This window comes from Luteibacter sp. ME-Dv--P-043b (genome assembly GCF_030209605.1).
Taxonomy (GTDB): Bacteria; Pseudomonadota; Gammaproteobacteria; order Xanthomonadales; family Rhodanobacteraceae; genus Luteibacter.
This window is the reverse complement of the sequence record NZ_JARVRT010000032.1, coordinates 1-81,335: the sequence shown is the minus strand read 5'-3', so window position 1 is coordinate 81,335 and position 81,335 is coordinate 1. Positions and strand designations below refer to the sequence as shown.

At 63.9% G+C, this 81,335-nt stretch carries 67 protein-coding genes; 34 read left to right on the top strand and 33 right to left on the bottom strand.

What is annotated here, in order from left to right:
* Window positions 1-230 precede the first annotated feature (230 nt).
* Window positions 231-731: a MarR family transcriptional regulator gene (locus tag QRN34_RS15915; RefSeq protein WP_285405874.1), complete on the bottom strand. Its 501-nt coding sequence runs from the start codon at window positions 729-731 to the stop codon at window positions 231-233.
* An 88-nt stretch (window positions 732-819) separates the two neighbouring features.
* Here QRN34_RS15915 and hppD point away from each other — a divergent pair, with 88 nt between their 5' ends.
* From hppD to QRN34_RS15900, 3 genes are all read left to right on the top strand, one after another.
* Window positions 820-1,908: a 4-hydroxyphenylpyruvate dioxygenase gene (gene hppD / locus QRN34_RS15910; RefSeq protein ID WP_285405873.1), complete on the top strand. Its 1,089-nt coding sequence runs from the start codon at window positions 820-822 to the stop codon at window positions 1,906-1,908.
* Window positions 1,909-2,141: 233 nt separating this feature from the next.
* Window positions 2,142-3,452, top strand: a complete 1,311-nt coding sequence (gene hmgA, locus QRN34_RS15905; protein WP_285405871.1) for a homogentisate 1,2-dioxygenase — start codon at window positions 2,142-2,144, stop codon at window positions 3,450-3,452.
* 17 nt (window positions 3,453-3,469) lie between these two features.
* Complete coding sequence (locus QRN34_RS15900) at window positions 3,470-4,450, top strand: fumarylacetoacetate hydrolase family protein (protein ID WP_285405870.1); 981 nt, start codon at window positions 3,470-3,472, stop codon at window positions 4,448-4,450.
* Window positions 4,451-4,552: 102 nt separating this feature from the next.
* On the opposite strand, the gene gap is transcribed toward QRN34_RS15900, so the two are convergent.
* A complete protein-coding gene (gene gap, locus QRN34_RS15895; protein WP_036139895.1) occupies window positions 4,553-5,569 on the bottom strand; it encodes a type I glyceraldehyde-3-phosphate dehydrogenase in 1,017 nt (338 codons plus the stop codon).
* 173 nt (window positions 5,570-5,742) lie between these two features.
* Between gap and QRN34_RS15890 the strand changes: the two genes are divergently transcribed.
* The 5 genes from QRN34_RS15890 (at window position 5,743) to QRN34_RS15870 (ending at window position 12,167) form a co-directional block, all read left to right on the top strand.
* Complete coding sequence (locus QRN34_RS15890) at window positions 5,743-6,567, top strand: S1/P1 nuclease (protein WP_285405869.1); 825 nt, start codon at window positions 5,743-5,745, stop codon at window positions 6,565-6,567.
* Window positions 6,568-6,603: 36 nt separating this feature from the next.
* Window positions 6,604-8,073 (top strand): pyruvate kinase, encoded by a 1,470-nt coding sequence (gene pyk, locus QRN34_RS15885; protein WP_036139897.1) that lies wholly within the window; start codon window positions 6,604-6,606, stop codon window positions 8,071-8,073.
* Window positions 8,074-8,159: 86 nt separating this feature from the next.
* Complete coding sequence (locus QRN34_RS15880; protein WP_285405868.1) at window positions 8,160-8,606, top strand: energy transducer TonB; 447 nt, start codon at window positions 8,160-8,162, stop codon at window positions 8,604-8,606.
* Between the two features lie 106 nt (window positions 8,607-8,712).
* On the top strand, window positions 8,713-9,738 hold the full coding sequence (locus QRN34_RS15875; RefSeq protein ID WP_285405867.1) for a class I fructose-bisphosphate aldolase: 1,026 nt from the start codon (window positions 8,713-8,715) through the stop codon (window positions 9,736-9,738).
* Window positions 9,739-9,929: 191 nt separating this feature from the next.
* Window positions 9,930-12,167 carry a ricin-type beta-trefoil lectin domain protein gene (locus QRN34_RS15870; RefSeq protein WP_285405865.1) on the top strand — a complete coding sequence of 746 codons (2,238 nt, stop codon included), beginning with the start codon at window positions 9,930-9,932 and terminating at the stop codon, window positions 12,165-12,167.
* Between the two features lie 77 nt (window positions 12,168-12,244).
* On the opposite strand, the gene QRN34_RS15865 is transcribed toward QRN34_RS15870, so the two are convergent.
* A complete protein-coding gene (locus QRN34_RS15865) occupies window positions 12,245-12,979 on the bottom strand; it encodes a porin family protein (RefSeq protein WP_285405864.1) in 735 nt (244 codons plus the stop codon).
* Window positions 12,980-13,202: 223 nt separating this feature from the next.
* On the opposite strand from QRN34_RS15865, the gene tkt reads away from it, so the two are divergent.
* Window positions 13,203-15,215 (top strand): transketolase, encoded by a 2,013-nt coding sequence (gene tkt, locus QRN34_RS15860; protein WP_285405863.1) that lies wholly within the window; start codon window positions 13,203-13,205, stop codon window positions 15,213-15,215.
* A 714-nt stretch (window positions 15,216-15,929) separates the two neighbouring features.
* Here tkt and QRN34_RS15855 read toward each other — a convergent pair.
* Window positions 15,930-16,580 carry an HAD hydrolase-like protein gene (locus QRN34_RS15855; protein ID WP_285405862.1) on the bottom strand — a complete coding sequence of 217 codons (651 nt, stop codon included), beginning with the start codon at window positions 16,578-16,580 and terminating at the stop codon, window positions 15,930-15,932.
* Window positions 16,580-17,761, bottom strand: a complete 1,182-nt coding sequence (locus QRN34_RS15850) for a phosphoglycerate kinase (protein ID WP_285405860.1) — start codon at window positions 17,759-17,761, stop codon at window positions 16,580-16,582. Before QRN34_RS15850 ends, QRN34_RS15855 begins: the two co-directional genes overlap by 1 nt.
* A 113-nt stretch (window positions 17,762-17,874) precedes the next feature.
* On the opposite strand from QRN34_RS15850, the gene maiA reads away from it, so the two are divergent.
* Window positions 17,875-18,528, top strand: coding sequence for a maleylacetoacetate isomerase (maiA, locus tag QRN34_RS15845; protein ID WP_285405858.1), 654 nt, complete (start codon window positions 17,875-17,877; stop codon window positions 18,526-18,528).
* A 150-nt stretch (window positions 18,529-18,678) separates the two neighbouring features.
* Here the strand turns inward: maiA and QRN34_RS15840 are convergent, their stop codons facing one another.
* Entirely contained in the window at window positions 18,679-19,788 is a 1,110-nt protein-coding gene (locus tag QRN34_RS15840; protein WP_285405857.1) for a PilT/PilU family type 4a pilus ATPase, read from the bottom strand.
* Between the two features lie 97 nt (window positions 19,789-19,885).
* On the opposite strand from QRN34_RS15840, the gene QRN34_RS15835 reads away from it, so the two are divergent.
* The 6 genes from QRN34_RS15835 to QRN34_RS15810 all read left to right on the top strand — a co-directional run bounded on the left by QRN34_RS15835 (window position 19,886) and on the right by QRN34_RS15810 (window position 26,289).
* Complete coding sequence (locus QRN34_RS15835) at window positions 19,886-20,443, top strand: DUF4398 domain-containing protein (RefSeq protein ID WP_285405856.1); 558 nt, start codon at window positions 19,886-19,888, stop codon at window positions 20,441-20,443.
* On the top strand, window positions 20,443-21,093 hold the full coding sequence (locus tag QRN34_RS15830; protein WP_285405855.1) for a DUF4398 domain-containing protein: 651 nt from the start codon (window positions 20,443-20,445) through the stop codon (window positions 21,091-21,093). Before QRN34_RS15835 ends, QRN34_RS15830 begins: the two co-directional genes overlap by 1 nt.
* Window positions 21,094-21,292: 199 nt before the next feature.
* Window positions 21,293-21,520, top strand: a complete 228-nt coding sequence (locus QRN34_RS15825; RefSeq protein WP_285405854.1) for a YdcH family protein — start codon at window positions 21,293-21,295, stop codon at window positions 21,518-21,520.
* Between the two features lie 203 nt (window positions 21,521-21,723).
* Window positions 21,724-23,094, top strand: a complete 1,371-nt coding sequence (locus QRN34_RS15820) for a pyridoxal-phosphate dependent enzyme (protein WP_285405853.1) — start codon at window positions 21,724-21,726, stop codon at window positions 23,092-23,094.
* 17 nt (window positions 23,095-23,111) lie between these two features.
* Window positions 23,112-24,941 carry a glutamine--fructose-6-phosphate transaminase (isomerizing) gene (gene glmS, locus QRN34_RS15815; RefSeq protein ID WP_285405852.1) on the top strand — a complete coding sequence of 610 codons (1,830 nt, stop codon included), beginning with the start codon at window positions 23,112-23,114 and terminating at the stop codon, window positions 24,939-24,941.
* Between the two features lie 4 nt (window positions 24,942-24,945).
* A complete protein-coding gene (locus QRN34_RS15810; protein ID WP_285405851.1) occupies window positions 24,946-26,289 on the top strand; it encodes a phosphomannomutase in 1,344 nt (447 codons plus the stop codon).
* 45 nt (window positions 26,290-26,334) lie between these two features.
* Here QRN34_RS15810 and QRN34_RS15805 read toward each other — a convergent pair whose 3' ends face one another.
* From QRN34_RS15805 to rfbB, 5 genes are read right to left on the bottom strand one after another with little or no spacing between them, the layout of a single operon-like run.
* Complete coding sequence (locus tag QRN34_RS15805; protein ID WP_285405850.1) at window positions 26,335-27,747, bottom strand: mannose-1-phosphate guanylyltransferase/mannose-6-phosphate isomerase; 1,413 nt, start codon at window positions 27,745-27,747, stop codon at window positions 26,335-26,337.
* Window positions 27,748-27,754: 7 nt separating this feature from the next.
* On the bottom strand, window positions 27,755-28,687 hold the full coding sequence (rfbD, locus tag QRN34_RS15800; protein WP_285405849.1) for a dTDP-4-dehydrorhamnose reductase: 933 nt from the start codon (window positions 28,685-28,687) through the stop codon (window positions 27,755-27,757).
* Window positions 28,684-29,241 (bottom strand): dTDP-4-dehydrorhamnose 3,5-epimerase, encoded by a 558-nt coding sequence (gene rfbC / locus QRN34_RS15795; protein WP_036139942.1) that lies wholly within the window; start codon window positions 29,239-29,241, stop codon window positions 28,684-28,686. The genes rfbD and rfbC overlap by 4 nt, the downstream gene beginning before the upstream one ends.
* Window positions 29,238-30,122, bottom strand: a complete 885-nt coding sequence (gene rfbA, locus QRN34_RS15790) for a glucose-1-phosphate thymidylyltransferase RfbA (RefSeq protein ID WP_036139944.1) — start codon at window positions 30,120-30,122, stop codon at window positions 29,238-29,240. The genes rfbC and rfbA overlap by 4 nt, the downstream gene beginning before the upstream one ends.
* The gene (rfbB, locus tag QRN34_RS15785) at window positions 30,119-31,168 is read right to left on the bottom strand and encodes a dTDP-glucose 4,6-dehydratase (protein WP_285405848.1); all 1,050 of its coding nucleotides are present in this window, start codon (window positions 31,166-31,168) and stop codon (window positions 30,119-30,121) included. Before rfbB ends, rfbA begins: the two co-directional genes overlap by 4 nt.
* A 212-nt stretch (window positions 31,169-31,380) precedes the next feature.
* On the opposite strand from rfbB, the gene QRN34_RS15780 reads away from it, so the two are divergent.
* The 5 genes from QRN34_RS15780 (at window position 31,381) to QRN34_RS15760 (ending at window position 40,818) form a co-directional block, all read left to right on the top strand.
* Entirely contained in the window at window positions 31,381-32,553 is a 1,173-nt protein-coding gene (locus QRN34_RS15780) for a PLP-dependent aspartate aminotransferase family protein (RefSeq protein ID WP_285405847.1), read from the top strand.
* Window positions 32,554-32,598: 45 nt separating this feature from the next.
* Complete coding sequence (locus QRN34_RS15775) at window positions 32,599-33,417, top strand: ABC transporter permease (RefSeq protein ID WP_285405846.1); 819 nt, start codon at window positions 32,599-32,601, stop codon at window positions 33,415-33,417.
* On the top strand, window positions 33,407-34,720 hold the full coding sequence (locus QRN34_RS15770; protein ID WP_285405845.1) for an ABC transporter ATP-binding protein: 1,314 nt from the start codon (window positions 33,407-33,409) through the stop codon (window positions 34,718-34,720). Before QRN34_RS15775 ends, QRN34_RS15770 begins: the two co-directional genes overlap by 11 nt.
* Complete coding sequence (locus QRN34_RS15765; RefSeq protein WP_285405844.1) at window positions 34,717-36,762, top strand: hypothetical protein; 2,046 nt, start codon at window positions 34,717-34,719, stop codon at window positions 36,760-36,762. The genes QRN34_RS15770 and QRN34_RS15765 overlap by 4 nt, the downstream gene beginning before the upstream one ends.
* Before the next feature lie 240 nt (window positions 36,763-37,002).
* Window positions 37,003-40,818, top strand: a complete 3,816-nt coding sequence (locus QRN34_RS15760) for a glycosyltransferase (protein WP_285405843.1) — start codon at window positions 37,003-37,005, stop codon at window positions 40,816-40,818.
* A gap of 57 nt (window positions 40,819-40,875) precedes the next feature.
* Here the strand turns inward: QRN34_RS15760 and QRN34_RS15755 are convergent, their stop codons facing one another.
* The 3 genes from QRN34_RS15755 to QRN34_RS15745 form a co-directional block, all read right to left on the bottom strand.
* Window positions 40,876-41,397 carry a hypothetical protein gene (locus QRN34_RS15755; RefSeq protein ID WP_285405842.1) on the bottom strand — a complete coding sequence of 174 codons (522 nt, stop codon included), beginning with the start codon at window positions 41,395-41,397 and terminating at the stop codon, window positions 40,876-40,878.
* Window positions 41,394-42,515: an acyltransferase gene (locus QRN34_RS15750; protein ID WP_285405841.1), complete on the bottom strand. Its 1,122-nt coding sequence runs from the start codon at window positions 42,513-42,515 to the stop codon at window positions 41,394-41,396. The genes QRN34_RS15755 and QRN34_RS15750 overlap by 4 nt, the downstream gene beginning before the upstream one ends.
* A gap of 80 nt (window positions 42,516-42,595) precedes the next feature.
* Window positions 42,596-43,861 (bottom strand): hypothetical protein, encoded by a 1,266-nt coding sequence (locus QRN34_RS15745; RefSeq protein ID WP_285405840.1) that lies wholly within the window; start codon window positions 43,859-43,861, stop codon window positions 42,596-42,598.
* 151 nt (window positions 43,862-44,012) lie between these two features.
* Here QRN34_RS15745 and QRN34_RS15740 point away from each other — a divergent pair, with 151 nt between their 5' ends.
* Window positions 44,013-46,313 carry a hypothetical protein gene (locus tag QRN34_RS15740; RefSeq protein WP_285405839.1) on the top strand — a complete coding sequence of 767 codons (2,301 nt, stop codon included), beginning with the start codon at window positions 44,013-44,015 and terminating at the stop codon, window positions 46,311-46,313.
* A gap of 424 nt (window positions 46,314-46,737) precedes the next feature.
* On the opposite strand, the gene QRN34_RS15735 is transcribed toward QRN34_RS15740, so the two are convergent.
* The 9 genes from QRN34_RS15735 to QRN34_RS15695 all read right to left on the bottom strand — a co-directional run bounded on the left by QRN34_RS15735 (window position 46,738) and on the right by QRN34_RS15695 (window position 56,427).
* The gene (locus QRN34_RS15735; protein WP_285405838.1) at window positions 46,738-47,139 is read right to left on the bottom strand and encodes a GtrA family protein; all 402 of its coding nucleotides are present in this window, start codon (window positions 47,137-47,139) and stop codon (window positions 46,738-46,740) included.
* A complete protein-coding gene (locus QRN34_RS15730) occupies window positions 47,136-48,431 on the bottom strand; it encodes an NAD(P)/FAD-dependent oxidoreductase (RefSeq protein ID WP_285405837.1) in 1,296 nt (431 codons plus the stop codon). Before QRN34_RS15730 ends, QRN34_RS15735 begins: the two co-directional genes overlap by 4 nt.
* 22 nt (window positions 48,432-48,453) lie before the next feature.
* Window positions 48,454-49,398 carry an NAD-dependent epimerase/dehydratase family protein gene (locus tag QRN34_RS15725; protein ID WP_285405836.1) on the bottom strand — a complete coding sequence of 315 codons (945 nt, stop codon included), beginning with the start codon at window positions 49,396-49,398 and terminating at the stop codon, window positions 48,454-48,456.
* Window positions 49,399-49,400: 2 nt separating this feature from the next.
* Window positions 49,401-50,138: an SDR family oxidoreductase gene (locus tag QRN34_RS15720; RefSeq protein ID WP_285405835.1), complete on the bottom strand. Its 738-nt coding sequence runs from the start codon at window positions 50,136-50,138 to the stop codon at window positions 49,401-49,403.
* A 3-nt stretch (window positions 50,139-50,141) separates the two neighbouring features.
* On the bottom strand, window positions 50,142-51,788 hold the full coding sequence (locus QRN34_RS15715) for a hypothetical protein (protein WP_285405834.1): 1,647 nt from the start codon (window positions 51,786-51,788) through the stop codon (window positions 50,142-50,144).
* A gap of 95 nt (window positions 51,789-51,883) precedes the next feature.
* Complete coding sequence (locus tag QRN34_RS15710; RefSeq protein WP_285405833.1) at window positions 51,884-53,188, bottom strand: FAD-binding oxidoreductase; 1,305 nt, start codon at window positions 53,186-53,188, stop codon at window positions 51,884-51,886.
* Entirely contained in the window at window positions 53,188-54,624 is a 1,437-nt protein-coding gene (locus QRN34_RS15705) for a UbiA family prenyltransferase (protein WP_285405878.1), read from the bottom strand. The genes QRN34_RS15710 and QRN34_RS15705 overlap by 1 nt, the downstream gene beginning before the upstream one ends.
* Before the next feature lie 93 nt (window positions 54,625-54,717).
* Window positions 54,718-55,659, bottom strand: a complete 942-nt coding sequence (locus QRN34_RS15700) for an electron transfer flavoprotein subunit alpha/FixB family protein (protein WP_036139970.1) — start codon at window positions 55,657-55,659, stop codon at window positions 54,718-54,720.
* Window positions 55,660-55,680: 21 nt separating this feature from the next.
* A complete protein-coding gene (locus tag QRN34_RS15695; RefSeq protein ID WP_285405832.1) occupies window positions 55,681-56,427 on the bottom strand; it encodes an electron transfer flavoprotein subunit beta/FixA family protein in 747 nt (248 codons plus the stop codon).
* A 171-nt stretch (window positions 56,428-56,598) separates the two neighbouring features.
* Between QRN34_RS15695 and QRN34_RS15690 the strand changes: the two genes are divergently transcribed.
* Genes QRN34_RS15690 through QRN34_RS15680 form a run of 3 tightly spaced genes read left to right on the top strand, consistent with a single transcriptional unit; the run spans window position 56,599 to window position 59,497 of the window.
* Entirely contained in the window at window positions 56,599-57,579 is a 981-nt protein-coding gene (locus QRN34_RS15690; RefSeq protein WP_285405831.1) for a glycosyltransferase family 2 protein, read from the top strand.
* Between the two features lie 2 nt (window positions 57,580-57,581).
* Window positions 57,582-58,565, top strand: a complete 984-nt coding sequence (locus QRN34_RS15685; protein WP_285405830.1) for a glycosyltransferase family 2 protein — start codon at window positions 57,582-57,584, stop codon at window positions 58,563-58,565.
* A complete protein-coding gene (locus tag QRN34_RS15680) occupies window positions 58,565-59,497 on the top strand; it encodes a glycosyltransferase family 2 protein (RefSeq protein ID WP_285405829.1) in 933 nt (310 codons plus the stop codon). Before QRN34_RS15685 ends, QRN34_RS15680 begins: the two co-directional genes overlap by 1 nt.
* Before the next feature lie 19 nt (window positions 59,498-59,516).
* On the opposite strand, the gene QRN34_RS15675 is transcribed toward QRN34_RS15680, so the two are convergent.
* Complete coding sequence (locus tag QRN34_RS15675) at window positions 59,517-61,124, bottom strand: electron transfer flavoprotein-ubiquinone oxidoreductase (protein ID WP_285405828.1); 1,608 nt, start codon at window positions 61,122-61,124, stop codon at window positions 59,517-59,519.
* Between the two features lie 160 nt (window positions 61,125-61,284).
* Between QRN34_RS15675 and QRN34_RS15670 the strand changes: the two genes are divergently transcribed.
* Window positions 61,285-62,685, top strand: coding sequence for an amidase (locus QRN34_RS15670; protein ID WP_285405827.1), 1,401 nt, complete (start codon window positions 61,285-61,287; stop codon window positions 62,683-62,685).
* Window positions 62,682-63,296, top strand: coding sequence for an alpha-ketoglutarate-dependent dioxygenase AlkB (locus QRN34_RS15665; protein WP_285405877.1), 615 nt, complete (start codon window positions 62,682-62,684; stop codon window positions 63,294-63,296). The genes QRN34_RS15670 and QRN34_RS15665 overlap by 4 nt, the downstream gene beginning before the upstream one ends.
* Here QRN34_RS15665 and QRN34_RS15660 read toward each other — a convergent pair.
* From QRN34_RS15660 to QRN34_RS15645, 4 genes are read right to left on the bottom strand one after another with little or no spacing between them, the layout of a single operon-like run.
* Window positions 63,244-63,864 (bottom strand): ABC-type transport auxiliary lipoprotein family protein, encoded by a 621-nt coding sequence (locus QRN34_RS15660; protein ID WP_285405826.1) that lies wholly within the window; start codon window positions 63,862-63,864, stop codon window positions 63,244-63,246. The genes QRN34_RS15665 and QRN34_RS15660 overlap by 53 nt on opposite strands.
* Window positions 63,861-64,799 (bottom strand): MlaD family protein, encoded by a 939-nt coding sequence (locus tag QRN34_RS15655; protein ID WP_285405825.1) that lies wholly within the window; start codon window positions 64,797-64,799, stop codon window positions 63,861-63,863. The genes QRN34_RS15660 and QRN34_RS15655 overlap by 4 nt, the downstream gene beginning before the upstream one ends.
* Before the next feature lie 3 nt (window positions 64,800-64,802).
* The gene (locus tag QRN34_RS15650) at window positions 64,803-65,588 is read right to left on the bottom strand and encodes an ATP-binding cassette domain-containing protein (RefSeq protein WP_285405824.1); all 786 of its coding nucleotides are present in this window, start codon (window positions 65,586-65,588) and stop codon (window positions 64,803-64,805) included.
* Window positions 65,585-66,727 carry an ABC transporter permease gene (locus QRN34_RS15645; RefSeq protein WP_285405823.1) on the bottom strand — a complete coding sequence of 381 codons (1,143 nt, stop codon included), beginning with the start codon at window positions 66,725-66,727 and terminating at the stop codon, window positions 65,585-65,587. Before QRN34_RS15645 ends, QRN34_RS15650 begins: the two co-directional genes overlap by 4 nt.
* Before the next feature lie 125 nt (window positions 66,728-66,852).
* Here QRN34_RS15645 and gcvT point away from each other — a divergent pair, with 125 nt between their 5' ends.
* The 4 genes from gcvT (at window position 66,853) to QRN34_RS15625 (ending at window position 70,834) form a co-directional block, all read left to right on the top strand.
* The gene (gene gcvT, locus QRN34_RS15640; protein WP_285405822.1) at window positions 66,853-67,959 is read left to right on the top strand and encodes a glycine cleavage system aminomethyltransferase GcvT; all 1,107 of its coding nucleotides are present in this window, start codon (window positions 66,853-66,855) and stop codon (window positions 67,957-67,959) included.
* Window positions 67,960-68,049: 90 nt separating this feature from the next.
* A complete protein-coding gene (gcvH, locus tag QRN34_RS15635) occupies window positions 68,050-68,445 on the top strand; it encodes a glycine cleavage system protein GcvH (RefSeq protein WP_285405821.1) in 396 nt (131 codons plus the stop codon).
* Window positions 68,446-68,878: 433 nt separating this feature from the next.
* Window positions 68,879-69,550 carry a met regulon transcriptional regulator MetJ gene (metJ, locus tag QRN34_RS15630; RefSeq protein ID WP_285405820.1) on the top strand — a complete coding sequence of 224 codons (672 nt, stop codon included), beginning with the start codon at window positions 68,879-68,881 and terminating at the stop codon, window positions 69,548-69,550.
* A gap of 234 nt (window positions 69,551-69,784) precedes the next feature.
* A complete protein-coding gene (locus QRN34_RS15625) occupies window positions 69,785-70,834 on the top strand; it encodes an energy transducer TonB (RefSeq protein WP_285405819.1) in 1,050 nt (349 codons plus the stop codon).
* A gap of 28 nt (window positions 70,835-70,862) precedes the next feature.
* Here QRN34_RS15625 and QRN34_RS15620 read toward each other — a convergent pair whose 3' ends face one another.
* A complete protein-coding gene (locus QRN34_RS15620; protein WP_285405818.1) occupies window positions 70,863-72,239 on the bottom strand; it encodes a serine hydrolase domain-containing protein in 1,377 nt (458 codons plus the stop codon).
* 139 nt (window positions 72,240-72,378) lie between these two features.
* On the opposite strand from QRN34_RS15620, the gene QRN34_RS15615 reads away from it, so the two are divergent.
* Window positions 72,379-73,710, top strand: coding sequence for an MFS transporter (locus QRN34_RS15615; RefSeq protein WP_345782910.1), 1,332 nt, complete (start codon window positions 72,379-72,381; stop codon window positions 73,708-73,710).
* Here the strand turns inward: QRN34_RS15615 and QRN34_RS15610 are convergent.
* From QRN34_RS15610 to mtgA, 3 genes are read right to left on the bottom strand one after another with little or no spacing between them, the layout of a single operon-like run.
* A complete protein-coding gene (locus tag QRN34_RS15610) occupies window positions 73,695-74,123 on the bottom strand; it encodes a CBS domain-containing protein (protein WP_285405817.1) in 429 nt (142 codons plus the stop codon). The two genes, QRN34_RS15615 and QRN34_RS15610, sit on opposite strands and share 16 nt — an antisense overlap.
* 47 nt (window positions 74,124-74,170) lie before the next feature.
* Window positions 74,171-75,142 carry a glycosyltransferase family 2 protein gene (locus QRN34_RS15605; protein ID WP_285405816.1) on the bottom strand — a complete coding sequence of 324 codons (972 nt, stop codon included), beginning with the start codon at window positions 75,140-75,142 and terminating at the stop codon, window positions 74,171-74,173.
* Between the two features lie 8 nt (window positions 75,143-75,150).
* Window positions 75,151-75,891 carry a monofunctional biosynthetic peptidoglycan transglycosylase gene (mtgA, locus tag QRN34_RS15600; RefSeq protein WP_285405815.1) on the bottom strand — a complete coding sequence of 247 codons (741 nt, stop codon included), beginning with the start codon at window positions 75,889-75,891 and terminating at the stop codon, window positions 75,151-75,153.
* A 106-nt stretch (window positions 75,892-75,997) separates the two neighbouring features.
* Here mtgA and QRN34_RS15595 point away from each other — a divergent pair, with 106 nt between their 5' ends.
* Window positions 75,998-76,921: an Hsp33 family molecular chaperone HslO gene (locus QRN34_RS15595; RefSeq protein WP_285405814.1), complete on the top strand. Its 924-nt coding sequence runs from the start codon at window positions 75,998-76,000 to the stop codon at window positions 76,919-76,921.
* A 169-nt stretch (window positions 76,922-77,090) separates the two neighbouring features.
* On the opposite strand, the gene QRN34_RS15590 is transcribed toward QRN34_RS15595, so the two are convergent.
* Window positions 77,091-79,937, bottom strand: a complete 2,847-nt coding sequence (locus tag QRN34_RS15590; RefSeq protein WP_285405813.1) for an EAL domain-containing protein — start codon at window positions 79,935-79,937, stop codon at window positions 77,091-77,093.
* Between the two features lie 308 nt (window positions 79,938-80,245).
* On the opposite strand from QRN34_RS15590, the gene QRN34_RS15585 reads away from it, so the two are divergent.
* Complete coding sequence (locus QRN34_RS15585) at window positions 80,246-81,205, top strand: hypothetical protein (RefSeq protein ID WP_285405812.1); 960 nt, start codon at window positions 80,246-80,248, stop codon at window positions 81,203-81,205.
* Window positions 81,206-81,335: the final 130 nt, after the last annotated feature.

Genomic DNA, 81,335 nt, shown 5'->3' with positions numbered 1-81,335 from the left:
GCCACACTCCGCTCTCGACTTCGAATCTACCCCATCGAAAAGACACAAGCGCACGCACGTGCGCGAACCCTCACCCTTGCACTGCGCGACAGATGCCGACCGCCCGCACGAGCGAGCGCTTCCGTGCATCCGGTATTCGCTCGTTCGACGCCTGGAACCGCCTGGCCCGATGTGAAGCGCGGCCGCCGTCGCCATCGCCACGGTGAGGGTTCGCGCACGTGCGTGCGCTCCTACCCCTTGGTCGACGTCGAGCCTGCGGCCGCCCCCGACCCGCCTGACCCCGCCGGGTGGAGGAGTTTGTCGAGGATGGTGTCGAGCTGTGCGCGCTCGGCCTCGTCCAGTCGGGCCAGCAGCTCGCGCTCGTGGGCGCGGGCCATGGGGGCCACCTCGTCGTGGATCGCCCAGCCGGCCTCGGACAGCTGCAGCACGGAGCGGCGCTTGTCATCGTCGTGCGTGCCGCGGTCCACGCGGCCTTTCTCGACCAGGCGGGCTACGGCGCGGCTGACGGCCACCTTGTCCATGGCAGTGCGCTCGACCACTTCCCGCGCGGAAATCTCCGGGAAACGGGCCAGGATCGTCATCACGCGCCACTCGGTCATGCTGAGCTGGAAGCGCCCCTCGTACTCGGCCGCGATCGACTGGCTGACCGTGTTGGACAGGATCGACAAGCGGTAGGGCAGGAAGCGTTCCAGCTCCAGGGGGGCATGGGCCGGGACGGGTTCGAAAGTCATTAGTGCGCTGATCCTTGCAAATGGTTACAAGTGAAACTATAAGGGAGGGAAGACGGCCCGAGCCGTGCCCACGCCAGGAGTATCGCCCATGAGCGCCCAGCCCAATATCGGTATGGAAGTCACCACCTTCGAGAACCCGCAGGGTGTCGACGGCTTCGAGTTCGTCGAGTTTGCCGCACCCGATGCCGCGCTGCTGCACACGCTGTTCCCGAGGCTGGGCTTCACCGCGGTGGCAAAGCACCGCACCAAGGCCATTACCCTGTATCGCCAGGGCGAGTGCAACTTCCTCGTCAATGAGGAACCCAACTCGTTCGCGTCGGATTTTGCCGCCGAGCACGGTCCCAGCGCCTGCGGTTTCGCGATCCGCTTCAATCGCCCCGCCACCGATGTGCAGGCCACCGCGCTTTCCAACGGTGCCGAGAAGATCCTGCTCAAGGCCGACACGCTGGCGCTGGACGTCCCGACGATCCAGGGCATCGGCGGTTGCGCGCTTTACCTCATCGACACCTACGGCGCCAAGGGCGACGTGTTCGATGGCGAATTCGAGTGGCTGCCGGGCGTCGATCGCCACCCGAAGGGCTTCGGGCTGACCTTCATCGATCACCTGACCCACAACCTGCACTTCGGCAACATGCAGAAGTGGTCCGACTACTACGAGCGGCTGTTCAACTTCCGCGAGATCCGCTACTTCGACATCAAGGGCGCCAAGACCGGCCTGGTGTCCAAGGCGATGACCGCGCCGGATGGCATGGTCCGCATCCCGCTGAACGAGTCGTCGGATGAAAAGTCGCAGATCAACGAGTACATCCGTGAATACAACGGCGAGGGCATCCAGCACATCGCCCTGTTCACCGACGACATCTATGCCTCGGTGGAAGCCATGCGCGCGCAGGACGTGGCGTTCCTCGAGACGCCGGACACGTATTACGAAGTGATCGACGTGCGCGTGCCGGATCATGGCGAAGACATTTCGCGCCTGCAGAAGAACAAACTGCTGATCGACGCCGACGACGAGACCAAGAAGAAGCTGCTGCTGCAGATCTTCACGCAGAACACCATCGGCCCGATCTTCTTCGAGATCATCCAGCGGAAGGGTAACGAAGGTTTCGGCAACGGCAACTTCAAGGCGCTGTTCGAGTCCATCGAACGCGACCAGATGCGCCGCGGCGTGCTCTAAAAAGCCGGGTTCGAAAAACGCACGTAGGAGCGCACGATGTGCGCGATGCCGTTTCGCGTAACCGTTCAAGCTGGCGCGCCAGCTCGAAGGGCACGACGTAGAACCTTTCGCGCACATCGTGCGCTCCTACATGGGGTTTCGTTCTTCCCGCACCGCACGGTTTGCCCATGCAGGTCGTGTCTCGGCCATGCAGGTTCCACCCACGCAGGTTGTCATCGACACAGGACACCACGATGAGCCATACCGACGATACCCACGGTTACCAGACCGGTTTCGGCAACGAGTTCGCCACGGAAGCCGTCGCCGGCGTGCTGCCGGTCGGCCAGAACTCGCCCCAGAGGGTGGCGCATGGGCTGTATGCCGAGCAGCTTTCGGGCAGCGCGTTCACCGCGCCGCGCCATAGCAACCGGCGCAGCTGGCTCTATCGCATTCGCCCGGCGGCCCAGCATTCGCCGTTCGCCGAGCTCGCCCACACCACGTTCCATAACCGCTTCCAGGAAGCCCCCGCCACGCCGAACCAGATGCGCTGGGATCCGCTGCCGATGCCTTCCGCACCGACGGATTTCCTCGACGGCCTGGTCACCATGGGCGGTAACGGTGGCGCGGAAGAGCAGGCGGGCATCGGTATCCACCTCTACTGTGCCAATCGCTCGATGCAAGGGCGTTACTTCTACGACGCCGACGGCGAGCTGCTGATCGTCCCGCAGCAGGGTCGCCTGCGCATCCGCACCGAGTTGGGCGTACTCGATGTCCAGCCACTGGAGATTGCGGTAGTACCGCGCGGCGTGCGCTTCCTGGTCGAGTTGCCGGATGGCGAGGCGCGTGGCTATGTCGCCGAGAACTTCGGCGCGCTATTGCACCTGCCCGACCTCGGCCCCATCGGTGCCAACGGCCTGGCCCATCCGCGCGATTTCCTGACCCCGGTCGCCGAGTACGAGGACCTGGACGGGGATTTCGCGCTGGTCGCCAAGTTCCAGGGCGCCTTATGGTCGGCCAACATCGATCACTCGCCGTTGGATGTGGTGGCATGGCACGGCAACTACGCGCCGTACAAGTACGACCTGCGTCGCTTCAACACCATCGGCTCCATCGCCGTGGATCACCCGGACCCGTCGATCTTCACCGTGCTTACCTCGGCCAGCGACACCCCGGGTACGGCCAACATGGATTTCGTGATCTTCCCGCCACGCTGGCTGGTGGCGGAGCATACGTTCCGCCCGCCGTATTTCCATCGCAACGTGGCCAGCGAGTTCATGGGCCTGATCGATGGTGCCTACGACGCGAAGGCCGGCGGCTTCGTGCCCGGCGGTTCCAGCCTGCACAACTGCATGAGCGGCCATGGCCCCGATGCGGCCAGCTTCGAGAAGGCCTCCGCGGCGGACGTATCGCACCCGGACCACATCATGGGCACCATGGCCTTCATGTTCGAAACGCGCAAGGTCATCCGGCCGACGCGACAGGCGCTGGCGTCCGGCGCGCTGCAAGGCGACTATTACGCCTGCTGGCGCGACCTGAAGAAGCACTTCACGCCGCTCACGGTCTGATCGTTTAAAGGAAACGCATGAAACTCGCTTCGTTGAAGGAAGGCGGCCGCGATGGCACGCTCATCGTCGTCAGCCGCGACCTGTCGCGTGCCGTGAAGGCCTCGGGCATCGCGGCCACCCTGCAGGCGGCGCTGGACGACTGGAACACCCTGGCACCGCGCCTCAACGCGCTGTCCGAAGACCTCAATGAGGGCAGGGCGGACGGTGCCTTCGCGCTCGACATGGCGCGGTTGGCCGCACCGCTGCCGCGTGCGTACGAGTTCGTGGACGGCAGTGCCTACCTGCCGCACGTGGAGCGCGTGCGTCGCGCTCGCGGCGCCGAGGTGCCCGCGTCGTTCTACACCGATCCGCTGATGTACCAGGCCACCAGCGCCGGTTTCCTCGGGCCGCGCGATCCCGTCGTCGTGCCCAGCGAGGATTTCGGCATCGACCTGGAAGCCGAGGTGCTGGTCGTCACCGATGATGTGCCCATGGGCGTGACGCCCGCGCAGGCCAGCGGCCACATCCAGCTGGTAGGGCTGGTCAACGATGTCTCGCTGCGGGGTCTGATTCCCGGCGAGCTGGCCAAGGGCTTCGGCTTCGTCCAGTCCAAGCCGCGCTCCGCGCTGTCCCCGGTGTTCGTCACTCCCGACGAGCTGGGCGACGCCTGGAAGGACGACAAGCTGCACCTGCCCATGCGCACCTGGATCAACGGCCAGTGGTTCGGCGAGGCCGAGTGCGGCGTGGATATGCAGTTCGATTTCTCGCAGCTGGTTGCGCATGTGGCGAAGACCCGCCCGCTGACCGCTGGCACGCTGGTGGGTTCGGGCACCATCGCCAACGAGGACACGGGCAAGGGTGCTTCCTGCCTGGCCGAGCAGCGCACGGTGGAGACCCTGCGCGACGGTAGCCCGAGTACGCCGTTCCTGTCGTTTGGGGACACGGTGAAGATCGACGTGGTCGACCAGGCGGGCGCCAGTATCTTCGGGGCGATCGAGCAGGTTATTCAGCAAGTCTGAGCGGTAGCCTGAGCGGCACCAAAAAAAACCCCGCACGGTGACGTGCGGGGTTTTTTCATAGGCATCGCGCGCATCGCGCGCTCCTACATGGGCGTTTTGGCCTTATTTGGCGGCCATCAGCGCCTTGGTCATGTCCAGCATACGGTTGGAGAAGCCCCACTCGTTGTCGTACCACGAGAGGACCTTCACCAGGGTGCCTTCCATCACGCGCGTCTGCGTCGAGTCGTAGATCGACGAGTGCGGGTTGTGGTTGAAGTCGATCGACACCAGCGGCGCGCTGTTGACGGCCAGGATGCCCTTCATGGCGCCGTTGGCGGCTTCATGGATGGCAGCGTCGATCTCTTCCTTGGTCGTCGCGCGGGCGGCGGTGAAGGTCAGGTCGACCACGGACACGTTGATGGTCGGCACGCGCATGGCGAAACCGTCCAGCTTGCCGTTGAGTTCCGGCAGCACCAGGCCTACCGCCGCGGCGGCGCCGGTCTTGGTCGGGATCTGGCTGTGCGTGGCACTACGGGCGCGGCGCAGGTCCGAGTGGTAGACGTCGGTCAGCACCTGGTCGTTGGTGTAGGCGTGGATCGTGGTCATCAGGCCGTGCACGATGCCGATCTTCGTGTGCAGCACCTTGGCCAGCGGCGCCAGGCAGTTGGTGGTGCAGGAGGCGTTGGAGATGACTTCCAGCTTCGAGGTCAGCTTGTCGTCGTTCACGCCCATGACGAAGGTGCCGTCCACGTCCTTGTCGCCGGGCGCGGAGATGATCACCTTCTTGGCGCCGCCGGCGATGTGCGCGCTGGCCTTGGCCTTGGAAGTGAAGAAGCCGGTGGATTCCAGCACCACGTCGACGCCGTGCTCGCCCCAGGGCAGCTTGGACGGATCGCGCTCGGCGAAGACCTTGATCCGGTCGCCGTTGACGATCAGGTCGCCGTTGTCGACCGAGACTTCACCCGGGAAACGGCCGTGGGCCGTGTCGTACTGGGTGAGGTGGGCGTTGGTTTCCGCGTTGCCGAGATCGTTGATCGCGACGATCTGGATGTCCTGGCCGTTCTTCTTCGACTCATAGAGCGAGCGCAGGATGTTGCGACCGATGCGACCGTAACCGTTGATGGCGACCTTGATGGTCATGTGCAGCCTCCGGGTGGGATTTGCTAACGAGGTAAGGGCAGGTGGCGTAAACCTCCATGGTAGCGGAACGTCGCAGGGGCCGGCTTGCTGCACCGCCGCGATTTGTCATCCGTGTGCTCGTCCGGCTGTGGCACACTTGGGCGTTCGCCCCGTCCGGAAACGTTTACCTGTCCATGAACGCCGTTCATAAGCGCCGCACCATCGCCACCCTGCTGGCCCTCGCCCTCCCGGCCTTCGCCAGTGTCCATGCCTGGGGTGACATCGGCCACCGGATCGTTGCCGAACTGGCCTGGCGCCAGCTGGACCCCGCCGCCAAGGCGGAAATCCAGCGCCTGCTCGGGGATACCGGCACCGCCGATCCCCTGCCGGACATCGCCAGCTGGCCCGATCGCCTCCGCGACGACCCCGCCACCAAGGCGCTGGGCAAGGCCACGGGCCCGCTGCACTACATGGATTTCGTGGACGGTAAGTGCCACTACGTGCCCGCCCGCGATTGCGCGGACGGAAAATGCGTCGTGGGCGGCCTCGAGAAGTACGTCGCCATCCTGGGTGACCGCCACAAGTCGCAGGCCGAGCGGGCCGAGGCGCTGAAGTTCGTCGTCCATTTCGTGGGCGACGTGCACCAGCCGCTGCACGCCGGCAACCGTGACGACAAGGGCGGCAACGACTACCAGGTGCAGTTCGATGGCAAGGGCACCAACCTGCACAGCGTGTGGGACTCGAAGATGCTCTACACCCGCGACCTGAAATGGCCCGCCTACGCCGACCGCCTGGCCGCGCAGGGGCCGGTGCAGCTGCCCAAGCCGCAGGCACCGCTGGACAATCCCTACGCCCAGTGGGCGGAGGAATCCTGCTCGATCGTGGCCACCGACGGTTTCTATCCCGACTCGCACACCATCGACGACGCCTACGTGGCGAAGCAGCTTCCGGTCGCGGAGACCCGCCTGCGCGAGGCAGGCAAGCGTCTCGCCGACCTGCTCAACAAGACGCTGGACTGATCCGCGTCCCGAATTCGAAGACAAGGTAGATACGTAATGACCGATATCCAGGTTCGCCGCACCAAGATTGTCGCCACCCTCGGTCCCGCCACCGACGCGCCGGGCATGCTTGAGAAAATCCTCGAAGAGGGCGTGGACATCGTCCGCCTCAACCTGTCCCATGGCGTGCCGGACGACCACCGCGCCCGCGCCGCCGCCGTGCGCGCCGCCGCCGAGAAGGTCGGCCGCGAGGTCGGCATCCTGGCCGATCTGCAGGGCCCGAAGATCCGCATCGAGAAGTTCGCCGACGGCCCGATCGATCTCCTGGCCGGCGACAGCTTCACGCTCGATTGCCGCCCGGATGCCCCCGCTGGCACCCAGACCCATGTAGGCGTCAGCTATTACGACCTGCCCCGCGACGTGGTGCCGGGCGACGTGCTGTTGCTGGACGATGGCCTTATCGCCTTGTCGGTACTGGAAATTTCGGGTTCCGAAATCCGCACCCGCGTCGTCATCGGCGGTCGTCTGTCCGCGCGCAAGGGCCTGAATCGCCAGGGCGGCGGCCTCAGCGTCTCGGCGCTCTCCGACAAGGATCGCAACGACATCAAGCTGGCCGCCGAGATGGGCGCCGATTTCCTCGCCGTGTCGTTCGTGCGCTGCGCCGACGATCTCCACGAGGCCCGCCGTCTCATGCGTGAAGCCGGTGGCGATGCCGCCATCGTCTCCAAGATCGAGCGTGCCGACGCCATCCCGGTGCTGGGCGAGATCATCGATGCTTCCGACGTGGTCATGGTCGCCCGTGGCGACCTGGGCGTGGAAATCGGCGACGCCGAACTTCCCGGTCTGCAGAAGAAGATCATCCGCGAGTCCGTGCAGCGCAACCGCTCGGTGATCACCGCCACGCAGATGCTGCAGTCGATGGTGCGCGCGCCCATCCCCACCCGCGCCGAGGTGCTGGACGTGGCCAACGCGGTGATCGACGGCACCGACGCCGTCATGCTCTCGGAAGAGACCGCCGCCGGCGCCCACCCGGACAAGGCCGTGGCCGCCATGCGCCGCATCTGCCTGGGTGCCGAGCGCCAGTTCGAGCCGCGTGGCGACCTGCGCCCGGACGTGCAGTCGCTGGACCGCAGCGACCAGGCCATCGCGCTGGCCGCCATGTCGCTCGCCGCCCAGGTGGGTGTCCGCGCGATCGTGGCGCTGACCGAGTCCGGTGCCACCGCGCAGTGGCTGTCGCGCTATCGCTTCGCGGTGCCGATCTACGCCATGTCCCCTTCGGACATGGCCCGCCGCCGCATGCTGATGCTGCGCGACGTGCAGCCGGTGGACTTCGAGCAGGGCAACCTCGACCCCGCTCACACCGCCCGCGCGGCGCTCCAGCACCTGTTCGCGCTGGGCAAGCTGGTCAAGGGCGACCGCGTCATCCTGACCCACGGCGACCACATCGGCCGCGGCGGTGGCACCAACACGCTGAAGCTGCTGGTCGTCGGCGACGACGGCATCGCCGACAGCCTGCGCGACCTCTGATCGACCCGCCGCGGACGCATGCCTCATACGCAGCGCATGCGTCCGCGGGGTTAAACTCGACGCCCTGGTTACCTACCGAGGGCGTCATGATCCGTATCTCTTCCCGCACCGGCGCCATTGCCGCCGCCGTCCTCCTCCTGGCCGCGGGCACCGCCCAGGCGCAGAACCTCCGCCGCGTCGCTCCGGAGCGACTGACCGGCTACTGGTACCTCACCAACAAGTCCGTCAGCCCCGACGTGCCGAACACGGGCAAGAACCTCAACCAGCCCACCTGTGTAGCCGTCAGCTACATGATCGGCTCGGACGGTCGCACGCAGAATGCAAGGATCGAGAAGGTCGAACCCCAGGGTGACCTCGGCCAGGTCGGCGTCAGCATCGTCAACCAGCTGGTCTACGTGAAGGGCAACCAGAACGGCACGGCCGTGCCCGTGCAGACCTACTACGTCACCGGGTTCAATCTTCCGGAAGACCCCGCCGCCAAGGCGACCATCCTGGCCAAGTGCAAGCTGCCGGGTTACGACCAGACCAGTTGATCGCAGCGCACAACGGCATTCACGGCGCGCGGCCCTATACTCCGCCGGTTTCAGTCATCGCTTCGCCCCTGAAGAAGGGGCATACCACTAACATCATGGAGTTGTCATGAGCATCGAAAACCTCGAACAGATCGCGCAAGCGATGGTCGCCCCGGGCAAGGGCATCATCGCCATCGACGAGTCGACCAACACCATCAAGAAGCGTTTCGACAGCGTCGGCATCGAGAACACCGAGGAAAACCGGCGCGCCTACCGCGAGCTGCTGCTCACGACGCCCAACCTGGGCGACCATATCTCCGGCGCCATTCTTTTCGACGAGACGATCCGCCAGAAGACCAAGGACGGCGTGCCGTTCACCGAGGTCATGAAGAAGAACGGCATCATCCCGGGTATCAAGGTCGACAAGGGCCCGGTGCCGCTGGCCGGTTTTCCGGGCGACGTGATCACCGAAGGCCTGGATGGTCTGCGCGAGCGCCTGAAGGAATACGCCCAGCTCGGCGCCCAGTTCGCCAAGTGGCGCGCCGTGATCAACATCACCGACGACAACCCGAGCTCCACGGCCATCGAGGCCAACGCCCATGCGCTGGCCCGTTATGCGGCCCTGTGCCAGGAAGCCGGCATCGTGCCGATGGTCGAGCCGGAAGTGGTGATGGACGGCGCCGATAGCACGCACGACCTCGAGGTCAGCTACGAAGTGCACGAAGCCGTGCTGCGCAGCCTGTTCAACGCCCTCTACGAGCAGAATGTCATGCTCGAAGGCACCATCCTCAAGATCAGCATGGTGATCCCGGGCAAGAACGCCCCGGAAGAAAGCCAGGTCGATGCCGAGGACGTGGCCGATGCCACCGTCCGCGTCCTCAAGACCACGGTGCCGGCGACGCTACCGGGCATCGTGTTCCTCTCCGGCGGCCAGGAAGATACCCAGGCCACCGAAAACCTCAACGAGATCAACAAGCTCGGTCCGCACCCCTGGCCGGTGAGCTTCTCGTACGGCCGTGCCATGCAGGCTGAAGCCCTAGCGCTGTGGGCCAAGGACATCAAGGGCAACGTGGCCGCCGCCCAGAAGATCGTGCTGGAGCGCGCCAAGGAGAACGGCGAGGCCGCCCTGGGGCGTTGGAAGAAACGCGCCTAACCCGATCCTGAACGATTGAAAGAGGCGCCCTCCGGGGCGCCTCTTTTTTTTTGTGGCGCGGCCGTTAACTGACGGAATCCACATATTCGGCAACTTTGTGCATTTCCTTGCCGTATATGTGGCAGTCCTCAGCCTGAGGACGGCGGGTCTTCCCCCTGGAAGCCCGATCCAGCGGCAGCGGAGCAAGGTTGATGAATCGTAAGAAAGGGACCGCCTGGGCGGCGGTCATGGGTACCCTGGCACTGGCCGGGGTCATGGTTTGGCAGGCGTCAGGCGCGACCGATCCCGGTAGTCGTCCCCCCATCGCCGCGTCACCGGCCGCAGCCGCTTCCGTCGTAGCGCCCATCGTATCGACACCGCTTCGTCCCCTGGCTGCGAACGCCGCCCCCGGCGCCGCCGGCTCGGCCATGACGTCGTCCGCCCATGCGACCGCGCCGACGGGCGAGCTGTTCTCGTATTCGGCGACGGAGACGCCCCGCCGGGAAGGGCCGTACACCTACTATCCGGTCGATATCGACGTGGACCAGGTGCTCGCCTCCGCCTTGTCGGGCCACCTCGCGTTCACTGCGCCGGACGGCTCGCAGGTCGCCCTGGATTACGACAGGCACATCACCCACGAGGACGGGAACTGGACCTGGGTCGGCCGCAAGGACGGCGGTACGACGGGCCAGGACGCCGTGATCACCTTCGGTCCCGATGCCACCTACGGCGTGTTGCCGTCGTCGAACGGGCAGCAATTGCGCATCGCCACGCTCGGCGGCAAGACCTACGTGAGCAGCGCGCCTTTCAGCCAGCTGCAGCAAGGCATTCGTGCCGGTGGCGATACGGTGGTCAAGGCGGCCGACGAGGCCGCCGAGACGACCGGATCGCAGGCACCCGTCACGGCCGCGGCCTCCTCGTCGACCGCTGCGCCCGTCGACGTCCTGATCGGCTACTCCAGCGGCTATCGCGCGTACCTGGGCAGCGCCTCGGCGGTGACGACGCGCCTGACCAACCTGATCGACGTGGCCAACCGCGGCCTGGCCAACTCGGGCGTCACCACCGCCTCGTTCCGCCTGGTCGGTAGCCTGGAAGTGAACTACGCGGACAATACGGACAACGGCACGGCGCTGAGCGACCTGGCCTCGACCTCGGCGTCCTCGCCGCTGGCGGCCGTGCGTGCCGCCCGCAAGCAGTACGGTGCCGACCTGGTGTCCTTCATGCGTCGCTATGCCTCGGGCCAGAACGGCTGCGGCCTGGCGTATATCCCGCAGGCCCCCTACAACACCAATGGCCGCGACCAGACTTTCTCGGTCGTCGGTGACGGCAGCATCGACCTGGGCGGCGGCAGCTATTCCTATTGCCCGGACACCTCGCTGGCTCACGAAATGGGCCACAACCTGGGTGCGCAGCACAACACGCAGACCAACTCGACCGGCGCGCTGTATCCGTACTCGTACGGCTATCGGAACGACAGCGCCAACTTCTACGACATTATGTCGTACGGCCAGAGCGGCCAGGAAGCCGAGCTCATGTACTCGACGCCCGATGTGTCCACCTGCAAGGGCCTGCCCTGCGGTGTGGCCAATGCCGCGGACGTGGCGCGCACGTTCCGCGAGACCATGGTGACCGCCATGAATTTCCGCGCGACCGTGGTCGCCGATCCGACCTCGAATGCGCCCGGCCAGTTGACCCTGGCGAACGGCACGGGTCGCTGCCTCGATGTATCCAACGGCAGCACCAATAACGGCGCTCCCATGCAGATGTGGGCCTGCAACGGGCTGCGGCAGCAGCAGTGGGGTTCGCAGGCCGATACCCGCGCCATATATAGCCTCGGCACATCCATGGTGCTTGATGCCGCAGGCTATGGCACGAGCAATGGCACCCCTTTGCAGTTGTGGAGCGAATCGTCCACGACCAATCAGGCTTGGACGTTCACCCATGCTTCGCTGGTTACCAACGGCGGCCGTGTGGTCGACTCCATCGGATTCGGCACGGCCAACGGTTCGCTGTTCCAGTTGTACGACGACGGTGGTACGTCGAATCAGCGCTTCACCTTCGATCCCTCCGTTGGTGAGTTGGTTAGTGACACGGGGCGCTGCCTCGACGTACAGGGGTACGGAACCGCCAACGGTACCCGCGTGCAGCTTTGGGATTGCACGCACACGGACAACCAGAAGTGGAAGCTTGGCCCGAACGGTAGCTTCGTGGGTTACGGCGGCAACTGTCTGGAGGCGGCCGATGGCGGCACCGCGAACGGAACCGTCATCCGCATGTGGCAGTGCAATGCCCAGCCCAACCAGAAATGGCGCATCCGCGGCGAAGTCCGCGGCACGCAGAGCAATCTCTGCCTCGACGACCCGTCCGGCGGCCAGAACAACGGCTCGCGCCTGCAGCTGTACGCCTGCCTGGGCAACGACCACCAGCGTTGGGAATACCAGCCCAACTGATGGATAAAAGAAAAGGAGCCGCGACGGCGACGTCGCGGCTCCTTTGTTTTACGTGGATCTATATCTGGAACAGGTACTTAGAAGCGGTATTCACCGGCAAGCGAAACGATGCCCGTGGAGCGCTTGATACCGCGGGAGACTTCACCCGTGGCGTTGTTACGCACCTTGCCTGCGTCGGCGTGGAAGTAGTCATACGCCGCACCCACGCTGAAGTGCTCGTTGATGTCCCAACCGGTACCGACACCGCCGTACCAGCTACCACGGGAGGCGCTGCCGCCGCTCGAGAAGCCGAGGTCTTCGCTGACGCTGTTGTTGTAGTTCTGGTTGTTGTCGTTGGCGCGGAAGTAACCGCCGTGCGCGCTGAGGTACCAGCCCTGCACGAGGTTGATCTTGCCGTTCACACCGACCATCCAGCCGCGCAGCGCGTTGCGCGTGCCCTTCTGGTCGACGTCCTGGCCGTTCTCGAAGACGTTCTTCACGCGGTAGTTGCCCAGATCGGCATAACCGGCTTCAAGGCCGAGACCCAGATCCGGGCCGACCTTCCAGCGGTAGCCGCCCAGCAGGCCGTAACCGGTGCGACGGTCCTTGTTCCCCTTGAGGAAGTTGAAGCCGCCGTTGTTGCCGTCACCGAAACCACCGTTGTCGCTGCCGTTGGTACGGCCAGCCTGAGCGGCGATGAACCAGTTGCCGCTGCCCACGGACTGGCTGGGCTGGTAGTTACCGCTGACGGCGGTGTTGGAATCCTGTGCGAAAGCCGGAATGGCTGCGAACGAAGCGCAAGAAACTGCAAGGGCAAGAGCTGCCTTTTTCATGGGGTATTCCTCTTATTGTCGGGGCGACCATCGTCGTGTGTGGGGAGGGGGCGACGACGGCTTGTGGCTATTAGAGGCCTTCGTACCTGAAGAAATTCAGAAACCGGTGTTAAAACATTAAGGCTTGGTTAACTTCCCTGCCGTGGCATGAACGTCCACGACAAGCTCATGCCCGATGCGCGACAATCACCGTTTGTCCGCCCTTGCTAACTGGAGAATGCCGATGACGACACGCCGCGAACGCGCAAACGCGATCCGCGCCCTGGCCATGGACGGTGTCCAAGCCGCCAATTCGGGCCATCCGGGCATGCCCATGGGCATGGCCGACATCGCCGAGGTCCTGTGGGGCGACTTCCTCCACCACAACCCGACCAACCCGCACTGGCCCAACCGCGACCGCTTCGTCCTATCCAACGGCCACGGCTCCATGCTGCAGTACGCCCTGCTGCACCTGACCGGCTACGACCTCGGCATCGAGGATCTGAAGCACTTCCGTCAGCTCGGTTACCGCACTGCGGGTCACCCGGAATACCACCATACGCCCGGCGTGGAGACCACCACCGGTCCACTCGGCCAGGGCCTCGCGAACGCCGTGGGCTTCGCGATCGCGGAGGAAGTCCTCGCCGCGCGCTTCAATCGCCCCGGTCACGAGATCGTCGACCACCATACCTTCGTGTTCGCGGGCGACGGCTGCCTCATGGAAGGCATCTCGCACGAGGTCTGCTCGCTGGCCGGCACGCTGAAGCTCGGCAAGCTGGTCGCGATCTACGACGACAACGGCATCTCGATCGACGGCGAAGTCCACGACTGGTTCACCGACAACACCGCCGAGCGCTTTCGCGCTTACGGCTGGAACGTCGTGGTGGGCGATGACGACAAGCCGGTCGACGGCCATGACGGCGAGGCCATCAAGAAGGCCATCGCCGCAGCGACGTCGCAGCACGAGAAGCCCTCGCTGATCATCTGCAAGACCGTGATCGGCTTCGGTTCGCCCAACAAGGAAGGCAAGGAGTCCTCGCACGGCGCGGCCCTGGGCGCGGACGAGGTCAAGCTGACGCGCGAGCGCCTGGGCTGGAACTACGGTCCGTTCGAGATTCCGCAGGACATCTACGATTCGTGGTCCGCCAAGGACACCGGTGCGCAGAGCGAAAAGGCCTGGAACGAGAAGTTCGATGCCTACGCCAAGGCCTTCCCGGAACTGGCGGCCGAGTTCAAGCGCCGCACTTCGGGCGAGCTGCCGGGCAACTGGAAGAAGGATTCCGACGCCTACATCGCCAAGCTGCAGGCAGAGGGTCCCGTGGTCGCCTCGCGCAAGGCGTCGCAGATGGCGCTGGACGCCTTCGGCCCGCTGCTGCCCGAGCTGATCGGCGGCTCCGCCGACCTGGCGCCGTCCAACCTGACCATCTGGAAGGGCTCGAAGAACATCGCCGACGGCGGTGAGCAGGGCAACTACATCCATTACGGCGTGCGCGAGTTCGGCATGTCGGCCATTTCCAACGGCATCGCCCTGCATGGCGGCTTCGTGCCGTACGACGCCACGTTCCTGGTTTTCTCCGACTACGCGCGCAACGCCGTGCGCATGTCGTGCCTGATCCCGGCCCACGCCATCCATGTCTACACGCACGATTCGATCGGCCTGGGCGAAGACGGCCCGACCCACCAGCCGGTGGAGCACCTGGGCTCGCTGCGCCTGATCCCGAACAATCGCGTATGGCGTCCGGCCGATGCCGTGGAGTCGGCCGTGTCGTGGCAGCAGGCCATCGAGCGCAAGGGCAACCCCTCGTGCCTGATCTTTTCGCGGCAGAACCTCAAGCACAATCCGCGCACGGAAGAGCAGGTGGCCAACATCGCCAAGGGCGGCTACGTGCTCTGGGAATCGGCGGAGAAGTTCAAGGCGATCATCATCGCCACGGGCTCGGAAGTCGGCCTGGCCGTCGAGGCCGCCCAGGCCCTCGGCGATCAGGGCATCCCGGTGCGCGTCGTGTCCATGCCGTGCACCGAGGAATTCGATGCCCAGTCGGCCGAATACCGTGAAGGCGTGCTGCCCTCGTGGTGCCGCGCGCGCGTGGCGGTCGAAGCCGCCAGCGTCGATTTCTGGGGCAAGTACGTCGGCCTTGACGGCACGACGGTGGGCATGACCACCTTCGGCGCCTCCGGCCCGATCGACAAGCTGTACGAGCACTTCGGCATCACCACCACGGCCGTGGTGGATGCGGTGAAGCGCGTGACCAAGTAAGGCGACATCGCCTGGTCGAGAAAAGCCCCCGCAAGGGGGCTTTTTTTTGGCTTGATGCTGAGGCCGCCGTTCGTAATCACGTCGATGAGGCGCTGGGTGGTTTACCCTCTTCGCTCAAACAGCGTCGCATGACGCCGAACTCGCTTCTGAACTTGTCATCGCGTAGTTTCGCCAGAGGCAGAGAGTAGCGGCTCAGCAGGCAAAATCGCTCGCCGCTTGCCGATGTCTCCGGTGTCGTCATGCCCGATTCTTGTGGCATATCCTGTGGCCTCTAAGGCGAGCACGGCGACGCGCATCGCCCATTCGGTTGCCACATGATGGCGACGCGGTGCCGGGAATGCGCCAGCGATGGATCGCCGAGTGAGCTCCCTTGCCGATGTCGTGTTTGCATGCCGAGGAGTCGGTAGGGAACGCAAGGATGAGCGCGCCCACGGGTATTCGACGGGTACGCTGGCCGATGTCGTGAACACGCCGTCGGCCAGGCAAGCGGATGGGAAAGAGAGCGAGCTTGTCAGCACGCTGATTACCACGTGGCGAAATGGCATGGGGAGTTCCTGGGAAGACGCCTGAGTGATCGTCGCCCCGTGAAACTAGCCAGCCTGTCGATCGAAGAACATCGCCTATGTCCTTTGTATCGCTTGCGAATATCGCCTGGCGGTGTGTAGGCAAAGATGCGCCCTTGCGCACTCCGTGTCTCGGACACCGCCCGTTGACTCAAATCGCTGCGATGGTGCCTGCCAAGGCTGCGATATCCATCGGGCTCTCGACGACCTTCCAGGCACCGGCCTTTTCCAGCTCCGCACGATCCCCAAAGCCCCAGAGCACGCCGATGCCACGCACGCCATTGGCAACGGCGCCGTCGATATCGAAATGACGGTCGCCGATCATCAGCACGTCATCGACACCTTTCCCGAAATCGAGCACCGCGGCGCTGATCATCTCCGCCTTCTCGCTTTTTGCCGAGGACGGGTCGGGTGCGTATACCTGCTCGAACGCCTCGCCGAAGGGCAGGTGGGCGACGATGGGCTCGGCGTGTGGACGCACCTTGCTGGTGACGACGGCGAGTCGATGGCCGGCGCCGACCAGGGCGGCGATCAGTTCCGGGATGCCCGGATACACGGTGTGTTCGGACCAGCCGATGTCGTGGAAGCGTTGCGAGTATGCCTCCACGGCTTTTTCGACGCGCTCGCTGTCATGGTCCAGGAGTGGGCCGAAGCTCACCCGCAGAGGGGGCCCGATCCAGGCGCGCAGCGCATCGTCATCCGGTGCCTCGGCGCCAACGCTCGCCATGGCATGGCGAACGCCGGCGAAGATGCCGATCTGGGAGTCGATGAGCGTGCCGTCCAGGTCGAAAAGGATCAGCATCAGTTCGCGTCCGCCCGCGCCTCGAGAGCGGCCACGGCCGGCAGTTCCTTGCCTTCGAGGAATTCGAGGAAGGCGCCGCCGCCGGTCGAGATGTACGATACGCCGTCTTCGATGCCGTACTTGTCGACGGCGGCGAGGGTATCGCCGCCACCGGCGATGGAGAACGCGCTGGACGCGGCGATGGCGCGCGCCAGCGTCTCGGTACCCTTGCCGAAGGCGTCGAATTCGAACACGCCGACCGGACCGTTCCAGACCACGGTGCCGGCCTTGGCGATGAGGTCGGCGTAGCGCTTAGCGGTGTCCGGGCCGATATCGAGGATCATCTCGTCGTCGGCCACCTCGTCCACGGGCTTCACCGTGGCCTTGGCGTCGGCGGCGAACGCCGTGGCCACCACGACATCGGTCGGCACCGGTACTTCTGCGCCGCGCGCCTTGGCGTCGGCCATGATCTTCTTCGCCGTATCCAGCAGGTCGGCCTCGACCAGCGATTTGCCGACCTTGTGCCCCGCGGCGAGGATGAACGTGTTGGCGATGCCACCGCCCACGATCAGCTGCTCCACGCGGCCCACCAGGTTTTGCAGCAGTTCGAGCTTGGTCGATACCTTGGAGCCGGCGACGATGGCCAGTAGCGGCTTCTTTGGGTTCTGCAGGGCCTTGCCCAGCGCATCCAGTTCTTTGGCCAGCAGTGGGCCGGCGGCGGCCACGGGCGCGAAGCGGATGACGCCATGGGTCGACGCCTGCGCGCGATGCGCAGTGCCGAAGGCATCCATGACGAAGATGTCGCACAGGGCGGCATACTGCTTCGACAGGGCTTCGTCGTCCTTGCCCTCGCCCACGTTCATGCGGCAGTTCTCCAGCACGACGACCTCGCCTTCGGCCACATCCACGCCGCCCAGGTAGTCACGAACGAGGCGCACGTCGGTGCCGAGCTTCTCGCCGAGCCACGCGGCGACCGGCTTGAGTGAGGACGCTTCGTCGAACGCACCTTCCTTCGGCCGGCCCAGGTGCGAGATGACCATGACCCTGGCACCGGCGTCGCGCGCCGCCACGATGGTGGGCAGCGAGGCGTCCAGGCGCTGGGTGGAGGTGATCCTGCCATTCTCGACGGGCACGTTCAGGTCTTCGCGGATGAGGACTCGCTTGCCCTTGAGGTCGAGGTCTTGCATGCGGATGACGGACACGGTGGGTCTCCAGCTGGCGGTCGAGAAGAATCCCCCATTGTCCGCGCCCGGGGTGGATGGGCGCAAACGGTGACGGGCTAGAATCGGCCCGTCCCCGCCCGGAAACCCCCGCCATGGCCCTCGTCCTCTACACGTACTGGCGCTCCAGCGCCGCCTACCGCGTACGCATCGCCCTCCAGCTCAAGGGGTTGGCCTACGAGTCGCGGCCGGTGCACCTCGTCAACGACGGCGGCGAGCACCTGAAGCCGGCCTATCGCGCGTTGTCGCCACAGGGCCAGCTGCCGACGCTTATCGACGGCGACCGCACGTTGCGCCAGTCCATGGCGATCCTGGAATACCTGGATGAGACTCGCCCGGACCCCGCCCTGATGCCGCCCGATGCGCAGGGCAGGGCGAAGGTGCGCGAACTGATGCAGGCCGTGGGGACGGATATCCATCCGCTGGGCAACCTGCGGGTGCTCAGGGCGATCGAAGCGGAGTTCGGCGCGGACCAGGCGGCGAAGGAGGCCTGGTCACGTCGCTGGATCGCACATGGCTTCGACGGGCTGGAAGCCCTGCTGGCCGAGGGGGACGCGGGGACATTCAGTTACGGCGACTCACCGACCCTGGCGGACTGTTGCCTGGTGCCGCAGCACTACAACGCCGTGCGCTGGGGCGTGGATCTGGCGCCGTATCCGACGATTCGCCGGGTGGTGCAAGCCTGCCAGGGGCTGGAGGCCTTTCAGAAGGCGGCGCCTGAGGTGCAGACTGACGCTCCGGTGACCTGATTCGCCCACATCGTGGGCTCCTACCGGGGGTCTGGGGGTCTGGGGGTCGGTATCGCGCACATCGTGCGCTCCTACGGCCATTCACTGTAGGAGCGCACGATGTGCGCGATCCACAATGCGCGGGATCCTGCCCTGCCGCCAGACGCCGGCCTAGACCCCAATCCCGTACGGATCGCTGGAAGCAAACTCGTTGCCGGTCGCCCCCTCGGACAGGCGGATCTTCAACGCCAGGCCATCGCGGGAATCCGCCTTGTTCAGGCATTCCTCCAGCGTGATCTTGTCTTCCTTGTAGAGGCGATAGAGCGACTGGTCGAAGGTCTGCATGCCTTCCTGCAGGCTGCGGTCCATGGCGTCCTTCACCTCGTGGATCTGGCCGCGGCGGATCATGTCGCGGATCAGCGGCGTGTTGAGGAGTACCTCGGTGGCCGGCATGCGGCGGCCGTCCTTGCCGATCACCAGGCGCTGGCTGATCACCGCGCGCAGGTTCAGGGCCAGGTTCATCAGGACGTTCTTGTGCGCGGCTTCCGGGAAGAAGTTGAGGATGCGCTCCAGGGTCTGGTCGGCGTTGTTCGAATGCAGCGTGGCGAGGCACAGGTGGCCGGTCTCGGAGAACGAGATGGCCGCTTCCATGGTCTCGGTATCGCGGATCTCGCCGATCATGATGACGTCCGGCGCCTCGCGCATCGCGTTCTTCAAGGCCTCGTGGTAGCTGTGGGTGTCGAGACCCACCTCGCGCTGGTTCACGATGGACCGCTTGTGCCGGTGCAGGTATTCGATCGGGTCCTCGATGGTGAGGATGTGGCCCGAACTGTTGTTGTTGCGGTGGTCGAGCATGGCCGCCAGGGTGGTGGACTTGCCCGAGCCCGTGGCCCCCACGACCAGGATGAGGCCGCGCGGCTCCATGATCAGCTCACGGAAGATGGTGGGCAGCTGCAGCTCTTCCAGCGAGGGGATCTCGCTCTTGATGGCACGGATGACCATGCCGATCTCGCCGCGCTGCTTGAACACGTTGATGCGGAAGCGCCCGGCTTCCTTCACGGCCAGGGCCATGTTCAGTTCCAGGTCGCGCTCGAACTGGGGCACCTGGCCCTCGTCCATGAGCGAGTAGGCGATCTTCTTCACCATGCCCGCGGGCAGGCCGGTGTTGCCCAACGGGTAGAGCTTGCCTTCCACCTTGATGTTCACCGGGGCACCCGTCGTCAGGAACATATCCGACGCGCCCTTGTCCACCATCAGCTTCAGGAAATAACCGATATCCACCTAAACCCCCGGACGTTCATTACAATCGAGTCGAGGTCAGCCCCTGACCCTATATATATATCGACAATATCTCGCAAATCTGTAAGAGGAACGAGTGATGGTGCACAACTTGCCGTCGAAAGCCCTTTCCAAGGGCCGCCGACTCCTTGCCCTGGCCGCTCTCGGCCTGGCAGTCATGACGATCGCCGGCTGTGCCAGTGTCCCTCCGCCCGATGGCTCGATGAACCAGGCACTGGCCCAGTTGCAGGCCGCCCGGGATGCCGGGGCGGCCGATTACGCGCCGGTGGACCTGGACTACGCCCAGAGCAAGTTCCGCCAGGCGCAGGCCGCCATGGCCAGCCGTAAATACGACGAGGCGGCCGTGCTCGCCGACGAGTCGCGTGCGGACAGCGAACTGGCCCGTGCCAAGGCCCGCCTGGGAGCCGCCCGTGCCCAGAACACGACCAAGAGCAAGGAAAACTCACGCATGCGTGTCGAGATGATCGACAACCATGCCAACGACACGGTGCCCATCCCGTCCAATGTGCAGGAGTCGGAATCGGTGCTGCCCGAGCCCACGAACACCACCCCGCCGCCCGTGGGGGGGCAGACCCAGCCGCTGAACGATCCGTCCGGCAGCCAGATCCAGCCGTCCAACCCCCAGGGAGGCCAGTGATGAAGCGTTCCACCCTCCTTACCTCGGCCCTTGCCTTCGCGCTCGCGGCCGGCAGCGCCATGGCCGCCACGGACGACCTGGACATCCGTCGTCTCAATTCCAGCCTGGACCAGCTCTCCTCCGACCCCGTGCTGGGCAGCTACGCGCAGGCCGAGCAGGCGCGCGCCCGCGAGGCCATCAACCAGATGGGCCAGTTCCGTCCCAAGGACAAGGAACACGCCCATTACCTCTACGTGGCCGAGCGCCGCGTGGATATCGCCAAGGCCATGGCCCAGTACCAGGATGCCCAGGCCAAGAGCGCCCAGCTCGACCGTGAGCACGACGCCATCCTGCTGGAGGCGAGCCGGCTGGATGCCGAGATGGCCCGCCGCCAGCTCGAGCAGCAGCGCGCCCAGAACCAGATGATCCAGGAAGAGGCCGCCCGCCTGCAGCAGCAGGGCGTGGAATATTCCCAGGCGCTGGACCAGGCCAAGGCCGAGGGTGACAAGGCCAGGCAGGTCGCCGCGGCGCAGGCCAAGGTGGCCAACGCGGCCAAGAAGCAGGCCGCACTGGCCGAGGCGGCCGCACGTGCCATGCGCGACATGAACTCCTCCGATGGCGGTGCGCCCGCACCGACCCCGAAGAAGCCCAAAAAGTCGAACGGCAACTAAATCGCGTTTTTATGCGTTTTTAGGCGTGTAATGTGAGAAAAATCGCCCTTGCACGGCTCCGGTGAGCGGAGTAGCTTCGGTATCCCGTCACCGGAAAAACACGGTGGCGGTCCTGCCGGAGCCGTGCAACGCAGCGACCGCATGGCTCCCCTCACGACCGGCCCGCGCTGCGGGCCGATCCCACCGCGAGGAGTTTGCAATGTTCGAAAACCAGCAGCGTGACGACGTCGAGAAGTTCATCCACGCCAACGCGGAAACCCGTCGTCTCTTCTATCACCACCAGGAACTCGATACCAAGTTGCATGACGCCAACATCGGCTGTCTGCCTATCGATGACGCCAGCCTGGCGGGCCTCAAGAAAGAAAAGCTGCAGGCCAAGGAAAAGCTCCAACGAATGTGGGATAGCTGGCAACGGTCTCCACACTGAGCCCTGACCCGGCTCCATCGACCGACGGGCGCCGCAAGGCGCCCGTTTTCGTTCCATCGACCGGGTCGTCGCGCCCGGGTTGTACCTACGCCATTACGGGTCGGCCGATCGGCCGGGCATCGGTTCACCGGCTCACCCTTTATGATGGGCGCCCAGAGGGCGAGGTCGAAGGGGCCACGCCGCAAAAACACGATGGAGTTCCAATGACTGTTCATGACAGCGTCCTCGACCTGATCGGTCACACCCCGATGGTGCGCGCCCAGCGCCTGGACGCAGGTCCGTGCGAGCTGTTCCTCAAGCTCGAGAGTGCGAATCCCGGTGGTTCGGTCAAGGATCGCATCGGCATGTCGATGATCGAAGGCGCCGAACGCGCCGGGAAGATCAAGCCGGGCGACACCCTGGTGGAAGGTACGGCGGGCAACACCGGCCTGGGCCTGGCGCTGGTCGCCCAGCAGAAGGGCTACCGGCTGGTCCTGGTGGTGCCGGACAAGATGAGCCGCGAGAAGATCTTCAACCTCAAGGCGATGGGCGCTGAGGTGGTGCTGACCCGTTCCGATGTCGCCAAGGGCCACCCCGAGTACTACCAGGACATGGCCGAGCGCATTGCGCGCGAAACCCCGGGTGCCTACTTCATCAACCAGTTCGGCAACCCCGACAATCCCTTGGCGCACACGCAGACTACCGGTCCTGAGATCCTGGAGCAGATGGGTGGCGACGTGGATGCGATCGTGGTGGGCTGTGGGTCCTCTGGCACCGTGAGCGGGCTCACTGCCTACCTCAAGGAGCACTCGCCGAAGACGCGGATCATCCTGGCCGATCCGGTCGGCTCCATCCTGGCGCAATACATCAACGAGGGCATCCTCTCGGAGAAGTCCGGCAGCTGGATGGTCGAAGGTATCGGCGAGGATTTCCTCCCCTCGATCAGCGACTTCTCGCTCGTGGAGAAGGCCTTCGCCATCACCGACAAGGAAAGCTTCCTCGCCGCGCGCGAGTTGCTGTCGAAGGAAGGCGTGCTGGGCGGCTCGTCCACCGGCACGCTGCTGGCAGCGGCTCTGAAGTACTGCCGCGAGCAGGCCAAGCCCAAGCGGGTGGTCACGCTGGTCTGCGATACCGGCAACAAGTACCTGTCGAAGATGTACAACGACTACTGGATGCTGGACAACGGGTTCCTCGAGCGCGAGCGCTACGGTGACCTGCGCGACCTGATCCTGCGTCCTTACGCACAGCGCGACACGGTGGTGATCAAGCCCGACGACATGCTGATTACGGCGTACAACCGCATGAAGCTGTACGACGTGTCGCAGCTGCCGGTGATGCAGGGCGATCGCATCGTCGGCATCCTCGACGAATCCGACGTCCTGCTGCACGTGCATGCGGACGAATCGAAGTTCCGCGACCCGGTGTCCACCGCGATGATGGCGTCGCCCGAAATGCTCCAGGTCAGGGAGCCGATCGAGGCGCTCCTGCCCGTGTTCGAGAAAGGTCATGTCGCCATCGTCGTCGACGGGGAGCAGTTCCTCGGCCTCATCACGCGGATCGACCTGCTCAACTACCTGCGTCGCAAAGTCAACTAAGGCCAAGGGGAAGCGTCATGTGTGGAATCGTCGCCGCTGTCGCGCAGCGTGATATCGCGCCCATCCTCATCGCAGGCCTGAAAGCCCTCGAATACCGGGGTTACGACTCCGCGGGCATGGCCATCGCGGATGGCGGCCAGATCCGCCGCGTCCGTGCCAAGGGCAAGGTGCGCGAGATGGAGGCCTTGTACGACGCGGACCCGGTACCCGGCGGGACCGGCATCGCGCACACGCGCTGGGCCACGCACGGCGTGCCCAGCGAGCACAACGCGCATCCGCATGTGCAGGGCCGCATCGCCATCGTGCACAACGGCATCATCGAGAACTACGCCTCCCTGCGTGAGCGCCTCAAGGCGCAGGGTCGCGTGTTTCATTCGGAAACGGACACCGAGGTGATGGGTGCCGTGATCGACGAACATGTGCAGTCCGGCAAGCCATTGCGCGAAGCGGTCACCGCCGCCGTGCGCGAACTGGAAGGTGCCTATGCCATCGCGGTGATGAGCCTGGACGAACCCGAGCGGGTCGTCGGTGCCCGTCGCGGTTGCCCACTGCTGGTGGGCATCGGCATCGGCGAGCATTTCCTCGGCTCCGACGCGCAGGCACTCATCAAGGTCACCAACCGGATGATGTACCTGGAAGAAGACGACGTGGTCGAGATCACGCGGGAAACCGTGGAGGTGTTCGGCCTGGACGGCCAGCGCGTGGACCGCACGGCCCACGAAAGCGAGATCAGCGCCGACTCGGTGGAGCGGGGCGAATACCGCCACTACATGCAAAAGGAGATCTTCGAGCAGCCGCGCGCCGTGGCCGACACCCTGGAAGGTCGTATCGGTCCGCATGGCGTGTTGCCGAACATCTTCGGCATCGATGCCGACCCGATCCTCGACAAGACCCGTGGCATTCATATCGTCGCTTGCGGCACCAGCTATCACGCCGGCATGGTCGCCAAGTACTGGATCGAGGAACTGGCACGCATCCCCGTCGTAGTTGAGGTGGCCAGCGAGTACCGTTACCGCGACGTGGTCGTGCCGGAGAACACCCTGTTCGTCGCGGTGTCGCAGTCCGGCGAAACCGCCGATACCCTGGCCGCCATGCGCGAGTCCCGTCGTCGCGGCTACCTTGCCACGTTCGCCATCTGCAACGTACCCGAGTCCTCGGTGGTGCGTGAATCCGACCTGCGCCTGATGACCCGCGCGGGCCCGGAGATCGGCGTGGCCTCGACCAAGGCCTTTACCACCCAGCTCACCGCGTTCGCGCTACTGGCGTTGGATCTGGGTCGGCGCCGTGGCCTGGATGAAACCAAGTACCTGGCGCACTGCAAGGAACTGCAGTCGCTGCCGCGCTACATCGAGAACGCGCTGAAGAGCGAGCCCGAGATCATCCGGATCGCCGACCATTTCGCTGCCAAGCAGCATGCGCTATTCCTCGGGCGCGGCGCGCAGTTCCCGGTGGCGCTGGAGGGTTCGCTCAAGCTCAAGGAAATCTCCTATATCCACGCGGAGGCCTATCCCGCGGGCGAGCTCAAGCACGGCCCGCTGGCGCTGGTGGACGAGAACATGCCGATCGTGGCGGTGGCGCCCAACGGGCCCTTGCTGGACAAGCTGAAATCCAACCTGCAGGAAGTACGCGCCCGCGGCGGCGAGCTGATCGTCTTCGCCGATGAGCGTGCGGAGCTGGATGCGGATGCCGACCATATCGCCACGGTGCGTGTGGACGGCGGTGGCGATCTGATCGCCCCGGCGGTCTTTACCATCCCGATGCAACTGCTGGCGTACCACGTCGCGGTGATGCGTGGCACGGATGTAGACCAGCCACGGAACCTGGCCAAGTCGGTGACGGTGGAATGACCGTATGACGTGTTTCAAGGCATACGACATCCGCGGCCGCGTCCCGGATGAACTCAACGAGGACATGGCGTACCGTATCGGGCGGGCGTGTGCGCGGACCCTGGGCGAGGGCGTCGTGGTCGTGGGCTACGACATCCGCGTCGACAGCCCGGCGTTCGCGGCCGCGGTAGTGCGCGGTCTGAACGATGAAGGTCGGGACGCCATCGACATCGGCTTGTGCGGCACGGAGGAAGTCTATTTCCATACGTTCCACCGCCAGGTCGCCGGCGGCATCATGGTAACGGCCAGCCACAATCCCATCGACTACAACGGCATGAAGTTGGTGCGCGAGGGTGCGCGGCCTATCAGCGGCGACACGGGGCTGCGCGATATCGAGCGGATGGTGGAGGCCGATGACTTCGGCGACGCTTCCACGATGCGCGGCAAGGTGGTTCACGACCACGACAAGTCGGCTTACATCGCGCATCTGCTCGGCTACATCGATCCGAAGGCCCTGCGGCCCTTGAAGATCGTGGTGAACGCGGGTAACGGCGGGGCCGGTGCGATCGTGGACCTGCTGGCGCCCCATCTCCCGTTCGACTTCGTTCGCATCCATCACGCCCCGGACGGCACGTTTCCGAACGGCATTCCCAACCCGTTGCTGCCGGAGAATCGCAGCGCGACGGCGCAAGCGGTCGTGGCCCATGGTGCCGACCTGGGCCTTGCATGGGACGGCGACTTCGATCGCTGCTTCTTCTTCGATGCGCAGGGAAACTTCATCGAGGGCTACTACATCGTCGGGCTGCTGGCCGCGCAGCTGCTCGAGAAACAGTCGGGTGCGAAGATCATCCACGACCCGAGGCTTACCTGGAACACCATCGACATGGTGGAGCAGGCCGGTGGCGTGCCGGTACAAAGCAAGACGGGGCATGCCTTTATCAAGGAGCGCATGCGCCTCGAAGACGCCATCTATGGCGGCGAGATGAGTGCGCACCATTATTTTCGTGACTTTGCGTATTGCGACTCGGGCATGATTCCCTGGCTGCTGGTCGCCGAGCGCATGTCGAAGACCGGGGTCAGCCTCGGGGACATGCTGGCGCAGCGCATGGCGGCCTATCCCTGCAGTGGGGAAATCAATTTCGTGGTGAAGGATGCACCCGCGGCCGTCGCGAAGGTTATGGCGTTCTACGCGGATCAGGGCCCTTCGATCGACCATACTGACGGTGTGAGTGCCGACTTCGGCGACTGGCGCTTCAACCTGCGCTCGTCGAACACGGAGCCCTTGCTGCGGCTCAACGTGGAATCCCGCGGCGGCACGGCGTTGATGCACGAGCGTACGGCCGAGTTGTCCGCGTTGATCGAGCAATAGAAAAGGGGCCTCCCGGCCCCTTAACTTGCCAGGTACTGCCTGACGCTAGGCGCGGCCGTATACATCGTCGAAGCGAACGATGTCGTCCTCGCCCAGGTACGAACCCGACTGCACCTCGATCAACTCCACGGGCACCTTGCCCGGGTTGCGCAGGCGGTGGCGGCTGCCCAGGGGCAGGTAGGTGCTCTGGTTCTCGGCCAGCAGGAACACCTTGTCGTCGCAGGTGACCTCGGCCACGCCCTTGACGACGATCCAGTGCTCCGCACGATGATGGTGCATCTGCAGGCTTAGCGCGGCGCCTGGCTTGACCACGATGCGCTTTACCTGGAAGCGGTCGCCGGACTCGAGTGAGTCATAGCTGCCCCACGGGCGGCGCACGACGCGATGCAGGTCGTGCTCGCTGCGACCGGCGGCTTTCAGTTGTTCGACAATCTTCTTCACGTCCTGCGACGCATCGCGGCGTGCGACCAGTGTCGCGTCCGGCGTGGTGACGACCACCACATCGTCCAGGCCGATGGTGGCGACCAGGTGGCGATCGTGCGATCTGATCAGCGATCCACGGGTATCGAGTGCGATGACATCGCCTTCGATGTGGTTGCCGTGTTCGTCCTTGCCCGCCGCCATCCACAGCGCGTCCCACGAGCCGATGTCACTCCACCCGCACGCCACCGGCACCACGGCGGCGTGGCCGGTTTTTTCCATCACCGCGTAGTCGATGGAATCGCTCGGCGCGGCGGTGAACGCGTCGGCGTCGAGCCGGATGAAGTCCAGGTCGGTATTCGCCTTGCCGAAGGCCGCTTGAGCGGCCTCCAGCATCGCCGGTGCCAGCGTCTTCAGTTCCTCGATGTAACGCGAGGCGCGGAACAGGAACATGCCCGAGTTCCAGTCGTAGTCGCCACTGGCCAGGTACGACTCGGCCACATCCAGCGCCGGCTTTTCCACGAACTGGGCCACACGGAAGGTCTCGCCCTCCAGGCTTGCGCCGCGGCGGATGTAACCGAAGCCGGTTTCCGCCCGGTCGGGCCGGATGCCGAAGGTCACCAGCCAGCCCTGTTCGGCCAGGCGGCGTGCCCGTGCCACGGCCTCGGTAAAGGCGCCGGTGTCACCGATCAGGTGATCGGCGGGCAGTACGAGGATCAGGGCATCCGCATCGCGCGTCATGGCCTGCAGTGCGCCGACGGCAATGGCCGGCGCCGTGTTGCGCGGCACCGGTTCCAGCAGGATGTTGGCGTTGGCGATGCCCAGTTCCTGCAGCTGCTCCGCGGCAAGGAAACGCTGGTCGTCGCTGGCCACGACGACCGGCGCGGCGGCATCGGGGAGGGAAGCCGCGCGTAACACCGTCTGCTGGAACAAGGTTTCCTTACCCGACAGCGAGAGGAACTGCTTGGGCAGGTTGCGGCGCGAGATCGGCCACAACCGCGTTCCGCTGCCGCCGCTCAGGATAAGGGGAATCAGCATGACCGCCTCACGAAGTGGGGAGTTGACCGAGCGTTGCGCGAAGTCCTTCGCGCCAGTCGTGCAGCGGGTGGCCGAACGTGGCGGCAAAGCCCGAGTTGTCCAGCACGGAGTATTCCGGACGCCGGGCGGGCGTGGGGAATTCGCTGCTGGCAATGGCGGTTACCCTGGGCTTCCGGGCGATCACGCCGCTGGCCGTCGCCTCGTCGAAGATCGCCTCGGCAAAACCGTGCCAGGTAGTCTCGCCCGACGCGGTGAGGTGGTACGTACCCGACAGGCCGGCGAGATCCGCGGCGGGTGCCGACTGCATCCGGTCGATGGCGGCCAGCGTTCCCTCGACGATGAGCGTCGTGGTGGTGGGCGTGCCGCGTTGGTCGGCGACGACACGCAGTTCGTCGCGATCGGCGCCCAGGCGCAGCATGGTGCGAAGGAAGTTATGACCGACCGCCGAGTAGACCCAGGCCGTGCGCAGGATCAGGTGGTCAGCGCCGCTGGCGCGCAGGGCTTCTTCGCCAGCGAGCTTGCTGCGGCCGTACGCGCCCTGGGGGCCCGTCACCGCCGTCGGCGCGTAGGGCGCGGTGGCGTCGCCGGGGAACACGTAATCCGTTGAGTAATGCACCACCAGGGCGCCGTGACGGGCGGCCCAGTGTCCGATGACGCCCGGGGCGTCGCCATTGACACGGGTGGCCACGGCCTCGTCGGACTCGGCTTTATCCACGGCGGTATAGGCGGCGGCATTGACCACCACGTCGGGCCGCTCGGCGTCCAGCAAGGCTTCCAGCCCGGCAAGATCGGTCAGGTCGCCCACGACGCCACGGCCGCCGCCGACGGCAAGGGAGCCGTCCCGCGAGGCGGCAATCAGCTCACCCCGGGCAGCGAGGCCGCCCTGGCTGAGGAAGGTCTGGCCTAGCTGGCCGTTGGCGCCTAGCAGCAGGATCTTCACGGACGGAACTCCGGCAGACGGTCCTCGGCGATATCCGCCAGCAGGGGCGCCTTGGTGTCCTTGTCGGACAGCAGGGGCTCGGAGATCGGCCAGTCCACGCCGATGGCGGGGTCGTTCCAGCGTACGCCGCCGTCGGCCTGGGCGTTGTACAGGTCCGTGCACTGGTACGAGAACGTGGCGTATTCGGAGACGACGCAGAAACCGTGCGCGAAACCCTCCGGTATCCAGAAATGCCGGTGGTTCTCGGCGGTCAGCATCACGCCAGCCCATTGCCCGAAGGTGGGCGAGCCGCGGCGGATATCGACGGCGACGTCGTACACCTCGCCTTCCAGCACGCTGACCAGCTTGCCCTGTGGATGCGGCCACTGGTAATGCAGGCCGCGCAGCACGCCGCGGGCGGAGCGGGAGACGTTGGACTGGACGAAACGGCGGTCGATGCCGGCTTCGCGGTACTTCGCCTCGTTGTAGCTCTCGTAGAAGAACCCACGGCTGTCGCCGAACACCTGCGGTTCGATGACTATGCAGCCGGGCAGGGCGGTTTCAATGAATTTCATCCGACGTAACCTTGCTCGATCAGGTGCTGGAGGTACTGGCCGTAGCCGGTCTTGGACAGCGGCTTGGCGAGCTTGAGCAACTGCTCGGCGTCGATCCACTGGTTGATATAGGCGATTTCTTCCGGGCAGCAGACCTTCAGGCCCTGGCGGTTCTCGATCGTCTGGATGTACTCGCCGGCTTCCATCAGGGATTCGTGCGTGCCCGTGTCGAGCCAGGCGTAACCGCGGCCGAGCTGTTCCAGGTGCAGCGACTCATCGTCCAGGTAGCAACGGTTGAGGTCGGTGATCTCGAGTTCGCCACGCGGCGAGGGCTTCAGGTTTTCGGCGTAGTCCACGGCGCGGTTGTCGTAGAAGTACAGGCCCGTGACCGCATAGCTGGACTTCGGCTTGGCGGGTTTTTCCTCCAGGCCGATCACCTTGCCGCTGGCGTCGAATTCGGCCACGCCGTAGCGCTCCGGGTCCTTCACGAAGTAGCCGAACACGGTGGCACCGGATTCCCGGGAGGCCGCGCGCTTCATCCGTTCGGTCAGGCCGACGCCGTAGAAGATGTTGTCGCCGAGCACCAGGCAGCTGGGATCGTTGCCGATGAAGTCCTTGCCGATGATGAAGGCCTGGGCCAGGCCATCGGGCGACGGCTGCACGGCATAGGTGATGTTGATGCCCCACTGGCTGCCGTCACCGAGCAGGCGCTGGAACAGGGCCTGCTCGTGCGGCGTATTGATGACCAGGATGTCGCGGATGCCGGCCAGCATCAGCGTCGCCAGCGGGTAATAGATCATCGGCTTGTCGTACACCGGCAGCAGCTGCTTGCTGACCGCCTGGGTGATCGGATAGAGCCGCGTGCCGGAGCCGCCGGCGAGGATGATGCCCTTGGTCGTCATGCGCCGAGTCGCTCCAACTGGTAGCTGCCGTCGAGGATGTTCTGGATCCACGGTTTGTTGTCGAGGTACCACTGCACCGTGGCCTTGATGCCGGACTCGAACGTATGTGCCGGCGACCAGTTGAGTTCGTCCTTCAGCTTGCTGGCATCGATCGCGTAGCGGCGGTCGTGGCCGGGGCGGTCGCGGACGAAGGTGATCAGGCTTTCGTGTGGCTTGCCGTTCTCGAGGGGCGAGACCTCGTCGAGGATGGCGCAGATCGTCTTGACCACCACCAGGTTGGCGCGTTCGGAATTGCCGCCGACGTTATAGGTTTCACCCAGGCGGCCGGCTTCGAGCACGCGGCGGATGGCGCTGCAGTGGTCTTCCACGTAGAGCCAGTCGCGGACGTTCATGCCATCGCCGTACACGGGCAGGGCTTCACCGGCCAGGGCCTTCTGGATGACCAGCGGGATCAGCTTCTCAGGGAACTGGAAGGGGCCGTAGTTGTTCGAGCAGTTGGTGGTGAGCACCGGCAGCCCGTAGGTATGGTGGAAGGCGCGGACCAGATGGTCGGACGCGGCCTTCGATGCCGAGTACGGGGAGTTGGGGGCGTACGGGGTGGTTTCGGTGAAGAAACCTTCGGCGCCCAGCGAACCGTACACCTCGTCGGTGGACACGTGCAGGAAGCGGAAGGCCTTGCCGGCCGCCTCGTCGAGGCCGCGCCAATAGTCGCGGGTGGCTTCGAGCAGGCCCAGGGTGCCGACCACGTTGGTTTCGATGAACGCGGCGGGGCCGTCGATGGAGCGGTCGACGTGGCTTTCGGCAGCGAAATTCACCACGGCATCGGGGCGGTGTTCGGCAAGCAGGCGCGTGATCAGCCCACGGTCACCGATATCGCCCTGCACGAAGACATGCGCCGGGTTGCCGGCGAGGGACTGCAGCGTCTGCATGTTCCCGGCGTAGGTGAGCTTGTCGAGATTGACGACACGGAGGCCGTCAGCCACGGCCTGGAGGACGAAATTGGCGCCAATGAACCCCGCGCCACCGGTGACTAGTAAAGTTTTCATGGAGTTACGCGTGATTCCTGGGTAAGCGATCGGATATTCTCGCATGCACGCGGGCGGGTTCAACGGTATCGCCTGTCATATTCAAAAAGATGAATGGTGTCAGAGAGCGCCTACAGGGCTCTGAAACCTCGCCAGGCAAACTGGTTAAGATATGCGGTCCTCTGCGCCCGGCGCAGTCATGCTGGCTTGCCAGCCAATCAAATCAGGCGCTTATGGCTTCGAAACCTTCCAAATCGACTCGTCAGGGCCTGGGCACTCGCGCCATCCATGCAGGGCAGTCGCCCGATCCGAGCACCGGCGCGATTATGACGCCGATTTACGCGACTTCGACGTATGTTCAGTCAAGTCCTGGCGTGCATCAGGGCTATGAGTATTCCCGGACGCAGAATCCAACTCGTATGGCGTATGAGCGATGCGTCGCCGACCTTGAGGGTGGCGTGGCAGGCTTTGCCTTTGCCTCCGGGCTGGCCGCGGCGGCCACGGTTCTCGATCTAATCGACGCGGGTAGCCATGTCATCGCAATGGATGATCTGTACGGTGGCACCTTTCGCCTTTTCGACAAGGTACGTCGTCGATCCGCGGGCCTCGAATTCTCGTTCCTTGACTTGAACGACGAAGTGGCGCTTGAAGAAGCGTTGAAGCCCCAGACGCGGCTTATTTGGGCGGAAACGCCTACCAACCCCATGCTCAAGCTCGTGGACCTCGACCGCCTTGGTCGTTTTGCGCGGAAGAATGGGGTCATCTTGGTCGTTGATAACACCTTCTGTTCGCCTATGCTTCAGCGGCCCATTGAGTACGGCGCCGACCTTGTGCTCCACTCGGCCACGAAGTACCTGAATGGTCACTCCGATATGGTTGGAGGCATCGTCGTCGCGGCAAACGACGATCTCGCAGACCGGATGGCTTTCCTGCAGAATTCAGTTGGCGCGGTTGCTGGTCCGTTCGACAGTTTTCTCGCCATGCGTGGTCTTAAGACCCTTCATCTACGCATGCGGGCCCATTGTGATGCAGCCCTCGATATCGCGCAGTGGCTAGAGGCACACCCGGCGATCGAAAAGGTGGTCTATCCCGGTCTTGTGTCCCATCCGCAACACGAGCTGGCCAGCCGGCAGATGGACGGTTATGGGGGGATAATCAGTGCAGTGGTCCGCGGTGGGCTCGATGGGGCGCGTCGTATGCTCGAGCGCTGCTCCCTTTTCGCGTTAGCTGAGTCTCTGGGAGGCGTCGAAAGCCTTATCGAGCATCCAGCCATTATGACCCATGCCTCGGTACCGCCCGATATTCGCACGCGGCTTGGTATAAACGACGGGCTTATCCGTCTTTCGGTAGGCATCGAGGACGTAGCCGACCTTCGTCGGGAACTGGAATTCGCCCTTGCTCCCTGATCGTTGGATGCTTGCCTTCGCTCACAGCGATATTGAAAGAGAAAGATGAAAGACTTTAGCATCTCCCCGCTTTCCATGGTTCGGTCGCTGATTCAGCACCGCCAGCTTGTCGCCTCGCTCATTCGCCGGGAAGTCATCGGCCGCTACCGCGGATCAATGCTCGGCACCATGTGGTCCTTCTTCAATCCGCTGTTGATGCTGATCATCTATACGTTCGTGTTCAGTGTGGTTTTCCAGGCGCGCTGGAAGGGCGGTACTGGCTCGAAGACGGAATTCGCGATGGTCTTGTTCGCCGGACTGCTGGTGTTCAATATCTTCTCGGAGTGCCTGAACCGTGCCCCATCACTGATCGTTATGAACGTTAATTACGTGAAGAAAGTCGTTTTTCCGCTGGAGATTCTGCCAGTTGTTTCTCAAGGTGCCGCGGTTTTCCATGGCCTCGTTAGCTTTTTAGTGTGGTTTGTCTTCTACGTGTCCTTTTTTGGTTTGCCGCCAATTACGGCCTGGCTGTTTCCAGTGGTCATCATGCCACTGATGTTCCTTGTCCTAGGCCTTGGCTGGTTCCTCGCTTCGCTCGGCGTGTACTTGCGCGACGTCACGCAATTTGTTGGCTTGCTGGTGACTGCGCTGATGTTCCTCTCGCCCATTTTCTACCCGGTGTCTTCCCTGCCGGTTCAATACCGCTCGTTGATGGAGCTAAATCCGATGACACCGGTCATCGAACAGGTTCGCGGCGTTCTTATTACCGGGCAGGTGCCCGATTGGCGCATTTTTGCAATGCAGTTCGCCGCCTCGCTGTTGATCGCGTGGCTAGGGTTCTCATGGTTCCAGAAGACCAGGAAAGGATTCGCCGATGTCCTCTGATATTGCTATAAAAGTCGAAAGTGTCAGCAAGACCTTCGAGATATACGAATCGCCACGCGATCGGCTAAAGCAGTTCATCCTACCGCTTCTGCATCGGATATTCGGCGCCAAGCCACGTCGGTACTTCCGCGAGTTCCATGCATTAGCCGATGTATCGTTCACGCTTCATCGTGGCGAAACGGTCGGTATCATCGGGCGCAATGGCGCAGGCAAGTCGACGCTTTTGCAGATCATCTGCGGCACCCTGTCTTCGTCGGCTGGACGCGTCGATGTTAAGGGTCGCATCGCCGCGTTGCTTGAGCTTGGCGCGGGATTCAACTCGGACTTCACTGGTAGGGAAAACGTATTTCTTAACGGCGAGCTCCTCGGGGTCTCACGTGAAGATATGAAGCGCAAATTTGCCGAGATCGAGGAATTTGCAGGTATCGGTGAGTTCATCGACCAGCCGGTCAAGACTTACTCGAGTGGGATGTATGTGCGTCTCGCGTTCGCCGTTCAGGCCTGCGTCGATCCTGAGATCCTCATCGTCGACGAGGCACTGTCCGTAGGCGACATTGGCTTTCAATACAAATGTTTTAAACGCATGGAAGAATTGCGTCGTCGGGGTGTCACCATATTAATGGTGACGCATTCGACAGGGAACATCCTTGATTACGCGGATCGCTGCATCGTGATCGATGGCGGCAGGGTCACGACCGATACGCATGACGTCCTAGCGGCCGTGTTGACCTACGAGAAGGGCATGATCGCCGCGCGTTCCCGGGATGCAGGAAGGGCTGTACCTGAGGCGCAGCCAGATGTCAGCCTCGATACGCTTCAGGCAATCCAGCTTGCCAATGTGAATCATGATATTTCCGAGAAGCGGTTTGGCAGCGCGCGGGCCATCATTGAGCGACTCGATATTTTTCGCCCCGACGGCTCGTCGTTCGACGATAAGCCCGTCCTGCGGTCGGGTGAGGAGGTGCGCTTCCGGTTCACGTTGGCGTCATCTTGCGATATCGATGAAGTTGCTCTCGGAATCTCCATCACTCGTGCCCAAGGCGGTGATGTTTGGGGCGACAACAACATCCGGGCTGGCTACCCCATCGCGCTTTCCCCTGGCCGTCAGATCATCGAGTTCTCGGTGAAGCTTCCGATTAGCGCGGGCGATTATCTCGTACATTGCGGGCTGTCCTGTATTCATGCCGGCAAGCGTGAAGAGCTCGACCAACGTCGGCCTATGCAAGCAGTCAAGTTTTGGTCGTCCAGGGAGCAAGTCGGGGTTGTCTTTGCTCCCGTTACTGTTTCGGGAGAGTCGGCGTGATCGCGGTCTTCCTGCCACCGTATGCCTTCCGTGGCATGCCAGCACCGTACCTTTGGGTATTTTATCGGATACTCCATTTTATAAGCGAGCCGATGGCGTTCCTGCTTTCCAGCGACTACCTTGAGTCGCCGGATCATCTGGCATCCGTGGGGCGCGGCGAGCTGAGTGGCGAGCGTCAGCAGACGCTCGGCTATTCTCTTCCGGATGCGTCGGTGCTTTCTAGGCACACATACTGCTTGATGGATAGCGAGGAAATGGCGCGCCTGCTGCCCCGATACGGCGGCAATCCACTACGCTTTTTTGAGGCATTCCTGACGGAAATCATTCCCGAACTTGAAATTGAACTGTCGAGACATCTTGCAAGTCTGTCTGAGCGACCGGAGGTGATCTTGTCATGGTGCAATTGCCCCTCGCTTGCGCAGGCCGCTGACGCGATCGGTGTCCGGGTAGCCTATCTGGAGATGGGTCCTTTGCGTGGACCGATGTATCTGCCAACGGCCTATGTCGATTTTCGCGGCGTCAACGGTAATACAGAGGCCAGAGCTCGATACCTCGCGGCTGCAGAGCAGTTTGTCGAACCTCCGTCACTGGAAGCCCTGCGTGAAAGCATCACGTTCGAGTCGCCCGGCGACGGAGGCGCTCCTGCCCTCGCAAAGCGACATGGCGTAGTACTACAGGTCGAGGACGACTCGAATCTACTCTGCTATGCCAACGGATATGACAACACGAGCCTCATAGCGCATGCTCTTGTGAATCGTCCGGCTAGCGAACTCTTGATTCGCACCCATCCCGGAAGTCGCTTCGCCCTGCGCGATCCGGAGTTGTTCATCGATCAATCTGCTTCCAGTGCTGCCTTCGTGAGGCAGTGTTCCGGTGTGACGACGATCAATTCGAGCGTCGGACTAGAGTGCGTTCTGTCTGGTATTCCAGTCGAGGCGCTCGGTGACAGCTCGTATGCGTTCATCGTCGAAACAAACGATCCGATCGAACGGCGGAACCGTTTGGCGTTTTATGTCTTTGCCTATTTAGTGCCATTCGACCTGGCCTTCGATCCTGCGTATATCAGGTTTCGTCTCAGCAATCCGGACGAAGCGAAAATTGTTGCGTTTCACCTACGCTTCTATGACGGGTGTGACGGTTCACCGGACGGTATCAACGCTTCCGCGGCGATCGCCCGGTTCGTCGCTCGCAGATCAGGTGCTGCAAAGCTTATTGGACGTTTTCGCCAACCTGCCAACCCACCGTCCAGCATCGCCAAGCTATATTACCGAGAGGCTGATAATCACTTTTCCGAAGACGCCGCGCTGGAGCGTTCCGTCCTACAGGAGGGTGGCCATAAGACCGTTCGCTTTGTCATGCCTCCTGGTGTCCATCCTGATGTCGTGCGTTTCGACCCTGCCAGCTCACACGGTATCTACGTACTCAGTGCGGTGTGCTGGGGTCATTGCGAAGCGGTTGATAGTGATGCGGTAAGCTTGCATGCCCTTGCTGACTTGAGTAATCGTGTCGTCGCATGCGGCGACCGCCGATTCTCCGAGCCAGGGCGCATGCCAATCAAGTTTCTCGCAAGCAGTGACGATCCGTACGTTGAATTAAGTGTCAGTGATCTATGGGCAGGCGAAGGCGACCGTGAGGATATGGCAGTCCTTGAATTCAAGTTCTCTCTTAGCGAAGGAACAGTCGAGACACTGTTTAGCCTGTCAGACATTATGGAGCGACTCTTGCGGGTCGATTCTCAGGTTGAAGCGGTTGCCGGTGGGTCCACTGACGCCACTGGGAGCAGCGACGGGGGTGTAATAGGCCAATTGCGCAGACAACTTGCTGAACTTCGTGCGGAGATTGTGACAGGTGAGATGCTTGACAGGCAGGTTATACTCACTGACCGCATCGATCAGATTGACTTCAGGTTGCAACGCCTCGATGAGGCCGTTTCGCGTGAAAACGAACGCATTAATGTATTGACCTTAAGTGTGGATATTCTTGTCAGGAGAGCGACGCGCTTGAAGAGATTCTTAACTGGAATATTCGGCAGCAAGTCTTGATAAAGGTGAGTAATAGAAATGGTTAGGGGGGGAGTTATGAAATTGTCCAAGGCTGGGCTCGTGCATTTCGCCTGGCGGGCAAAGATGTCACTGCGTCGCAGGGCGTCGGTATCGCCTCTCGCGCGCTCTGTCTACTTCAGGGGCGTGCATATAGTGTGGCGGCTCAGGACACTCGTTAACGTCGTACGAAGTCTTGTAAGGGGCCGATCGGCCGATTACGAAATTATCGCGGCAAGCGGTGTGTTCGACAGTAACTGGTACGCTGCCCGGTACGGTGCGGTAATTCCCTCGGGAGAGGATCCTCTTCGCTTTTACTTGCGTAAGGGACACGAACTCGGTCACTGGGCGGCACCGCTCTTTGACACTACCTATTATGTCGCTCACGCGTCTGAGATTGCTTTCGTTGGCCTCAATCCCCTTGCCCATTATGTGCGTTTCGGAGCAACCGAAGGGCGCCGTCCGACCGAGCTTTTTGACTCCGGTTGGTATCTGGCGGTTTACGCTGATGTGGCCCAGAGCGGAGCAAATCCGCTAGCCCATTTTATGGCCTTCGGTTGTATTGAGCGTCGCGATCCTTCGCCTCTGTTCTCGAGTCTTTGGTACCTGAGCACTTACGAAGATGTCGCCACGGCCGGGTTGAACCCGCTCGTTCATTACCTCGAGTCTGGTGCGTACGAAGGTCGCGACCCCAATCCTTTGTTCAGCAGCTCTTGGTACATCTCGCGCCATCCGGAGGTCGCAAGCGTCCACCGTAATCCTCTAGAGCACTATCAAGTGGAAGGATGGCGCAAGGGTTATGAGCCGGGGCCAGATTTCGACACGCGTCGTTACCTCACGGAGCATCCGGACGTGGCTGCTGCAGGTATCGATCCACTTCTTCACTTCTTGCGCATCGGCCGCGCCGAAAGGCGCGAGCAACCATTTCGCCTCTGCGCCATCAAAGATATCCAGCCTTCTATCTATGAGTCGGTAGTCCCGGTGTCTAGCCCCGTCGTTGACGTGATCATTCCGGTTTATCGAGGCATCGAAGAAACAGCACGATGCATCGACAGCGTGTATGAAAGCACCTGCAGCCACCCATTCCGCCTCATCGTAATCAACGATTGCTCGCCCGAGCTGGCGATGTCCGCTTACTTGGAAGAGGCGGCGGCTCGTTATGGATTCGAATTGCTCGTCAACGAGGTGAATCTCGGCTTTGTCGGCACAGTAAATCGCGGTATGGCGCTCTCCTCGTTGAATGATGTACTGCTGCTCAATAGTGACACCGAGGTTGCGGGTGACTGGCTCGATCGCATGGTCGCGCAGTGTTACGCAAGCGATGATATTGCCACCGTAACGCCTCTTTCGAATAACGCGACCATCTGCAGCTACCCCGATTTCAAGGGCCGCCGCACGCTTTCGCCTGGTGTGTCGCTGGCAAGCATGGATGCGGCCTGCGCTGCCGTCAACCGCGGTCGTTCGGTCACCGTGCCGACCGGTGTCGGGTTCTGCATGTTGATCCGCCGCGACTGCATGAAGCAGATCGGGCTCTTCGACGAAGAGGCATTCGGTAAGGGTTATGGAGAAGAGAACGACTTCTGCATGCGTGCTGCCGAGAATGGCTGGCGGAACATCCTCGCGTTCGACACCTTTGTCTTTCACGCGGGTGAGGTCAGCTTCGCGGCTGACAGCACTGCAGGGAAAGCGCGTGGCATGGAGGCGCTGCTAGCCAAGCATCCCCGCTACCTGCTCGAGGTGGGCAGCCACGTTTCGGAGGATCCAGGTCGTGCCTACAGGGCCGCGATTACGGCGGAACTATGGCGCGGCGGCGATCGACCGGTCGTCCTGCTGATCAGTCATAGTCTGGGCGGCGGTACCGAGCGCCATGTTCGTGAATTGGCCGAGCGCTACAGTGCCGAAGCACGTGTTCTTGTCATGCGGCCGGCTGGTGTGTCCGCAAAGGCGGGCGTCACACTTGAATCGGTCGATGGCTATGATGCGTTCTCGCTGAGCCTTGCGGCGGTTGATGAATATGCACTGCTTGCACTTCTCGGTGCTTTCCCGATTGATCGCATCCACGTGCATCATCTGTTCGGGTGGGGTCCGGAGCTTCGTCACGCTATACGTCGTTCGGGTATCCCATTCGATTTCACCGTGCATGACTTTTATACGGTTTGTCCGCAGATAAGTTTCAGTAAGGATGGCATTCACTATTGTGGTGAGCCTGATGCAGCAGGCTGCAACGCTTGCATTCTGGCCCGGCCGAGGCCTGGTGCGCGCGATATTCGTTCGTGGCGCACCGATCACGAGTGGGTACTCAACGATGCCCGGCGTGTCATAGCGCCAAGCGCGGACGCTGCATGTCGCATACGTCGCTATGCGCCCGAAACGCGTATTGTGGCGATCCACCACGAACAGGTGAAGCGAGGCTGGCTCAGGGCGTCTGCACCCCGAATACTCGGCGTAACTGATGTCCTTCGCGTAGCAGTCATTGGTATGCTAGCTGAGCACAAAGGGCGCCAGCTAGTCATCGACGCGGCTCTGGCCGTGCGTGCGGCGTCACTGCCGATCGAGTTCGTCGTTATCGGCGATCCGCTGGGTGAATTGCCCCCGGCTTCGTCGGCGGCGATTCGTACGACGGGGCGTTATAAGGAGGGGGAGCTAGATGGGCTTCTGGCCAGCGAAAAGCCTGACCTTGTGCTGTTCGCATCGCAATGGCCCGAGACTTACAGCTATACGCTTACCGCCGCGCTCGAAGCCGGTCTTCCCGTGATCGCTCCCGCATTGGGGGCGTTCCCTGAGCGTCTCGCCGGTCGGCCGTGGTCTTTCGAGTTTGATCCGCTGACTAGTGGACAGGCCCTCGCGGCAAAGCTGGCTTCGTTGCTTACCGAGCATTTCGCTACCGGTGTTTCGCCTCCCGTCGTCGCGGCTCCCGACACAGGTGCCGTCGCCAGTCCCGATGAAGCGTACCGGTTCGACGCCAGCGTTCCCGGCGAGGCGTCTCACGCCGGACGTCTGCATGTTCTTGTAGTACTCGAACGGCAGGGTGACGTGCCCAGCCCGTGTGCACATATTCGTCTTGTCGCCTTCCTTGACGTGCTCAAGCAACACCCCAATTTTTCGATCCGATACGTGCGCGCTGAGGACGTTGATAGCTACCCCGCGGACGTCATCGTCACACAGCGTTTGCCTGTGGATGATGAGGGCGCAGCGCTCGTACTTCTGGCCACTGCGCGTCGCCGGGGTATCCCGCTTATTTATGACCTCGACGACAACCTGTACGATCTCGACGAGAAGGCCGAGGGCGGCAAGTACCGTAAGCTACTCGGCGTAGTGCATGCCTTTGTCGAGGGCGCTAACCAAGTGTGGGTCTCAACGCCTGCCTTAGCGGAGCGACTTCGGGAGGTGGCAGGCGGTGATGTCTCTGTACTATCGAACTGTCTTGATCCCTTTACCTGGGCCGATGCTTTGCGCGCACCGAGTCGGCCTAACTCAACTGACGGAAATTTTCCCGTACGTATCGTTTACATGGGCACACGTACGCATGCAGACGACTTCCGGATCGTCGAGCCTGCCTTGGCGGAACTCAAGCGAAAGTATGGTGCCCGCGTGGAGGTCTACCTTATAGGTGTCCGAGGCGATGACTTGGCGGAGGATTACCTCAATGTTTTGACGCCACCAGAAACGGTTGGTGCGTCGTACCCCGCGTTCGTTTCTTGGTTCACGTCAGTGCAGCGTTTCGACATCGGCTTGTCCCCGCTACGGGATACACCGTTCAATCGATGCAAGAGCAACATCAAGCTTTTGGATTATTCGTTGCTTGGAATTGTCCCCGTGATGTCTGACGTCGAGGCGTATAGAGAGGTGGCCAATGGGGTCGATGGCTTCCTCGTTGCCGAGAGCAGCCAGGCTTGGATCGAGGCACTAGACAAGCTTGTCAAAGACGCTGCATTGCGCATACGCGTTGCTTCCAAGGCGCGCGATCGGAACTTTGAAGGTGAGTTCCAGGAGGGTGTGCGACATCGCGCAGAGGCGTTAATTGAGGCAGTTGCACGAGTCAAGGCCGGTGGCCGATAAGCGTTCGCTGACGTGTCGTCCCCGGTCCGCAATATGGGCCGGGGACAACGCTATGGATCAGTTAACAACTCTGATCCTGGCATGAAGATCGCAAACGACTAAGTTATCCGGTACATCAGTGCGTATCTCTGCTGCATACACGCCCGCAGGCAGCTTTGATATGTCGGCGGTTACTGCAAAACCCGCGTTAGAGAGATTTTCATCGCCGAATGCAGATGCTACGTCTGGCCGCGCAATTCCTACTCTAAGCGGGACACCGAACGAACCCGCGTCGCCTCGAAAGGCCAATGTAGCAGCGTGAAGGGCAGGCTGGCCTTTTATGAACGCCCAGCCTTCAAACGCGGCGCCGATGCCGTGCTTGGCCACCATCTCAGCGGCCGCTTGGTGGCCAGAAAAGAGATCAAGTTTGCACTCACTGCCCGCATCGGGGCCGGTGTCTTTGGCCGTATCCAACGGCGTGAAAACTGATGCAGCATTCGAAGACGATGCGTCCTGATAACCTGTATTTGAGACCTGGCAAGCAGCAACTGCGCAGCTGAAAGCGATGAGCGGAGCCAGCTTTAGAGAATTGGAAATCATTTAGATACTCGTTGGTTGGACCAAGCAATGGAATGAGTGGCTGCACGTGCAGCGACCGATACGTCTGCGACTTCTGCCTGTCTCGGCCCCGCCTTCCTGGCCAGAGCACGCTTCTCCACAAGCTGGAAGGATATCCAGCCAAAAAGCGTCGAAATGACAAGGCATGCAAGGATCATGCTCCATCCCCGCCATGCCGGGGGTGAGACCGTATACACGAGTTCCGCCGTAGCAAAGTGATAAATGTATATTCCGTACGAAACGTCGCCTAGCCATTCGGGCAATTTGATCGTGAAGCGCGTAGCCACGCCGAGTCCTAACACGACTAGGGGGAGCATCGACATTTCAACCATGTCGTAAACGCGCCTGTCCGTAGAATATAGCGCGATGAGCCATATAGGTAGCAAGCAAAGAGCAATTCGAGTCAACAGGCGGGGCTCAGGGGCGAGAATAGCCACACTGGCTCCAACAAATAGATACAGCACGCATAGGGTGCCTAGTCTGACCGGATAGAAGAAGGTCGTGAGTTGCCCAGCTTTGATGGAAAAAATATGGGAGAAGGGTAAGGACTGATAATCCGTTCGTAGGAAGACTGCCCATACAACGATTAGGGCGACCGCAACGAATTTGGGGAAGTGCTTCCAGCCTCCCATTAGCCCTACAAGGATGTAAAAAGAAAGCTCGGCGGTAAGTGAGTAGAGCTGTCCAACAAGGGCGGTATGGCCGAAGACGCCAGGCAGGATCGGATTGAGGGGGAAACCAAAGATCGTCGCGAGGAAACGCCAGGTTTCACCATTGTGAAAGTATTCGCCTATTGTGAGCGTGGATACCATAGGCCCAAGTACTAGGGCCATGAGCGGTATGGCGATGAAGAGTGCTGGGAATATACGCAATGCGCGCGCTCGAAAAAAAGGGGCCGCGGGATTACGCATCCGGCTTCGCATGATCAGAAAGCCACTGATTGTACAGAAGATGTTTAGACCGAGACCACCGAAGCTCTGATTGTTCGTCGCGGCGCCAAGCCCATCGTATCCAAGAACGATGTCCATCGTGTGGCCCAGCGCCACGAGTAGCGCGCCGCTCAGTCGCAGTGCGTCAAAATTGTTCTGTTGGTGGGCCATCATCGTTCCTTGTCGGTGTGAACTTCGCCCGGCGCGGGCCAGGCGATACGAAGCATATGCCGGCTCTAGCGGCCAATGGATTAGCGACTTTCTTCGATCGAAGGTTGAGTGTCTATGACGACGCCCCATCCGGGTGGGTTCGAGAAGATTGTATGTGGGCCAGGCTGATCGAGTTGTTTTGCCGTTTCTTTCCAATGAAGATCGGCAAAACGTTGTCGGCGCAAGTGCTCGATATTCGCTAGGGCGACAAGGGTTACGAATATAGCGACGATCAACGAGGCTTCGATTTTTGACACCACCATCCGGGAAACCAGCGCCGCATATAAGACCCACCAGAACGTGACCTTGAATATGAAGAAATAACGATCAGACAGCATGAACTGATATAGGGGGGCCACCTCTTTGAGGCGTACGGGAGCAAACATCTCGACGCCAGCGAAAATAAATATCGCGAGTAGGCTAAGTCGCTTGTCGCCACCCATGCCTCTGCCGAATACAAGTGATCCCACCAGCAACGCGTACACGACCAGCCACCCGTTGCCCGTCAGGAAATTTGCTCCGAAGACGTGGATTGGTGCTAGATCCACGAACGTTATTCGCAAAAGTTCTAGCACCCCCTTCTGGGCTTCACTCTTTTCTGGCGTGTGCGTCAGTAAGACGGCTAGCTGCACTAGGGCTCCTGCGGAAACAGCATAAATGACGCGCGGCTCGAATGCCTTATTTAGCGACGCAAGATGACCGTCGAAGCAACCTATTCTCAGTCTTCGATCTGCCCAAGAGGCTAATGCAAGGCCGCTGACCATGATCATGATCATGATAGAAAAAGGCCCGGTTAGCGCGATCAGAAGTAGCGCAGTATCTCTAACCCATGGATAACGTGATTCGGCCGATAAAGGCACCGGCTTTGTAAAGCAGGCAGCAGCAAGCACGAATTGAAGGAACCACTGGGCATTAGTGATCGTCCCTAGAATTTCTCCGCTTAAAGGAGTGGCGACGAAGGATAAGAGGGTAAGCGGAAGCGGTACGATATGTCTGATGCGGTAGGACGTGTAAGAGACGGCCGCAGCACCTAAAAGGATGGCGCACACGTTATAGACCATCGGGGCCTTGGCGACCCCGAACCAGCTGCCGACCCATGCAACGATCCGTGGAATAACGTGCAAATAACCGGCGTAAGGTGTCCATAGCTGGGGTAGGGCCTTGCCAAGCTGCTCTTTGAAGAATATCGAGATGTCCTCGGCAAAGAATTGGGGTACCGTGAGCGCGTCGTTGGCCTTGAAAGCAAGTAGGAGAAACGCGACCAGAAAGGCAGGGAAAACAACGGAACGGGAGGTGGTGGTAGTCACAGCGGCGCCTAATCTGACAGGTATCGAGGTGGGGCTCGGCAAAGCATGAGGCCCTCGCTGCGGTAGAATACCACTGGCTTCGCACAGCGCCGCGGGCGCCTCTGATCGGTGTCGCACACGTTACTATTATTTCTGTCAAATGGAGAAAGGCTTGGCCCGGGATTTCGCTAGACAGAATGGATGGATTGGTATAGCGGCGATCCTATTAGCCACGGCATGCTTCGTCTTGATTTTCATCCCTTTCTCCCCGAGCATGCCGCGATTAGACCAAGATGCATCGTGGCCGCTCGCGCTGAACGCGGCAGTTGAGCGCGGACTGGTTTTTGGGCGCGATGTCGTTTTTACTGGTGGACCGCTTGCGGCTGTATACACACAGCAGTTCTCACCGGGGACGGGTGGTGAGATGTGGGCCGTAGCATTTTTTTTTGCAACCATATCCGCGCTTGCATTGATTGCCATAGTTCCTCGTCGCTCCAGAGCTTGGCTACTCTTTGTTCCGTTTCTTGCGCCTCTTCCAGGTATGCGGGATGCGTTCTTTCTCGGGATACCTTGGCTGCTTGTACTTACTGCACGGCACGTCAGGACGCACGGCACGCGTGGCATTAAGTTCCTTACGTATGCCTTGGTAGCAGCGTGCGCCTTGCTCCCACTAATTAAGGGCAGTGCAAGCCCGCCTGCCTTTTTCTGTGTGATTATCGCTGCGCGGATCTTGATTGATAAGCAACGCATACATATCTGGCTCGTACCAACCGTCTTCCTGACAACCCTCGGGCTCGGCTGGATCAGTTCGGGGCAGCCGCTCACGGCACTCGGATCTTATCTGTGTTCGCAGATGGAGATTATTGAAGGTTACGGCGATGCCATGAGTGTTTCTGGATCGGTTGTGGAGGTGATGCTCCTCGCCTTTGCCGGAATACTTTTATCGCTTTGTGTTCACTGGCCGGTGCGGTCAAGGCGCTGGTCGGTGAGTTTCGCGACTGTGGTGACATTGTTTGTGGCGTTTAAAGCCGGAGCTATTCGCCATGACGGGCACATAGCGCTTGCCGCGGATATGATAATCTTGGTATCGATATACGTTGTTGCGGGTACGGGACCGCGGCCTCTAAAGTGGCTAGCTACGGCTTCACTTTGTATGGCGATGATTGTGCTTTCGCATTATACCGATATTTCGCCACGAGGCCTGTTCGTTAAAGTAGCTAATGCGATCGATAAATCATTAAGCGGACTTTCCAGGGTCTGGGATGAGTCCGATCATTTGAACAAAGACTTTAAACGAGCTGGCGATTTCGTGCGCAACGAATTGCCATTAGTGGATGCTGGCAAGTCGGTCGATCTTTACAATAGCGAGATAGCTGCGGTGATTTTGGGACAAGGGGTGTGGAAGCCCCGTCCTGTGTTTCAAAGCTATTCTGCATATTCCCCTGCACTCATAGAGCGTAATGTCAACCATTTGCGGAAGACACCGCCGGACCGCATCTACTGGCGAATACAAACCATCGATGACCGATATCCATCTCTCGATGACGGAGCGAGTTGGCCCTGGTTGTTTGGTACTTATCGGCCCATTGCCCACATCGGTGATTATCTTCAGCTAGACAGGATTGGCGAGCCGACTCGCCTATCTAACGGCGCAGCAATCCTGGAGCGCGTCGTTGCCCTTGGAAAGCCGGTCGCTCTGCCCAGGGGCGATCCACTGTGGGCTCGTATTGTCATTCGTCCTACTCTTGTGGGAAAGCTCTGGGGCGCCCTGTATAAGCTTCCGCCGCTCATGCTCAGCTTTCGTTATGCAGACGGGCATATGCAGTCCTTCCGGGTTGTCGCTGGAATGATGGAAACCGGCTTTTTGCTCTCGCCAACCGTGGGATCAACCCGGGAACTTGAGGTACTCTGGACGAAAGGTGCTGAAAATATGCCCTCGAGCCGACTTCCCATCGAGATGCAATTATCAGTTTCGGACTGGACCGGATCGCTCTTCCCTATTCACTACTCCTTGTTCTTGGCTCGGCTGCCGATTCCGAAGGCGGCCATCCCGCGCCGTTCATTGGATCCGGTTGAGCCAGACCCCGGGTCGGTAGCGTCGGGAGGACAATGCGCTTTTGAGTCGGAGCCCGAAGCTGGTATCCGAATCATAGGTGGCTCACTTGTGCTGCCATCCGAGATGGCATTCGTATCATTGAAAGGGTGGGCCGCGGCGGACGTGTCGGCAGGTGCCCTTGGAGACGCGACATTTCTTTTGCTGCGTGGAGCAGGCGGAATGAACAAACTTGTGCGCGCACGCGCTACATCTCGGATGGATGTGGCCAAGGTCTTTGGACGGCCGTCTCTGATAAATGCGGGATTTGACGCTACTTTTAGCCTTGACGAAATGGCGCGGCCAATTCGAGTGACGGTGGTGAAATCCGTGGCCGGCGTACTTCGCGAATGCTCCGGCCAAGTCGTGACCGTGTATTAAGTAATATAGACAGCGGGTTTCACCGCAACCTTGCGGCGCTTTCTGTGAAGTTTTGTATTGCTAAGTGATTCCGAATTGCATGTCCCTTGCGACGGTTAATGAGGTATGGCAATTCCACGTTGCCAACTTCAGTCCCGACGGCAGTCAGGACGCAATCGCAATCGCGAAGCAGAATGGTGTCTGGGTGTCTGGACCGAGGTCCGCATCCTGACCCTCTCAAGCTAGATTCGAGTCAAAAGTCATATTCTGGCTGACGCGCGTCCGGATTTTCTGTCCCACGTCGGCGCCCCACTAGAGATCTTACCAAGTGAAAGCTCCAAGACCGTTTTGATCGGCAGTAATCGCGAGCGATACTCAGGGTTCTGCATCTAGCGCACTGCGGCTCCCAGCGAGTTGTCACGAGGCGTCCATCACAACGTGTCGGCTATCGAAACGACCAGCGCTTATGCCCAAAATAGCTACTGAAAACTGGTGCCAGGACGCCAATGGCATGGGCGATTTCCCGTACATGCATTTCCACCCCAATGGCGGGCAGCACGTAGTTGGCCAGAGCCATGGTGACCAGCCATGTCTGCGCGATCGCAAACAGATTTACGCCTACGAATATGGTGGCCGATTTTTGCGCCGATTGTTCTCCGGCGCCAAATACCAGCCATCGCGCCAGGACAAAAGCTGTGATCATTCCTGCTACGTAGGCAAGGCAGACGGCTACCGAAAAGCTCATCCAACGGTTGAGCACGATACGAGAGCCGAAGTTTACAGTCGCTGCAACACCGCCCGTGGCGACGAAGCGCACGAACTGCGACTGAGTGAGGTGACGAATCATACGGCCTCGCGTGCCATGCGGCGACCAAAGTCGATGCTTTCGGAGATGCCTCTATCTTCGGGGTAATAGTGCGAAGTATCCGCTACCCAGAGTCCATGCACAGGCAGTTTGCGCGGAGGGATCGATTCCAGGTATCCAGGGGGGCAGATCGGCTGGGCGTAGCGATACCGGTTTGCCCGGATATCGATGAAATCCTCGTCGGTCAGCGACGGGTTGATAGTCTTCAGGTAGCGGCGGACCTTGCCTGTGAAGACCTCATCGGCCTCGGCGTACTTCGGGTGCTCGCCTGGCATGTAGAACGGCACGTAGACGACATGCTGATCGAGCGGGCGCAGGTTGGTGTACTCGACCAAGCCCGGGATATCCATGTCATCGTCGTTGGTGTTGAGCCAGAAATTTTCCGTTACCGGCTTGCGTAGCTTGGCGATGACGCACACCACCGCCACGTTCTTCAGTGCACTGAATTTGGCGAGGATGTCGGCCGGCAGGTCCGGCATGATACGCGGCACGAAGGGGAGCGGAACCGTACTGACGACCTTGTCGAACGCTTCGAAGCCTGTCGGCGTGTCCACGCCCTTCACCGCTCCGTTCTCGATCACGACGCGGGTGACGGGCGTCGACAGGCGAAACTCGCCGCCATGGTTCGTGATCCACTGCTGCATGCCGTGGAGCAACGTATCCGAGCCACCTTCGAGGTAGCCGAGTTTCTCGCGGAACATGCTGTATCGCGAGGTGCCGATGCGGCGGATACGGCTCCATATCCAGGCGGCCGAAAGATTGTCGCTGTAGTCGTAGAACTTGTAGTCGAACAGGCGCTGCCAGAGCGACCGCCATGCTTCCTCGCCCACCCAGCGGCGAATCCATCCGGTGGCCTCGATATGATCGAGCGGACGCCAGTCCTCGCGCTTGCGCTTCGTCGAAAGGAAGGCATGCAGACCGTAGCGGATCTTGGCCGTGAGGCTCAGACCCTTGAACTTCAATAGGGCCACCGGGTTGCCCCAGGCTTGCAGGCGCTTGTCGAACCAGTAGCCCATCTTCGTTTCGGTCCAGCGCATGCGGTCGGCCAGGCCGAGCTCGTCCAGCATGGTCAGGAAGCCGGCATCCGAGATGCAGTGGAAATGGTAATACCGTTCGATCTTCAGGCCGCCGAAGTCGAAGCTCGCCGTCATGCCGCCGACGCGGTCGTCGGCTTCGAAGATGACCGGCGTGTGCCCGTCGCGGGCAAGCTGGTAGGCCACGGCCAGGCCCATGGGGCCGGCACCGAGTACGGCGACACGTTGGGGATGATTCATCGACTGCATTCCGGCGGGGCGCTCAGCGCTTCAGGACAATGGCGGAGTAACGGGGGTCGCAGTAGCTCTCGCGCACGGCATCGGCGAACGGGGTTTGCCGCACGCCGAACACGGCCTGCGTGTCCACGCCCTTGAAGTCGTCGCCGGCGCTCAGCGCCTTGAGCTGGCTTTCGGTAAAGGGCGGTTTCCCGCTGAATAGCGCATACACCCTCAGCAGGAAGCCGAAGAAGCCATAGGGGATGTGCACGATCAGCGTCTTCAGGCCCTTGGCCTTCTTGATCGTATGGATGATGTCCACGTAGTCGATGCGTGTATCGCCCACCACGTCGTACACCTCGCCGTTGCGCTCGCGCACGATGCAATCGGCGATGCAACGGCAGAAGTCGCGCTCGTAGAGCGGCTGGCGCATGTAGCGGCCATCGCCGGGGATCGGGAACACCGGCGTTTTGGCCATGAAGCGCGACAGCCAGCCGAAATGTTTCGGATCGAACCAGCCGAACATCAGGGTGGGGCGCAGCACGGTATGGCGGATGCCCGACTCCACCACCAGTTTCTCCTGGGCCTTCTTGGTGTTGGTGTAGTCGTCGTTGGCGACCGAGACCACCACCGAGGAGCTGATATGCACCATATAAGGCACGTTATGGCGCTTGAACGCGTCCAGCACCACGCGCGTGGCATCGATGTTGTTGCGGACGAATTCCTCGGTGAACTTGCTGGTGATCTGCGCATGCAGCTGCACGACGCACGATGCACCGGCAAAAGCCTCTTCCCACGGGCCCGGCACCGCCACGTCCGCCTCGATCGTCACCACGTCCGGATGCAGCTCGCGCAGGATGCCCATGTTGTAGGCGTGCTTGTCGATCGCCACCAGCTGGGTGAAACCCTGGCTTTTCAGTTCGACAATAAGGTTCTGGCCGACCAGACCGGCCGCGCCCGTGATGACGATCTTGCTGTGCTTGTCTGCCATGGTCAGAGGCTGAGCCGTTTGAAGAGGAATTCGGGGATGCAGCGGATGATGGTCATGATGCCGAACCAGAACCACGGCAGGTAAGCCACGGCACGGCCCTTGTCCACGGCGGAGACGATGCCCTCGGCGACGGCCTCCGGCTTGGCCCAGAGGGCACCCTTCTTGAACTCGCGGGTCATCGGCGTGTCGACGAAGCCCGGCTTGATCGTGATGACGGCCACCCCGTGCTTCGCCATGCGCTGGCGCAAACCGCTGAGGAAGGCACTGACCGCGGCCTTGGCCGAACCGTACAGATAGTTGCTGGCGCGGCCCCGGTCGCCAGCCACCGACGAGATCACGGCGATGCTGCCGCGGCCGGCCGTCTGCATGCGGTTCGCGACCAGGGTCAGCAGGGCGATGGTGGACGTGCCGTTGGTGGCGAACTCCGCCAGGGCGGTCTCCACGGAGGCCTCGCAGGCCTTCTGATCGGGCAGCGTGCCGTGTGCGATCAGCACTACGTCGACCTCACCCAGCGCCGCCCAGGCCGCGTCGAGAGCGGCGCCGTGGGCGGCAAGATCGTTGATCTCCAGCTCGGCGCGTGTGACCTCGGGGGCGCCGCGGACCAGCAGGTCGTCGGCAATGGCATCCAGCCGCGCCCGGTTGCGGGCAACGAGATGGAGCCTTGCACCTCGTTCGGCGTACAGGCGGGCGGTGGCTTCGGCGATCGCCGAGGTCGCGCCGATAATCAGGACTCGCTGCATGTGTTACTCCGAATACGCGAAAGAGGCGCCCGTGGGCATGGCGCAGATGCGCAGGGAGGTGGTTGTCCAGCCGGCATGACCTGCCCTCGGGTCGTCAACGAAGCCGCTGAAAGCGGGCCCTCCGACCACATCGCCACGCTCCCGGGCCGCCTTGGGCCGGACCAGCGCCCAACCAACTATTGTATCGCGCTCATCCACGACCAGGGCCGCCCCATCGGAGGCTTGGCTGAACGCGGCCTTCAGATGCCCGTCGATACGACGCTGCGGACGGCTTGAGGCGAGGACCTGTGACGTCTCGATACCGGTCTGGCATCCGGCAAGGGGCATGCGCCTGCCCAGCCACCCGATAGCCCCCAGCACATCGTTCCTTCCGAAGGCGGGAAGATGGGCCTTACCTGCCCTGTCGGCGACATCCAGCACATGCGCCGTCTGTTCAGGGGGATACAAGGGCGCGATGGCAGACGGATCGTTCATCTGCGTGGCGAGGGCCAAGGCGCCCAGATCACGCGAATAGAGGGTGGACGCCTGATTGCGGACGGCCCTGAGCTGCCATGACATGAGGCCGAGCAGCACCAGCGTGGCCGCCAGAGGAAGAACGCGCACGATGCGATGGCCGAGGGCGGGCGTCACCATCACTAGGCAGGCCAGCCAGGCCAGTCCAGCCATGGTGGTGTATCGGCTGACGAACGCACCGGCAAGGCCGTAAGGCAGCGGTAGGCGGCCCAGCGCCGTGCCTAGGGCGCTGACGGCCACATAAGCGACCACGGCCACCATGGCCAACGACATCGGTTGGGAGCGGCGCGTGCGCCATGCCCTGGGCAAGAACGCCAAAGTGCCCAGCAGGACCAGTGCCGCAGCGATTTCCGTGAGTCCGATGGCCCAGTTCGCCCTGCCGAATGCAAACCAGAGCGGACCGCCTACATAGCGCAGCACAAAGTGGACGACATCCATCGGTCGATCCACCAGTACCGCCAGCATCGGCACATGCGTCTGTCCGCCGCTGAACCCCTGCCGGAACAGCAGCGCGGCAAGCACGGTCGTCAACGCCGTGCCAGCCAGCCAGCGGGGGCCGAGACCCACGCAGGCACCGAGGACGAGTAGGATCGGCAGGGCAAAAATACCGTTCGCCATCGCGCCTAGTGCCAGCGCAGCGCAGACCGTTGCTGCCGGTGCAAGATAACCCCTTTCCGGTTCCGACGCGGCGCGTGCCGCGAGGTAGAACGCGGACAGGGGCAGCCAGGCGACGAGGAAGAACTGCACCTGGAAGGCCCAGGTGAAGTTCTCGCGCTGCGACCAGAAGAACGTGCCGCCAAGAAGGACGGCGCAGAGGGCCTGGCGCGCGGCGGATGTCAATGCGCCGGATGAGCGCCTTGCAGCCTGGATGAAGATCGTCGCGATGCTGGCCGTGATAGCCACGCCCGCTGCGATCGGCAGGATGCCCCGCGCCCCAAACCAGGCGATATCGGCGTAGAAGAAGGGCCGCGACAGTACGATCCGGTGTTCGCCGTGCGCATCGAGCCATGGGGACCAGCCGCCTTGCCTGGTTTGCAGGAAGAATCCGATGTAGCCATCCCACATGTCCCATAGAGGAACAGGCGAATGGCCGCGAACGACGCCGATCAGGGCATACGCCACCATCAGCAGGGCCAATACCCTCGCCACTGTGGCCCAATGCCGGTTCGATAAACGATGGCGCTTCGATGAATCCGGCGGGGGCGCGGTCAAAGTGTTCGATCCATCTTGCCTCATGCCGAAACACGCCGCCAGAAGCTGGACGACACACCGGGATCGACGAACGCCGAGAACGCCTCGTGCGCCGGAAAGTACGCCCGGAAATGGGTGGCCGACATCCGCGCGTCCTTGGCCGGATACACCGCGCCGCCCTTGTCCGCGACGATCGCGTCCAGGCGGTCAAGCAGCGAGAACACGCCTGCGCCGTCGTTCGGAAAATCCAGGGCCAGCGTCGTGCCTTGCCGCGAGAACGACAGCATGCCGGGCGAAGGCCGGTCACCGAACTGCTTGAGCACGGCCAGGAACGAGCCGCCGCCGGCGTCGGCGATCGTCTTCACCAGCTCGAACATGGTCGCTTCAGCGGCGGCGGGCGGCACCACGCACTGGTACTGCAGGAAGCCACGCGGGCCGTACATGCGGTTCCAGTGGGCGATGCTGTCCAGCGGGTAGAAGAACGGCTGGTAGTGCGTCGTCGCGTGCGCCACGCGTTGCCGCTGGCGGTGGTAATACAACTGGTTGAACGCCCGCAGGCTGAGCGAATTGACCAGGCTGACCGGTGGGGTGATCGGCATGGCGAGGCGCCGAGACGACGGCGCCGGGCGCTGGTCCGGCCGCGACGGCGCATGGTTGGCCCGGCTGAACAGACCGCGGCCAAGCGCCTTGCCCTTGGCCGCGCAGTCGATCCACGACACGGTGTATTCGTAGTCCCGGTCGGAGGCCTGCGACAAGTCGAAGAAACCGGCCAGGCTTTCGAAGCGGTGGCTCTCGGTAGACATCCACGGCCCGGCGATGCGGCGCAACTGGATCGTGGCACGGGTGATGACGCCGGTCAGGCCCAGGCCACCCACGGTGGCCGCGAACCAGTCCGCGTTTTCGGTGGGCGAGCAGACCCGCCGTGAGCCGTCCGTACGCAGTAGCTCGAAGGCCAGCACATGGTGGCCGAACGTGCCTGCGCGATGGTGGTTCTTCCCATGCACGTCGTTGGCGATGGCGCCGCCGACAGTCACGAAGCGGGTGCCCGGGGTGACCGGCAGGAACCAGCCCTGGGGCACCACCAGGTCGAGGATGTCGGCAAACAGCACGCCGGCCTCGCAGGTCAGCACGCCGGTGGCCGGATCGAAGGCGATGAAGTGGTCCAGACCCCGCGCCGCCAGCAGCACGCCGCCGTCGTTGAGGCAGCTATCGCCATAGCTGCGTGCGTTGCCCAGGGGCAGCACGGGCAGGGTACTGGGCGGCAGTGGGGCATGCCGATCGCTCAGGGCGATCACTTTTTCCGTGGTGACGGGGTAACGGCCCCAGGAGCGTCCGGCGCGGGCCATCAGACGGCCGCTGCGACGATCACCGCCGCGATCACGCCGAGGATCTGGCTGGTGCGGTCCATCACGGCGAAGACCACCGGGTCGTCGTGCATGATGCCGCGGTGGGCGATTGCCCAGGTGCGGCTGATCCAGTACAGCAGCAGCGGACACAGCATCCACAAATAATGCGGGTGGTCGTAGAGCGACATGCTGGCCGTGCTGTCCACGTAAAGCGCCAGCACCAGCACGGCAAGATAGCCGCTGGAGCCGCCCAGGGACTGGATCAGCGGAATGTCCTCGACATCGTAGCCACGCCCGCTGGCCTTCACCTGGCCCTTCTTCTGCAGCGCCAGCAACTCGGTGTAGCGCTTGACCATCGCCAGGCTGAGGAAGATGAACATCGAGAAGGCCAGCAGCCAGAACGACGGCTTGGTGTGGATCGCTGCCGTGCCGGCGAGGATGCGTGTCGTATACAGCGTGGCCAGCACAACCACGTCGAGCATCATGATCCGCTTCAACCGGATCGAGTAGGCCGTGGTGAGGATGTAGTAACCCAGCAGCACGCCGACGAACAGGTGCGAGACGAAGAAGGCCAGGCCGAAACCGGCGATCAGCAGCAGCACTGCGGCGATGGGTCCGGCGATCAGCGGCAGCGTACCCGCCGCGAACGGGCGGTTGCGCTTGCGATGGTGCTGGCGGTCCGACGGCAGGTCGAGCAGGTCGTTGGTCAGGTAGACGCTGGAGGCGCACAGGCCGAAGCAGACGAAGGCCAGCAGGGCCGCCGCGACGCGATCGAGTTCCAGCACGCGATGCGAGGCCAGCAACGGCAGGAAGACCAGCACGTTCTTGATCCACTGGTGCACACGCAGGGCTTTCGCCCAGGCCTTGATGCCGCCGCTACGCACGGTGAAGCGCTTTTCCACCGGGGCGACGCGTGCCGCGGCTTTCGACAGGGTCTCGCCCTGCTCCACGACCAGGGCCGCGTGGGCGTGCTTCCACACGGCGAGGTCCACGGGCGCGTTACCGATGTAATCGAAGGCTTTCTCGCCGAAGCGTTCCACCAGCGCCTTTGCCTTGTTGGCACCGGACAGGTTGACCTGGCCGTCGCTGGCCATCACCTCGTCGAACACGGCTGCGTGGTCGGCGACGGGTGTGGCGAGGGTCACGTCCGAGGCGGTGCACAGCACCACGTGACGATGGGAGCGTTGCTCGCGCAGCCAGTCGATCAGCTCGTGGTTGTAGGGCAGGGCGACCGGATCCAGCTGCACGCGCCGCGCGATCTCGCGCTTCAGGTGGGCCTTGCCCCGGAGCAGCCAGCCCAGCATCGAGAAGATGGCCAGCGGATGCTGCGCCAGCAGCGCCAGTGCCGACTCGATCAGCAAATCGGAGCGGATGAGCGTGCCATCCAGGTCGACGCATAGCGGGATGCCCGTCTTTGCCGCGTTTTCCACCGCCATGTCCGGCATTGCTAGTCCCTGAATCAGAAAAACGGCCGCGGCGGACGCCGCGGCCTTGAACGTGACGGCCCGGGCGCCTGCCCGGGCCATGGGTCAGCCGAGGGCGGCTTCCAGCTCGGGCAGGATCTTGAACAGATCGCCGACCAGGCCGATGTCGGCAATCTCGAAGATCGGCGCCTCGCCGTCCTTGTTGATGGCGACGATGGTACCCGCGTCCTTGATGCCCGTCAGGTGCTGGATGGCGCCGGAGATGCCGATGGCGATGTACAGCTCCGGCGCGATGATCTTGCCGGTCTGGCCGACCTGCATCTCGTTGGGCACGTAGCCGGCATCGACCGCCGCACGCGAAGCGCCCACGGCCGCGCCGATCTTGTCGGCGAAGGCGTAGACGATCTCGAAGTTTTCCTTCGAGCCCACGCCACGGCCCCCGGAAACCACCTTGGCGGCACCCTGCAGGTCCGGACGGTCGCTTTTGCCCTGCTGCAGCCCGACAAAGCGGGTGTGCGAGGGCAGGGTGGCCTCGACGGTCAGCGCCTCGACCGGGGCCGAACCGTTGGCGGCGGCCGCGGGCCACGACGCGGTGCGGATGGTGGCGACGACCGTGGAGGCGGCATCCACTTCCACGGTAACGATGGCGTTGCCGGCGTAGATGGGGCGCTTGAAGCTGTGCGGCCCCTCCACGGTCATTACGTCGCTGACCTGGGACACGCCCAGCAGGGCGGCCACGCGCGGCGCCAGATCCTTGCCGAAGGTGGTCGAGGGCAGGAACACGTGGCTGTAACCCGCGGCCGCCTTGGCGATCTGCGGCGCGAGCACGGCAGCCAGCGCGTGGGCGTTCTCGGCGCGGGCCACGGTCAGCACCTTGCTGACGCCGTCGATCTTCGCCGCCTCGGCGGCAACCGCATCGGGGGCGTCGGACAGCACGATGACGTCGATGGTGTCGGGCTTCACGGCGGAGGCGGCACTGACGGCGCGGGCGGTAGCACCGTTCAGCTTGCCGTCGAGGTGCTCGGCGATAACGAGGATCTTGGACATGGGATTCTCCGGTCGGCTGCCTTACAGCAGGCCCTTCTGTTTGAGGGCCGCGACGAGTTCGGCGGCGTCCTTCACCATGACGCCCTTGCTGCGCTTGGGCGGGGCGGCGTAGTGGGTGGTCTTGATGTGGTCTGCCGCATCGACGCCCAGCGAGTCCAGCTCGATCACGTCGATCGGCTTGGACTTGGCTTTCATGATGTCGGGCAGCTTGATGAAGCGCGGTTCGTTGAGGCGCAGGTCCGTGGTGATCACCGCGGGCAGGTCGGCCTCGATGGTCTCCAGGCCGGCGTCGACCTCGCGGGTGACCGTGGCCTTGCCGTCGGCGATCTCGACCTTGCCGGCGAAGGTGGCCTGCGGGCGGTCCCACAGGGCCGCCAGCATCTGGCCGGTCTGGTTGGCGTCGTCGTCGATGGCCTGCTTGCCCAGGATGACCAGCCCCGGCTGCTCCTTCTCGATCAGCTTGAGGAAGGTGCGGGCGGCGGTCAGCGGGGCGATGGCCTCCGCGGTCTGGACGTGGATGGCGCGGTTGGCGCCCATGGCCAGGCCGTTGCGCAGGTGAGCGGTCAGGTCGGCCGGGCCGATGCCCACCACGATCACTTCATCGGCGACGCCCTTCTCGCGCAGGCGCAGGGCCTCTTCCAGGGCGATGTCGTCGAACGGGTTGGCGGAGAGCTTCACGCCGTCGGTCACGACGCCCGTGCCGTCCGGCTTGACCTGAATGCGGACGTTGTAGTCCACGACGCGCTTGTAGCCGACCAGAATCTTCATTCGGGGTTCCTGTGCGTAGGGGCGGCCGTCGTTGCGGTCGCCTCGGGTTGACTCCGTATTCTATCCAAACTTCAAACCGGCGTTTGACGCGCCGCGGGATGGCAGACGGCAGAGGTGGCGCGCGGGGGTATCTTTGCGATAATCCGGGGTCATGTCCGGAATCGACCTTTAATGACGCCGACCGTTAGCGTGGTGGTGTGCACCTACAACGGATCGGCCTATGTGGAGCAGCAATTCGCCAGCCTGTTGGCCCAGTCGCGCCTGCCCGACCAGATCGTGATCGCGGACGACGCCTCCTCGGATGGTACGCCCGAGGCCATCGAGCGGTTCGCGGCCCGTTGCCGCGGCCAGGGCGTGGAGGTCGTGCTTCGCCTGCGGCCGGCCAACGTCGGCTTCATCGCCAACTTCGCCGATGCGCTCACGTTGGCGACGGGCGATCTCATCTTCCTTTGCGACCAGGACGATCGGTGGCATGAGGAAAAACTGGCGCGGATGGCCGCGACCCTAGCCGAGGAGCCCGACCTGACCCTTCTGTTCACCGATGCCCGCCTGATCGATGCGGCCGGCGCCCCGCTGGGGCAGACGTTGTTCGACGCGCTCGAACTGCTTCCGGCAGACTGGCACGCCCTGCGCTCCGGCCATGCGTTTCCGGTGCTGCTGCGACGTGCGGTGGTCACCGGGGCGACGACGGCGTTCCGGCAGCCGCTGGTGCGTCGTGCGCTGCCCGTGCCCCCGGGCTGGATCCATGACGAATGGCTGGCCACCGTGGCGGCGCTGACCGGGCGCATCCTGCCGCTGTCGTCGCCGTTGATCGATTACAGGCAGCATGGCGGCAATCAGATCGGGATGCGCAAGCGCACGTGGCGCCAGCGGATCGCCGACCTGTTCCTTCCGCGCAATGCGCTGCTTATCCGGGGGCTGGAGCGCATGGCCGCACTGGACGAACGTTTTGCCGAGGACGCGATGGTGCCGCTCGCCTCGCGCCAGCTGGTCGCCGACCGCATGCGTCATTTCCGCCGACGCGTGGCGATCGGTTCCCTCCCGCGTTACGCGCGATGGCCCGACCTGTGGTCCGAGTGGCAAAGCGGCGGGTATCGTCGGCACGGCAACGGCCTGTCGTCGGTACTACGCGACGCATTGAGGAAGCATTGATCATGGCGCCCGCCTTGCGTATTTCCGTCGTGCTTTGCACATGCGATGGCCAGGCCTACCTTGCGGAACAGCTCAGTACGCTGCTGACGCAGAGCCGCCTGCCTGACGAGGTGATCATCGGTGATGACGACTCGACGGACGGCACATGGACCATCGTCCAGGACTTCGCCGTGCTGGCGCGGACGCGGGGTGTCACCGTGCAGGCGGTACGTCGCCCTCGCCGGCTGGGCTATGTCGCCAACTTCTCCGCTTCGCTGGCGCAGTCCTCGGGCGATCTGGTCTTCCTGTGCGATCAGGACGACGCATGGCATCCGGACAAGATCGGCACCATGGCATCGCGTTTCCTGGCCGATCCGGCGTTGACCTTCCTGCACAGCGATGCCCGCCTGGTCACCGCAGACGGCGCGGACATGGGCTGCGGCCTGTTCGAAGCGCTTGAACTGTCCTCGATCGAACGGGGCCTGATCGACGGCGGTGAGGCGCTACGCGTCTACCTGCGCCGGAACATCGCCACGGGAGCCACGGCGGCATTCCGCCGCGAGTTGTTGGGCCGTGCCTTGCCCGTGCCCTCCGCCTGGGTACACGACGCATGGATCGCCACCCTCGCCGCGGCGACGGGCAAGGTCGATTTCATCGACGATCCGCTGATCGACTACCGCCAGCATGACGGCAACCAGATCGGTATGCGGCCTCGCACGTGGCAAACGCGCCTGGCCGAATTCCGGATGCCGCGTGGGGATGAATTGCGTGCAGCCGTTGCACGCGTCGACGCGCTGGATGAGCGCCTCGATACCGAAGGCGCCCCCGACGGCGTGCAAAACGAAATCGATGCCACGCGACGGCATCTCGAGCGACGCCTGCGCATCGGCACGCGCGTTCCGCTTTTCCGTGTGCCTTCGGTGGCCTGGGAATGGCTGACCGGCGCCTACACGCGTTTTGCCACCGGCACGCGAACGGCGTTGCGCGACCTGTTGAGGAAGGGATGATGGTTACCGGCACGCAGCATGTCGCCATCCTCCTGGCCACTTACAACGGCACCCGCCACCTCGCCGAGCAACTCGACTCCATCGTTGCCCAGACCCATACGGACTGGACGATTCACGCCTCCGACGACGGCTCCACCGACGCGACCCTCGCCCTCCTGCTGACCTATCGCGAGCGGCTCGGCGTGGAGCGCATGGTGCTCTGGCAGGGCCCCAGCGCCGGTTACTCGCGCAACTTCATGTCGATGCTGCATCGTGAGGGCATAACGGGCGACTACGTGGCGTTCAGCGACCAGGACGACATATGGGATGCGCACAAGCTGGAGACCGCGCTTCGCGCGCTCGCCGCGGTGCCGCCGGACAAACCGGCCCTGTACGGCGGCCGTTCGCGGCTGATCGACGAGGCGGGCCGGCCGTTTGGCCTCTCGCCCCTGTTCGCACGCCGCCCCTCGTTTGCCAATGCCTTGGTGCAAAGCCTTGCTGGCGGCAACACCATGCTGCTCAACCGTCGCGCGCGTGACCTGATGTGTCGCGCACCGGCGTCTGCCCGCGTGGTCTCGCACGACTGGTGGGCGTACCTGGTGGTCTCGGGTGCCGGAGGTCGGGTGGTCTACGACCGAGAGCCGACGCTGGGTTATCGCCAGCATGCCGAGAACATCATCGGTTCGAATGCCGGATTGGGCGCTCGCCTGCGCCGCATGGCCGACATGGTGGGTGGCCGTCATCGCGAGTGGAACGAAGCCAACGTTGCCCTGCTGTCGACCATGCGCGATGCGCTGGGCGACGACGAACGCGCGCGCTTCGACCATTTCGCACGGGGCCGCGCCACTTGGTTGCTGCCGCGCCTGTGGCACTTCGCGTGCGCCGGCCTTTATCGGCAGACCGCCATCGGCAATGCGGGGCTGCTGCTCGCCGCGGTGCTGGGCCGGCTGTGAGCCGGCCCCCGCGTGAGCGCTACAGGTTCTGGTAGTTCGGGCCCGAGCCGCCTTCCGGCGTGACCCACGTGATGATCTCGTACGGGTCCTTGATGTCGCACGTCTTGCAGTGCACGCAGTTGGCCGAGTTGATCTGCAGGCGACGCCCGCCTTCGTCCTGCACCATCTCGTAAACGCCGGCCGGGCAGAACCGTTCGCACGGGTTGCCGTATTCCGTCGTGCAGCGATCGACGCAGATGGACGTATCCAGCACCTTCAGGTGCACCGGCTGGTCCTCGTCGTGCTCGGTGGCCGCGAAATACACGCTGGCCAGGCGATCGCGCGGGGGCAGTACGCGGTCGACATAATCCTTTTTCGGTGCCTCGTACTCGCCCAGCTTCTGCAGTGCAGACCAGTCCGCATGGTTCTTCAGTGTCCAGGGCGAACGGCCGCCGGTCACGGTTTCCCACGCGGCGTTGATCAGGCCCCACCACAGGCCCTTGTTGAAACCGGGCCGGATGTTGCGGACCTTCTTCAGCTCGCTCATGACGACGGAGTCGCGCAGCTTTGCATCCCAGCCGGCCGGGCTTAGCGCGTTGCCCAGGAGGTGTTCGGCCGCGAGCATGCCCGAGGCGATCGCCTGGTGCGTGCCCTTGATCTTCGGGACATTCACCAGCCCGGCAGAATCGCCAATGAGTACGGCGCCCGGCATCTCCACCTTGGGCAGTGACTGGAAACCGCCCTCGACGATGGCGCGTGCGCCGGCGGAGACAATGGTCCCGCCGTCTAGAAGGTCCTTGACGTTCGCATGGTGCTTGAACTGCTGGAACGCCTCGAACGGCGAGAACATCGGGTCCGGATAGTCCAGGCCGGCGACGAAGCCGATCGCCACCCGGTCGTTTTCCATGTGATAGAGGAAGCTGCCGCCATAGGTGTCATTGGCCAGCGGCCAGCCCGCGGTATGCACCACCTTGCCGGGTTGGCCACGACCGGGCGGCAGCTGCCACAACTCCTTGATGCCGATGCCGTAAGTCTGCGGGTCGCTGTCCTTGTCCAGGGCGAACTGCCGGATCAACGATTTGGTGATGTGACCGCGGCAGCCTTCGGCCAGCACGGTGACCTTCGCGCGGATGTCGATGCCCTCGGTGTAGCCGGGCTTGTGCGTGCCGTCGCGCGCCACGCCCATATCGCCGATGCGCACGCCGTTCACCGCGCCCGCGTCGTCGAACAGGGCCTCGGCGGCGGCATAGCCGGGAAACACATCCACGCCCAGTGCTTCCGCCTGCGGCGCCAGCCACGCGCACAGCGCGCCAAGGCTGACGATCACGTTGCCGTGGTTATTCATCTGCGGCGGCGTGACCGGGAGTTTCGTGCCGGAGGCGTGGTCGCGCAGCAGCCAGAATTCGTCGGTGGTCACCGGCACGCAGATGGGCGGCGGCGCCGTGCGCCAATCCGGCAGCAACCGATCCAGCGGCCCGGTTTCGATCACGGCGCCGGACAGGATCTGCGCACCGATCGTCGAGGCTTTTTCGATGACGCAGACCGACGTGTCGGGATTGAGTTGTTTCGCACGCATCGCGAACGCCAGGCCGGCGGGGCCGGCCCCGACGACGACGATGTCGTATTCCATGGTCTCGCGGTCGCTCATGGCTGGCTCACTCGAAGTCGGCTGGCGGGGTGACTGACCCATCATTGTCAGGCTTCGTCGCAAGGGGGGCAAATCGCCGTTTGAAACGTCCTCACGCGAGGGGGCCTTGCACGACGTTCACATATCGCGTTCATAATCGTGCCAAGCGCCAGGAGATTTCATGAATACGATGCCGCCGGTGGCCGACACCGACATGCGCCGCGCCACGCTCTTGCAGATCCTGCATTGGCTGGCTATCGGAAGGGTGCAGCCGCAAGCCCTGTCCGATGTCTACCAGAACGCTATCGAGCGCCTCAATCCGCGTTTGAACGCCTTCGTCGATTACAGCGTCTCGCTGATCCAGGAACAGGCCCTGGCCGCGGATCGTCGCCGTCGCGACGGCGTCATCGGGCGCCTGGACGGTATACCGATCGCGATCAAGGACAACTTCGACGTGGCCGGCGTGCCCACACGTGCCGGCATGCGGCGGCGCAGCGTCGTGCCCGACGAAGATGCGCACGTGGTGGCGCGCCTGCGCGCGTCGGGCGCCGTTCTACTGGGCAAGACCAACATGGACGAGGGCGCACTGGGCCTCACCACCAACAATCCCGTGCATGGCGCGACGCACAACCCGCATCGGCTGGGTTACACCGCGGGCGGTTCGTCCGGCGGCGCGGCCGCGGCCGTGGCGTCGGGCATGGCGGTGGCGGCCATCGGTTCGGACAGCCTCGGCTCCATCCGCGTGCCGGCCAGCTATTGCGGCATCTATGCGCTGAAGCCGACCCATGGCGAGATCTCGGCGAGGGGCCTGGTGCCGGCGGCGCGTCGCCTGGATGCCGTGGGCCTGCTGGCGCGCGGGGTAGACGATCTCACCGTGCTGCTGCAGACGTTGGCCGGCTACGACGCGGACGATCCGCGCTCGCGCCGCCGTCGCGTGGCGTTCTCGCCACCGGACTGGGAGCCGGGCAACCTGCGCGCGGGTTTCCTGCCCGACCTGACTGCCATCGGCGTCGGGCAGGACGTGATCGATGTGTTCGAAGCGGCCCTGGCGCGCCTGCAGGGTGAGCTGGGCGAGCGCCGCCAGGTCGATTTCTCGGACTGGGATTTCGCCCGGACGCGGCGGGCGGGCCTGCTGCTGATGGAAGCGGAGATGATCCACACCTTCGCCGCGGAACTGGCCGACGAGGCCTATCCGGTATCGGCGGGCTTCCGCGACATGGTCGGCTTCGCTACCCGCAAGTCGGCTGCCGACTATGCCGCCGCCGATGGCGTACTGGATGCAGCCACCCTGAAGATGCGTCGCCTGTTCGCACAAGTGGACGTGCTGGTGCTACCGACCACGCCGCAGGGTGCCTTCCCGCTCGACGGCCCGGTGCCTGCCTCCCAGGCCGACCTGTGCGGCTTTGCCAGCCTGGCGGGTTGTCCGGCGGTCAGTATTCCCATGGGCACGCTGGCCAACGGTATGCCGATCGGCATGCAACTGGTCGGCGCGCGCGGTTCGGACCTGCGCCTGCTGGAACTGGCGGCGGTGTGTGCTTCGTCGCTCGATGCAGAGCCCGCCTACCCGGTGGAACCCGCCTGACTGCCGCGTGGCAACCGGTCGATCTGCCGGGTGCCGAGGTGGATCTCGCGCCGGCATGGCTGCCGCGCGACGAAGCGGATGCGCTGCTTGCGTCGCTGCTCGCCACCTTGCCGTGGGAGGTCCATCGCATCCGCATGTTCGGGCGGCAGGTGGACTCACCTCGCCTGAGTGCGTGGATCGGTGACGCGGACGCCGCGTACCGTTATTCAGGCACCCGCTTCATTCCGCATCCGTGGCCGGACTCGCTGCACGCGTTGCGCGAGCGTGTGGGGGCCGCGTGCGGTACCTCGTTCAACAGCGTGCTGGCCAACCTCTACCGTAACGGTGCCGACCGGATGGGCTGGCACAGTGACGACGAGACCGAGCTCGGTGCCGAGCCGGTCATCGCTTCGGTCAGCTTGGGCGCGGCACGGACATTTCGTTTTCGTGCCAGGGCAGGAGGTGGCCCGGCCGTGGCGGTGGACCTGCCGCACGGCAGCCTGTTGCGCATGGCTGGCGCGACGCAACGCTTATATAAGCATGAGTTGCCGGCGCGACGACGCGTGGACGCGCCAAGGATCAACCTGACGTTCCGCCAGGTGGCACCGCCTGCTCCAGGGTCCAGGCGGTGATCTGGCGGGCCAGCGTGTCCATCGCCCGGCCGAACGCCTCGACCACCTGCGGCACGGCCTTGCCGTCGACCGGCTCGCGCACCTCGAAGCGGCGCGCGCCGACCATCTGGTGCTTGCGCGTGCCAGCGAGGATGGCATCCAAACGGATCACTACAGTTGGCTTGCCGTCGATGTACTCGGTCTGGAACGCGGCCAGGCTGCCATCCAGCTCGTAGTCGGCGCCGAGATTGCCGTCGTCGATGCCGATGGCGCGCACGCGGCCGGTATCGCGGAAGGCATCGGCCAGCCGGTCGCGCACGAGGTGCGGCACGCTGTCGGCCCAGCGCGCGCCGGCGTAGACACTGATGGTATTGGCTTCGGGCACTACGGCGATGCGTGCGCTGTCGAGCGCGCGCGGTGCGGTGGGGGTGGCGATGCGCAACGTCCAGGCCACGCTCGTCGTGGTCGCCGGACGCGCCGCCGGTGCCGCGGGCAGCAGGTAGACACGGGGCGATTCGGCCTTGGGCAGGATCGAGCAGCCGGCCAGCAAGGCAAGGCATAGCGGAGCGGCGAAGCGGGCCAGTCTCATGGCGTGAACTCCCTGGTTTTCTCGCGACCGAGCAGGTAGCCGCTGGGGTTTTCGTCGAGGCGCCGGGTGATCGACCGCAGCGAGCCCAGTGTGTCGCGCAGCTCGTGCAACGCGGGTGCCAGATCGCCCAGGCTGGCGGCACCGCCGTTGATCGCGTCGGCATTGTCGTTGAGCAGGCGATCGACCGATGCCGTGGCGCGTTCCAGCGACGCCATCGCCCGCTGCGCGCTTTCCAGCGTGGCCTTGCCCTGCGTGTCGATCAGGCCGTTGGCGTTGTGCACCAGGGCGCGGCTTTCCGCCAGTGTGTCGTCGGCCTGTCGGGTCACGCTCACCAGTTGCCTGATCAGCACGCGGATGTCCTCCCGCTCGTCGGCGATCACGGCCGTGGTCTTGTCGAGGTGATCGAGCGTGTTCTGCACCCGCTGCACATTGTCCTTGGACAACAGCTCGTTGGCCTTCGCGGCGGCCTGGCTGATGTTGGTCATCAGGTCCTCGCCGTTGGCCAGCAAGCGCGCGAACGGCGACGGGTCGGCGACGATCACCGGCACCTGGCCATCGTGTCCCACCATCAGCGGGCTGCCCGGCGAGCCGCCGGATAACTGGATGATGGCGACGCCGGTCACGCCGGTGAGGGCAAGCTTGGCGTGGGTATCCTTGCGCAGCGGCGTGTCGCCGGAAAGGCGCACGCGGGCCAGTACACGGCGCGGGTCTTCGGGGTCCAGCCTCAGCTGGGTGACGTCGCCCAGCCGGATGCCGTTGTACTGCACGGTGCCGCCCTTCGACAGGCCGGTCACGGCTTCATTGAAGACGATGTCGTAGTAGTTCCATTCCTGGTCGGAATGCGCCCTGGCCAGCCACACGCCGAAGGCCAGGCCGAAGAGGACGACCAGGACCGCGAACAGTCCGATCAGTACGTGGTGGGCACGGGTTTCCATGGTTCATTCCTTGCCGCGGTGGGCGGCGAGCGTGGCGGCACGGCCGCGCGGTCCGTTGAAATACGCCTGGACCCAGGCATCGTCGGTACGTGCGACCTCGTCGATGGGAGCGGCGGCCAGCACGCGCCGTTGCGACAGCACGGCCACGCGATCGCACGTGGAATACAACGTATCCAGGTCGTGTGTCACCAGGAACACGGTCAACCCCAGCGCATTGCGCAGGGTGACGATCAGGCTGTCGAACGCCGCGGCGCTGATCGGGTCCAGCCCGGCGGTGGGTTCGTCGAGGAAGAGGATCTCCGGGTCGAGCGCCAGCGCACGTGCCAGGGCAGCGCGCTTGATCATGCCGCCGGACAGCTGCGAGGGGTATTTGCGCCCCGCGTCCGCGGGCAGGCCGGACAGCGCCAGCTTCACGCCGGCAAGCCGTTGCGCGTCGCCGCGAGCCAGGCCGGCATGTTCGATCAGGGGCAGCGCGATGTTCTCGGCCACGGTCAGCGACGAGAACAGGGCGCCGCTCTGGAACAGCACGCCGAAGCGACGCTCCACGCGCGAGCGTTGTTCGTCGGACAACGCCAGCAGGTTTTCGCCGAAGACGCGTACCTCGCCGGCCACCGGTCGCACCAGTCCGACGATGGTGCGCAGCAGTACCGACTTGCCGGTCCCCGAGCCGCCGACGATGCCGATGATTTCACCGCGGTAGACGTCGAGGTCCAGGTCCTCGTGGACGGTCTGCGCGCCGAAGCGGTTGACCAGCCCGCGCACGGCGATCACGGTCTCCTTGGCGCTCACCAGCCCATCTCCATATAGAAGAGGGCGGCCAGCGCATCCAGCAGGATCACCACGAAGATGGACTGCACCACCGCCGAGGTGGTGTGCTCGCCCACCGACTGCGCGCTGCCGCTCACCTTGAAACCTTCCATGCATCCGATGACGCCGATCATGAAGGCGAACAGGGGCGCCTTGACGATGCCGACCAGGAACTGGCCGAGCGAGATGTCCGACTGGAACATCGACAGGAACATCGAGGGCGACATCTTCAGCACCGCCATGCACACCACGCCGCCACCGGCGATGCCCGCGATCATCGCGATGAAGGTGAGCAGGGGCAGGGCGACCAGCAGCGCCAGCACCCGCGGCAGCACCAGCAGTTCCACCGGGTCCAGGCCCAACGTGCGGATCGCGTCGATCTCCTCGCGGGCCTTCATCGAGCCGATCTGCGCGGTGAAGGCACTGGCGGTGCGACCGGCGAGCAGGATGGCGGTAAGCAACACGCCGAATTCCCGCAGGAAGGCGAAACCGATCAGGTCGACGGTGAAGACACTGGCGCCGTAACTGGCCAGCGCCGTGGACCCGAGGAAGGCGACCACGGCGCCCACCATGAAGGAAAGCAGGGCGAGGATGGGTACCGCATCCAGGCCGGTCTGTTCGATATGCGCCACCAGGGACGTGACGCGCCAGCGCCGGGGCCGCCATGCCGTGGCGAGAAATCCCTGCAGGGTGATGCCGATGAACGCCAGCAAGGTCGCCGTCTGTTTCCAGGTGCCTTCCAGCGCGCGGCCGATCCGCTCAAGCATGTCCACGAAGCCGGCATCGCGCTTTCGCTTCGTGCCGGTGCAGTAGGTGTCCATGGCGTCGCCGACGGTCTGCAGCAGGGCCCGGCGGGCGGCGGGCAGCACGTCGTCCCGGGCGAGTTGCCGCGTGCGTACGCTACCCAGCAGCTCGGCGACGACGAAGGCGCCCGACGTATCCATCGCGCCGAGCCGGTGGGTATCGATCACGGTGTCGCCGTCGATCGCACCGGCCAGTTCGCCGGCGCGACGCTGCAGATCCGTGTAGTGGGCGAGTGTCCAGTCGCCCGCGAGCATCAGCCGCTGGCCGGCGGCGTCGCGGGTAAGGGTGGCCGAGCCGGGGCGGGATGCCGATGCCATGGGCGGAACACTAACAGGAGCCGGCGCCCGCGCGGCGATCGTGCTGCACCGCGATTGGCCTTCTGCACCGCCGCGGCCGATAATGCCGGGCTACTGCCTACCGCCATCTCCTGCAAGGTAAGACGATGACCGACAAGACCGAACTCAACGCCACCCACCGCGAACTCGGTGCCCGCATGGTCGACTTCGGCGGTTGGGACATGCCGATCGCCTACGGTTCGCAGATCGAGGAGCACCACGCCGTCCGCAAGGACGCCGGCATGTTCGACGTCTCGCACATGACCGTGGTCGACCTCACCGGCGAGCGCACCCGCGAGTTCCTGCGCAAGCTGCTCGCCAACAACGTCGACAAGCTGACCAAGAGCGGCAAGGCCCTCTACACGTGCATGCTCGCCGAGAACGGCGGCGTCATCGACGACCTCATCGTCTATTTCCTGCGCGAGGATTTCTTCCGCCTGGTCGTCAACGCTGCGACGCGCGTCAAGGATCTGGCCTGGATCGAGAAGCAGGCCGCCGCGTTCGGCGTCACCGTGCGCGAGCGCCCCGAGTTCGGGATGATCGCCGTGCAGGGCCCCAACGCCCGCCAGAAACTGCTCGGCCTGCTGCCGGACGAGGTGCGCGAGAAAGCCGGCAAGCTGGGCAAGTTCGCCGCCCTCGAGGTGGAAGGGCCGAACGGCATGCCGCTGTTCCTCGCCCGCACCGGCTACACCGGTGAAGACGGTTTCGAGGTCGTGGTGCCCAACAGTCGTGTCGTCGAATTGTGGAACCTGCTGCGCGAGGCAGGCGTCGCCCCGGCGGGTCTGGGTGCACGCGACACGCTTCGCCTGGAGGCCGGCATGAACCTCTACGGCCAGGACATGGACGAGACGGTCAGCCCCTGGGAAGCCGCGCTCGCCTGGACGATCTCGCTCGACGAGGGACGCGACTTCATCGGTCGCGCGGCGCTGGAAGCGATGAAGGTCCAGGGCGTGCCGCGCGTCATGATCGGCCTGGTGATGGACGAGAAGGGCGTGCTGCGTCACGGCCAGAAAGTGCTCACGGCCATTGGCGAAGGTGAGATCCTCTCGGGCGGGTTCGCACCCACGCTTGGCAAGTCGGTGGCCTTCGCCCGGGTCCCCGCGGGTGACCATGGCGATGTCCGGGTCGATATCCGCGGCCGCGAGATTCCGGTGCGCGTGGTCAGGTTCCCGTTCGTCCGCGACGGCCAGCCCATGCCGGGCATCGTCGATTGATCCGCTGCATGCTTTCGCGAAACGCGTGGACCGGCGACAATGGCCCGACCCGCTATCGCACCCCCGTCCCGAGCTAACGAGGAATACCCCATGAGCGAAATCCCAGGCGATCTGAAGTTTGCCAAGTCCCACGAGTGGGTCCGCGTCGAGCAGGACGGCACGGTCACCGTCGGCATCTCCGACCATGCTCAAGGCGCATTGGGCGATCTGGTCTACGTCGAACTGCCGGAAGTCGGCAGCAGCGTGCAGGCCGGCAACGGCACCGCCGTGGTCGAATCGGTCAAGGCCGCCTCCGATATCTACGCACCGGTGTCGGGCGAGATCATCGAGGTCAACGCCACGCTGAGCGACAAGCCGGAAACGATCAACGAGGATCCTTACGAGGCTGGCTGGATCTTCAAGCTGAAGGTCGACGACAAGAGCGAAATCGACAGCCTGATGTCGGCCGACGAGTATGCCGAGCTCATCGAAAACGGCGACGACTGATCGCCCCTGTCGTGCTTCAACCCGATGCCGGTCGTCCTCGACCGGCATTTTTTTGTCCGCGGGGCGTCTCCGGAGAAATTTTTTTTTCGGCCCAGTCGTCTTCCGTTCATCCCCGGAATTCGCCCCTGAGGCAGTCGCCGGCCGGTATGAAAATATCGCGCGACGATCCTCGCGCCGCGCATGCTCTTTTATTGGAAAGGCGATAAAAAACGCTTTATTTACGGTGTTTGCTGAACGGACTTTCCGTCGCAGCGTGTTTCGTTATGGAAGTCCATTAGTACGCCGACAGCGTCGACGGTAACGCCCACGGCCACCGTGTAGTCCGTTCGATCGTCGGTTATGTGTCCGCAACGTCTTCAATTTAGAGCCAAAATTTATTGACAGCGGAAATGTTGAGGAATAGCTTTTGCGTCAATTGACGGGGAACCCGGAAATGGAAACAGAAAAATTCATCAGGCCGTACGTGGAGCATGGTTCGAAAGCGGGTGCGGTTCGCAAGATCACCGTCTCGATTCCGCTGCATATCCTCCGCCTGCTATCCGATGAACGTACACGCCGCCAGGTGAACAATTTGAGGCACGCGACGAACAGCGATCTGCTGGTTGAAGCGTTCCTTCATGCTTTTACTGGGCAACCACTGCCAACTGATGAGGAGCTGAGACGAACCATGGCCACTGCCAAGAAAGCCACTGCCAAGAAAGCCGCCGCCAAGAAGGCGACGAAGAAGTCCACCGTAAAGAAGACCACCGCGCGCAAGACGCCGGCCAAGAAGGCCTCGACCCGCAAGGTCGCGACCAAGAAGGCGTCGACCCGCAAGTCGCCGGTCCGCAAGACCACCGCCAAGAAGGCTGCGGTCAAGAAGACCTCGACCCGCAAGGTCGCCACCAAGAAGGCTTCGACCCGCAAGTCGCCGGTCAAGAAGGCCACCACCACCCGCAAGGTCGCCGCCAAGAAGACCGCCCGCAAGGCAGCTACGCCGCGCAAGGCCGCCGCACCGCGTAAGGCAGCTGCCCCGCGCAAGGCTGCCGCTCCGCGTAAGGCCGCCACCAAGAAAGTCGCCACTGCCAAGGTTGCTCGCGCTACCCGGACCGCCAAGGTCAAGTAAGCGTTACCTACTTATAAGAACGTGCTTTGCGAATTATCTCCCCGCGGTGCCCAGCGCGGGGAGACGCTTCGAAACTTGACCCCGGCTTGCCGGGGTTATTCATTTGTGGGACGGCCATGCTGGATTCACGCGGCCATTACGGTTACCTTGTCGCCACATCGCGCTGCGGGGGACGGGGGGTCCACCGCGTCAAGCCATAGGGGGCGCGCGTCTTGCGGAGTCCGTACGACCGCCATGGATAACCGTCTACGCACCATCGAGCGCCGCCGCCAGCGTGGCGCGATCAGTCCCGTCACCCTTGCCGTCGTCGTCATCGTCGCCGCGCTTGCCGTCGCAGCCTGGTTCCTCATCATCAAGCCCTACCGCGATGCCCACGAGGCGGAAGCACCGGCACCGGTCGCCGTGCAGAATTCGACAGCCACGCGTGACACGACGCCCGTGGCCAACGTCGATGCCCTGAGCGTCGACCAGCTGCTGGCCGAAGCGCGCACCGCCATGAACGAGCAACGCCTGGTGGCGCCCGCCGGCAACAATGCGTTCGAGTTCTACATGAAGGTGCTGGAGAAGCAGCCGGGTAACCCCGTCGCCGCCGACGCGCTGCGCGAGACCTTCTCCTACGGCTCGGCCGCGACCGAGCAGACGATCAACCAGCGTGATTTCAACGAAGCCCAGCGCGAGATCGACCTGCTTGCCAAGGCCGACCCGGAAAACTACACGCTGACCATCCTGCGCTCGAAGCTGGATGCGCAGCGCAAGACACTGGACCGCGAGCAGCAGCAGGCCCTGGACGCCCAGAAGGCCCAGCAGCTTGCCCAGCAGAACGCCGCGGCGAGCCGTCAGCAGCAGGCCGAACAGGCCGCCGCCGCCGCCGAAGCCCAGCGTTCGCAGGCGGCACGTGAGCAGGCGGCGCGTCTTGCCCAGTCGCAGCAGCAGGCCGCCCCGGCCGCCGCCGCGGTCACGCGTCAGGCCGCGACCGCGCCCTCGGGGCCCGCCGCGGCCGAAAGCGGTGCGATCAGCGATGCCGTGCTGGTCCGCCAGATCAGCCCGCGCTACCCGACGGCCGCCATGCGTGCCAATCAGGAGGGCTGGGTGGATGTCGAACTGACGGTAGGCGTCGATGGCGCCGTGTCCAATGTCACCGTCGTCGATTCACAGCCCAAGCATGTATTCGATCGCTCGGCCATGGACGCGGTGGGTCGCTGGGAGTTCAAACCGGCCATGCGCAACGGCGAGCCGATGGCCGTGACCCTGCGGCGCCGGTTGCAGTTCAACCTCGGCCGGTAAGCGTGTGTCCCCCCTGCCGGGGGACGCGTCAGTCCGACGCTTTCTTTTTCTTCTTGGTCGAGGTGGCGGGCGCTGTCTTCTTTGCCGGCGCCGCCTTGCCCTTCGTCTTCGACTTCGACTTCGTAGCGGCTGCCTTGGCCGGCGCAGCCGCGGCCTTGGCCACCGGCGCCGCGCGCACGTTGCCTTCCACACCGGCCCAGTCGACGTGATTGAGGCCGAGCAGGCTGTCGAACACCATCGGCATGAGGCCGGCCGGTATCGGGCCCGCACCGTTCCACATGGTCACTACGCCGGCGTGGTATTTCGGGAAGAAGCCGATCATGGTGCGGTAGCCCGACACGGCGCCCGCGTGGAAGATCAGGTCCTCGTTGGCGTACTTGAACACGCGCCAGCCCAGTGCATAGTGGGCTTCGGTCACGCGTGCACGGCGCCAGGGCAGCGAGTGCACCTCGGAGGGCGTGTCTACTTCGGGCGCATGCAGCACGTCCAGCGACGGTGTCGGCAGGACGTCCGGACGTCCACCCATCTGGGCCATCAACCACTGCTCCATGTCGCGCAGGCTGGCGTTGACACCGGCCGCGGGGGCGACCCGGTAGTAGCTGTCGTTGGGCTCGTAGGGAATCCAGTTGTGCGGCCCGCCACGATGCGGCCGTGCCCAGCTCTTGCTGGCCTCGAGGGCATCGCGGCCGTAGCTGGCGGTGGTCATGCCCAGTGGCGCGAAGATGCGCCGCTCCACCTGACGGAAGAAGTAATCACCGGTGGTGGCGTAGATCACGTCGCCGATCATGCTGAAGGCCACGTTCTGGTAGCCGTAGCACGCGCCGACCTTGCACGAGAGGTCCACCTCGTCGAGCTTGCGGACCAGCTCCTCGTAAGGCGCGTCGGCCTCGAGCATGTTGTCGTAGGTGTTGCGCGGCAGGCCCAGACGCTGGCCGAGGATGTCACGCACCGTGGCCTGCTGCGCGGCCTGCATGTCCTTGAGCTTGAAGTACGGGATGGTGTCGATCAGCTTGGTGTCCCAGCTGAGGAACCCCTGGCGCACCAGCACCGCGGTGACGCCGGTGGCGAAGGCCTTGGAGAGCGAGGCCAGGCGGAATACGGTTTCCGGCGTGGCGGCTTCCTTCGTCTTCGCGTTGGCATAGCCGATGGCTCGCTCGTAGACCACCTTGTCGTCGACGATGATGGCCGTGACGATAGCCGGTGCCGCGTCGCGGGCTTCGGCGGCATCCATCCAGCGTTTGTAGTTTTCGATCGTGTCCTTGACCCGCTCGGCCGGCAGTTTTTCCGACGCGGGGTCGACATGGACCACCGGCGGCTTCTGCGGGGGCGGCGCCGCGAGGGCCAGGGGGACAGCGGAGGCGCAGGCGAGGGCGCAGGCGAGCAGGGAGGCGGAACGAAACGACATGCTTATCTCGCGCGGTCGAGGCGTGGGGGCACGCCGCGGGAAGGGGGATGCCAGCGAGCGCGGCATCGTCGTCCGCATTGTCTTTCACTTCCGGGTTCGCCACAACGCATGCGCCTTGACCTCCCTGAACGAAAGCGGCGTGCTAGTCTCGACGCAGATTCCCGCGGAACGCCCGCCACCCGTGAACGTCCGTCGACGCGTCGCCCTGGGCGAGGGCAGGACCCTCGCGCTATCCGTCATCGCCTTCTTCTTCGTGATGACGTCCTATTACGTGCTGCGCCCCGTTCGCGACCAGCTTGCCGGCGCCGCGGGGTCGCAATCGCTGCCCACGTTCTACGCCATCGTGTTCGTGGTGATGCTGGCGCTGACGCCCGTGTTCGGCTGGCTGGTCTCGCGCTTTCCGCGCAAGCGCGTCATCGGCAGCAGTTACCTCTTCTTCGCGGCATCCATGCTGGCGTTCATCCCGGCCTTCGTCGCCCAGGACCGGATCGGCGCGGTGTCGCTGGGGCGCATCTTCTTCGTCTGGGTCAGCGTCTTCAACCTGTTCGTGGTGTCGCTGTTCTGGAGCTTCATGGCCGACGTGTACCGCAGTCAGCAGGCGCGCGTCATGTTTCCGTTCATCGCCGCCGGCGGCATGGCCGGCGCGTTGCTGGGCCCCCTGCTGACCCGGTTGCTGGTCCAGCGGCTGGGTGTGCCGGCCATGCTGGTGGTGTCCGCCACGCTGCTGTTGCTGGCGCTGGGCGCGTTGCTGGCCCTGTCCGGGCGCCGCGACATCAACGACGACAGCGCCGGCGCGCCGGTGGGCGGGTCGATCCTGCAGGGCGCCAAGGCCGCGTTCTCGCAACCGTTCCTGCGCTACATGCTGGTGCTGATGCTGCTGGGCGACGGCATCGCCACCATGGGCTACACGCTCATGGCCGATTACACCAAGGCCCACTTCGTGGACAACGCGGCGCGCACGGCCTTTTACGCCGACCTCGACCTGTGGACCAACTGCTTCGGTGCGTTACTGCAGCTGACGCTGACCCCGATGATCATGCGCGGCCTGGGCGTGGTCTGGGCGATGGTGTTGCCGGCGCTGGCCAACATGCTCCTGTTGCTGGGCCTGTCGCTGGCCGGGCTGGTCGACCTGCACGTGGGCGGCTGGACGATTCCGGTGATCGCCATCGTCCTGGTCGGCTCGCGTGGCATGACCTACGGGATGACCAAGCCAGCGTCCGATGCGCTCTACACGCGCACGCCCCGCGAGGTGCGCTACAAGGGCAAGAACTTCATCGAGACCGCGGTGTGGCGCTTCGGCGACCTGGTGGTCACTACCGGTCTGGTCGCCCTGCGCGGCGCGGGCGTCGGCATCACTGCGATCGGTCTCACCGCGGCCGGGCTGGCCTGCGTGGCCGCGGAGATGGGGCGTCGGGCGGCGACATCCCCCGACCTGCTGCCGGAGCAGCCTGACGATCAGCCGGTGATATAGCTCTCGAGCTGGCTGATGGTTTCTTTCTGCTCGGAGATCACCGCCTTGACCAGGTCGCCGATGGACACGATGCCGACCATCGCTTCGCCATCGATCACCGGCAGGTGGCGCAGGCGACCGTCAGTGCACAGGCGCATGCACTCGTCCACCGTGGCGTCGACGGACACCGTGATCACACTGGCCGTCATGATCTCGGCCACCGGCGTGTCGCGTGACGAGCGATCCTTCAGGATCACCTTGCGTGCGTAATCGCGCTCGGACACGATGCCGACCAGCGCGTCGCCCTGCATGACCACCAGCGCGCCGACGTTCTTTTCCGCCATCTGCCGGACTGCGTCATACACGGACGCCTCGGGCGCCACGGCGAAGACCGCCTTGCCCTTGCCTTCGAGAAGATGCCTGACCTGCTGCATGATCGTGACTCCGCTGCATGCGGCGTGCCGCCGCGGAAACAGCGAGTCTACGCCGGCGGCTGTCCGGTGGGGTCACGGCCAGGTGAACGCGCCTGCCCGCGGCGCGACTCCACGTAATACAGCGGGCGCCGCTTGGACTCCGCGTAGGTCCGTCCGATGTATTCGCCGATGACGCCCAGCGCCAGCAACTGCGCGCCGCCCAGGAACAGGATGACCACCATCAGGGTCGGGTAACCCCGCACCGGGTCGCCCCAGAGCCAGACCTTGAGCAGCACCCACAAGCCGTAGAGGAAGGCGAGCAAGGCCGCTGATACGCCCAGCCATGTGGCGATGCGCAGCGGCGCGGTGGAAAACGAGGTGATGCCTTCGACGGCCAGGTTGCCCAGCCGCCAGTAGTTCCATTTGGTGACGCCGGCATGGCGGGCATCGCGGTGGTACACCACCGATGTCTGCCGGTAGCCGATCCAGGCGAACAGGCCTTTCATGAAGCGCTGGCGCTCACGCAACCCACCCAGCGCCTCCACGGCGCGACGCGAGAGCAGGCGGAAGTCGCCCGTATCGCGTGGCAGCGGGGTATCGGCCACGCGCTCCATCACCCGGTAGAACGCCGCGGAGGTGAATCGCTTGAAGCGTGTTTCGCCGTCGCGTTCCCCGCGCGTCGCGTACACCACGTCGAAGCCTTCCTGCCAGCGCGCCACCAGCGTGGGGATCAGCTCGGGCGGGTCCTGCAGGTCGGCGTCGATCACCACCACCGCATCGGCGTCCGCGACGTCGAGGCCGGCCGTCATGGCCGCTTCCTTGCCGAAGTTGCGTGACAGGCGCAGCGCCACCACGCGCGCGTCGCGCTGCGCGATGGCCTCGATCAGCGCCCAGGTGTCGTCGCCACTCCCGTCGTCGACATAGATGATGCGCGACGCCGCGGCCAGGCCGTCGAGCACGGCGCCCATGCGCGCGTGGAATTCGTCGATCACCTGCGCTTCGTTATAGGCCGGGACGACGATCGCGAGGGAGTAGGTCATCGGTGTGCTCAGCGGATGCGTCCGGCCGCCGGTGCCGGTCGCGTGAGGTAGGCCGGTCCGCCGAGCTGGCCCATCTGCTGGGCAATCCACGCCGCGCGACGCTGCACATAGGCGCTGGGCGCATCGGCGTGGAACCGCCGGGGATTGGGCAACACGGCAGCCAGGCGGGACGCCTGCGCCACGCCCAGCCGGTCGGGCGTGATGTGGAAGAAGGCTTCGCTGGCGGCACCGACGCCGTAGACGCCGTCGCCCAGCTCCACGGTATTCATGTAGACCTCGAGGATGCGCTGCTTGGACCACAGTGCTTCGATCAGCACCGTGTAGTACGCCTCCAGGCCCTTGCGAACGAAGCTACGGCCGTTCCACAGGAACAGGTTCTTGGCGACCTGCTGGCTGATCGTGCTGGCACCGCGCAAGCGCTTGCCCTCGTCGGCGGCGTCGATGGCATCCTGGATCGCATCGACGTCGAAGCCGTGGTGGTAGGGGAATTTCTGGTCCTCGCCCGCGACCATGGCCAGGCCGACCTGCGGCGATATGCCTGCCCAGGGCACCCAGTGGCGGCGGTAGGTGAAATCGCTCTCGCCGCCGAGCAGGGCGCCGATCCGGCGCTCCATGATCATGGCGCTGGTCCAGGGCGGGACGAAGCGCAGCACCCCGACCACGAGGCACGACAACGCCACCCACGAAACCACGAGTAGCGCGACGATGTGGACGAGGCGGCGGGGCAGCGAGCGAGGCGTCGGGCTCATGGCGTCACGGCGAAGAAGGATGGCGCAGTATAAGGGCCGCGCGCGTGCCGGGCTTGTCGACGACGCGCTGCATCCCCATCTCCCGTCGGATCACCCGGAGGCCACCGTGACCGATTCGCTCCTCGACACCCTTGCATCCGAAGACATCCTGCACCGCTTCCTGTTGGAGAAAGCCGGCGTGCGCGGCGTCTTCGTCCGCCTCGGCGCCAGCTGGCAGGACATTGCGTCACGGGCGGAGTATCCGCCGGCCCTGCGCGACCTGCTGGGCCAGGCGATGGCTGCCTCCGCGTTGCTCACCGGCAACATCAAGTTCGAAGGTTCGCTGTCGCTGGAGTTCAAGAGCCAGGGCGCACTGCGCCTGCTCTTCGCCGAATGCACCGACAAGGGCCGCCTGCGCGGGCTGGCACGGTTCGAACCGGACCAGCTTGCGCCCGGCGGCGAACTCGACTTCAGGGCGCTGCCGGAAGCGGCCCTGGCGATCACCATCGGCCAGATCGACCGCGGTCGCTACCAGGGTCTGGTCGACCTGGACGCGCCGTCGCTGGCCGAGGCGCTGGAAAGCTACTTCGAGCGCTCCGAGCAACTGCCGGCCCGCATCCTCCTGGCCGCGGACGGCCAGCACGCAGTCGGCCTGTTCCTGCAGCCCGTGCCGGGCGAGGGCGGCCACGACGCCGCGGAAAACGACGACGATGCCTGGGAACGCGTCGGCCACCTGACCGCGACGCTGAGCGCCAGCGAGATGCTGACGACGCGCCCGGAGGAACTCCTGTTCCGGCTCTACCACGAGGAAACGGTGCGCCTTTATGAGCCCAGGTCGCTGGCCTTCGGCTGCACCTGCTCGCAGGAGCGCGTGGAAGGCATGCTGCGCGCGCTGGGACGCGAGGAAGTCGAGGCCACCCTGGAGGATCGCCATGGCGAGATCGAGGTGATCTGCGAGTTCTGCGCCACCCGCTACGTCTTCGACCGCGTCGACGCCGAACGCCTGCTCACCCAGTCCGACACCCCTCCCTCCCCCAAAACCCTACAGTAGGAGCGCACGCTGTGCGCGAAAAGCCAACAAAGCGGTGAAGCGGCAAGCCCGCGAAAAGCCAACGAAGCGTTGAAGCGGCAAGCCCGCAAAGACAACATCGCGACGGCGCGGCAACCTCGCATCGCGCACATCGTGCGCTCCTACATCGCCTTTTAGGAGCAACTGGGGATCAGGCATCCAACGACAGCGGCGCCGCCAGCCACTTGCTCGCCGGCTGCGGCTGCGCGAAAAGGAAACCCTGACCGAAGCGACAGCCGATGCGCTGCAATACGCGCATCTGCGACTCGGTCTCGATGCCTTCGGCGATCACCTGCATCCGCAGCGAATCCGCCAGCGCCTGGATGGCGCGCACCACGGCGGTGCTGTGAGCCTGGTCATCTTCGGCGGGCAGCTCGATCACGAACGAGCGATCGATCTTCAGGGTTTCGATCGGGTACTGGTGCAGGTAGCTCAACGACGAATAGCCCGTGCCGAAATCGTCCAGCGCGATACCCACGCCGTGCCCTTGCAGGTTCTCCAGTATCCGTTTCACCTGGGCCGGATTTTCCAGCAGGGCGCGCTCGGTCACTTCCACGCGGATGCATCGTGCGGGTACGCCATGCTGGGCGAACAGGTCGAGCAGGCGCTGGTCGAGGTCGGGCGAACGAAAGTGGCTTCCCGAGACGTTGATGCTGATGAAGCCCTCGTCGCGCGTGAGCGCGCGGGCCTGCCTTGCGACCTGCTCGAAGATCTGCCAGTCGATCGCTTCGGAGCAACCAGTATCTTCGGCCACCGCCAGGAACTCGCCGGGCGGAAGCAGGCCGCGCTCCGGATGGCGCCAGCGCAGCAGGGCTTCGTAGCCCACCACACGCAGGTTTTCCAGCTCGACGATGGGCTGGAAGAACGGCACGAACTCGTTACGGGCGATCGCCCGGCGCAGGTCGCCTTCCAGTTCGAGCAGCGACAACGCTTCGCGCCGTAGCCGATCGTCGAAGATGGCCGCGCGGTGGCGTCCTTCGTCCTTCGCGCGGTACATCGCCGAATCGGCGTCGCGCAGCAGTTCTTCCGGCCGCGTGTACTCGGGCGTGGGCAGCGCGATGCCGATGGATGCGGAGGTGAAGATCTCCTTCGCCCCCAGCCGGAACGGCGTCTGCAACTGCGCGATGATCCGCTCGGCGATCTGCGTGGCGGCCTGTGGATCGGTGATGCCCTCGACCAGTACGGCGAATTCGTCACCGCCCAGGCGCGCCACCACGTCGCGTGTCTTCAGGCAGGCGCGCACCCGCCCGCCAACCTGGAAGAGCAGGTCGTCGCCGACGAGGTGACCCACCGAGTCGTTGATGACCTTGAAGCGGTCCAGGTCGATGAACAGCACCGCGAACAGCTCGCCCGGGTTTTCCCGGTAATGGTTGAGGGCCTGTTCCAGGCGTTGCAGCAAGAGCGTGCGGTTGGGCAAGCCGGTGAGCGAATCGTGCAGGGTTTCGTACTTGAGGCGGCGCTCGACGCGCTCACGCTCGGCGATCTGCTCGCGCAGGTCGCGGTTGGCCAGGGCGAGCGCACGCGTACGCTCGGTCACACGGCGTTCGAGGCTGGCATACGCCTGCTTGAGGGATTCGGTGGTGTATTTGCGCTGCAAGGCGTTGGCGATGTGGTAGCTGACGAAGGTCAGCAGTTCCTGGTCGCGTGCGCTGTAGGTGTGCTCGGGCGAGTAGCTCTGCACCGCCAGCACGCCCATGGATTTCTCGTTCCAGATCAACGGCACGCCCAGCCAGTGCAGCGAGCGCGCGCCGCTGGTGGAGAGCACGTGGTCGCGGTTGAGGCGGTCGATTTCCTCGCGGTCGGCCAGCAGGGCCTTGCCGTTGCGCAGGACGAATTCGGTCAGGCCGCGGCCCAGTTCACGCGGTTCACGCGAGCCGTCCAGTTCGTCCACGGAATAGGGGAAGGTCAGCTTGTTCTGGTCTTCCGAGAGCAGCGCAATATAGAAGTTGCGTGCGTACAGCAGGCCGCCGATGACGCGATGCACGGCGGCGTAGAAATTTTCGATGCTGTCGGACGTGTTGGCCAGCTCGGCGATGCGGAACAGGGCGGCTTGCAGGCGCTCGCCGCGCTGGCGTTGCAGCACCTGTTGACGCAGCACGCGGTTGGCCTCGCGCAAGGCGGCGGTACGCGTGGTGACGCGGCGTTCCAGTTCCTCGTGTGCCTGGCGACGCTCGAGTGCCGTCTGTACGTGCTGGGCGACATAGGTGAGCAGGTCGCGGTCGTTCTCGGTGTAGCGTGTATCGTCCCGGTAGCTCTGAACGACCAGCGCCCCGACCACGTCGTCGCCCCGTTTCATCGGCACGCCCAGCCAGTCGTCGCTGGGCGGCCCGATGGCCACGCGCCGGCTGGGCAGGCTTTTTTCCAGCTCGTTGCTGGCGCCCATCATGGACCGGCCGCTCATCAGCACGTGCCAGGTCAGCGAGTTCTCGATCGCGTCGATCAGCTGGATGCCCTCGGGATCGGGGATGTCGTCGTCCAGCGTGTCCACGAAATACGGAAAGCGCACCGTACGGTTCTGCGCGTCGTACAGGACAATGAAGAAATTTTCGGCGTACATGAGGCTGCTGACGATGCCGTGCAGCGCGCTCATCATGTCCTTCATGTTGTGCTCGGCGCCGGCCTGCTCGGCGATGGCGTAGAGCGCACGCTGCAGCCGCTCGGCAAGCGCCAGGCGCGAGATGGCTTCATACAGGCTGGCGGTTTCGGCCAGCTGGCGCAGGCGTGCGGAGGCCAGGCGACCCATCCACGCGATGAGATCGGTCCAGGCAGGCGCATCGTCGTCGATGGCGAAGTCGAGGCTGCGTCCGGTTTGGGGATCGGCGCCCAGTGCGATCACGGTGCCAGCTCGGGTCGGGGCATCCTCGGTCTGGCGCCAGAACACCCGGGCGTCCGGCAACAGGCAGCGCGCGAAGGATTCGCACTCGTCGCGGATGCCTTCAGGGTCCGCGGCCCGCAGCAGGCGCTCGACGGCGTCGTGCAACGGCTCGACCTCCCCCATACCGGGGGTCAACGTCGTCGGGCTAGGGGATGGAGCTATGGTCATCGCCTGACAAGGATTCCGGTCATGATTGGGTGAGTCTATATGCGTTACGACGGCCGTGCGATGGCCGGCCCGGCGCCGAATCCGTTGTGCCCCACGCGTCCGGTCCCCCACTCGTCATAAACGGCAGCTAAGCTTTTTCCTGAACCCCAGCCTTCTCGGGGTGTTAGTAAAAAGTAAAACGGGGTATAGTCCCAATCGTCTCCGTCGGGCTGATGACGGGGGCACGGGGAGGCAACCATCAGCCGCTGACCACCAGACCTTTCATGCGCCGATCCGTACTCACCTTGCTACTGCTGATGCCGCTCGCCGCGGCAGGGCAGACCGCGTCGGTGGGCTCGGATGCCACGGCCACGCGTCTGCTGTCGCAGCAGCCGGATGCCTACGCCCGGACCAACGCGGGCTCGCTGCCACTGTGGCGCGCCCCCGACGGCCGGATGCTGGCCCTCCAGGCCGATGACCGCGCCGATCCGTCCAAGCCGCTGGCGCTGCATGCCGTGGATGCGGGTCCGTTCCTTGCCAGCGGCCTGCAGTACGACCTCGGCCCTCGCCTCCAGGCGCATGCCAGCGTGAGTGGGCAGGGCTGGGCGAACACCGCCGCGTCCTGTGCCACCGCCGCGTCCAGCAGCCTCGACAGCCGCTGTTACACGCCTGGGGCACCGCCGCGCATCGTCGGTAGCGAAGTCGGCGCCACGTTCCGCGGCACGGGCTACAGCGTCGGCCTCGGCGTCGGTTCCAGCCGGCCCACGGGCGGCGGCGCCGCGCTGCCGCGTGTCCTGCCGGGTCTGGCGACGGCCTCGGGCCTGCCGGTCAATGCCTTGTCCTCCAGCACCGAACTCAACGCACACGGCCGGGTCGACCTGGGCGCGCGCAGCGGTATCGACCTGGGCGCCAGTGTCGGTCGCATCCGGCTCCTGCCCGGTAACCTGCTGGGCATCGGTTCGGTTGACCAGAAGGCCCTGAGCTTCGGCGTCGACCGCGGCCCCATCTCCGGTGCGATCACCGGCCGCACCATGCAGCCGGAAGCCAACATCGTGAATGGCCTCAACCCGGACCGCCGCTGGAGCGCTGTCGACCTTGGCGTGACCTTCCGGCTGCCCTGGCGTGGCGAGCTGTCGGTCGGCGCACAGAACGTGTGGTCGTCCGGCAATGCCCCCACATTGCCCGCCGGGCCCGAGCCCGACCAGTCCCGAACACCCTACGTCCAATACCACCAGGACCTCTGAAAAACCCGCCCCATGAGGCGGGTTTTTCGTTTACACATGGTTGGTTCGCGCATCGGTATGCGTTATCCGCGCAAAGGTGTGTAGGAGCAACTGTCTTTTTCAGGCCTCTACCGTTCCGTGCCATGGAGTC

Coding starts and splice junctions, on each gene's coding strand:
- QRN34_RS15915 (WP_285405874.1), bottom strand. CDS start 731: ATGACTTTCGAACCCGTCCCGGCCCATGCCCCCCTGGAGCTGGAACGC.
- hppD (WP_285405873.1), top strand. CDS start 820: ATGAGCGCCCAGCCCAATATCGGTATGGAAGTCACCACCTTCGAGAAC.
- hmgA (WP_285405871.1), top strand. CDS start 2,142: ATGAGCCATACCGACGATACCCACGGTTACCAGACCGGTTTCGGCAAC.
- QRN34_RS15900 (WP_285405870.1), top strand. CDS start 3,470: ATGAAACTCGCTTCGTTGAAGGAAGGCGGCCGCGATGGCACGCTCATC.
- gap (WP_036139895.1), bottom strand. CDS start 5,569: ATGACCATCAAGGTCGCCATCAACGGTTACGGTCGCATCGGTCGCAAC.
- QRN34_RS15890 (WP_285405869.1), top strand. CDS start 5,743: ATGAACGCCGTTCATAAGCGCCGCACCATCGCCACCCTGCTGGCCCTC.
- pyk (WP_036139897.1), top strand. CDS start 6,604: ATGACCGATATCCAGGTTCGCCGCACCAAGATTGTCGCCACCCTCGGT.
- QRN34_RS15880 (WP_285405868.1), top strand. CDS start 8,160: ATGATCCGTATCTCTTCCCGCACCGGCGCCATTGCCGCCGCCGTCCTC.
- QRN34_RS15875 (WP_285405867.1), top strand. CDS start 8,713: ATGAGCATCGAAAACCTCGAACAGATCGCGCAAGCGATGGTCGCCCCG.
- QRN34_RS15870 (WP_285405865.1), top strand. CDS start 9,930: ATGAATCGTAAGAAAGGGACCGCCTGGGCGGCGGTCATGGGTACCCTG.
- QRN34_RS15865 (WP_285405864.1), bottom strand. CDS start 12,979: ATGAAAAAGGCAGCTCTTGCCCTTGCAGTTTCTTGCGCTTCGTTCGCA.
- tkt (WP_285405863.1), top strand. CDS start 13,203: ATGACGACACGCCGCGAACGCGCAAACGCGATCCGCGCCCTGGCCATG.
- QRN34_RS15855 (WP_285405862.1), bottom strand. CDS start 16,580: ATGCTGATCCTTTTCGACCTGGACGGCACGCTCATCGACTCCCAGATC.
- maiA (WP_285405858.1), top strand. CDS start 17,875: ATGGCCCTCGTCCTCTACACGTACTGGCGCTCCAGCGCCGCCTACCGC.
- QRN34_RS15835 (WP_285405856.1), top strand. CDS start 19,886: ATGGTGCACAACTTGCCGTCGAAAGCCCTTTCCAAGGGCCGCCGACTC.
- QRN34_RS15830 (WP_285405855.1), top strand. CDS start 20,443: ATGAAGCGTTCCACCCTCCTTACCTCGGCCCTTGCCTTCGCGCTCGCG.
- QRN34_RS15825 (WP_285405854.1), top strand. CDS start 21,293: ATGTTCGAAAACCAGCAGCGTGACGACGTCGAGAAGTTCATCCACGCC.
- QRN34_RS15820 (WP_285405853.1), top strand. CDS start 21,724: ATGACTGTTCATGACAGCGTCCTCGACCTGATCGGTCACACCCCGATG.
- glmS (WP_285405852.1), top strand. CDS start 23,112: ATGTGTGGAATCGTCGCCGCTGTCGCGCAGCGTGATATCGCGCCCATC.
- QRN34_RS15810 (WP_285405851.1), top strand. CDS start 24,946: ATGACGTGTTTCAAGGCATACGACATCCGCGGCCGCGTCCCGGATGAA.
- QRN34_RS15805 (WP_285405850.1), bottom strand. CDS start 27,747: ATGCTGATTCCCCTTATCCTGAGCGGCGGCAGCGGAACGCGGTTGTGG.
- rfbC (WP_036139942.1), bottom strand. CDS start 29,241: ATGAAATTCATTGAAACCGCCCTGCCCGGCTGCATAGTCATCGAACCG.
- rfbA (WP_036139944.1), bottom strand. CDS start 30,122: ATGACGACCAAGGGCATCATCCTCGCCGGCGGCTCCGGCACGCGGCTC.
- rfbB (WP_285405848.1), bottom strand. CDS start 31,168: ATGAAAACTTTACTAGTCACCGGTGGCGCGGGGTTCATTGGCGCCAAT.
- QRN34_RS15780 (WP_285405847.1), top strand. CDS start 31,381: ATGGCTTCGAAACCTTCCAAATCGACTCGTCAGGGCCTGGGCACTCGC.
- QRN34_RS15775 (WP_285405846.1), top strand. CDS start 32,599: ATGAAAGACTTTAGCATCTCCCCGCTTTCCATGGTTCGGTCGCTGATT.
- QRN34_RS15770 (WP_285405845.1), top strand. CDS start 33,407: ATGTCCTCTGATATTGCTATAAAAGTCGAAAGTGTCAGCAAGACCTTC.
- QRN34_RS15755 (WP_285405842.1), bottom strand. CDS start 41,397: ATGATTTCCAATTCTCTAAAGCTGGCTCCGCTCATCGCTTTCAGCTGC.
- QRN34_RS15750 (WP_285405841.1), bottom strand. CDS start 42,515: ATGGCCCACCAACAGAACAATTTTGACGCACTGCGACTGAGCGGCGCG.
- QRN34_RS15735 (WP_285405838.1), bottom strand. CDS start 47,139: ATGATTCGTCACCTCACTCAGTCGCAGTTCGTGCGCTTCGTCGCCACG.
- QRN34_RS15730 (WP_285405837.1), bottom strand. CDS start 48,431: ATGAATCATCCCCAACGTGTCGCCGTACTCGGTGCCGGCCCCATGGGC.
- QRN34_RS15725 (WP_285405836.1), bottom strand. CDS start 49,398: ATGGCAGACAAGCACAGCAAGATCGTCATCACGGGCGCGGCCGGTCTG.
- QRN34_RS15720 (WP_285405835.1), bottom strand. CDS start 50,138: ATGCAGCGAGTCCTGATTATCGGCGCGACCTCGGCGATCGCCGAAGCC.
- QRN34_RS15710 (WP_285405833.1), bottom strand. CDS start 53,188: ATGGCCCGCGCCGGACGCTCCTGGGGCCGTTACCCCGTCACCACGGAA.
- QRN34_RS15705 (WP_285405878.1), bottom strand. CDS start 54,624: ATGGCGGTGGAAAACGCGGCAAAGACGGGCATCCCGCTATGCGTCGAC.
- QRN34_RS15700 (WP_036139970.1), bottom strand. CDS start 55,659: ATGTCCAAGATCCTCGTTATCGCCGAGCACCTCGACGGCAAGCTGAAC.
- QRN34_RS15695 (WP_285405832.1), bottom strand. CDS start 56,427: ATGAAGATTCTGGTCGGCTACAAGCGCGTCGTGGACTACAACGTCCGC.
- QRN34_RS15690 (WP_285405831.1), top strand. CDS start 56,599: ATGACGCCGACCGTTAGCGTGGTGGTGTGCACCTACAACGGATCGGCC.
- QRN34_RS15685 (WP_285405830.1), top strand. CDS start 57,582: ATGGCGCCCGCCTTGCGTATTTCCGTCGTGCTTTGCACATGCGATGGC.
- QRN34_RS15680 (WP_285405829.1), top strand. CDS start 58,565: ATGGTTACCGGCACGCAGCATGTCGCCATCCTCCTGGCCACTTACAAC.
- QRN34_RS15675 (WP_285405828.1), bottom strand. CDS start 61,124: ATGAGCGACCGCGAGACCATGGAATACGACATCGTCGTCGTCGGGGCC.
- QRN34_RS15670 (WP_285405827.1), top strand. CDS start 61,285: ATGAATACGATGCCGCCGGTGGCCGACACCGACATGCGCCGCGCCACG.
- QRN34_RS15660 (WP_285405826.1), bottom strand. CDS start 63,864: ATGAGACTGGCCCGCTTCGCCGCTCCGCTATGCCTTGCCTTGCTGGCC.
- QRN34_RS15655 (WP_285405825.1), bottom strand. CDS start 64,799: ATGGAAACCCGTGCCCACCACGTACTGATCGGACTGTTCGCGGTCCTG.
- QRN34_RS15645 (WP_285405823.1), bottom strand. CDS start 66,727: ATGGCATCGGCATCCCGCCCCGGCTCGGCCACCCTTACCCGCGACGCC.
- gcvT (WP_285405822.1), top strand. CDS start 66,853: ATGACCGACAAGACCGAACTCAACGCCACCCACCGCGAACTCGGTGCC.
- gcvH (WP_285405821.1), top strand. CDS start 68,050: ATGAGCGAAATCCCAGGCGATCTGAAGTTTGCCAAGTCCCACGAGTGG.
- metJ (WP_285405820.1), top strand. CDS start 68,879: ATGGAAACAGAAAAATTCATCAGGCCGTACGTGGAGCATGGTTCGAAA.
- QRN34_RS15625 (WP_285405819.1), top strand. CDS start 69,785: ATGGATAACCGTCTACGCACCATCGAGCGCCGCCGCCAGCGTGGCGCG.
- QRN34_RS15620 (WP_285405818.1), bottom strand. CDS start 72,239: ATGTCGTTTCGTTCCGCCTCCCTGCTCGCCTGCGCCCTCGCCTGCGCC.
- QRN34_RS15610 (WP_285405817.1), bottom strand. CDS start 74,123: ATGCAGCAGGTCAGGCATCTTCTCGAAGGCAAGGGCAAGGCGGTCTTC.
- QRN34_RS15605 (WP_285405816.1), bottom strand. CDS start 75,142: ATGACCTACTCCCTCGCGATCGTCGTCCCGGCCTATAACGAAGCGCAG.
- mtgA (WP_285405815.1), bottom strand. CDS start 75,891: ATGAGCCCGACGCCTCGCTCGCTGCCCCGCCGCCTCGTCCACATCGTC.
- QRN34_RS15590 (WP_285405813.1), bottom strand. CDS start 79,937: ATGGGGGAGGTCGAGCCGTTGCACGACGCCGTCGAGCGCCTGCTGCGG.
- QRN34_RS15585 (WP_285405812.1), top strand. CDS start 80,246: ATGCGCCGATCCGTACTCACCTTGCTACTGCTGATGCCGCTCGCCGCG.